Origin of the sequence: Eubacterium sp. AF34-35BH, from assembly GCF_003477765.1 — a bacterium.
In the GTDB taxonomy this organism is placed as follows: Bacteria; Bacillota; Clostridia; order Lachnospirales; family Lachnospiraceae; genus Eubacterium_G.
In genome coordinates this window covers 1,081-116,423 of record NZ_QUDZ01000004.1, presented here as the reverse complement: position 1 = coordinate 116,423, position 115,343 = coordinate 1,081, and the positions used below count along the sequence as shown (strand labels likewise).

The 115,343-nt window shown below is 33.8% G+C and carries 114 protein-coding genes, 1 tRNA gene, 1 other RNA gene, 1 pseudogene and 2 other annotated features (1 of these 119 running past the window's edge); of the genes and pseudogenes, 39 read left to right on the top strand and 78 right to left on the bottom strand.

The features are described from left to right. The 9 genes from dxs to DWZ69_RS05725 all read right to left on the bottom strand — a co-directional run. A protein-coding gene (gene dxs / locus DWZ69_RS05765; RefSeq protein WP_117999512.1) for a 1-deoxy-D-xylulose-5-phosphate synthase crosses the window boundary here: on the bottom strand, positions 1-1,116 show its 5' portion. Its footprint begins 753 nt before the window's first position; the window shows 1,116 of its 1,869 coding nt (coding positions 1-1,116); its start codon is at positions 1,114-1,116; its stop codon lies off the left edge, out of view. A gap of 18 nt (positions 1,117-1,134) precedes the next feature. Continuing rightward, positions 1,135-2,025, bottom strand: coding sequence for a polyprenyl synthetase family protein (locus DWZ69_RS05760; protein WP_117999511.1), 891 nt, complete (start codon positions 2,023-2,025; stop codon positions 1,135-1,137). A gap of 19 nt (positions 2,026-2,044) precedes the next feature. Further along, positions 2,045-2,248, bottom strand: a complete 204-nt coding sequence (gene xseB, locus DWZ69_RS05755) for an exodeoxyribonuclease VII small subunit (RefSeq protein ID WP_117999510.1) — start codon at positions 2,246-2,248, stop codon at positions 2,045-2,047. Beyond that, positions 2,238-3,452: an exodeoxyribonuclease VII large subunit gene (gene xseA / locus DWZ69_RS05750; protein WP_117999509.1), complete on the bottom strand. Its 1,215-nt coding sequence runs from the start codon at positions 3,450-3,452 to the stop codon at positions 2,238-2,240. The genes xseB and xseA overlap by 11 nt, the downstream gene beginning before the upstream one ends. A 10-nt stretch (positions 3,453-3,462) precedes the next feature. Next, positions 3,463-3,876, bottom strand: coding sequence for a transcription antitermination factor NusB (nusB, locus tag DWZ69_RS05745; RefSeq protein WP_117999508.1), 414 nt, complete (start codon positions 3,874-3,876; stop codon positions 3,463-3,465). 81 nt (positions 3,877-3,957) lie between these two features. Further along, a complete protein-coding gene (locus DWZ69_RS05740; RefSeq protein ID WP_022165603.1) occupies positions 3,958-4,329 on the bottom strand; it encodes an Asp23/Gls24 family envelope stress response protein in 372 nt (123 codons plus the stop codon). Between the two features lie 147 nt (positions 4,330-4,476). Then, positions 4,477-4,698 (bottom strand): phosphopantetheine-binding protein, encoded by a 222-nt coding sequence (locus tag DWZ69_RS05735; protein ID WP_022165604.1) that lies wholly within the window; start codon positions 4,696-4,698, stop codon positions 4,477-4,479. A gap of 173 nt (positions 4,699-4,871) precedes the next feature. After that, positions 4,872-7,139: an FtsX-like permease family protein gene (locus tag DWZ69_RS05730; RefSeq protein WP_117999507.1), complete on the bottom strand. Its 2,268-nt coding sequence runs from the start codon at positions 7,137-7,139 to the stop codon at positions 4,872-4,874. Between the two features lie 12 nt (positions 7,140-7,151). Further along, a complete protein-coding gene (locus tag DWZ69_RS05725; protein WP_117999506.1) occupies positions 7,152-7,850 on the bottom strand; it encodes an ABC transporter ATP-binding protein in 699 nt (232 codons plus the stop codon). A gap of 277 nt (positions 7,851-8,127) precedes the next feature. Here DWZ69_RS05725 and DWZ69_RS05720 point away from each other — a divergent pair, with 277 nt between their 5' ends. The 19 genes from DWZ69_RS05720 (at position 8,128) to DWZ69_RS05625 (ending at position 26,106) form a co-directional block, all read left to right on the top strand. After that, positions 8,128-11,172 (top strand): SrtB-anchored collagen-binding adhesin, encoded by a 3,045-nt coding sequence (locus DWZ69_RS05720; RefSeq protein ID WP_113655961.1) that lies wholly within the window; start codon positions 8,128-8,130, stop codon positions 11,170-11,172. 244 nt (positions 11,173-11,416) lie between these two features. Next, positions 11,417-11,743 (top strand): YdcP family protein, encoded by a 327-nt coding sequence (locus tag DWZ69_RS05710; RefSeq protein ID WP_008687121.1) that lies wholly within the window; start codon positions 11,417-11,419, stop codon positions 11,741-11,743. 15 nt (positions 11,744-11,758) lie between these two features. Then, on the top strand, positions 11,759-12,142 hold the full coding sequence (locus DWZ69_RS05705) for a YdcP family protein (RefSeq protein WP_008687119.1): 384 nt from the start codon (positions 11,759-11,761) through the stop codon (positions 12,140-12,142). Between the two features lie 101 nt (positions 12,143-12,243). Further along, on the top strand, positions 12,244-13,008 hold the full coding sequence (locus DWZ69_RS05700) for an MBL fold metallo-hydrolase (RefSeq protein WP_008687118.1): 765 nt from the start codon (positions 12,244-12,246) through the stop codon (positions 13,006-13,008). 98 nt (positions 13,009-13,106) lie between these two features. Further along, positions 13,107-14,501, top strand: coding sequence for an FtsK/SpoIIIE domain-containing protein (locus tag DWZ69_RS05695; protein ID WP_008687115.1), 1,395 nt, complete (start codon positions 13,107-13,109; stop codon positions 14,499-14,501). Positions 14,502-14,684: 183 nt separating this feature from the next. Then, complete coding sequence (mobT, locus tag DWZ69_RS05690) at positions 14,685-15,881, top strand: MobT family relaxase (RefSeq protein WP_008787615.1); 1,197 nt, start codon at positions 14,685-14,687, stop codon at positions 15,879-15,881. A 12-nt stretch (positions 15,882-15,893) separates the two neighbouring features. Further along, positions 15,894-16,028 (top strand): DUF3789 domain-containing protein, encoded by a 135-nt coding sequence (locus DWZ69_RS05685; protein WP_017143882.1) that lies wholly within the window; start codon positions 15,894-15,896, stop codon positions 16,026-16,028. Next, the gene (locus tag DWZ69_RS05680; protein ID WP_002323342.1) at positions 16,029-16,250 is read left to right on the top strand and encodes a hypothetical protein; all 222 of its coding nucleotides are present in this window, start codon (positions 16,029-16,031) and stop codon (positions 16,248-16,250) included. An 89-nt stretch (positions 16,251-16,339) separates the two neighbouring features. Continuing rightward, positions 16,340-16,960, top strand: coding sequence for a hypothetical protein (locus DWZ69_RS05675; RefSeq protein WP_008787617.1), 621 nt, complete (start codon positions 16,340-16,342; stop codon positions 16,958-16,960). 109 nt (positions 16,961-17,069) lie between these two features. Then, positions 17,070-17,366 (top strand): hypothetical protein, encoded by a 297-nt coding sequence (locus DWZ69_RS05670; protein WP_008787618.1) that lies wholly within the window; start codon positions 17,070-17,072, stop codon positions 17,364-17,366. After that, a complete protein-coding gene (locus DWZ69_RS05665; RefSeq protein WP_008787619.1) occupies positions 17,285-17,788 on the top strand; it encodes an antirestriction protein ArdA in 504 nt (167 codons plus the stop codon). Before DWZ69_RS05670 ends, DWZ69_RS05665 begins: the two co-directional genes overlap by 82 nt. Before the next feature lie 17 nt (positions 17,789-17,805). Continuing rightward, positions 17,806-18,309 carry an antirestriction protein ArdA gene (locus DWZ69_RS05660; RefSeq protein ID WP_002323345.1) on the top strand — a complete coding sequence of 168 codons (504 nt, stop codon included), beginning with the start codon at positions 17,806-17,808 and terminating at the stop codon, positions 18,307-18,309. Between the two features lie 116 nt (positions 18,310-18,425). Further along, on the top strand, positions 18,426-18,824 hold the full coding sequence (locus tag DWZ69_RS05655) for a conjugal transfer protein (RefSeq protein WP_009243016.1): 399 nt from the start codon (positions 18,426-18,428) through the stop codon (positions 18,822-18,824). Beyond that, entirely contained in the window at positions 18,802-21,252 is a 2,451-nt protein-coding gene (locus DWZ69_RS05650) for an ATP-binding protein (RefSeq protein WP_008787620.1), read from the top strand. Before DWZ69_RS05655 ends, DWZ69_RS05650 begins: the two co-directional genes overlap by 23 nt. Then, positions 21,252-23,456, top strand: a complete 2,205-nt coding sequence (locus tag DWZ69_RS05645) for an MFS transporter (RefSeq protein WP_008787621.1) — start codon at positions 21,252-21,254, stop codon at positions 23,454-23,456. The genes DWZ69_RS05650 and DWZ69_RS05645 overlap by 1 nt, the downstream gene beginning before the upstream one ends. After that, the gene (locus tag DWZ69_RS05640; RefSeq protein WP_008787622.1) at positions 23,453-24,460 is read left to right on the top strand and encodes a bifunctional lysozyme/C40 family peptidase; all 1,008 of its coding nucleotides are present in this window, start codon (positions 23,453-23,455) and stop codon (positions 24,458-24,460) included. Before DWZ69_RS05645 ends, DWZ69_RS05640 begins: the two co-directional genes overlap by 4 nt. Before the next feature lie 17 nt (positions 24,461-24,477). Then, a complete protein-coding gene (locus DWZ69_RS05635; RefSeq protein WP_008787623.1) occupies positions 24,478-25,389 on the top strand; it encodes a conjugal transfer protein in 912 nt (303 codons plus the stop codon). 100 nt (positions 25,390-25,489) lie between these two features. Next, the gene (locus DWZ69_RS05630) at positions 25,490-25,693 is read left to right on the top strand and encodes a helix-turn-helix transcriptional regulator (RefSeq protein WP_008787624.1); all 204 of its coding nucleotides are present in this window, start codon (positions 25,490-25,492) and stop codon (positions 25,691-25,693) included. After that, positions 25,690-26,106: a hypothetical protein gene (locus tag DWZ69_RS05625; protein ID WP_008787625.1), complete on the top strand. Its 417-nt coding sequence runs from the start codon at positions 25,690-25,692 to the stop codon at positions 26,104-26,106. The genes DWZ69_RS05630 and DWZ69_RS05625 overlap by 4 nt, the downstream gene beginning before the upstream one ends. Positions 26,107-26,283: 177 nt before the next feature. Here DWZ69_RS05625 and DWZ69_RS05620 read toward each other — a convergent pair. Further along, a pseudogene (locus tag DWZ69_RS05620) lies at positions 26,284-26,508 on the bottom strand (topoisomerase C-terminal repeat-containing protein); the annotation flags it as partial. A gap of 34 nt (positions 26,509-26,542) precedes the next feature. Between DWZ69_RS05620 and DWZ69_RS05615 the strand changes: the two are divergent. The 6 genes from DWZ69_RS05615 (at position 26,543) to DWZ69_RS05580 (ending at position 30,010) form a co-directional block, all read left to right on the top strand. Continuing rightward, positions 26,543-26,968, top strand: a complete 426-nt coding sequence (locus DWZ69_RS05615) for a hypothetical protein (protein ID WP_008787628.1) — start codon at positions 26,543-26,545, stop codon at positions 26,966-26,968. 31 nt (positions 26,969-26,999) lie between these two features. Then, complete coding sequence (locus DWZ69_RS05610; protein WP_008787629.1) at positions 27,000-27,224, top strand: hypothetical protein; 225 nt, start codon at positions 27,000-27,002, stop codon at positions 27,222-27,224. A 279-nt stretch (positions 27,225-27,503) separates the two neighbouring features. Next, entirely contained in the window at positions 27,504-27,932 is a 429-nt protein-coding gene (locus DWZ69_RS05605; RefSeq protein WP_008787630.1) for a sigma factor-like helix-turn-helix DNA-binding protein, read from the top strand. Further along, positions 27,925-28,164, top strand: a complete 240-nt coding sequence (locus tag DWZ69_RS05600) for a helix-turn-helix domain-containing protein (protein ID WP_025487352.1) — start codon at positions 27,925-27,927, stop codon at positions 28,162-28,164. Before DWZ69_RS05605 ends, DWZ69_RS05600 begins: the two co-directional genes overlap by 8 nt. Before the next feature lie 374 nt (positions 28,165-28,538). After that, positions 28,539-28,742 (top strand): excisionase, encoded by a 204-nt coding sequence (locus tag DWZ69_RS05585; RefSeq protein ID WP_004613735.1) that lies wholly within the window; start codon positions 28,539-28,541, stop codon positions 28,740-28,742. A 77-nt stretch (positions 28,743-28,819) separates the two neighbouring features. Then, the gene (locus DWZ69_RS05580) at positions 28,820-30,010 is read left to right on the top strand and encodes a site-specific integrase (protein WP_009271880.1); all 1,191 of its coding nucleotides are present in this window, start codon (positions 28,820-28,822) and stop codon (positions 30,008-30,010) included. A gap of 416 nt (positions 30,011-30,426) precedes the next feature. Here the strand turns inward: DWZ69_RS05580 and DWZ69_RS05575 are convergent, their stop codons facing one another. From DWZ69_RS05575 to DWZ69_RS05560, 4 genes are all read right to left on the bottom strand, one after another. After that, positions 30,427-30,573: a FeoB-associated Cys-rich membrane protein gene (locus DWZ69_RS05575; RefSeq protein ID WP_117999505.1), complete on the bottom strand. Its 147-nt coding sequence runs from the start codon at positions 30,571-30,573 to the stop codon at positions 30,427-30,429. A gap of 88 nt (positions 30,574-30,661) precedes the next feature. After that, entirely contained in the window at positions 30,662-32,794 is a 2,133-nt protein-coding gene (feoB, locus tag DWZ69_RS05570; protein WP_117999504.1) for a ferrous iron transport protein B, read from the bottom strand. 70 nt (positions 32,795-32,864) lie between these two features. Continuing rightward, on the bottom strand, positions 32,865-33,086 hold the full coding sequence (locus DWZ69_RS05565) for a ferrous iron transport protein A (protein WP_117999503.1): 222 nt from the start codon (positions 33,084-33,086) through the stop codon (positions 32,865-32,867). A 27-nt stretch (positions 33,087-33,113) separates the two neighbouring features. Further along, positions 33,114-33,326 carry a FeoA family protein gene (locus DWZ69_RS05560; RefSeq protein WP_022164732.1) on the bottom strand — a complete coding sequence of 71 codons (213 nt, stop codon included), beginning with the start codon at positions 33,324-33,326 and terminating at the stop codon, positions 33,114-33,116. Positions 33,327-33,540: 214 nt separating this feature from the next. On the opposite strand from DWZ69_RS05560, the gene DWZ69_RS05555 reads away from it, so the two are divergent. Then, complete coding sequence (locus DWZ69_RS05555) at positions 33,541-33,903, top strand: metal-dependent transcriptional regulator (protein WP_022164731.1); 363 nt, start codon at positions 33,541-33,543, stop codon at positions 33,901-33,903. A 59-nt stretch (positions 33,904-33,962) separates the two neighbouring features. Here the strand turns inward: DWZ69_RS05555 and DWZ69_RS05550 are convergent, their stop codons facing one another. From DWZ69_RS05550 to DWZ69_RS05515, 8 genes are read right to left on the bottom strand one after another with little or no spacing between them, the layout of a single operon-like run. Then, on the bottom strand, positions 33,963-34,565 hold the full coding sequence (locus tag DWZ69_RS05550) for a SpoIIIAH-like family protein (RefSeq protein WP_117999502.1): 603 nt from the start codon (positions 34,563-34,565) through the stop codon (positions 33,963-33,965). Between the two features lie 11 nt (positions 34,566-34,576). Continuing rightward, positions 34,577-35,116 carry a hypothetical protein gene (locus tag DWZ69_RS05545; RefSeq protein ID WP_147337639.1) on the bottom strand — a complete coding sequence of 180 codons (540 nt, stop codon included), beginning with the start codon at positions 35,114-35,116 and terminating at the stop codon, positions 34,577-34,579. Beyond that, positions 35,082-35,390 (bottom strand): stage III sporulation protein AF, encoded by a 309-nt coding sequence (gene spoIIIAF, locus DWZ69_RS05540; RefSeq protein ID WP_117999500.1) that lies wholly within the window; start codon positions 35,388-35,390, stop codon positions 35,082-35,084. Before spoIIIAF ends, DWZ69_RS05545 begins: the two co-directional genes overlap by 35 nt. A gap of 1 nt (position 35,391) precedes the next feature. Next, a complete protein-coding gene (locus DWZ69_RS05535; protein ID WP_117999499.1) occupies positions 35,392-36,543 on the bottom strand; it encodes a stage III sporulation protein AE in 1,152 nt (383 codons plus the stop codon). 13 nt (positions 36,544-36,556) lie between these two features. Next, positions 36,557-36,937, bottom strand: a complete 381-nt coding sequence (locus tag DWZ69_RS05530) for a SpoIIIAC/SpoIIIAD family protein (protein ID WP_022164788.1) — start codon at positions 36,935-36,937, stop codon at positions 36,557-36,559. Between the two features lie 13 nt (positions 36,938-36,950). Next, a complete protein-coding gene (gene spoIIIAC, locus DWZ69_RS05525) occupies positions 36,951-37,145 on the bottom strand; it encodes a stage III sporulation protein AC (RefSeq protein ID WP_022164787.1) in 195 nt (64 codons plus the stop codon). 16 nt (positions 37,146-37,161) lie between these two features. Continuing rightward, positions 37,162-37,680, bottom strand: coding sequence for a stage III sporulation protein AB (locus DWZ69_RS05520; RefSeq protein WP_117999498.1), 519 nt, complete (start codon positions 37,678-37,680; stop codon positions 37,162-37,164). Next, positions 37,671-38,510, bottom strand: a complete 840-nt coding sequence (locus DWZ69_RS05515) for a stage III sporulation protein AA (protein WP_117999497.1) — start codon at positions 38,508-38,510, stop codon at positions 37,671-37,673. Before DWZ69_RS05515 ends, DWZ69_RS05520 begins: the two co-directional genes overlap by 10 nt. A 119-nt stretch (positions 38,511-38,629) precedes the next feature. Between DWZ69_RS05515 and DWZ69_RS05510 the strand changes: the two genes are divergently transcribed. Further along, positions 38,630-39,919 (top strand): polysaccharide deacetylase family protein, encoded by a 1,290-nt coding sequence (locus tag DWZ69_RS05510; protein ID WP_158561081.1) that lies wholly within the window; start codon positions 38,630-38,632, stop codon positions 39,917-39,919. 196 nt (positions 39,920-40,115) lie between these two features. Here the strand turns inward: DWZ69_RS05510 and rlmH are convergent, their stop codons facing one another. Next, a complete protein-coding gene (gene rlmH / locus DWZ69_RS05505; protein WP_117999495.1) occupies positions 40,116-40,595 on the bottom strand; it encodes a 23S rRNA (pseudouridine(1915)-N(3))-methyltransferase RlmH in 480 nt (159 codons plus the stop codon). A 139-nt stretch (positions 40,596-40,734) separates the two neighbouring features. Here rlmH and DWZ69_RS05500 point away from each other — a divergent pair, with 139 nt between their 5' ends. Beyond that, positions 40,735-41,289 carry a hypothetical protein gene (locus DWZ69_RS05500; RefSeq protein ID WP_117999494.1) on the top strand — a complete coding sequence of 185 codons (555 nt, stop codon included), beginning with the start codon at positions 40,735-40,737 and terminating at the stop codon, positions 41,287-41,289. 156 nt (positions 41,290-41,445) lie between these two features. Here DWZ69_RS05500 and DWZ69_RS05495 read toward each other — a convergent pair whose 3' ends face one another. The 12 genes from DWZ69_RS05495 to DWZ69_RS05440 all read right to left on the bottom strand — a co-directional run bounded on the left by DWZ69_RS05495 (position 41,446) and on the right by DWZ69_RS05440 (position 52,473). Next, complete coding sequence (locus DWZ69_RS05495) at positions 41,446-42,150, bottom strand: ABC transporter ATP-binding protein (RefSeq protein WP_117999493.1); 705 nt, start codon at positions 42,148-42,150, stop codon at positions 41,446-41,448. A 108-nt stretch (positions 42,151-42,258) separates the two neighbouring features. Continuing rightward, the gene (cbiQ, locus tag DWZ69_RS05490) at positions 42,259-43,026 is read right to left on the bottom strand and encodes a cobalt ECF transporter T component CbiQ (RefSeq protein ID WP_117999492.1); all 768 of its coding nucleotides are present in this window, start codon (positions 43,024-43,026) and stop codon (positions 42,259-42,261) included. Positions 43,027-43,066: 40 nt separating this feature from the next. Further along, complete coding sequence (locus DWZ69_RS05485; RefSeq protein ID WP_117999491.1) at positions 43,067-44,065, bottom strand: energy-coupling factor ABC transporter permease; 999 nt, start codon at positions 44,063-44,065, stop codon at positions 43,067-43,069. Between the two features lie 3 nt (positions 44,066-44,068). Then, positions 44,069-45,340 (bottom strand): nickel pincer cofactor biosynthesis protein LarC, encoded by a 1,272-nt coding sequence (larC, locus tag DWZ69_RS05480; protein ID WP_117999490.1) that lies wholly within the window; start codon positions 45,338-45,340, stop codon positions 44,069-44,071. An 18-nt stretch (positions 45,341-45,358) separates the two neighbouring features. Next, positions 45,359-46,117 carry a nickel pincer cofactor biosynthesis protein LarB gene (gene larB, locus DWZ69_RS05475; RefSeq protein WP_117999664.1) on the bottom strand — a complete coding sequence of 253 codons (759 nt, stop codon included), beginning with the start codon at positions 46,115-46,117 and terminating at the stop codon, positions 45,359-45,361. Between the two features lie 13 nt (positions 46,118-46,130). After that, positions 46,131-46,946: an ATP-dependent sacrificial sulfur transferase LarE gene (larE, locus tag DWZ69_RS05470; RefSeq protein WP_117999489.1), complete on the bottom strand. Its 816-nt coding sequence runs from the start codon at positions 46,944-46,946 to the stop codon at positions 46,131-46,133. A 190-nt stretch (positions 46,947-47,136) separates the two neighbouring features. After that, the gene (locus DWZ69_RS05465; protein ID WP_117999488.1) at positions 47,137-47,874 is read right to left on the bottom strand and encodes an HAD-IA family hydrolase; all 738 of its coding nucleotides are present in this window, start codon (positions 47,872-47,874) and stop codon (positions 47,137-47,139) included. A 12-nt stretch (positions 47,875-47,886) separates the two neighbouring features. Then, positions 47,887-48,615 (bottom strand): YebC/PmpR family DNA-binding transcriptional regulator, encoded by a 729-nt coding sequence (locus DWZ69_RS05460; protein ID WP_022166010.1) that lies wholly within the window; start codon positions 48,613-48,615, stop codon positions 47,887-47,889. 81 nt (positions 48,616-48,696) lie between these two features. Beyond that, positions 48,697-49,044 carry a type II toxin-antitoxin system PemK/MazF family toxin gene (locus tag DWZ69_RS05455; protein WP_117999487.1) on the bottom strand — a complete coding sequence of 116 codons (348 nt, stop codon included), beginning with the start codon at positions 49,042-49,044 and terminating at the stop codon, positions 48,697-48,699. A 70-nt stretch (positions 49,045-49,114) separates the two neighbouring features. Beyond that, positions 49,115-50,311 (bottom strand): alanine racemase, encoded by a 1,197-nt coding sequence (gene alr, locus DWZ69_RS05450; protein ID WP_347475076.1) that lies wholly within the window; start codon positions 50,309-50,311, stop codon positions 49,115-49,117. 37 nt (positions 50,312-50,348) lie between these two features. Further along, positions 50,349-51,821, bottom strand: a complete 1,473-nt coding sequence (locus DWZ69_RS05445; RefSeq protein WP_117999486.1) for an NAD(P)H-hydrate dehydratase — start codon at positions 51,819-51,821, stop codon at positions 50,349-50,351. Between the two features lie 13 nt (positions 51,822-51,834). Further along, positions 51,835-52,473 carry a redox-sensing transcriptional repressor Rex gene (locus DWZ69_RS05440; protein ID WP_117999485.1) on the bottom strand — a complete coding sequence of 213 codons (639 nt, stop codon included), beginning with the start codon at positions 52,471-52,473 and terminating at the stop codon, positions 51,835-51,837. Between the two features lie 149 nt (positions 52,474-52,622). Here DWZ69_RS05440 and DWZ69_RS05435 point away from each other — a divergent pair, with 149 nt between their 5' ends. Next, positions 52,623-54,536, top strand: a complete 1,914-nt coding sequence (locus DWZ69_RS05435; protein ID WP_118436429.1) for an ABC-F family ATP-binding cassette domain-containing protein — start codon at positions 52,623-52,625, stop codon at positions 54,534-54,536. A gap of 99 nt (positions 54,537-54,635) precedes the next feature. Here the strand turns inward: DWZ69_RS05435 and DWZ69_RS05430 are convergent, their stop codons facing one another. After that, positions 54,636-56,960, bottom strand: a complete 2,325-nt coding sequence (locus DWZ69_RS05430) for a heavy metal translocating P-type ATPase (protein ID WP_347475075.1) — start codon at positions 56,958-56,960, stop codon at positions 54,636-54,638. 132 nt (positions 56,961-57,092) lie between these two features. Between DWZ69_RS05430 and DWZ69_RS05425 the strand changes: the two genes are divergently transcribed. Both DWZ69_RS05425 and arcC read left to right on the top strand, forming a co-directional pair. Beyond that, the gene (locus DWZ69_RS05425; protein WP_022166017.1) at positions 57,093-57,392 is read left to right on the top strand and encodes a metal-sensing transcriptional repressor; all 300 of its coding nucleotides are present in this window, start codon (positions 57,093-57,095) and stop codon (positions 57,390-57,392) included. 449 nt (positions 57,393-57,841) lie between these two features. Beyond that, positions 57,842-58,774, top strand: coding sequence for a carbamate kinase (gene arcC, locus DWZ69_RS05420; protein ID WP_117999483.1), 933 nt, complete (start codon positions 57,842-57,844; stop codon positions 58,772-58,774). A 251-nt stretch (positions 58,775-59,025) separates the two neighbouring features. Here the strand turns inward: arcC and DWZ69_RS05415 are convergent, their stop codons facing one another. The 3 genes from DWZ69_RS05415 to DWZ69_RS05405 all read right to left on the bottom strand — a co-directional run bounded on the left by DWZ69_RS05415 (position 59,026) and on the right by DWZ69_RS05405 (position 63,331). After that, positions 59,026-60,759 carry an ABC transporter ATP-binding protein gene (locus DWZ69_RS05415; RefSeq protein WP_117999482.1) on the bottom strand — a complete coding sequence of 578 codons (1,734 nt, stop codon included), beginning with the start codon at positions 60,757-60,759 and terminating at the stop codon, positions 59,026-59,028. A gap of 111 nt (positions 60,760-60,870) precedes the next feature. Next, positions 60,871-62,082: an NADP-dependent isocitrate dehydrogenase gene (locus DWZ69_RS05410; RefSeq protein WP_117999481.1), complete on the bottom strand. Its 1,212-nt coding sequence runs from the start codon at positions 62,080-62,082 to the stop codon at positions 60,871-60,873. Positions 62,083-62,407: 325 nt separating this feature from the next. Then, entirely contained in the window at positions 62,408-63,331 is a 924-nt protein-coding gene (locus tag DWZ69_RS05405; RefSeq protein WP_118436427.1) for a S8 family peptidase, read from the bottom strand. Between the two features lie 276 nt (positions 63,332-63,607). Here DWZ69_RS05405 and DWZ69_RS05400 point away from each other — a divergent pair, with 276 nt between their 5' ends. The 3 genes from DWZ69_RS05400 (at position 63,608) to DWZ69_RS05390 (ending at position 64,819) form a co-directional block, all read left to right on the top strand. Next, entirely contained in the window at positions 63,608-63,862 is a 255-nt protein-coding gene (locus DWZ69_RS05400) for a chorion class high-cysteine HCB protein 13 (protein ID WP_117999479.1), read from the top strand. A gap of 195 nt (positions 63,863-64,057) precedes the next feature. Next, positions 64,058-64,423, top strand: a complete 366-nt coding sequence (locus tag DWZ69_RS05395; protein WP_118436425.1) for a hypothetical protein — start codon at positions 64,058-64,060, stop codon at positions 64,421-64,423. 105 nt (positions 64,424-64,528) lie between these two features. Continuing rightward, the gene (locus tag DWZ69_RS05390) at positions 64,529-64,819 is read left to right on the top strand and encodes a hypothetical protein (protein ID WP_022165351.1); all 291 of its coding nucleotides are present in this window, start codon (positions 64,529-64,531) and stop codon (positions 64,817-64,819) included. A gap of 62 nt (positions 64,820-64,881) precedes the next feature. Here the strand turns inward: DWZ69_RS05390 and leuS are convergent, their stop codons facing one another. The 11 genes from leuS to DWZ69_RS05335 form a co-directional block, all read right to left on the bottom strand. Beyond that, positions 64,882-67,296, bottom strand: coding sequence for a leucine--tRNA ligase (gene leuS, locus DWZ69_RS05385; RefSeq protein WP_118436423.1), 2,415 nt, complete (start codon positions 67,294-67,296; stop codon positions 64,882-64,884). 115 nt (positions 67,297-67,411) lie between these two features. After that, positions 67,412-68,734 carry an immunoglobulin-like domain-containing protein gene (locus DWZ69_RS05380; RefSeq protein WP_118436421.1) on the bottom strand — a complete coding sequence of 441 codons (1,323 nt, stop codon included), beginning with the start codon at positions 68,732-68,734 and terminating at the stop codon, positions 67,412-67,414. Between the two features lie 126 nt (positions 68,735-68,860). Beyond that, a complete protein-coding gene (gene trpA / locus DWZ69_RS05375; protein WP_118436419.1) occupies positions 68,861-69,631 on the bottom strand; it encodes a tryptophan synthase subunit alpha in 771 nt (256 codons plus the stop codon). Further along, on the bottom strand, positions 69,624-70,808 hold the full coding sequence (trpB, locus tag DWZ69_RS05370) for a tryptophan synthase subunit beta (protein WP_118436417.1): 1,185 nt from the start codon (positions 70,806-70,808) through the stop codon (positions 69,624-69,626). The genes trpA and trpB overlap by 8 nt, the downstream gene beginning before the upstream one ends. Next, positions 70,801-71,586, bottom strand: coding sequence for an indole-3-glycerol phosphate synthase TrpC (trpC, locus tag DWZ69_RS05365; RefSeq protein ID WP_118436415.1), 786 nt, complete (start codon positions 71,584-71,586; stop codon positions 70,801-70,803). The genes trpB and trpC overlap by 8 nt, the downstream gene beginning before the upstream one ends. Positions 71,587-71,595: 9 nt before the next feature. Beyond that, the gene (trpD, locus tag DWZ69_RS05360) at positions 71,596-72,606 is read right to left on the bottom strand and encodes an anthranilate phosphoribosyltransferase (RefSeq protein ID WP_118436414.1); all 1,011 of its coding nucleotides are present in this window, start codon (positions 72,604-72,606) and stop codon (positions 71,596-71,598) included. 73 nt (positions 72,607-72,679) lie between these two features. Beyond that, positions 72,680-73,258: an aminodeoxychorismate/anthranilate synthase component II gene (locus tag DWZ69_RS05355; RefSeq protein ID WP_118436412.1), complete on the bottom strand. Its 579-nt coding sequence runs from the start codon at positions 73,256-73,258 to the stop codon at positions 72,680-72,682. Beyond that, complete coding sequence (gene trpE / locus DWZ69_RS05350; protein WP_118436410.1) at positions 73,258-74,715, bottom strand: anthranilate synthase component I; 1,458 nt, start codon at positions 74,713-74,715, stop codon at positions 73,258-73,260. Before trpE ends, DWZ69_RS05355 begins: the two co-directional genes overlap by 1 nt. Before the next feature lie 396 nt (positions 74,716-75,111). Next, positions 75,112-75,366 (bottom strand) — a binding site (T-box leader). Positions 75,367-75,431: 65 nt separating this feature from the next. Next, the gene (locus tag DWZ69_RS05345; RefSeq protein ID WP_347497479.1) at positions 75,432-76,529 is read right to left on the bottom strand and encodes a MalY/PatB family protein; all 1,098 of its coding nucleotides are present in this window, start codon (positions 76,527-76,529) and stop codon (positions 75,432-75,434) included. Between the two features lie 87 nt (positions 76,530-76,616). Further along, positions 76,617-77,054: an Rrf2 family transcriptional regulator gene (locus DWZ69_RS05340; protein WP_117999466.1), complete on the bottom strand. Its 438-nt coding sequence runs from the start codon at positions 77,052-77,054 to the stop codon at positions 76,617-76,619. Positions 77,055-77,337: 283 nt separating this feature from the next. Beyond that, positions 77,338-79,416, bottom strand: a complete 2,079-nt coding sequence (locus DWZ69_RS05335) for an elongation factor G (protein ID WP_118436408.1) — start codon at positions 79,414-79,416, stop codon at positions 77,338-77,340. Between the two features lie 287 nt (positions 79,417-79,703). Here DWZ69_RS05335 and DWZ69_RS05330 point away from each other — a divergent pair, with 287 nt between their 5' ends. Beyond that, complete coding sequence (locus tag DWZ69_RS05330) at positions 79,704-80,810, top strand: prephenate dehydrogenase (protein WP_117999464.1); 1,107 nt, start codon at positions 79,704-79,706, stop codon at positions 80,808-80,810. Positions 80,811-81,129: 319 nt separating this feature from the next. On the opposite strand, the gene DWZ69_RS05325 is transcribed toward DWZ69_RS05330, so the two are convergent. The 11 genes from DWZ69_RS05325 to pheS form a co-directional block, all read right to left on the bottom strand. Beyond that, a complete protein-coding gene (locus DWZ69_RS05325; RefSeq protein WP_118436406.1) occupies positions 81,130-81,420 on the bottom strand; it encodes a hypothetical protein in 291 nt (96 codons plus the stop codon). Positions 81,421-81,422: 2 nt separating this feature from the next. Continuing rightward, on the bottom strand, positions 81,423-83,432 hold the full coding sequence (locus DWZ69_RS05320) for a hypothetical protein (RefSeq protein WP_118436404.1): 2,010 nt from the start codon (positions 83,430-83,432) through the stop codon (positions 81,423-81,425). Positions 83,433-83,641: 209 nt separating this feature from the next. Next, complete coding sequence (locus DWZ69_RS05315; protein WP_118436402.1) at positions 83,642-84,601, bottom strand: 2-dehydropantoate 2-reductase; 960 nt, start codon at positions 84,599-84,601, stop codon at positions 83,642-83,644. Between the two features lie 265 nt (positions 84,602-84,866). Further along, entirely contained in the window at positions 84,867-86,144 is a 1,278-nt protein-coding gene (gene aroA / locus DWZ69_RS05310; protein ID WP_118436400.1) for a 3-phosphoshikimate 1-carboxyvinyltransferase, read from the bottom strand. Between the two features lie 273 nt (positions 86,145-86,417). Continuing rightward, on the bottom strand, positions 86,418-86,675 hold the full coding sequence (locus tag DWZ69_RS05305; RefSeq protein ID WP_118436398.1) for an NUDIX domain-containing protein: 258 nt from the start codon (positions 86,673-86,675) through the stop codon (positions 86,418-86,420). 27 nt (positions 86,676-86,702) lie between these two features. Beyond that, positions 86,703-87,746 carry a tRNA preQ1(34) S-adenosylmethionine ribosyltransferase-isomerase QueA gene (gene queA, locus DWZ69_RS05300; RefSeq protein ID WP_117999661.1) on the bottom strand — a complete coding sequence of 348 codons (1,044 nt, stop codon included), beginning with the start codon at positions 87,744-87,746 and terminating at the stop codon, positions 86,703-86,705. A gap of 124 nt (positions 87,747-87,870) precedes the next feature. After that, complete coding sequence (gene dtd / locus DWZ69_RS05295) at positions 87,871-88,317, bottom strand: D-aminoacyl-tRNA deacylase (protein WP_117999458.1); 447 nt, start codon at positions 88,315-88,317, stop codon at positions 87,871-87,873. Between the two features lie 91 nt (positions 88,318-88,408). Continuing rightward, the gene (locus tag DWZ69_RS12060; RefSeq protein ID WP_158573363.1) at positions 88,409-88,555 is read right to left on the bottom strand and encodes a hypothetical protein; all 147 of its coding nucleotides are present in this window, start codon (positions 88,553-88,555) and stop codon (positions 88,409-88,411) included. A gap of 95 nt (positions 88,556-88,650) precedes the next feature. Then, positions 88,651-89,232 carry a helix-turn-helix transcriptional regulator gene (locus DWZ69_RS05290; protein WP_118436396.1) on the bottom strand — a complete coding sequence of 194 codons (582 nt, stop codon included), beginning with the start codon at positions 89,230-89,232 and terminating at the stop codon, positions 88,651-88,653. A 201-nt stretch (positions 89,233-89,433) separates the two neighbouring features. Next, the gene (pheT, locus tag DWZ69_RS05285) at positions 89,434-91,851 is read right to left on the bottom strand and encodes a phenylalanine--tRNA ligase subunit beta (protein ID WP_118436394.1); all 2,418 of its coding nucleotides are present in this window, start codon (positions 91,849-91,851) and stop codon (positions 89,434-89,436) included. 18 nt (positions 91,852-91,869) lie between these two features. Then, positions 91,870-92,889 carry a phenylalanine--tRNA ligase subunit alpha gene (pheS, locus tag DWZ69_RS05280; RefSeq protein WP_022165271.1) on the bottom strand — a complete coding sequence of 340 codons (1,020 nt, stop codon included), beginning with the start codon at positions 92,887-92,889 and terminating at the stop codon, positions 91,870-91,872. Between the two features lie 260 nt (positions 92,890-93,149). Continuing rightward, positions 93,150-93,370, bottom strand: a binding site (T-box leader). A gap of 412 nt (positions 93,371-93,782) precedes the next feature. On the opposite strand from pheS, the gene DWZ69_RS05275 reads away from it, so the two are divergent. Continuing rightward, on the top strand, positions 93,783-94,637 hold the full coding sequence (locus tag DWZ69_RS05275) for a YihY/virulence factor BrkB family protein (protein WP_118436392.1): 855 nt from the start codon (positions 93,783-93,785) through the stop codon (positions 94,635-94,637). 106 nt (positions 94,638-94,743) lie between these two features. Here the strand turns inward: DWZ69_RS05275 and DWZ69_RS05270 are convergent, their stop codons facing one another. From DWZ69_RS05270 to leuC, 9 genes are all read right to left on the bottom strand, one after another. Beyond that, positions 94,744-96,105 (bottom strand): SpoIID/LytB domain-containing protein, encoded by a 1,362-nt coding sequence (locus tag DWZ69_RS05270; RefSeq protein WP_118436390.1) that lies wholly within the window; start codon positions 96,103-96,105, stop codon positions 94,744-94,746. Between the two features lie 237 nt (positions 96,106-96,342). Continuing rightward, positions 96,343-96,523: non-coding RNA, 6S RNA (ssrS, locus tag DWZ69_RS05265), on the bottom strand. A 62-nt stretch (positions 96,524-96,585) separates the two neighbouring features. After that, on the bottom strand, positions 96,586-97,245 hold the full coding sequence (locus DWZ69_RS05260; protein WP_022166322.1) for a transferase: 660 nt from the start codon (positions 97,243-97,245) through the stop codon (positions 96,586-96,588). Between the two features lie 304 nt (positions 97,246-97,549). After that, on the bottom strand, positions 97,550-99,370 hold the full coding sequence (glmS, locus tag DWZ69_RS05255) for a glutamine--fructose-6-phosphate transaminase (isomerizing) (RefSeq protein ID WP_117999453.1): 1,821 nt from the start codon (positions 99,368-99,370) through the stop codon (positions 97,550-97,552). Continuing rightward, the gene (locus tag DWZ69_RS05250; protein ID WP_118436388.1) at positions 99,370-101,505 is read right to left on the bottom strand and encodes a DNA topoisomerase; all 2,136 of its coding nucleotides are present in this window, start codon (positions 101,503-101,505) and stop codon (positions 99,370-99,372) included. Before DWZ69_RS05250 ends, glmS begins: the two co-directional genes overlap by 1 nt. Positions 101,506-101,525: 20 nt before the next feature. After that, positions 101,526-102,101, bottom strand: coding sequence for a 5'-deoxynucleotidase (gene yfbR, locus DWZ69_RS05245; RefSeq protein ID WP_117999451.1), 576 nt, complete (start codon positions 102,099-102,101; stop codon positions 101,526-101,528). A 184-nt stretch (positions 102,102-102,285) separates the two neighbouring features. Further along, the gene (gene thrC, locus DWZ69_RS05240; RefSeq protein WP_117999450.1) at positions 102,286-103,776 is read right to left on the bottom strand and encodes a threonine synthase; all 1,491 of its coding nucleotides are present in this window, start codon (positions 103,774-103,776) and stop codon (positions 102,286-102,288) included. Positions 103,777-103,792: 16 nt separating this feature from the next. After that, positions 103,793-104,278 (bottom strand): 3-isopropylmalate dehydratase small subunit, encoded by a 486-nt coding sequence (gene leuD / locus DWZ69_RS05235; RefSeq protein WP_117999449.1) that lies wholly within the window; start codon positions 104,276-104,278, stop codon positions 103,793-103,795. A gap of 10 nt (positions 104,279-104,288) precedes the next feature. Next, complete coding sequence (gene leuC / locus DWZ69_RS05230) at positions 104,289-105,554, bottom strand: 3-isopropylmalate dehydratase large subunit (RefSeq protein ID WP_118436386.1); 1,266 nt, start codon at positions 105,552-105,554, stop codon at positions 104,289-104,291. Positions 105,555-105,896: 342 nt separating this feature from the next. On the opposite strand from leuC, the gene DWZ69_RS05225 reads away from it, so the two are divergent. Together DWZ69_RS05225 and DWZ69_RS05220 are read left to right on the top strand one after the other, a co-directional pair. Continuing rightward, positions 105,897-105,985: transfer RNA gene (locus tag DWZ69_RS05225), tRNA-Ser, on the top strand. Between the two features lie 136 nt (positions 105,986-106,121). After that, a complete protein-coding gene (locus tag DWZ69_RS05220; protein ID WP_118436384.1) occupies positions 106,122-107,027 on the top strand; it encodes a TIGR01212 family radical SAM protein in 906 nt (301 codons plus the stop codon). A 10-nt stretch (positions 107,028-107,037) separates the two neighbouring features. Here the strand turns inward: DWZ69_RS05220 and DWZ69_RS05215 are convergent, their stop codons facing one another. Further along, positions 107,038-108,066 carry a hypothetical protein gene (locus tag DWZ69_RS05215; RefSeq protein ID WP_117999446.1) on the bottom strand — a complete coding sequence of 343 codons (1,029 nt, stop codon included), beginning with the start codon at positions 108,064-108,066 and terminating at the stop codon, positions 107,038-107,040. 13 nt (positions 108,067-108,079) lie between these two features. Further along, positions 108,080-108,649, bottom strand: coding sequence for an RNA polymerase sigma factor (locus tag DWZ69_RS05210; protein ID WP_118436383.1), 570 nt, complete (start codon positions 108,647-108,649; stop codon positions 108,080-108,082). A 268-nt stretch (positions 108,650-108,917) separates the two neighbouring features. On the opposite strand from DWZ69_RS05210, the gene DWZ69_RS05205 reads away from it, so the two are divergent. After that, a complete protein-coding gene (locus DWZ69_RS05205) occupies positions 108,918-110,246 on the top strand; it encodes an MATE family efflux transporter (protein ID WP_118436381.1) in 1,329 nt (442 codons plus the stop codon). A gap of 100 nt (positions 110,247-110,346) precedes the next feature. Here DWZ69_RS05205 and DWZ69_RS05200 read toward each other — a convergent pair whose 3' ends face one another. The 6 genes from DWZ69_RS05200 to DWZ69_RS05175 form a co-directional block, all read right to left on the bottom strand. Next, positions 110,347-110,571: a hypothetical protein gene (locus DWZ69_RS05200; RefSeq protein WP_118436379.1), complete on the bottom strand. Its 225-nt coding sequence runs from the start codon at positions 110,569-110,571 to the stop codon at positions 110,347-110,349. Positions 110,572-110,671: 100 nt separating this feature from the next. Then, positions 110,672-111,820, bottom strand: coding sequence for an ABC transporter permease (locus tag DWZ69_RS05195; RefSeq protein WP_118436377.1), 1,149 nt, complete (start codon positions 111,818-111,820; stop codon positions 110,672-110,674). Continuing rightward, entirely contained in the window at positions 111,807-112,988 is a 1,182-nt protein-coding gene (locus DWZ69_RS05190; protein WP_118436375.1) for an ABC transporter permease, read from the bottom strand. Before DWZ69_RS05190 ends, DWZ69_RS05195 begins: the two co-directional genes overlap by 14 nt. Then, positions 112,988-113,761: an ABC transporter ATP-binding protein gene (locus DWZ69_RS05185; protein WP_118436373.1), complete on the bottom strand. Its 774-nt coding sequence runs from the start codon at positions 113,759-113,761 to the stop codon at positions 112,988-112,990. The genes DWZ69_RS05190 and DWZ69_RS05185 overlap by 1 nt, the downstream gene beginning before the upstream one ends. A 9-nt stretch (positions 113,762-113,770) precedes the next feature. After that, a complete protein-coding gene (locus DWZ69_RS05180; protein WP_118436371.1) occupies positions 113,771-114,298 on the bottom strand; it encodes a nitroreductase in 528 nt (175 codons plus the stop codon). Between the two features lie 47 nt (positions 114,299-114,345). Next, a complete protein-coding gene (locus DWZ69_RS05175) occupies positions 114,346-114,708 on the bottom strand; it encodes a VOC family protein (RefSeq protein ID WP_118436369.1) in 363 nt (120 codons plus the stop codon). Between the last annotated feature and the right edge of the window lie 635 nt (positions 114,709-115,343).

Genomic DNA, 115,343 nt, shown 5'->3' with positions numbered 1-115,343 from the left:
TGCATGTTCCTCAGCTATACCTACATCAAAAAATCTGTCAGGATATTCTTTTTGAAATCTTGAAAGACCTGTGCCATCAGGCATTGCTGCTGTAATAGCTAATATTTTTTTATTTTTCTTAGCCAATTTAACTAATGTTCTTGAAAAAACTTCTGTGTAAGACATTGTTCCTGCAGATGAAGACTTTACTTCCTCTCCTGTTTCAACATCAAACTTTCCTATACCATGGAATTTTGATGGATTATTTTGCGCAGGTAAATATCCTTTTCCCTTTGTTGTTTTTACATGTATAACAATTGGATGGTCTATTTTTAAGGCATTTTTAAAAATACTAATCATTCCATTAATATCGTGTCCATTAACGGGTCCAATATATGTGATTCCTAAATCATCAAACAAACCACCTGGTATAATAAAGTTCTTAATATTATCTTTCGTTTTCTTTACTTTTTTAACTATTTTTTTACCGATTTTTGGAATTTTGCTTAAAGATGTTTCAACATCTTCCTTCAGGTAATTGTAGTGTTCTCCAACTCTTAACTTATTTAAATAGTTTGACATACTGCCAACATTTTGAGAAATAGACATATTGTTGTCATTTAAAATAATTACAAAATTCTTTCCTAAACTTGCAACATTATTAAGAGCTTCCAAAGCCATACCACCGGTAAGTGCTCCATCACCAATAACCGCCACAACCTTATTATTGTTATTATTAAGCTTATTTGCCATAGCCATACCAAGCGCCGCAGATATTGATGTTGAGCTGTGCCCTGTGTCAAAAGAATCAGTATCGCTTTCGTGTCGTTTTGGAAAACCACTTATACCATCAAGCTGTCTTAATGTATCAAACTGTTCCTTACGACCTGTTAAAATTTTATGTGTGTATGACTGATGACCTACATCCCATACAATTTTATCCTGTGGAAAATTTAAAACTGCATGCAAAGCTATAGTCATATCTACAGTACCTAAATTTGACGCAAGATGACCACCTGTTTTGCTGACTTTTTCTATTAAAAAACTTCTTATTTCTTCAGCCAAAATAGGATATAAATCCTTATCTATTTTTTTTATATCATTTTCTTTATTTATATTATCTAATATTTGTCCCATATTTCTTACGCTTTAGTTTTATTTTTTCCTATTAATTAATTTAATTATTAATTGTTTTAGGAAATCATTATTACCGTTAATATTATCTAAAATTTCAATTGCTTCTTTTGAATATTTTTCAACATCTTTTTTTGATTGTTCTATGCCACAAAGAGAAACGTATGTTGTTTTGTTGTTCTTTTCGTCACTGTGAACAGGTTTGCCTAAAACATCTGTTGTACTTGTTATATCCAAAATATCATCCTGTATCTGAAAGGCTATACCAACGTTTTTTGCTATTTTTTCTACATTTAGAATCTCAACTTCATTTGCCCCTGCAAGAATTGCACCTGCCATCATGGAAGCTTCTATTAAAGCTGCCGTTTTCAAATTGTGGATATACATAATTGTGTCCATATCCATCTTTTTATTTTCATTTATTACATCAACAGTCTGACCACCAACCATGCCGTAGACGCCTGCTTTCTTTGCAATTACACCCATTGCCTCTGCAGCTTTCATAGGCTCATCACTTTTTATTACAGCCTGAGACATAATCTCATAGGCCATATTAAGAAGACCATCTCCTGCTAATATACCCAAATCCTCGCCATACTGTGCATGTGTAGTTTTTTTGCCACGACGATATTCATCATTATCCATTGCAGGTAAATCATCATGTACCAAAGAATAAGTATGAATCATTTCTATCGCTGCCATAAAAGGATAAGCATTTGTAACATCGTCTTTAAACAATTTTGCCGTTTCCATTATAAGCATTGGACGAAGTCTTTTTCCACCTGCTTTAAGACTGTAATTCATTGCTTCAATAATTATTTTCTGTTTGCCTTCTTCTTTTGGAAAATAATTATATATAATATCTTCTACTTCTTTTGTTTTTAACTTTAAGTTTGTATTGAAATCGTTCATAATAACTCCTAAATGTCTGTTAAACGTTCTGCTGTGCTTCTTCATTTATTATTTTAATTTGTTTTTCAATAGTCTCTATCTGCTGATTGCAGTCTTTTATTATTTTCAAGCCCTGATTATATAATTTAAAAGACTCATCTAATGTAACATCTTCTTTTTGCATTGCTTCAATAATTTTTTCAACTTCATTAAAGTTCTGTTCTATATTTTTTTTATTTTCCATTATAAACTCCTTCAGTTATATCATAGGTTTTTGCTTTTATTTGTCCATCCTTAACAGTCAACATAACATCATCACCTACATTAACCTGTTTTACAGAATTAATTGCTTCGCCCTTATCATTAGTAAAATAAGCAAAGCCTTTTGAAATTTTATTTAAAGGTGATAAACCGTTAAGTTTCTCCGCATATATTGCAAGCATATGCTTTCTGTTAGTGAATAAACTATTAAAAGCATCATTAAGTCTTGTATATAATTCATCTGAATACTGTTTTTTGGTATTTAACTGATTAATTGGATTATATAGATTAAGTTTGGTCTGTATATATTTCAAATTGTTACGTGTGTTTGAAATTTTATTAACCATCTGAGATAGTAACAACTGTTTGTAACGTGTGATATTAAGTAAATATTCATTGTAATCAAATACAGCTATCTCAGCCGCAGCACTTGGAGTTGGTGCCCTTAAGTCTGCCACATAATCAGCAATTGTTGTATCAGTTTCGTGACCTACCGCCGAAATAATAGGTGTATTACAATCGAAAATAGCTTTTGCCACTATTTCCTCATTAAAAGCCCACAAATCTTCAATGGAGCCACCACCACGGCCCACAATAATTACATCTAGAGACAATGAATCTAAATATCTGATACCGTTTACGATATCTATTGCAGCCTCTGCCCCCTGTACAAGACTTGAATATAAATATAACTGCACATAAGGATTTCTTCGCTTTGTAATATTAATAATATCCTGTATTGCAGCACCTGTTTTTGCTGTGCAAATTCCAATTTTTAAAGAATACTTAGGAATAGGTTTCTTATACATTTTATCAAAAAGTCCCATTTCACTAAGTTCGTTTTTCAACTGTTCAAAACGCTGATATAGTAGGCCTGCACCTTCTAAGGTTATACTTTTTGCATATAACTGATATTTTCCATCTCTTTCAAAGACGTTAACGCTGCCTAAAACAATTACCTTCTGTCCTTCTTCTAATGTGAATTTCAAATTGTTTCTGTTACCCTTAAACATTATGGCTGAAATTACACCTGTCTTATCTTTCAATGTAAAATATATATGACCTGAAGAATGATAAGTTACATTGCTTATTTCTCCCTTAATGCAAATATTAGCCAGCATAAAATCCTGACTAAACATTTGCTTTATATATGTGTTTACCTGACCAACTGTGTATATAGACGGCATATATTATCTCCTAAAATAATTTTGCAAGAACACCATTAACAAATGATGGTGAATCATCTGTTCCGTACTTTTTGGCAAGTTCAACAGCCTGGTCTACGGCAACAGGCTTTGGTATATCATCATCAATATTCATTTCATAGTAAGCTAATCTAAGAATATTAAGGTCAGCTTTTGCCATTCTGTCTGTTTTCCATGATACAGCTACCTTGTCAATTTCTTTATCAATATCATCAGTTCTTGAAACTATATCTGTAACACGATTAATTATATATTCTTTATCTTTTTCCTTTATTTCTTTAATTTCGCCTAACTGTTCTAAATTCTCCATGTATAATCTGTATTGTTTTTGTAAATCTTCATCCTCATGGAACTCTGTACAATATAACAATTTAAAAACATATTCTCTGATTTCGGCTCTCTTCATATTTCCTCCACATATCTGATTATTAATTATGTTATTACGTTCAAAAAGGGTGTCCTAACAGACACCCTACGTTAATCTAAATTATTTTGATAAAACACTTGAAATGTTTACATTAACATTCTCAACCTTCAAGCCTGTCATATTTTCAACTGTAGTTTTAACTCTGTCCTGTACTTTCTTAGATACTTCAATAATCTTTTCGTTCATTCTGATAATAATTGAAACATCTACCATAACGCTACCTTCAGCTACATCAACTCTAACGCCCTTTGAAAGTTTCTTCATGCCAAGTTTTGCAACAATCTCTGATGTGATATTACCAGCCATACCAACAACACCATCAACTTCTAAAGCTGCCATTGCTGAAATAACTGCAAGTACATCATCACTAATATGAACATCTCCTAATTCTGATTTTTCGTTTATTCTATATGTGTTTCTTACATCTTCCATTTCAAACCTCCTACCTTAAGGATAACCTTATAAACTAACGATAGTATATCATTAATAATATAAATTTACAACCATTTAGGCAAAACAGAAACAGCCATCTGACAGGTACCACATTACCTTCAAATGGCTGTTTTTGTTTTTATAAATTTATTGAAGTTTCACTATCATTTCCATTATTGACTCAATATTTTCAAAATTTTCTTCAATCTTTTCTTCTGAAGGAATTTCGATGTCAAAATTGTTTTCCAGCTCCTCAATAAATTCAATCATTTCCATAGATTCTAAATATTCTACAAGGTTTAAATTATTGTTTTCCACACTAATTCCCGGACTAATCATCTCCAAAATTTCAATAATTTCATCTCTCATTATTCATGCCTCATTTTATAAAATATTTTTTGTTTTGAAAATATACTTTCACGTATATAATTACCATACTATGAAATATAATTCAATTCTTTTTTATGATATATGAAAATAAGAAAAAATTATGCAACTTTTTTGATTATTTTAAACATTTTCCATATTAACGTTTTAATTTCCTATTCAACGTTTTTAAGTGCGTTGTCCATTGGTATCTTCTTAATTTTTTTAAACTGGGAAAATGCAACTATACCATAGCAGACGATTCCTATGATAAACATTTCAACATAAGTTTTTTGTTCCAAATATAAAGTTAGCCAACCATTATAATCTTTCATCATTTCAAAATAAATCTGATCAATAATTTCTGTTGATAAAATAAGGCTTATAATTATTGACAAGCCAACCATCCAGGTTGTTGCTGTTATATAAAGTTTACCGACTTCCCTATTATTGTAGCCTAAAATTTTAACCATTGAGATTGAATTTTTATTCTTCTCAATTATTAATTTTGTTAAAAGATAAATAAGTAAAACAAACAGACAAATTGCAAAAACATTTATAAGATAAAACATATTCCCCATTGAAACGTTTAGCTGTCTGGAGGTTTTGGTCATATCTTTTTCCGTTATTACACTTGCAACATCTTTGTCGTCAATGGACAATTTTTCATTTGAAAAATAGCCTGAAAAATAATTCTTGTCCTTATCAATTAGTGAATTTAGTTTATCTCTTGTCATAAATACCGAAAGACTACCTGGATAATTAACTACTCCGGCTACCTTTATTTTGTATTTTTTACCACTGTATTTATCTTTTAATGTAAAAGTATCACCTTTATTTATTTTGTATTTTTCTGATAAGCCATCGGAAATATACATTCCATTTTCTACGTTCTTTTTAAAATATTTACTGTCTTCTTCAATACCATACAGGCTTATATCCTCACTAAGAGAACGTCTGTTAATCTGTAAAGATGTTAAACTGTATTTTTCAGCATCTTTATTTTTTACCTGGACAGAATTCTTTAACACATATTGATTTTTTGCAATCATATTATCTACAATTTCATTTTGATAATGTGTTAATAAAGGATGCATCATCATACCAAATAACAGCATAATATTGGCAAACAAAATACCAACAAATAAAGTTATGTAATTACCTTTGTTTTGTAAAATTATTCTCAAACGGAATCTTGTAATAAACTTGAAGTTGGGTAATTTTAAAGCCTTTTTATTTTTCTTTCTTGTTAAATCCTTTCTGATAAACTTAAGTGGACTTATGGAAAGTTTAGACATTAATGTAATAAAATTAATTACAAGCATAATTATCAAAGGAACAACCGTAGTTAAAATAAACGCTTCTGCATTCCAAATTGTCTTATATTTTGTAAGACTGTAACTTCCATAATACATTCCTGCCGCAACATTTTTAAATATTGTATAGCCCAAAACATTTCCAATAATTGCAGCTATAAGCGAAATTATAATTGGAAGTGCCATATAATGTACTACCAACTGTTTCTTTGAATAGCCCATGGCTCTAAGTGTACCTATGGAAGTTGCTTCATTTACAATTGTATGATTAATTGTAACAGCAAATACAAATGCTAAAATTACAATTAAAATATATAAAAGCACAATCATCATAGAATGATCACTACCTATATCATCGCCTGTAAAATTAATAGCCGAATTTGTATATCTTGGTACATATTCATTAATTTCATTTCCGTTAGCATAAACTACTTTTGATATTTCCTTAACTAACTTGTCCGATTTCTTCTTTTCGTTTTTTTCATTTGCAGGTTCATTATTGTATTTCCATGCATAATCATAAAATGTATTTTTGTCAATGGCATCAAACTGTTCATCTGTAACAATTGCCACGCCAAACAACACAGCATCAAACATAAGATCTGTATTATTTGAAAATAGTGCACTGTAATCTGACAACGCAACTAAACCTGTAACTTTGTATTTTTCTTTTGAAAAACCAACTGTATCGCCTATTTTGATTTTATTGTTATCCGCAAACATTCTATCAAGAGCTATTTCGTTATTTTTCTTAGGAAGTTCACCATCCATTATGCAGATTTTATTTATATCTTTTCTGTTTTTAAACAAACGTAAAGTTGCTTTTTCACTTCCTGATAGTTTTTTGTCACTTTGTAACTCTTTATAAAAATTTTTATATATTTTTATATTATTTTTTTCTATTTCTTTTTTATCACTATCTGACAAATCATTTTTTAAAACAAAATGACCATTTTCAATATTGTATTTTTCGAAACTGTCATCATAAGTTTTCTTCATGCTTGAACCGGCAACAAGGAAACCTGATATGAAACCGATTGTTAATGTCATAAAAAGAAATATTGCTATATATTTTCCAAGTTCACTTTTCAACTCTCTTGGTAATCTTTTCAGTAAAGGACTTCTCATACCAATCACCCCCTACCAGTCAAGATCTTTAGCAGATATTTTATTTTCATTTTCAACTATTTTTCTTATTTGTCCATCTTTTAATTTAATGATTTTATCTGCCATATTTTTTATTGCATCATTATGTGTAACCATGATAATTGTATTGCCATATTTTTTGTTTACATCTTCAATTAACTGCAAAATATCTTTTGAAGTATTGTAATCGAGAGCTCCCGTTGGCTCATCACATAATAAAATATCAGGATTTTTTACAATAGCTCTTCCAATGGCTGTTCTTTGTTGCTGACCACCGGATAACTGATTTGGTAACTTATTTCTGTGTTCATATAAGCCTAAAGTATTAAGAAGTTCATCAATATCTAAAGGATTGTCACTTAAATATGCACCTACTTCAATATTTTCTTTTACATTCAAATTAGGAATAAGATTATACATTTGAAAAATATAGCCAAGGTGTTTTCTTCTGTAATTCGTTAATTCACCTTCGCTCATATTTGAAGTTTTTTCTCCATTAATTGCTACATATCCTTCATCGCCGTTATCTATACCTCCTATTATGTTAAGAAGTGTAGATTTACCTGAACCTGAAGGTCCTAACATTACACAGATTTCACCTTTAGCTACATTAAAATCAATTTCTTTTAAAACTTCTACAGAGTTCTCTCCCTGTCCAAAACTTTTCTTTAATTTTTTTACCTCTAAAAACACAATAAAAATCTGATTATCCGCTAAAATACAGTATCTATCAGCATTTTCAAGGAAACAAACTCATCAATTTACTACTTATTTACTACCAACGAATGAGCCTTGATACGCAAGTTTTCCTAGATATGCAAAGATATGGTACAGCACATCAGTATTGAAACAAGAAAAAATTGAATATTTCATAGACTATGGAACGCCTAAAATGACGTTCCTTTTCTATTTTCAGCCGTTCTTATTGGACGGCTATTTTATTACCCAAAATGAAAGGAGCATTAGATTTATGAAAAAGATATTAAAACGATTGTGTACGGGCTTCTTAGCTCTTGCAACTGTCGTTACTGCTTTACCGACTACACCCGTTCATGCAGAAAGTAAGCAATACTGGACGGAAAGTGCAGAGCGTGTCGGTATCATTGAAAAAGTAATGAATGACGGTTCTATTGGTTCTACATTCAATGAGGGCATGATGAAAGTTGAGGGCGAAACTGCCTATTGTATCGACATCAATACAGATTTTAAGAATGGCTACAAGACCAGAGCTGACGCAAGCTCACGCATGAGTGCCGACCAGATTTCAGATGTGGCGTTATCCTTAGAATATGTCAAACAGTATGGCGAAGCCCACAAGGAACTGAACTACAAACAAGTTTATCTATTGGAACAATGTGTAGTCTGGCAGAGATTGAGCGTACATCTCGGCTGGCAATGTGATAACGTGCGAGCTTCTTATGATGAAATTCCAAAGGCAACGCAGGACGAAGTTTTCTCTGGTGCAAGAGCCTTTGTCAAAGAAAATAAAGGACGCTATGAATGTGGAGGTTATATCTACTCTGGCGAGGGACAGGAATTAGGGCAATTCTGGGCGAAGTTGAATGTCGGAAATGCTACACTTCAAAAGACTTCCAGTAATACCGGCATTACAGACGGTAACGAAAATTACTCTATTGCTGGTGCAACATACGGTGTCTTTGCTGATAAGGACTGCACAAAACAGCTTGCCACCCTTACGACTGATAAAAACGGAAATACAGATGTTGTAGAGGTAAAAGCAGGCACAATCTATATCAAGGAATTATCCGCACCAGCAGGATATAAGGTAGATAAAACTGTATATTCCTTAAAGGTTGAAGCTGGAAAGACAGCGACTTTGAAAGTATCTGATACGCCAAAAGTAACGGACACTTTGATTGAGCTTTTCAAGATTGACATGGAAACACAGAAAAACAATCCGCAAGGGAACGCTTCTCTAGCAGGCGCGGAATTTACATGGAAGTATTATGCTGGCTTCTATAATAAAGACAATCTCCCTGCCGAAGCTACTCGTACATGGGTTACAAAGACAATCGCTGAAACAGACAGCGACGGGACAGCCCACTACATTACAAAATTAGCGGACGCATACAAGGTATCTGGCGACAGCTTCTATATGCAGGACAGCAAAGCGGTTCTTCCACTTGGGACGCTAACCGTAGAAGAAACAAAAGCTCCAAACGGCTACTTGTTAGAGGGTGCATATATGCAGGCTGGCGATAAGTCCGAACAGATAAAAGGCTTATATGTAACACAGATTACCGAGGACGGCGACCTTGCCGTATTATCTGGAAGTAACCAGTTTTCCGTATCAGACAAGGTTATCCGTGGCGGTGTCAAAATTCAGAAACGAGATTTAGAAACGGGCGATACCAAACCACAAGGAAGTGCCACTTTGAAAGATACTGCCTTTGACATCATTTCCTTAAATGATAATGCGGTATTGGTTGAGGGCAAGCTCTACAAGAAAAATGAAGTCGTAAAGACTATTCATACAAACCTTGAGGGTGTCGCTTCCACTTCTGCTGACCTTTTACCTTATGGAAATTTCAGTATCGCTGAAAGTGAAGCTCCAAACGGATATTTGACAGACGGTGCAAAACCGATTGATTTTGCAATCACAGAAAACGGAAAAATCGTGGACTTAATCGACGAAGCCCATTCTATCTATAATCAGATTAAGCGTGGCGATATTGAGGGCGTAAAAATCGGTGCAGGCACACACAAGCGTCTTGCTGATGTTCCCTTTAGGATCACAAGCAAGACGACGGGCGAAAATCATGTGGTGGTAACTGATGATAACGGGCAATTCTCCACTTCTGCTGACTGGGCTTCTCACAAGCACAATACTAACGCAGGCAAGACCAGCGAGGACGGTGTGTGGTTTGGAACTTCTGAACCAGACGACAGCAAAGGTGCATTGCCTTATGATACCTACATCATTGAAGAAATGCGTTGCAACAGTAACAAAGGCTTTGAACTTATCCCACCTTTTGAAATCGTGGTATCAAGAAATAATCTTGTGATTGATTTAGGGACTTTGACTGATGAATACGAAAAAGAAATCTCTATCCATACCACAGCAACCAGCAAGGACGGCGAAAAGACTATCCTTGCAGGAAAAGAGGTTACGATTGTTGATACTGTCAAATTAGACGGACTTACAAAAGGCACAAAATACCAGCTCAAAGGTTGGCAGATGTTAAAGGAAGAAAACGCCGAGCTTATCATTGACGGGAAACGTGTAGAAAACGATTATACCTTTGTCGCTGATGATGAAGAAATGAAAGTGGAAATTTCCTATACATTCAACGCGTCTGCTTTAGGTGGCAAGAACCTTGTTACCTTTGAGGAATTGTATGATTTAAGCAATCCAGACGAACCCGTAAAAGTTGCGGAACACAAGGACATTGAGGACGACGGGCAGACGGTACTTATCACAGAGCGTATCATCAAAATTCATACGACTGCTACCGATAAGGACGGCAACAAAGAGATTGAAGCAGGAAAAGACGTTACAATCATTGATACCGTAACCTTAGAGGGCTTAGAAGTCGGTACACAGTACAAACTTGTGGGCTGGCAGATGTTGAAAGAAGAAAATGCAGAGTTTCTTATCAATGGAAAACGTGTGGAAAGTGATTACACCTTTACTGCTGACAGCGAAAACATGAAAGTGGAAGTTGTCTTTACCTTTGACGCTACTTCCCTTGACGGAAAACAGCTTGTAACTTTTGAGGAATTATACGATTTAAGCAATCCAGACGAGCCGAAGAAAGTTACCGAGCATAAGGATATTGAGGACGAGGGACAGACGATTACTTTTAAGGAAAAGCCAGAAGAACCAGAGAAACCCGAAACACCACCGACACCGGAAAAGCCTAACAGACCTAGCGACAGTCCAAAAACGGGCGACAGTACAAATGTAATGGCATTTATCGTGATGTTGCTTGCGTCTGCTGGTGGACTGGCTGGAACATATCTTTACAAACTCCGTAAAATGAAAAAATCATAAGGCGGTAACGGTATGATGAAAGAAAAATCACGTTCTCCGCCGAAGCGGTCAAACGGCAGATTTTTGCTTATTCTGGCTTGTCTGCCAACAACCTGCAAGAACACGGATAGTCAAGGGTGCGTAAGCATTGATTTTACCCTTTACTATCTGTGGGATTGCTGGTACTTCCCAAACCGCTAGAATAAGAAATCACAATCAATTAACTTATCAATTATCAAAATAGAAAGAAACGAGGTAAAACAATATGGAAATGAAATATGTCGTGCCAGATATGGCACAGTCTTTTGGAACTCTTGAATTTGCAGGGGAAAGCGAGCCTATCTTTGAAAGAGATAAAAACAATCGCAAGGTCATAGCCAGACGAAGCTATAACCTTTATTCTGACATACAGAAAGGCGAAAATGTTGTGGTGGAAATTCCTGTGCAGGCTGGCGAAAAGCATTTCAAGTATGAGCAGAAAGTAAAACTTGTCAATCCGAAGTTATACGGCAGAGGTTACGCAATCGGGGATATGGGACATACCGATTATGTATTAGTTGCTGATGATATTGTAGCAGTTGAAGAAAAGTAAAGGAGTGGAAAATTTATGAGATTATCAAACGGGTTTGTTATTGACAAAGAGAAAACATTTGGAGAATTAAAATTTACAGCGGTGCGTGATGTGTTCTTGCAGAACGAGGACGGGACACCGAGTACTCAACTGAAAAAGCGTATCTATGATTTGAAGTGCAGTCTGCATGGTGGAATTATCCCCGTATCTGTACCACCAGAAGTACCGTTAAGGGAATTTCCTTACAATGCAGTTGTGGAGCTTGTCAATCCAGTAGCCGATACGGTATCAAGAAAAACCTATACGGGTGCAGATGTGGACTGGTATGTAAAGGCAGAGGATATTGTATTGAAGAATAAAAGCAACCAGAACGCAGGCAATACACAGAACCATACACCGCAGGGACAACCGAAAAAATAGACTTGCTGAATAGATTTTCGTTGTAGAGGATATACGGAACTGTTATAATATGGGTATGAAGAAAGCGACAAATTAAAATTTTTAGGGAGTGAGAATAGTATATGGACAGTTGGTTTACCGTCGAACAAATAGACCAAGATACATTCGTCATCAGCGAATACAAACACTGGGAAGAAACACATTGTTATCTATTGTGTGGGACAAAAAGAGCCATTCTGATTGATACAGGTTTAGGTGTTTCCAACATCAGAGAGGTTATTGATGGATTGACGAAACTGCCCGTTACAGTAATCACTACTCATGTTCATTGGGATCATATCGGTGGACATAAATATTTTCGGTCTATTGCAGTTCATGAAGCAGAAAAAGAATGGCTATCGGTCAAATTCCCTATACCTTTGCAAGTGGTAAAAAACAATATTATGTGCAATCCATGTGATTTCCCCTCGGATTTTAAGGTAGAGAAATATCAGATTTTTCAAGGGGTTCCGCAAATGATTTTACATGATGAAGATTGTATTGACTTAGGGAACAGAAAGTTGGTAGTTATTCACACGCCCGGTCATTCTCCCGGACATTGTTGTTTCTATGAAGCGGATAGAAAATATCTGTATTCCGGCGATTTGATATATAGCGGTTGCCTTGATGCTTTTTATCCATCAACAAACCCACAAGAATTTTGGAAGTCTGTTAGAAAAATTCAATCTTTAAAGATAAGTCGAATTTTGCCAGGACATCATCATTTATCTATTCCAGTTACTATAATTGACAAGATAGAGACAGCTTTTCACAACTTGTCAAATGAAGGGAAATTAAAACAAGGGAATGGTATATTCAGCTATGAGGGGTTTCAAATCCATATCTGAAATGCAATCTTAGTTTTACAATTTTATATCCCTACACACAAAGCAGTTAGTCTTAGGATTGACTGCTTTTTTCATACCCAGAAAGGAGTGATTGATTTATGCGTATGATTTGGAACAAAGGACACCGTATCAGAGCCAGCGACAAGCACCTTGTTTATCATTTTTCCATAGAGACGCTTCTGTTTGTGTTCGTGGCAGTTCTCCTGCTACTGAATAGCAAACAGCTCATGCGTACCGACTGGGAGCATTTCAGCTTGTTAGAAAACGGCTTGACGCTTTCCCCTTACAACTTCATAACCATATTGATAGCGACTGGTGTTTGTGCATTGGTCGCTTTTGGGTATTACCGCTTCTGTTACGACAGTTTCAAGAAGCTACTGCACCGTCAAAAGCTGGCAAGAATGATACTGGAAAATAAGTGGTATGAAGCCGATACCGTACAAGACAGCGGTTTTTTTACTGACCTGCAAAGCAGATCAAGGGAAAAAATCGTCTGGTTTCCAAAGATTTATTATCAAATGGAAAAAGGACTTCTTCATATCCGCTGTGAAATTACGCTGGGAAAATATCAAGACCAGCTTTTACGGTTGGAGGATAAGTTGGAAAGTGGCTTGTATTGTGAGCTGACAGACAAGACCCTGCATGACGGTTATATCGAATATACCCTACTTTATGATATGATAGCGAACCGCATTACCATTGATGAAGTACGGGCAGAGAACGGCTGTCTTAGACTGATGAAAAATCTTGTCTGGGAATATGACGCACTTCCACACGCCCTTATCGCTGGTGGAACGGGTGGCGGTAAAACTTATTTTCTGCTGACGCTCATTGAAGCCCTACTGCATACCAACGCTGTCCTTTACATCTTAGACCCGAAAAATGCGGACTTAGCAGACTTAGGAACAGTCATGGGAAATGTGTATCATACCAAAGAAGAAATGATTGATTGTGTCAATGCCTTTTATGAGGGCATGGTACAACGAAGCGAGGAAATGAAGCGACACCCGAACTATAAGACGGGCGAAAACTACGCCTATCTGGGACTGCCACCCTGCTTTCTTATCTTTGATGAATATGTGGCGTTTTTTGAAATGCTGGGGACAAAAGAAAGCGTGAGCTTACTTAGCCAGCTAAAGAAAATCGTTATGTTAGGGCGACAAGCAGGTTATTTCCTTATTGTCGCCTGCCAGCGCCCAGACGCAAAGTATTTCTCGGACGGGATAAGGGATAACTTTAATTTCCGTGTGGGATTGGGGCGTATCAGCGAATTAGGCTACGGTATGCTGTTCGGTTCAGATGTGAAAAAGCAGTTTTTCCAGAAGCGTATCAAGGGGCGTGGCTATTGTGATGTGGGAACAAGTGTTATCAGCGAATTTTACACGCCTTTAGTCCCGAAAGGACATGATTTTTTGCAGACTATCGGCTCTCTTGCACAAGCAAGGCAGGACGGGACGGCGACGTGCGAAGCGAAAGGCGACGGCACGGACTAGCCGTTGCTGGTGTGGCGTAAGCCACGCCAGCAGGTAAAACCCCTCGGTATCTAACAGAGGGGTACGTTTGCAAATAGACAATAGACGAAAAACACAGGAAACATAAGGCTTATCGCATGGTTTCCTAGCAAAAATCGGCTGTGAAGTCGCCTTAAAAAACTTCACACTTGACAGATTGGGGGTATGGTTCTGAATGAAGAACAATGGATAAAAGAATTACGGGAAAAACGGATTGCTTACGGTATCTCACAAGGCAGGCTGGCGGTGGCGTCTGGTATCACAAGAGAATATCTCAACAAGATAGAAAGCGGAAAAATGAAGCCGTCAAAGGAACTTCTGAATACTCTGCATAAAGAACTGGCAAAGTTCAATCCAGAAGCACCGCTTACCATGCTGTTTGATTATGTGAAAATTCGTTTTCCCACGCTGGATATACAGCACATCATCAAAGATATATTAAAACTGAATATCAACTATATGCTCCATGAAAATTACGGGCGTTACAGTTATACGGAGCATTACTCTTTAGGGGACATCTTTATCTATACGTCGGCTGACGAAGAAAAAGGTGTCCTTTTAGAGTTAAAGGGGCGTGGTTGCAGGCAGTTTGAAAGTTACCTGCTGGCACAGCAAAGAAGCTGGTATGACTTTCTTATGGACGCACTTATAGACGGTGGCGTGATGAAGCGTATCGACCTTGCTATCAACGACCATACGGGTATTTTGGATATTCCAGAGCTTGCGGAAAAATGCAGGAAACGGGAATATATCGGAAAGTCCAGAAGCTATAAGTTTTACCAGTCGGGCGAGCTTATCAAGCACAGAGAGGACGACAGAGAATATATGGGGCGTACCCTTTATCTTGGGTCGCTGAAATCAGATGTGTATTTCTGTATCTATGAAAAGGACTATGAGCAGTACGTCAAGTTAGGGACACCTCTGGAAGAAGCCGACATTATCAACCGTTTTGAAATACGGCTTCGCAATGAACGAGCCTATTATGCGGTACGAGATTTACTGACCTATTATGACGCAGAACAGACCGCTTTTTCTATCATCAATCAGTATGTGCGGTTTGTTGATGAAGAACCCGACAAGCGAAAAAATGACTGGAAGCTCAATGACCGCTGGGCTTGGTTTATCGGCGATAACAGACAGAGCTTGAAGCTGACGACAAAACCAGAGCCTTACACCTTAGACCGCACATTGCGGTGGGTACAACGGCAGGTAGCACCGACCTTAAAAATGCTGAAAAAGATTGATAAGGGAAACGGTACAGACTACATGGAAACAATCGAACAGCAGGCAAAGCTCACAGAAAAGCATGAAATGATAATCAAACAGCAGACGACCCCTGCAAAAGATTTAGTAGAAAGTTAGGAGTGATAAAAAATGTGGGTATTATTAAAAGACTTCCTGCTGGTATCTATGGGAATGGGTATCGGCGTAGTCTTGATGTGTATTTTGAATGTCGGCAAAGAAGCTGACTATGAAATGGAACAATTAAAAGAAAGCGAGGACAATTAAATGAATTTCGGACAAAATTTATATCAATGGTTTTTATCAAACGCACAGAGCTTAGTGCTTATGGCGATTGTGGTTATCGGTATCTACTTAGGGTTCAAGCGTGAGTTTTCAAAGCTCATTGGCTTCTTGGTAGTTGCCTTGATTGCTGTCGGCTTGGTATTCAATGCCGGCGGTGTGAAAGATGTACTGTTAGAGCTGTTCAACAAGATTATCGGTGCATAAAATTTTATTGTAGTGCTAATATGTGAGTGATATAATATGGATATGAAGAAAACGACAAATATGAATTTGAACTTAGGAGGAAAACTATTGTGTCAAATATAAAACTAAGAAATACATATAAGTCTTATACAGCGATATTTGTAATTGGTATATTAGTAGGGTGTATATGTAGACTGTTAGATTATTTTCCCGCAGATACACTATGGAGTTTTTCATCACCTCAAACATTGTTTGGTTTTTGGATTATTACCAATACTATCATCGTTATGTTAAGCACCTCAAATATTTGTGCAGGAATTAGTTCGTTCTTGTATATGTTTGGAATGACATTAAGTTTTTATGCTTTACAAGCAATATTAGGAATGTTTATACCTATGTTTTCCGGCGGATTCCGCTTTGGGCTATTCATATTGTTTACTGTTTGGTCAATCGCTTGTGCAATAGCAGCATTTATTCTGTACTATTGGAATAGGGAACATATTTTTAGTTCAGTATTATATTCTTTACCAGTAGGAGCATTATTTGCTGAAACAATAGCAGTTTTTATTTATTTTTTGGAACATCAAACATTCCTATTTCAGTTGTTAATGGATATTATAGGAGCTGTTGTGTTTACCATAATATTTTTCAAAAAAGTAAACTATAGAAAAATGTATATTGTCGGAATTGTATTAAGTACTTTGGTATTTTATTATATTTTTCCATGGTAGTTTATATTGATAAATCCCAGTTTGACAATTTCATATCCATACACACAAAGCAGTTAGTCTTAGGATTGACTGCTTTTTTCTTACCTAAATTTTAGATTGGAGTGATGAAATGAGCGATATTTTTAAGGATATGCAGACGAAAGTCGGCTGTGATTATATTTCCGACCTGCCCTCTTACAAGCGTAAGGTGTGGCAGGAAATGAAACGACTGAACCCTGCCGATTATGAAGAAAGACAGTTAGAAGATTTTTCTAAATATGTGTTTGGTATGTCGTACCAGACCTTACAAGATGTGATGAAACAACAGAAAGGACGTGAGGAACAATGCAGGAAACAAGGGTGCTGGTGGAAACGAAAGGAACAACTGGCGAAGAAACAACATCATACTGGTTTGACCTGCCGATAGATGTTGCAGAGTTTGAAGAAAAGTTAGGTGTCGGTGCAGAAAGTGGGGATTACCGCATTATCGAAAAGGTACTGCCCTTTGCTGATGAAGTCCACGAACATACAAGCGTGTACCAGCTCAACGAATTAGATTTTATGTACCGCCAGCTTTCAAGCGATATGCAGGAAGAATATGTATCACTTCTTACCGTGTATGAAAATTTAGAAGCACTTTATATTTGCAGGAACGTGATTACGGTTTATCCCGACTGCAAAAGCATGATAGATGTTGCAAGGCAAAAGCTGATGAACGACCCGACATTTAAGCATTTATCCGAGGACTGTCAAGAATATTACTTTGACTTTGAAGCCTACGCTTCTCACTTGCAGGAACACGGGAAATTTTTAGTAACAGAACACGGTATCTTTGAACTGCCAGAGTAGGAAATGAGGTGGTGCTTATGATTGATGATATGGCGGTTTATATTGCTAATCTTGGCAAATACAATGAGGGCTATTTAGTCGGTGCTTGGTTCACGTTCCCCATTGACGAGGAAGATGTGAAAGAAAAAATCGGCTTGAATGAACAGTATGAGGAATACGCTATCCATGATACCGACAACTTTCCCATTGCGATTGGCGAGTATGTTTCCATTGAAGAACTCAATGAGATGTATGAAATGATAGAGGAACTTCCCGACTATATTGTAGAGTGTCTGGACGAATTTATCAGCCACTACGGGACGCTGGAAGAAGTCGTGGAACACAAGGACGATATTTATTATTATCCCGACTGTGAAACTATGACAGACGTTGCCTATTACTACATAGACGAATTGCAGGCACTTGGGGACATTCCACCCAGCTTACAGAATTACATTGACTATGAAGCCTACGGGCGAGATTTGGATATGGGCGGTTGCTTTATTGAAACAAGCCGAGGTATGTGCGAGATACCATATTAACGCTGGAAGATCAGCGACAAGCATTGTTGTTACTGACAGCGTATTTCTCTTTAAGGGACAGTCTGAAAATGGCTGTCCTTTTCTATTTAGAAACTTACGAAAGGAGCTGAAAGAACTTGAAAAAGATTAAATCTTATACGGGTATCTGGAACGTGGAAAAAGTCTTGTATGCAATCAATGACTTTAACTTACCCTTTCCCGTTACCTTTACACAGATTACATGGTTTGTGATTACGGAATTTCTCATTATTCTGTTTGGGGATATTCCCCCACTTTCCATGATTGAGGGAGCATTTCTCAAATACTTTGGTATTCCCGTTGCTCTCACATGGTTTATGTCGCAGAAAACCTTTGACGGAAAGAAGCCGTACAGCTTTTTGAAATCACAGATAACCTATGCCCTGCGACCGAAAATCACTTATGCAGGAAAAGCCGTAAAACTGCATAAGCAGATACTCAATGAAACAATCACGGCAGTAAGGAGTGTGAACTATGTTCCCGATAAAATATATTGACAATAACCTTGTCTGGAATAAGGACAATGAGGTGTTTGCTTATTATGAGCTGATACCATACAACTATTCTTTCCTATCCGCAGAGCAGAAATTTATCGTGCATGACAGTTTCCGACAGCTTATCGCACAGTCCCGTGAGGGAAAAATTCATGCGTTGCAGATTGCAACGGAAAGCTCAATACGAAGTATGCAGGAGCAGTCAAAGAAGCTGGTTACGGGGAAATTAAAGGAAGTTGCCTGCCAGAAGATAGACGAACAGACCGAAGCGTTAGTATCAATGATTGGGGACAATCAAGTGGACTACCGCTTTTTTCTTGGCTTTAAGCTCATGGTTACGGAAGAACAGCTCAATCTGAAGAACATCAAAAAATCGGCGTGGCTGACATTCAAGGAATTTCTCCATGAAGTGAACCACACGCTGATGAATGACTTTGTTTCCATGCCGAATGATGAAATCAACCGTTATATGAAAATGGAAAAGTTGCTGGAAAATAAAATCTCCCGTCGCTTTAAGGTGCGTCGCTTGGAAATCCATGATTTTGGGTATCTCATGGAACATCTTTACGGCAGGGACGGTATCGCCTATGAAGATTATGAGTACCAGCTACCAAAGAAGAAATTACAGAAAGAAACGCTGATAAAATACTACGACCTTATCCGTCCGACAAGGTGTGTGATTGAGGAAAGCCAGCGGTATTTGCGATTGGAACATGAGGACAGGGAAAGCTATGTGTCCTACTTTACCGTCAATGCGATTGTTGGCGAGCTTGATTTTCCGTCGTCTGAAATCTTCTATTTCCAGCAACAGCAATTCACATTCCCCGTTGATACTTCTATGAATGTAGAAATCGTGGAGAACCGTAAAGCATTAACAACCGTCCGCAACAAGAAAAAGGAATTGAAAGACCTTGACAATCACGCTTATCAAGCAGGAAGTGAAACAAGCTCAAATGTGGTGGACGCATTAGACAGCGTGGATGAGCTGGAAACGGACTTAGACCAGACAAAAGAAAGTATGTATAAGCTCTCTTATGTAGTGCGTGTATCGGCTGATGATTTGGACGAATTAAAACGCCGTTGTGATGAAGTCAAAGATTTTTACGACGACCTCAATGTAAAGCTGGTGCGTCCTGCTGGGGATATGCTGGGGCTTCATTCTGAATTTCTTCCTGCCAGCAAGCGATATATCAATGACTACGTGCAGTATGTAAAATCAGATTTCTTGGCAGGTCTTGGTTTTGGTGCGACCCAGCAGTTAGGGGAAACTACGGGTATCTATATGGGCTATTCCGTTGATACGGGAAGAAATGTGTACCTGCAACCGTCGTTAGCTTCGCAGGGTGTAAAAGGTACAGTAACAAACGCTCTTGCTTCTGCTTTTGTCGGTTCGCTTGGCGGTGGAAAGTCATTCTGCAACAATCTTCTGGTATATTATGCGGTGCTGTTTGGCGGTCAAGCAGTCATTTTAGACCCCAAAGCTGAGAGGGGCAACTGGAAAGAAACGCTCCCAGAAATCGCCCATGAAATCAATATCGTAAACCTTACCAGCGACAAGGACAATGCAGGACTTCTTGACCCGTTCGTGATTATGAAGAATGTAAAAGACGCTGAAAGTCTGGCAATCGACATCTTAACATTCCTTACGGGTATTTCCTCTAGGGACGGCGAAAAATTCCCTGTACTTCGTAAGGCGGTACGCTCCGTTACCCAGAGCGACAGTCGGGGCTTGCTCCATGTGATAGACGAGCTACGCCGTGAAGATACACCCATATCAAGAAATATCGCAGAACATATCGACAGCTTCACGGACTACGACTTTGCACACCTGCTGTTTTCAGACGGTACGGTGGAAAATGCAATCAGTCTGGATAACCAACTCAATATCATTCAAGTAGCGGACTTAGTATTACCAGATAAGGATACAACATTTGAGGAATACACGACCATTGAATTATTGTCGGTGTCTATGCTGATTGTGATTAGTACCTTTGCCCTTGATTTTATCCATTCAGACAGAAGCATTTTTAAGATTGTAGACCTTGACGAAGCGTGGGCGTTCTTAAATGTGGCACAAGGCGAAACTTTATCAAATAAGCTGGTGCGTGCTGGACGAGCTATGCAGGCAGGCGTCTATTTTGTTACACAATCTTCTGGCGACGTGTCAAAGGAAAGTCTGAAAAACAATATCGGCTTGAAGTTTGCCTTTCGTTCTACTGACATCAACGAGATAAAGCAGACCTTAGAATTTTTCGGTATCGACAAGGACGACGAGAACAACCAGAAACGCTTGCGTGATTTGGAGAACGGACAATGCTTATTGCAGGACTTATACGGGCGTGTCGGTGTGGTGCAGATACACCCAGTCTTTGAAGAACTGCTACACGCCTTTGATACCAGACCGCCCGTACAGAGAAATGAGGTGGAGTGATGAAAGAAAGGATAAAAGGTGCGTTCACAAAAAGGAAGATACTTCACTTTCTCAAAATGGCTCTGTTTGTCGTGGCACTCTCCCTTATCCTGCTCTCACTTCTGGGGACGGTGGCTCATGCGACGGGGCTTGTGGACGATACCATAAACGCAGAAAATCTTTACTCAAAATATCCGCTGTCGAATTACCAGCTTGATTTTTATGTGGATAATAGCTGGTCGTGGTTGCCATGGAACTGGCTGGACGGTATCGGAAAATCGGTGCAGTACGGACTTTACTGCATTACCAATTTTGTCTGGACGATAAGCCTTTATTTAAGCAATGCTACGGGCTATGTGGTGCAGGAAGCATACAAACTTGATTTTATTAACGATATGGCAGACAGTATCGGACAAAGCATACAGACCCTTGCAGGCGTTACCGAGAACGGCTTTTCTTCTACGGGCTTCTATGTCGGTTTCCTGCTTCTCATTATCTTAATAGTGGGACTTTATGTTGCCTATACGGGACTTATCAAACGCGAAACCAGCAAGGCACTTCACGCTGTTATTAACTTTGTGGTGGTGTTCGTGTTGTCCGCTTCCTTTATTGCCTACGCTCCCGATTACATCAAGAAGATAAATGAATTTTCATCAGACATCAGTACCGCTTCTTTGGACTTGGGAACAAAAATCATGCTCCCCAACTCTGACAGCGAGGGCAAGGACAGCGTGGACTTGATACGGGACAGCTTGTTTTCCATTCAAGTGGAACAGCCGTGGCTCTTGCTTCAATTTGGTAACAGCAACGCAGAGGAAATCGGGACAGACCGTGTAGAAGCTCTGGTATCAGTAAGTCCAGAGGACGAGGACGGCAAGACCAGAGAGGAAGTCGTGAAAACAGAAATCGAGGACAATGACAACAACAATCTGACGATACCGCAGGTCGTAAACCGTTTAGGTATGGTGTTCTTCCTGCTATTCTTTAACTTAGGTATCACGATATTTGTATTCTTGCTTACGGGTATGATGTTGTTCAGCCAGATACTCTTTATTATCTTTGCAATGTTTTTACCTATCAGCTTTCTACTTTCCATGATACCGAGCTATGAAAGCATGGCAAAGCAGGCAATCGTGAGGGTATTTAATACCATAATGACACGGGCAGGAATAACGCTCATTGTAACGGTGGCGTTCAGCATTTCCAGTATGTTTTATAACATCTCCACAGACTACCCGTTCTTTATGGTGGCGTTCTTGCAGATAGTGTGTTTTGCTGGTATCTATATGAAACTGGGCGACTTAATGAGTATGTTCTCACTTAATGCTGGCGACAGTCAAAACATGGGACGAAGAATTTTCCGCAGACCGTATCTGTTTATGCGACATAGGGCTAGGCGTATGGAACACCGTATTGCAAGGGCGGTAAGTGCTGGCGGTATTTCGGGCGGTGTAGCTGGTGCGGTGGCTGGAAGTGCCGTTGCTGGCAAGAGAGCCGAAAGAAAAAATACGGCTTCTAAAGAAAATCGGGGCAATACCACTTCCAGCATGGGACAGCGTGCAGGCTCAAAGGTGGGTGCTGTCTTAGATACGAAAAATAAAGTGAAAGACAAGGCTAACGCTGTCAAAGAGAATATCAAGGATATGCCGACACAGACCGCTTATGCGGTGTATTCCGCAAAGGAAAAGGCAAAGTCCAGCGTATCAGACTTCAAGCGTGGCATGGTGCAGGAACAGCAGTCCAGACAGACGGGACGCTTGGAAAAGCAGGAACAGCATAGACAGAATATCGCTGACAAACGTATGGAGCTTCAAAAGGCACAAGAAGCAAGACAAAGAAAGACGGACGGATCAGCGACAACGGGAGCTACCCGTCCCCATGAGCGACCAGCCACAGCTTCAACCATTCCAAAGCCGAGTGCGGAAAAAATGCAGGAAGTGAAACGTCCTGCCACAGCGACCACTTCAAAAGCAAGTGAACCAGTCAAGACAAATGTTGTGAAAGAGCGTCCGTTATCTTCTGGTGCTTCTGATAAGAAAGCGACCCAGCCTGCACAGCCAGTACATAGGCAGAATGTAGAAAAAGTAGTATCGCAGGAAACACGCCAGAATTACAAAGCAGAGCGTACTACAAAGAAACAGACCTTTGAACAATCAAAGCGTACAACGGAACATACCGAAAAGAACCGTAACCTTGTAACGAAGAAAGGACAGAAGAAAAAATGAAACTGAAACATATCGCTCTTATTGGCAGTCTGTTTCCTATCCTCTTTTCCATAGTCCTTTTCTTTGGTGTCCTCATTAGTGCGGACAGCGACGACGAGAACAGCAACTTTTCTTCTGGCATTACGGGTATGAATTTATCCGCAGAAGTCTTGAAACATCAGCCTATGGTGGAAAAATACGCCAGAGAAAACGGTATCTCCGAGTATGTCAACGTGCTACTGGCTATCATTCAAGTAGAAAGTGGCGGTACGGCAGAAGATGTTATGCAGAGTTCAGAAAGTCTTGGTTTACCGCCCAACTCTTTAGATACGGAAAGCTCAATCAAGCAGGGGTGTAAGTATTTTGCGTCCCTGCTTTCTTCCTGTAAAAATCAAGGTATCGACGATTTGAATGTAGCGATACAGTCCTATAACTATGGCGGTGGTTATGTGGGATATGTGGCAGGAAAAGGAAAGAAACACACCTTTAACCTTGCAGAGAGCTTCGCCCGTGAGAAATCGGGTGGAAAGAAAGTAACCTACACCAACCCGATAGCCGTTGCGAAGAACGGGGGTTGGCGGTATCAGTATGGCAATCAATTTTACGTCGAATTAGTCAATCAGTATTTAACTGTTCCGCAGGTATCGGGAGAGCTGGCACAAAAGGTCATGAATGAAGCGTTAAAATATCAAGGCTGGAAATATGTGTATGGCGGTAGCAATCCCAACACTTCTTTTGACTGTTCGGGACTGACGCAATGGTGCTATGGAAAAGCTGGTATCTCCTTACCGAGAACCGCACAAGCACAGTATGACGCAACCCAACATCTTCCACTTTCGCAGGCAAAGGCTGGGGACTTGGTATTTTTCCATTCTACCTATAACGCTGGAAGTTATGTAACACACGTCGGTATTCTTGTTTCGCCGACACAGATGTACCACGCAGGCGACCCGATAGGATATGCAGACCTAAGTAGTAGTTACTGGCAACAGCACTTAATCGGTGCAGGACGAGTAAAACAATAGAAAGTGAGGATTTCATCATGTTTAGAAAGAATAAGAAACAGACAGAAACTATCAAAGAACCCAAAGAAAAAAAGGTGCGTACTTTCAAGGTAGGCACACATAAAAAATCCGTGATTGCATTGTGGGTGGTGCTTATCGCAAGCGTGAGCTTTGGGGCGTATAAGAATTTTACGGCTATCGACCAGCACACGACCCATGAAAAAGAAATCATAGAGCTTCGCTTGCAGGACACCAACGGGATAGAAAATTTTGTGAAGAACTTTGCAAAGCCCTACTACACATGGAGTAACAGCAAAGAAGCGATTGAAGCAAGGACGCAGGCAATCAGCGGTTATCTGACAAAGGAATTGCAGGACTTGAATGTGGATACCATTAGAACCGATATACCGACCAGCTCCACAGTTACAGATGTGATTGTATGGAGTATTGAACAGTCGGGAACGGACACTTTTTCTGCTACCTACGAAGTGGATCAGCAGATAAAAGAGGGAGAACAGACAAGCAATGTGAAAGCAACCTATACCGTAAAAGTCCATGTAGACGCTGACGGGGATATGGTAATCGTTCAGAACCCTACCCTTGCACCAGCAATCGAGAAATCAGATTATGAGCCTAAGACACCAGAAGCAAATGCAAGTGTAGACGCTGATACCGTCAATGACGCTACTGCATTTCTTGAAACATTCTTTAAGCTGTACCCGACAGCCACAGAAAAAGAGCTTGCCTACTATGTATCGGGAAATGTGCTTGAGCCTATCGGCAGGGACTACATTTATGCTGAACTGGTAAACCCTATCTTTACAAAGGACGGGGACAATGTGAAAGTCAAAGTTGCTGTGAAATTCCTTGATAATCAGACAAAGGCTACACAAATATCGCAGTATGAACTTGTGCTACATAAGGATAGCAACTGGAAGATTGTAGGATAATAAAATATGGAAAGTTTGCTTGACATTCTTTACTTGCAGGAGTATCATAAGATTAGAAAAGGAAAGCAAACTTTCCATTTGTTCAAGAAAGGGGTATGTTGTGAAAAATCGTTTAGAAGAATTACGAAAACAAAGAGGTATTAAACAAGAAGATTTAGCGACTGCTCTTGAAGTATCTCGTCAAACAATAGGCTCTTTAGAAAATGGACGCTACAATCCCTCTATTATCTTAGCTTTTAAAATTGCAAGGTACTTTCAAATGAGTATTGAAGAAATATTTATTTATGAGGAGGAAAGCAAATGAAACATAAGATACAAAAAGTTGAATTATTTATCGGTGTAATAATCTTTTTAGGTGGTTTACTAACTTATGGTTTAGGCGTACACCAACTATTGCCCGTACCTCGTCCAGATTTGGTTGTCTATGGTACAACGCTTATTGGAATAATATTGATTTTTATGGGTTGTGATATATTCAGTAAGCCAACAAAAGAAATGCAAATATTAGAAAATGATGAAAGAAATATCGCAATTACTAATGCTTCTCTTGCGAATGCTTATAAAGTAACACTTACATTATTGGTTCTTGTATTATTTGCTCTTGTCTTTATGGGATATATGAGTAAAGTTGTGTTTTTTTCGATAGCAGGAGTTATTGCTATCGGACAAATTACATGGGTTATAACAGCTCGTTATTTAGATAAAAATACGTCTTAATTCTTCAAGTATTTTTAGTTTTTCCTTCTCCATAACTACGCCCCATTCTTTTTTTGTATAGTAATATTGTATCATTAAGAATCACAAATCACAAGTGATTTGTGATTAATCACTTGTGATTTGTGATAAGTGATTTGTGATTAATATATAAAAGCCCTCTTTAAAGGGCTTTTATGTTTATTTTGAAAAAGAGATAAAATCAATATATCCCTTTTCCCCAATTTTTACAACGGCATTGTAGGGCTTTTTCTCTTTGTTTTTGATTCCTTTTACCAGGGTTTCTTTTCCCTCCAGTAATTCTTTTACATTCGTTTTGGTTAGTTTTTTCTTTCTAAAATGTTCAGCTAAAGTAAACTTACATTCAGGATAATTTGAACAACCATAAAACGATTTTTTTAATACAGAAAATGTAGTCTTTTGAAAGGTGGAATTAACAATGAAGAAAAAATTATCATTTATCATTGAGATTATTATAGGTATAATCTTTATATGTTTTGGATATTTCGTTATTGATACTGATTATTACGCTACACTTTTTTACGCAATGGGGTTCGGTTTAGCTTTTGCTTCTGGTGTTCAATTATTGAAAATTTGTTATTATGAAATGCCAAAAAATAAAGAAAAATTACAAAATATAAATAGAGAAAATCACATCAATAATGTTGATGAAAGAAAAATATTTTTAAGAATGAAAGCTGGTTCTTTAGTATATCAGTTAATGACTTTCGTGTACTTGTTTGTTGCTTTTGTACTTGCGTTACTTCATATTGAAGCATGGATTATAGGCATTATATTTGGTTTATTCCTACTGCAAACATTTTTAGGGATTATTCTATATAAGCATTTTGAAAAACATTTCTAAAACATTCAGTAAATTGTGACGAGGTAATACTATGATAGGACTTAAAAAACGAGATATTAAAAAAGCATTGAAAGCTGGTGCAAAAGCTGGCGGTGTGTCATTAGCTGATGTTCGAGCTGATATTGAAGCGACGATTGATGAAGCTATGAACAGCACCGACCCAGAAGTGCAGGAGAATTTCAGAAAGTATTTTGGAAATAAACGCCCTACTCCAGAAGAATATATTTACAAGATTACAAAAAAGACAAAAGTTTAATAGAAATCAAGTGCTGTAAGGGGGCTTGTGTCATGGAAAGTTTTAAGCATAATCTTATACGGTCATACACTACCTAACAGCATTTTATTAACAACTGAATATCTCACAGCTTTAATAGCTCGTACAGACTATATGTTTTGTGCGGGCTTTTTTTGTACCCGAAAAAATTTTTTCATTTTTTTTCAAAATCATGCAACAAATCACACCTTGCTGTACAGATATGGTGCGGAAAGAGGGATAAACACTTTTCACGTCATAACGGAAAGGGGGTGTGATGATATGAAACCGTCGGACTTCCAAAAGACAATACAATGTCAATTTGACTGCAAGCTCAAACGTGTAGTGAAAGGCATTGTCCGTAATTATCGCAAAGAATTAAAGCGACGAAGAAATAAGGAAATTTCCTATTGTGAACTTCCAGAAATCGTCGTAGAAAAGCTGGCAGTCTGGGACGAATACGAAAGCGATTATACCGCCTTTGATGTATGTGGTATTGAGGTTCGTGTCCTTGATGATGATTTAGCAGAAGCGATTAAGTATCTGTCTGAAAAAGACAGAGAAATCTTGTTGATGTATTTCTTCTTAGGCATGAGCGATACAGAAATCGGCGACAGATTAAAGATTAACCGTTCAACGTCGTTCCGCAGTAGGAAGAACTCACTTGAAGAAATCAAGAAAAAATTAAAGGAGAACATGAATGATGAATAACACACGCCCGTCATTTTACCTTATTTCGTCGGCTGTGGACGGCAACGTAAATGCGATTGAAAAGATACTGGCGTTGTATGACCCGTACATATCAAAATGTTGTTTGCGTCCGTTCTACGACAAATATGGTAATGTCTGCATAGTCGTAGACATGGAATTAAAAGGACGTATCAGAGAAGCACTTATCAAAATGATTTTGGACTTTGATATTCCTTTAGAAACCGAAGAATAACAAGCAGTAACCGCAGAGCATGATTTGTTCAATCCCCTCTTTCCTGCTCTGCCCCTGCTTTTACATGAAAGCAACACGCTTTCGCCACAGCTCTTTGACAACTGAATAAAGCAGACAGATACGTTTGTGAGATAGCGAGCCACGGGGACTGTACGCCACGACCTTTTCAAAAGAAAGCGAGCGACCCACGCAGTGATCCGAGAGCGACTGTTGGAAAAGTCGTTTTGCCACGACCTATCCTCACAGAATAATGATACGTCCGCATGGTGCGGTTCTGCCCACAAGAATGGGAATAGTTGAGATACTAACGGAGCTTTCCAAAGCCGTCTGCCTGCTTGTAAAAAATGACACACAGTAAAGGGGGTGCATAGATTATGAACAATACTGATGTGCCTATCTGGGAAAAATATACGCTGACGATTGAAGAAGCGTCCAAATACTTCCGCATTGGCGAAAAGAAATTGCGTAAATTAGCCGAAGAAAATATTGACGCTGGCTGGGTTATCGTGAACGGTAACCGTATTCAGATTAAGCGAAAACAATTTGAAAAAATCATAGATACATTGGACGAAATCTAATGTCATTGAGCCGTAGATATGGTATAATAAATATAGCGTATCACGGCTCATTCCATGACGGAAAGGAGCTTTACACTATGTCTAATGTAAAACGAAAAGACGGTAAAAATCGCAATTTGCGTAATGGAGAGAGCCAGCGAAAAGACGGAAGATACGTTTATAAATATACCGATATATACGGAAAGCCACAATTTGTCTATTCTTGGAAACTTGTACCGACAGACAAGACACCTGCTGGAAAGCGTGATGATATATCGTTGAGGGAAAAAGAAGCACAGATAAAAAAAGACCTTAACGACGGTATCGACACAGTCGGCGGTAAAATGACAGTCTGCCAGCTCTACGACAAGAAGAACAGCCAAAGAAAGAACATCAAAAGGGCTACTGAAAAAGGACGACAGTATCTTATGAACGCTCTGAAAAACGACCCGTTGGGTATGAGGGCGATTGATACTGTGAAGCAATCGGACGCTAAAGAATGGGCTATCAGAATGAGTGAAAAAGGATATGCCTATAAAACGATTGATAACTATAAGCGTTCCTTGAAAGCGTCATTTTACATGGCGATACAAGACGACTGTATCAGAAAGAACCCGTTTGAATTTAAGCTAAGTGATGTTCTGGAAGATGATACGGAGCAGAAAGTTATCCTTACACCAGAGCAGGAAGAACGCCTGCTTGCCTTTATGGAAAAGGATAAGATTTACAGCAAGTATTATGATGAGGTTGTGCTTCTGCTGGAAACGGGACTTCGTATTTCTGAATTTTGCGGACTGACGACGCATATTGATATGCAGAACAGAATACTCAATATAGACCACCAGCTATTGAAAGATAGCGAAATAGGCTACTATATTGAAACACCAAAGACCAAAAACGGAAAACGGGAACTTCCATTGACAGAACGGGCTTATCAAGCAATCCAAAGAATACTAAAGAGCAGAGGAAAAGCACAACCGCTGATTGTAGGTGGTTACAGCAATTTCCTATTCTTAAACCGTGAGGGCTTGCCTAAAGTTGCAGGAAACTATGAGGGTATGGTGCGAGGATTGATTAAGAAATATAACAAGTATCACACGGATAAGTTACCGAACATCACACCACATTCATTCAGGCATACTTATTGTACGAATATGGCAAATAGAGGAATGAACCCAAACACCCTGCAATATCTCATGGGACACGCTAACATAACCATGACACTTGGCTATTACGCACACGGTACATTTCAATCTGCAAAAGCGGAACTGGAAAGACTGGCTTGTTAATATCGGAGCTTATATTTACTACTCATTTACTACTTTTGGTTGCATTTTCATGCTGGTAAATGCCAGCTTATGCAAGGTATCTTCCAAAAAGAAAATACCGATAAAGCCCTAAAATACGGGATATATCGGCATTTACCAACTTATGAAAAGATAATCAGAAATTTAGTAAGTTTTTAGTTTAAAAACATCTTTATTCCTTTCTTAAAACAATCTTCATTAATACTTACATTAAGTTTTCAATTTATTTCTAAAATCTACAACCTTTTATATTATTGGAGTTTATACTTTAAGTTGTATATTTATATAATGGCAATTTGAACCTTTCAATTTTAAATCTTAATCTTATTATCAAAGAAAAAAACTGAATAAGTAACGAACTTTAAATTTCAATTACCTATCCAGTCCTTTTCTAAGTCTTAGTGGCAGCCCCTACATTTACTGCAATCTCCACCACATTGGAGAGATTTTCCACTTTTTTTATCCTTTATCATGCTTCTAACTATTAAACACACAATAACTACTAAAACAGCTAAAACAATAAACGTTCCTACTATTCCATTCATAAAACCCTCTCCTTTCAAGTCGGAAACGAAATGCCCAGTTTCATTTCCATATTTCATAATGATTTACATGGCAAGTCTGCCATTTTTATTAGTATTTTAAAGTTTTACTTTGTTTATAAGGTCTAAATAATAAGTAAATAAATGCGATTATTATTGCAACGGCAACAATTGTACCAAATCCAAATGTTGCTCCTGTAAATAATGAACCGATTTGGAAAATACAAAGTGAAACTAAGTAAGCTAAACCACACTGGTATCCAATTGCAAAGAAGAACCATTTTGTATTGTTCATTTCTCTCTTAATAGCACCCATAGCTGCAAAACATGGAGCACATAATAAGTTGAATACTAAGAATGAGTAAGCTGCAATAGCACTCATGCTATGAGCAAGTGTTCCCCAAACTTCCTGACCGTCTTCTGCGATTTCAGAACCAAATCCGAATAACATACCAAATGTACTAACAACGTTTTCCTTAGCAATAAGACCAGTAACGGCAGCAACTGCCATTTTCCAGTTACCCCATCCAAGAGGTTTGAAGATTGGCGCGATAACACCACCAATTTTTGCTAAAATACTGTCATTTAACTGTGTTTCCATATCAAGCATGCCAAAGTGTCCGTCAAGCCAACCAAAGTTCATTAAGAACCAAAGTAAGATTGTTGAAAGTGTAATAATTGTTCCTGCTTTCTTGATGAATGACCATCCACGTTCCCACATACTTCTTAAAACATTACCTGCTGTTGGTAAATGGTATGCCGGAAGTTCCATTACGAATGGTGCAGGATCTCCTGCGAACATCTTAGTTTTCTTTAAAATAATACCTGATACGATAATTGCTGCAACACCTACAAAATATGAACTTGGAGCTACCCACCAGGCACCATCAAATAACGCACCTGCGATTAACGCAATGATTGGTAATTTAGCACCACATGGAATAAATGTAGTTGTCATAATTGTCATTTTTCTATCTCTGTCATTTTCAATTGTTCTTGAAGCCATTACACCAGGAACACCACAACCACTACCAATAAGCATAGGGATAAATGATTTACCTGATAAACCGAATTTTCTAAAAATTCTGTCCATGATGAACGCTACTCTTGCCATGTAACCACAAGATTCAAGTACAGCTAAGAAGAAGAATAATACTAACATCTGTGGAACAAAACCAAGTACAGCACCAACACCGGCTACAATACCATCAAGGATAAGTCCCTGTAACCAGTCAGCACAGTTAAGCGCTACTAATACTTTTTCAATGGCAGGTGGAATAATCTCACCAAACAATACATCATTTGTCCAGTCAGTTACGATTGTACCAATTGTTGTAACTGAAATATAATATACAACAAACATTACAATTGCAAAAATTGGAAGAGCTGCCCATCTGTTAGTAACAATTCTATCAATTTTGTCAGATGTTGTTAAGTTTTCTTTGCTTGACTTTGTATAGCATCCTTTAATTATTGAAGATATGTATTCATATCTTTCGTTTGTGATAATACTTTCTGTATCATCATCAAATTCTTTTTCTAATGCTTCAATCTGATTGTTTACATTTGGAACAACCTTTAAGTTTTCTGAAATCTTATCATCTTTTTCTAACAACTTAATTGCAAAGAATCTTTTCTGTGCATCAGGTACTTCTGATGATAAAAGAGCTTCAGTTTCATCAATGATTGTTTCAACCTTTTCATTAAATTTATGTGCGATTTTATTTCCCTTCTTGCTTTCAGCAAGTTTAACTGCTTTGTTTGCAAGTTCTTTAATTCCATTTCCTTTCAAAGCAGATATTTCAACAACTTCACAACCTAACTTTTCGCTAAGTTTGTCAATATGAATCTTATCACCTTTCTTTTCAACGATATCCATCATATTAACAGCCATGATTACAGGAATACCAAGTTCCATAATCTGTGTTGAAAGATATAAGTTTCTTTCTATATTTGTACCATCAACAATATTGATGATTGCATCAGGTACCTCGTTAATAAGATAATTTCTAGCCACAACTTCTTCCAAAGTATATGGTGATAAAGAATAAATACCAGGTAAATCCATAAGCTTAACATCTTTATGTCCCTTTAATTTACCTTCTTTTTTTTCTACTGTTACTCCAGGCCAGTTACCTACAAATTGGTTTGATCCTGTTAGGGCATTAAACAAAGTTGTTTTACCACTATTTGGATTACCAGCCAATGCAATTTTAATCGACATTACTATTTTCCTCCCATTGTTTGTCTTTGCTATCTTTCGTTAGTGTTTTCTAACTGTATAGTAAAAAAAATTATTCTACTTCAATCATTTCGGCATCTGCTTTTCTTAAAGATAATTCATAACCTCTAACAGTTACTTCTACAGGATCACCAAGTGGTGCAACTTTTCTAACGTATACTTCCACGCCTTTAGTTATTCCCATATCCATGATTCTTCTTTTTACAGGGCCATCGCCAGTAAGTTTTTTAACTTTAACAGTTTTACCTACTGCTACTTCTCTTAACGTTTTCATAAAAAGCTCCTCTCCTTTATGTATTAATTAAACCATTATCTTATTGGCCATATCTTTGCCAATTGCGACTCTGGATTCTTTTACATTAACAATAACGTTGCCTCCAATTTGAGACACAACAGTAACTTTTGCTCCTTGTACAAAACCTAAGTTTTCAAGGAAGCGTCTAGTTTCTTCTTTTCCACCAACTCTTTTTATTTCATTTTCTTCCCCTGAATTCACCATTGTTAAAGGCATCATAAGTTCCTCTTTTCTCTGTTGCTAATTTTTTACTTTAGTTAGTATAGCCTAACTTGCATTAGATGTCAATAATATTTTTTCGTCCTTACTAATTTTTGTTTGTTATGTATATTCCTTATTGTAAATATAGCAAAAAAACACAATAATACACAAATTGAATTTTGCCTTATTTTTTGATATAATCATTCTTATAAAAGTGAAAAGGAGCTTATTAATGAAAAGTAATGAATCTTCAGAGATGTATTTAGAAACAATTCTTGTTTTAAGTAAACGTCTTCCTGTTGTTCGTTCTGTTGATGTTGCTAATGAACTAGGATTTAAAAAATCAAGTGTCAGCATCGCCATGAAACATCTTCGGGAAAACAACTATATAACTGTAACAGATTCCGGTTTTATATATTTAACTGATGACGGAAAAAGTCTTGCGGAAATGATATATGAACGTCATCAGATTTTAACTGAATGTTTTATAAAACTTGGTGTATCTGAAGATGTTGCTACTGAAGATGCATGTAGAATTGAACATGTTATTAGTCAGGAAACAATTGATGCCATAAAAAAACATATGCATAAATAAAGAAAACGATATATGATTCTTCTATTGTAATAAAGACTTTCATATATCGTTTTTCTTTTTTATTTTGCCGGTGTAATAGTTATATTGTTAACAGATATATTTGTTTTTCTTTTTATAACATCTTCAATCTGTGCTCTTTTCTCATCACTTACTTCTGTGTCTGATAAAATAACATCTGCCTGATTATCATTTATGGTAACTATAATATCGTTAAATCCTTTTGCTTTAAGCAATGTTTCAATATTGTTTTCCATTTCACTGTTTTCAGTAATTTTAACCATTGATTTAACAGCTTTCTTTTTTTCCTTATCGCCTATATCGTTATTGTTAATTACTTCTAACAGTGTTTCTTTGTTTTTAGATCTTGTCTGCTCTCTGTTCAGTTTTGCCTGAACCATATAAGAACTTAATGTGCTTCCATTTGTAAGAACAGCAGCTCCCGGTTCCTCTGTAGTCTCTTCTTCTCTATCCATACTTTCTATGTCTTCATTATTTGTAAGTAAATTATCTTTAGAATAAATTGATTCGTATGTATCATTAGTCACCTTTTTTGATTCATTTTTCTTATCAAGGTTTGCAGAATAATTAAGATATCCTGCCACTGCAATTAACACAGCTAAGAACGTAACAATGAATTGATTTTTCTTTAAGATTTTTTTCATAACTCCTCCTTTTAATCATTACTAATTATAGATATTTTATGAACGGGTATATTAAATAATGCATTAATCATATTTGTTATTTCATTTACTTTTTCAGCATCCTTTAGTCCCTTTGCCGTAACTGCCACACCTTCAATTTGCGGATATATTTCTTTTATAATGTAAGGATATTCTTCCTGACTTCCATTAAAGATAACTGTTGAAACTTTATAAGATTTTTTCTCCCCGGATTCTTGACTTTCCTCTTTATCAACCTGTAAAATTTTTTCATTACCTGATTTGAAAGTAATCATTACATTTACATTTGTAACTCCATCTATACTCTCTATCATATTTATGATTTCTTTTTTAGTTTTGTTCTCATAGCTTTCCTTTGATATGCTTTTTTCTGTGTGTTTGACTGTTTTTTCTTTATTATCTACTTTTTCAAAATATGATGAACCAATTAATAATATGCCTGCAAGTGCCAATAAAATTATTTTTTCTTTTCCTATTTTTTTCAGGTTAGTAAGCTTGTCAATTATTTCCTGTTTCATTTCCATACTTTTCACTTAGCCTCTCTTCTATTTTCTTTTCAAAATCATTTAGCCGGGTGTCTAACTGATTTTTTGCATCTATATTAATATTTTCTGTAATTGTTCTATCCACATTAATATCTTTTTTGGTAATCTTAAAAACCGGAGACAAAACAATTAAAATCAAAAGGATGCCCGCAAAAAATTTAATGTACTTTATGTATCTTTTTTCTGGGAAAATATTCGTAATAATTGTAATTACCAACATAAATATACAAATATTTTTAATATAACTATATATAAATTCCATTTTACCCCTTTCCCGTACACATACATATGATAGCAATACTTATTATAAATAAGAGACTGCAACCGGTTATGACTTTTGCAAGCATTCGCATTCCTATGGACATGGAATTAAAACTGGCAACAATTCTACAATCTGCAATAGGCTGAACCAAAGCAGCCACTATTTGCATTAGAAACGAATATAACTGTATTTTAAGAAAGGGTACAGCGCACAAAACAACAATCACTATAATAGCCGTTGCTCCAATTGCATTTTTTATCAGATTGGCAGAGCCTAAAAATATGCCTGTTATTGCATCTGTACTATTTCCAACAACCGGCACACTTCCTATTACCTTTCTTATGGTTTGATTTTTTGTGCTATCAATTGACGGCAAAATAAGAGCCTGTATTATATTCAATCCTGTTACGATTCCCACAAAAGTTTTCATAAGAAAATTCACTATATTTCCAACCACCACTGCTGTTCTTGACAAAAAGTCTTCCTTTGATATGTTGTTCACTATGCTAACTGCAACATATATTTTAATTAGCGGAATTATTATATGTAGGAAAACAAATTGGGCTACTGATATAATTACCAAACAAAGCTGATAAAAACCTGAAGCAGAAACCTGTCCCATAATTGCCACTGACAAAAAATATGTAGGTACAATTCCATACATAAATTTAAGTAACAACTCAACAAAATCAACGGCTATATTACACAGTTCACTGAAAAGACCAAACATAAATGTAACCGAAACCATATAACATATAAAAAAGCCTGTTTCTGAAATATCATCTTTTGAAAAGACTTTTGCAAAGTTAGTAAAAAAACATGAAACAATTATTGTTAAGAACAATTGCCAAATATTATTAAGAAGATAACCATTATTACCCAGCGTTTTATAATACAGACTCTTAAATATTTCTCCAAAAACCGTAAGAAGCTTTCCTTTTATAATATTGTTTATAATTTCCTTAACACTTATATCTCTGTTGCCGGACTCTCTAAGAATTCTTTGTGGCTCATCAAATTGAAAATCATCCATACTGATAAACGTTTCTTCATTATATGATTTTTCTTTTATATTTTTATCACTACACTTTGCAACATTGCCAACTGACAAAGTAACAGTGATGCACATTATAATTAAAATAATCTTTTTCATAAATCAATTAACCCTAAGATAACATTTTTCCTATTTGTAATATTAACTCTGAAAAAATAGGTAAACTAATAACCAGAATTGATATTTTTCCAAATATCTGAACCTGATTGGATATGGCAACATATCCACAGTCCTTACATATATCTGAAGTAATTTCGCATATAAAGGTTATACCTGTTATTTTTAACAATATTTTAATGTATTCTTTGCTAACATTGGTCAATTCTGATATCTGGTTAAATATATTTATAATGTAAGTAAGTTTTGTAAGCATCATTATAAATATAATTAAACATCCTGTTATGGATAATAATATTCCATATTCGGGTTTAACATTTTTAAACTGAATTCCCAAAACCACCGTGGCAATACTAATAACTCCTACTGCAATCATCTTTTACCTGTCCTTACAACCTGAATAATTTCTTTATTGTTTCAAAAAGCTCATATATGTATGGGACAATCCACGTTAAGACTAATATAAGACCTGCCAGACTTGTCAAAAAAGCCTGTTCCTCTCTACCGCTGTGTTTTAAAATCTGACCTACAACCGACACAATTATACCAACTGCCGCTATTTTAAAAATCATATTTATTTCCATAATTGTTCCTTTCATCTCATATTAATAAAACAGCAATTAGGATTCCTGAAAAGGTTCCCAGGCATTTGTATAATTTACACTTATTATTCTTTTCTTCCTTTAATTTCAAAATCACTTCCTGTATATCATTAATACATTCATCAATGTTACTTAGTTGTGTTTCCCTATCTGTTATACCAAGATTAGTTCCAAAAGTAAGTATTACGTCCGTTTCCTGCTTATCAATTTTAATTTCTTTTTTCAAATATTTGTTAACTGCCATTTTCCAGCTTTCAAATAATGTTTTTTCTTCCATAAAATAAACTTCGCTTACTTTATGGTAAAAGTTTTCTATTACATTATTATTTATTTTTATAAGTTCCATTGCCTCAAAAACTGATAAATTATCATATTTAATTTTCCCTTTGAGAATTCTTAAACTTTTCTTAAATGCATCTAAGTTATTTATTTTTGCTATATACTCATTTGCCAGAGCAAACCCCATTAAGCTGCACGCTGTTATAACAATAAGCACTCCAATTACTTTTAAACACATAGGTACTCTCCAATATTTAATATACAAATCTTTTTTTCGAACAAATCTACAAAATCTTTTCCAAGCTTTTTTATTACAGCCGCCTGATTTTTTCCATGGACTGTGGCGATTATAAAAATTCCTGACAAATTAGCATATTCTAACGCCTCAATATCCTGTGCTGTTCCTATTTCATCTACTGCAATTAATGTTGGTGCCATTGACCTTATTGCCATAAGTATCCCCTTTGATTTTGAACAGTTGCTTATAACATCTGTTCTTTTTCCTAAATTCATTGTTGGCACGCCTTTATAACAACCACTGATTTCATTTCGCTCATCAATGACACATAAACTTGTACCAGCGAAATTTTCACTAATTTTATAAACTAAATCTCTAAGTAATGTTGTCTTGCCAAGTCCCGGTGGTGAAATTATTAATGTATTACACAAGTGATTATTTTTGTATAATTTAGGAAAAATCATTTCACTGCAATTTTTTATATGATGATTTATTCTAAAATTAATAAATCTAATATTTCTAACAATGGGCTTATCATAAATAGTTCCTGCCATATAACCACCAATGCCTACTCTATGACCGCCTGGAATTGTAATAAACCCTTCAGCCATACTCTGCTCGTATGCGTAGGCAGAATATTCTGTAATCAAATTAAAAGTATCGATAACATCTTTTTCATTACATATAACATCAAGTATAATTTCACCCGTACCTGTATTTAAAATCACATTTTTGTTTACTCTGATTCTAATTTCATATATGTTTTTTATTTCATATTTTTCTAAAACTTGTCTTATTTTACAATTAAAATATCTGTATATATTTTCCATTTTTATAATTCTCCTTAAAAAAATATATGAAAGATAAAAAAATATATTCTATTTATTTTTATATGTGTTACAATTAGTGAGATGAAAAAAATAATTAAACAAAAAGGATGGTAACTTATATGAAGAAACTAAAGAAAACATTAATTGTTTTTCTTGTGCTAGGTCTGTTTTGTAGTCTCGGATATACTTTTTTAGGGATGACAAATCACAAGATTAATACAGTTGCAAAAGGAAATGAAACAACAGCTAATCAAAAACCAAACATAGCTACAACTAATTACAAACTGTTGAAAAGCATAAAGTTAGACAAGTTATCTCTTTCCATAACTAAAGGAAAGAAAGCAATTATCAAAGCCAGCTTAAAATACCAACAGGATTCATCTTCACCAAAAGAACCTGTTGTCTGGGTTAGTAAAAACACTTCCATTGCAAGTGTTAATAGCAAAGGCAAGATTACAGCTTTAAAAGCAGGAACTACATATATTGTCTGCAAAGGTGAAACCGGCAAAATAAAAGCAAGATGCAAAATTGAAGTAAGAGATCCTTACAACAAGATTAAGACTTTAAAATTAACATCTACTTCTTTGCGTGTTGGTAAAAATCAAAAAAGATTTTTAGACTTAAAGACAACTTATGATAAAAATAAAAAATACAAAAATGAACCTGTTGTTTGGATAAGCACAAACAACAAAGTTGTAACAGTAAAAAACGGTGTTATTAAAGGTAAAAAAACAGGTACAGCTTATATTAAGGTTCGTTCTAAATACACAAATAAAACTGCAAAATGCAAAGTTACGGTTGTAAAGAAACTTAAATATGTAGCTTTTACTTTTGATGACGGCCCAGGTGAATACACAGACAAACTTTTATCAGCATTGAAAAAGCACGAAAGCAAAGCTACTTTCTTCGTATTAGGTAATCGTGCTAATTCATTTAAAAAGCAGTTACAAAGAGAATATAATCTTGGCATGGAGATTGGTTCACATACATGGTCACATAAGAACTTAAAGATTTTATCTAAGAAAAATGTTAAGAAAGAAATTTCTTATGCAAGAAATGCTATTAAAAATGTAACCGGAGAATATCCAACATTACTTAGACCACCTTATGGAAATTACAACTCCATAGTTAGCAAGAATGCAAAAGCACCTATGATTTATTGGTCTGTTGATACAGAAGATTGGAAATATCGTAATGTTAAATACATAAAAAATTATGTTATAAATCATGCAGGCGATGGCCAAATTATCTTGTTACATGACATTCATCCAACATCTGTTAACGGATTTATCAAAGCCCTACCGGAGCTTAGAAAAAAAGGTTATGAGCTTGTTACCGTTAGTGAACTTTACAAGATTAAAGGAAAGACCATGAAGAATGGTATTATGTATTTTGGACCAAATTATTAAAAGATATTATTTCGAATAAATATTAAAATTTACATTAAATAGAAAATAGAGGTATAAGTCAATTTGTGAACTTACACCTCTATTTTTTATGACTATTTTCATATAACTGTTTACGAATATCCATTCCAATATAAATCAATTATTATCTCTTGTTCTATGTAATCTGCTAAATCATTACAAATAATCAGCCACACCATCATTTATGATATGGCTGATTATTTATTATTCTGTAGCTTCTGTAAATCTGTTCTAAAAGAATAACTCTCATTAACTGATGTGGAAATGTCATTTTTGAAAAGCTTAATTTGAAGTCAGCCCGTTTTGATATTGATTCATGTAATCCAAGGGAACCGCCTATTATAAATATAATATGGCTTTTTCCTTCTATTCCTAACTGATTAATTTTCTTTGATAATTCCACTGAATCCAACTGTTTACCAAGGATTTCAAGAGTTATGACAAAAGCCCCTTCCGATATATGCTTGCTAAGTCTTGCTGCCTCTTTTTCTTTTACAATATTGATTTCTGCTTCCGTTGAATTTTCTGTTGTTTTCTCATCAGCAACTTCAATGATATTTAATTTACAATATCTTGATAATCTTTTGCTGTATTCTTTTATGGCATCCACGTAAAACTTTTCTTTAATTTTTCCTACTGTTAATAATGTAATTTTCATCTGTATCTCCTTATTTGCAATAGACTTATTGTACTCTATTTGAAAGCAAAAATAAATATCATTTACTTGTTTATAACCATTTAATAGTTTATAATAGTGTTAGTTTATGAATATCAGTTACTTTTTAAGGAGGCACAATATGGAAGATAGCAATTTCGAAAACAACAAAACTTCAGATGTGCAGGAAAACAAATTGCCTGAAAGCCTGTACGATTATACAGATAACAAAGTCCATTCCTTTGTACGACTATCAGATAAATATAAGGACATTACATCATCAGCCTTAACAATGCTTATTGTTGGTATCGCAGGAATTATTTTTATGATTTTAGTTTTTGCTGATATTATACCACTTCCAATCAACGCATCTACGGCATGGTTGTTTGATTCTGTAATGGGTGGAATTTTTATTATATTTATTATTGCAGGCATTGTTTCTTTTATGCATGCAAAGCAGGTAAAAATCGATGCTGAAGCCGAAGATAAGTTAATTGAAGAAATTTTAGCTTGGGCAAAAGACAATATTTCAAAAGAACTTTTAGACGAAGGTTTAGATTTAAGGGAACCTGAAGAAATATTATATTTTAGTCGTGCTGACAAAATTAAAGATTTATTAATGCATCAGTTTGAAAACGCTGACGAAGCTTTAATTTATGAATACACTGAACAAATTTATCAAAATATTTATGAATAGTGTTTTGAAATTTTTTAGTGGCTTTTCCAATAATTGGAGCAAATATGCATGTCCCTAGTGGAATGCTTTTAATGTAACAGAATTTTTTGATAAACATCATAAAAGAGATTGTCTATTTTTAGTAATAGGCAATCTCTTTTTCTTCTTTTCTTTTATTTACATAATTGCTTCTATGCCACCCTCATCCATTAATTCCTGATTATACAAAATCTCATCGCAGTTTCCTTTTGCAAAGAAATTACCATCTTTAATAACAACGGCTTCTCTGCAAACCTCTTTTGCAAAGGTTAAGTCATGAGTGGCTATAAGCATTGTATGTGGTAGGGAATTTAAGACATTAATGAGATTACGCCTTGCCTTAGGATCTAAAAAAGCTGTTGGCTCATCTAATAACATAACACTTGGTTTCATTGCCAAAACAGTAGCTAAGGCTGCCATTCTTTTCTCGCCACCTGATAATTTAAGGGCTGTTTTGTCCTTCAAGTGTTCAATATTCAATAATTTTAATCTGTCTTCCACTCTATATTTTACAGACTCTTCATCTAAACCTGCATTTCTAGGGCCAAAAGCAATATCATCATATATAGTAGCCATAAATAACTGATCATCAGGATTTTGAAAAAGCATCCCCACCTGCTGTCTTACTTTAACAATGTTTTTTGAGTCCACAACTAAATCATCTATTTTAATTTCTCCTGTACTATCTAATATTCCTTCAATGGCTAACATTAATGTAGACTTACCGGCACCGTTAGCTCCTATTAGTGCAAGTTTTTCCCCGGACTTAACATTCAGGGATAAATTATTTATTGCCTTTGTTCCGTCAGGATATTCAACTGTAACATTATTAATTGTAAGCATATTTCTTCCTCTTGTTTTCAAATATAATAGCAAACTCTTAAATACTTAAATTTAAATACTAAAAATTCAACACTCAAAATTCAATACTAAAATACAAAAGCATTTTCTCTATAATATAACAAAAATCACACTGGACACAGTACATACCAAAAAGAATACTATATCTTTCAATGCAATCTTTTCTTTCTGATATGCAACCTGTTTGCTTCCATAACCTCTGCATTTCATGGCGTTATATATTCTTTCTGCCTTGTTAATGCTTTTTAAAAACAGGTTTCCAACAAAGGGACCCATGTGCTTAATATGTGGCCACTTGTATGCCGGATTCTTTAATCTATAGGATACAAGCATTGTTGAAACTTCTTCAGCCAAAACCCCAATATATCTATATATCATTTCCATTAAATTAACGATTAATGGTGGTATATGTAATCTTATTAACTGCTTTGTCAAATCAGAAAACCGCGTTGTAGCAATTAGTATTAATAAAGCCCAAACCGAAAACATAGTTCTAATAATCAAAACAACAAAAGAAATCAAACCATAAGTAATAGCAATTCTTCCAATAAAAAATGCTGTTTCCCTGTTTATAATCAGATTACTTATACCTGCAAAAAGTACAAAAGGCAAAGCAATCATTGTTCTTTTTATAACAATTTTTAAAGGTAATTCTGCTAAGGCTGTAGTGATTATCAAATAAAACAAAAAATATGAAAATCTAAGTAAATCATAACGTCTGACACTAAGTATACAAACAATATAGACAACTGTAACTATCATCTTTATTAATGGATGTATATTATGTATTATAGTATTTTTTATACTTAACTGTTCTAACGAATAAATTTCATTTACTTTACTTCTTATACCACTCATTAAATTTATAGGTTACCCCTTCCGTAACAGCTATCTCCTATTACTTATTTTTCTTTTTCTTAACGTAAGTTATTATTCCACCTGCTCCTAGCGCAAGGCAAAAAGTTATACCCGCTCCTATAATACCTGAAGCCGACGTTCCATTTCCTTTTTTTTGCGACTTAAAATCATAATCAGGCAGTATTGATAATTTTTCCTGAATCTGACTCATTACACTATGAGTTTTATCACTATTTTTAAGTTCTGAAGTACCTGCTGTTTTTTCCATTGACCACTCCAATCCATCAGGATTAGAAGAAGCATAAAGAGATAAAACACCACCTGTTATAACAGCAACAATACCAATAATCACTGTAACTTTTTTTACAGATACTTTTTTGTCTATTTTTTGTTTAAATAAAGCCGAATTAATTATTTCAGGCCTCATTTTCCAAACAAATAAAACAACTGCAGCTGTTACAATTCCTTCACCTACTCCAATTGCCAGATGAATTGGTAACATTAACGCCACGAATGTTTTAAATGGAAACTCTGTTATCCCTGATAAAAGTGTTTCCATTACAACACCAAAAGCACCTATTTGAAGTGCAACCACAGGTCCTAAAAATGCCGATACTGAAAGTTTTGTTTTGGATATGTTATTTTTCAAAAACATTCTTATAATTGGAAATACTATTAAACATGGAATGACACCCATATTAAAAATATTAGCTCCTAGCGCAAGCAAACCTCCATCAGCAAAAATAAGGCATTGTATAACTAAAACTGATGCAATAGTTAATAAGGCAGGAAATTCTCCAAGTAACATTGCCAGTAAAATTCCACCGCCTATATGACCGCTTGAACCGGTCCCCGGTATGGTAAAATTAATCATCTGGGCTGCAAAAACAAACGCGCCTGACACAGCCATAACCGGTAGTTTTTTTTCAGACAAATCGCTGTCTGTTATTTTCTTTATACCATACGCTGTTGCCCCTGCTGTTACAGCCCACATTGCTACGCCAACTTCAGGTGACAACAAACCATCTGCCATATGCATCTATTAAATCTCCTTTAATATTTCTTTTTTTATTTCTTTTAATGAAAGATTTTTCTCTTTTGCAATTCTAGCCAAATCTTCATATTCTAATTTTTCTTTTGATATTCCATAGCCGTAAGATTCCTTTAATGAAATGTCACCTAATGAACTTTCAATTGTTTTAACATTTCTTGTAAGTCCGTAACGTTTACAAATATACTCTCTAACGCCTAATGTTGTTGTGTATTTAAAAATTAATTTAAGGAACTTTTCCTTGTCTATATTTTTACACATACATGTAATCATTGTTCCCGGGCGATTTTTTTTCATATTAATATTTGTAGTGTACACATCTAAGGCACCATTATTCATTAAAGTTTCTGTAGCAAAACCTATTTCTTCAGCAGTCATATCATCTATATTACATACCAACTCCAGAACATCATCCATTTTCTGCTCTTCTTCTCCTAAGAAAGCTCTAACGCAATTTGCCACTGTGAAATCTTTATTTCCCATACCGTAGCCTATTTTCTGAGTTTTCATTATAGGCATGGCATCAAAATCATCTGCAAAATATTTAAGTAAAGCTGCCCCTGTTGGTGTACACAACTCACCCTTAATGTTACCTGAATATGAAGGAACCTCTCTTAAAATATACGCTGTAGCAGGTGCCGGCACAGGTAAAATTCCATGAGCACATCTAACATTACCACTGCCTACATGAACAGGTGATGCCATTATTCTGTCAGGATTGATTTTGTCAATCAACATACACACACCAACTACATCGGCAATGGCATCCATTGTACCTACTTCATGGAAATGTATCTCTTTGATACTTTTATTATGAGCTTTAGCTTCTGCTTCGCCAATTAAACAATACACATTAACTGCATCTTTTTTCACTTTAGCAGGAATGTCTAACCCATTAATAATCTCTTCAATATGAGAAAGACTACTATGTGAGTGGTGTCCATGACTATGGTCGTGGCCATGTTCATTGTCATGCGTATGCTCGTGCTCGTGCTCGTGCTCATGTTCATGTTCATGTAAAACATTGTTTTCCTGTACGTTAACATCTTCACTTACTTCTTCTTCACCATTAACCATTACTCGCATGTGAGTACCAACAATTCCACATTTTGTGCTTTCTTCTTTTATTAATTTAATGTTAGGTATATTCAAATTATTAAATTCATTTACAAATTCATCTGGTTTGTCAAGTAACTCAACTAAAGTCGCCATAAGCATATCGCCGGCTGCTCCCATATTACATTCCAAATATAATGTTTTCATTTTCATCATCCTTATAAATTATTTTGTTATATGGTTAATCATACTTGCCATATAGCCTGCTCCAAAACCATTATCAATATTAACAACACTTACACCACTTGCGCATGAATTAAGCATTGAAAGAAGTGGGGTTATACCACCAAAGGCTGCCCCGTAACCTACACTTGTAGGTACGGCAATAACCGGACAATCTGCCAAACCACCTATAACACTGGCAAGTGCCCCTTCCATGCCTGCAATGGCAATTATGACCTTTGCTTCCATTATTTTATCCACATTTTCAAGCAAACGATGCAAACCTGCCACACCTACGTCATATAATCTTTCAACATGATTTCCTAAAAATTCTGCCGTGAGAGCCGCCTCTTCTGCCACAGGCATATCACTTGTGCCACCTGTTGCAACAACAATTTTGCCTAGGCCATCCTTTTCTACCAAATTTCCAACAATACCAACTTTTGATATTTCATCATAAAAATATGTAACTTCCAAAGCTTCTAAATACTTCTCTACATAATCTGACGCTTCCTTACTCATTCTAGTAATAAGAATATTGCTTTGATTATTTTTTATGAAGCTTTCTGAAATCTTTGCTATTTGGTCAGGTGTCTTACCGGCACCATAAATCACTTCCCCAACTCCCTGTCGAAGCTTTCTGTGAAAATCAGGCTTGGCAAAACCTAAGTCCTCAAAAGGCTCTTTCTTTAATTCTAATAATGCATCACCTACAGAAACCTTTTTTTCAGCAACTAACTGTAATAATTCCTTTGTATCCATACTAACTCTCTTTTTATTTTTCATTTAAAATTTCGTTCATGCTACCTGTTCTATAGCCCTGTAAATCAAGGGTTACATAGGAAAAGCCGATTTTTTTAAGCAATGTAGCTACTTGTTCCCTGTCATTTACAATAAAATCATTTATTTGTTCAGGAAGAATTTCAATACGGGCAATATTTCCATGGACTCTTACTCTTGATTGTACATAGCCTTTACTAATTATAACATCTTCAGCCTTATCAATCATCATAAGTTTTTCTTCTGTAATCTTTTCACCGTATGCAAATCTTGATGCTAAGCACGCCTTACTTGGCTTATCCCAAGTCTTTAAACCTAAAATTTTAGAGAATTCTCTAATTTCTGATTTATATAAATTTGCCTTTTGAAGTGGGCTTTCTACTTTAAGCTCCTCAATAGCTTTTAAGCCCGGTCGGTAATCGCCGTTATCACTCATATTTGAGCCTTCTGCCACATAGGCAATATTATTTTCTTTTGCAAGTTTCTTTATTTCAGAAAAAATTACTTTCTTACAAATATAACATCTGTCAGGTGGATTGTCGGCAAAGCCTTCAATATCCAAAGGATTATAACCGCATATTATGTGCTTAATGCCTTCACTCTTACAGAAATCTCTTGCGTCATTAGTTTCTTTTTCAGGAAAAGCCGCCGCATTTAATGTTATGGCTATTGCCTTATCTCCTAATACATCATGAGCAACTTTCAGAAGAAATGTAGAATCTACTCCACTTGAAAATGCTACTGCCACGCTTCCTAATGATTTTAAATATTCTTTTAAATTATTGTATTTAACCTCTAAATCCTTATCCATATTAATCAGTTCCTTCCAATAGACATACTTTTTATTAAACTATATTATATTTTAAAATATATATAAATCTGTTGCAAATGCCTATATTATATACAATTTTATGCCTAAAAAGCATGAATTAGCTGTAACATTTCCTATTACGTAAAAAGAAGAAAAGCCATTATTAACAACTTTTCTTCTTTTTATATTTTTATTTTAAAGTAGGAAGATTGGATATATACTGCTTAAATACATTCCAATTTCCTTTTTTTATTTCTGATACATTAATATTATTTTCATTTATAACATTACCTTCTAAAAGAAATACATCCATTCCTATTTGAGAAGCACACATGTCTTCTGTAACATCGTTTCCAACCATTAAACAATCTTCAGCATCCTTATCAAGAACCTTTAATATATGTTTATAATATTCAATGTTAGGTTTTGCAAAACATGAATTCTCATAAGTAGTTATTAATGAAAAATCATCCTGACATAATCCTGTCCATGACAAGCGTTCTAAAATTGCCACTTCTGGAAATATAGGGTTTGTTGCAACAACTAATGTATAACCTTTTTCTTTTAAAATTTCTATACATTCATTTACTGTTTCAAGAGGGCTTGTAACATATCTTGCTATGGAAAAATCTTCTTTATAAAACTTCGTAATTTCTTTTTGAATCTTACGTTTTTCTTTGGAATCCATTTTTCCACCGCCACCTGTCATGAAGTTAGCAAAAGCTTTCCAAAAGCACTCTTCATTTGTAATAATACCGTCGTTTGCAACCATTGCTTTCACGCCAACCCAAAGCCCGGCAACAATTTTCTTTGAATCAAAATTGGATGATTCCAGTCTACTACTTAAAAGTTTTATGTACATGTCGGTAAATTCTTTCATGTCCATTGGAAGTAATGTTCCATCTAAATCAAATAATACTGTATTCATTAATATCTAATCCTATTCGTCCCAGTTGTGGTAAACCTGCTGAACATCTTCATCTTCATCTAATCTGTCAATAATAATGTTCATTTTCTTAATAGCTTCTTCGTCTGTTAATGTAACATAATTCTGAGGAATCATTGTTACTTCAGCATTTGCCATCTTAATTCCTTCTTTTTCTAAAGCTTCGCGAACTTCACTGAAAGCATCAGGATTAGTTAAGATTTCATAACTATCTTCTTCATCTGAAAAATCTTCAGCTCCTACATCTAATGCCATCATCATAAGTTCATCAGGATCCATATCACATTCTTCCTTATCAATGATAATCTGTCCTTTCTCGTCAAACATATATGATACACAACCCTGTGTTCCTACATTACCGCCACCTTTTGTGAAACAGTTTCTAACATTTGCTGCTGTTCTGTTTTTATTATCTGTTAAGGCATCAACAATAATAGCTGTACCGTTTGGTCCATATCCTTCATATCTTGCTGTTTCATAATTAACAGCCGCTGCGTTACCTGCAGCTTTCTTAATACCTCTGTCAATTGTATCGTTTGGCATGTTGTTAGCTTTTGCCTTTGCAATAACATCACGTAACTTACTATTATTGTCCGGATCAGCTCCGCCTTCCTTAACTGCTACAGCAATTTCCTTACCGATAATTGTAAAAAGTTTTCCCTTTGCTGCATCATTTTTTTCTTTCTTATGTTTAATATTCGCAAATTTTGAATGTCCTGACATAAAATTTCACTCCTTTGTATTTCTTATTTTACACGCACTCTAAAGTGTAACATTTTATATTTTAATAGTCAACTTGCACATCTATGTATCTAATTCCAGACTAATGCACAATGCCTTATTAATCGTCCCCATCATTTCTTCATCCAAATGACAGACTTTATCTTTTAATCTTTGTTTATCTATAGTCCTTAACTGTTCAAGTAAAATAACCGAATCCTTAATTATATCGCATTTATTTTTGTCTATTCTAATATGAGTTGGCAGTTTTGCTTTTGACATTTTAGATGTAATTGCTGCGACAATAACTGTTGGACTATGTCTGTTTCCTGTATCATTCTGTATAATCAAAACCGGTCTTATACCACCTTGTTCAGAGCCAATAACCGGTCTTAAGTCAGCATAAAAAATATCGCCTCTTTTTATAATCATTTCCACACTCCAAATCTATTATAATAACTATAGTATTCCACTTTTTGGAATGTGTATTCAATTTTATAAATTAAAATTCAAGATTATAATCATCTTCAAAATAATCTTTTGTGCCAACTATTTTTCCACCTTTTAAATAAACTCTTGGAACCCTTTTTCCTAAATCACAAATAAATTCGTAATTAAAAGTACCTGCTTCTTCGGCTAATTTATCAATTAATATTGTTTCGTCCCCATCAGTACCTACTAATGTAACTTTATCGCCAACTTTTACATCCATACCTGTAACATCAACCATAAACTGATCCATGCATACCCTTCCAATGATGTTAGCTTTCTTACCATTAATTAAAACATAGCCTTTGTTGCTTAAGTTTCTTGGATAGCCGTCACCATAACCTACAGGAATTGTTGCAACAGTCATCGGCTTATCAGACACAAAAGTATGACCGTAACTTACGCCTCTGCCTGCTGGAATTTCTTTTACATATATTACATGTGAATATATACTCATTGCAGGTTCTAGTTTCATTGCCTCATGGTCCATTTCATCTGATGGATAAAGACCATACATTGAAATTCCTGCTCTTGAAAGGCTTAATGATGTTTCAGGCATTTCCATAATGGCTGCACTGTTAGCGCACTGATGAACCGGTATTTTTACACCATTTGACTCTACTTTTTCCACAAAATCATTAAATTCCTTAAACTGATTGTAAGCAACACTTTTGTCAACATAATCAGCCTTTGCAAAATGAGTAAAAATCGACTCGATTTTTACATTTGGCAGTGCGTCAATGGCTACAATTTCCTTTACAGCTTCATCACTTGGTATATAGCCGATTCTGCTCATACCTGTATCAACTGCTATATCAATATTTACATGTTTATCTAAGCTAATTGCTATATCAGACAATTTCTTAGCATCTTCTATTGAGAAAACTGCCGGTATCATACCTTCCTTAACAACAGTTTCATAAGTACATTCAGGTGTGTAACCAAGAATAAATATTGGTTTTGTTATTCCATGTCTTCGTAAATTATGTCCTTCGTAAGCTGTAGCAACTGCATAACCATAACAAATATCATCTAATGCTTTTGCAATTGGAACCGCTCCATGTCCATAACCGTCTGTTTTTATTACTGCAACAATTCCTGTTTCCTTTTTCATTTTGCATTTCATTAATTCAACATTTCTGTGAATTTTGTCTAAATCAACTGTTGCATAAACTCTAAAATATTTTTTATCCATATCTACTGTTTCCACTTTTTCCACAACCTTTCATTTTCTTCTAATCTTAATTCTAAAAATCGCCGTTGTAAGCTTTTGTAATATTATTACAAATATCTCCTGCCATCATGGATTCCTTACTTGATTCCATGGCTGCCAAATCACCTGCTATTCCATGCAAAAACGTAGCCAGTGCCGGAACTTTTTCAAAATCTGTTTTTGTACCAAGCAAAGCTACCATAATACCTGTTAGAACATCTCCACTTCCTGCTGTGGCCATACCACTATTGCCTGTTAAATTAATATAAGTCCCTTTCTTATTAGCCATAACAGTTCTTGCATCTTTTAAAACAACTGTGGCGCCATATTTATAATTGACTTTTCTTGTATATTTAATTAAATTCTGTGCAATTTCTTTAGCCGGTACTGCAAGGAATCTGCTCATTTCTCCAAGATGAGGTGTTAAAATAACTTTATCATGAAGTTTTTCTTTTATTTCGTTATGTCTTGATATTGTATTAATACCATCAGCATCAATAACTGTAGGTATTTTTGATTCTAACACTTCATTAACAATTTCTGTTTGAACTTCACCGGTTCCCATTCCGGGACCTACTGCTATTACATCGCACCACTTAATTGCTGCCTGTAATGACTTAATATCAAATTTATCAATTGTATAAGTATTAATCATTGCTTCCGGTAAAAGCTTCCCTAAAATATTTCTGTTATTTTCGTGTGTAAATATGCGAACCATACCTGCACCTGTTTTAAAAGCAGCCAAAGCGGACAGTGCCGCGGCACCTGAAATCTCTTTGCTGCCTGCAATAATTAAAACCTTACCGTAATTACCCTTATAAGAATAATTAATTCTTCTTGGCAGATATTTTAAATCTTCTCTTGTAGCATATTTTATAAAATCACTGTTTTCCCATGATTCATATCCAATATCACTTACAATGACTTTCCCACAATAATCTGCTCCCGGATACAATACTGTACCAACTTTATGAAAGCCGAAAGTCACGGTATAGTCCGCCTTAATCGCGACTCCAAGAACTTCTCCTGTACTTCCATCAATGCCTGATGGAATGTCGACTGCATAAACTTTTGCCCTTTGATTATTTATATATTCAACGGCATCCTTATACTTACCTTCTACTTCTCTGGATAAACCAACGCCAAAAATTGCATCAACAAAAATATCGCAATCAGCAAAATCTTCAACAATACTTATGCCAAGATTTTCATTTATTCTAAGCTGTGTTTTAAAATCCTCTGTTGCCTTATTAATGTCACCAATAACGCATGTACATGTATTGTAGCCTTTCAAATAAAGCATTCTACATATAGCAAGACCATCTGCCCCGTTATTTCCTACACCGGCTATAACCTGAACAGTTTTTGTTACCGGCTCATTTTCCATAATTAAAGAAGCAACACTTAAGGCCGCTCTTTCCATTAAAACAATTCCCGGAATCCCGATTCTTTCAATTGTTTCAGTATCAACTTTTTTCATTTCACTGCTTGTAAGAATATTTTTCATAGGCCACTCCTATCTATAAACTCTCCTGTTTATTCTTTTCTGATATTCTATATGTAAGCTTCATTAAACTTTCAGACAAATGAACATTTTCAACTAAAATGTCACCGCCAAAGCCTAAATCTGTATGAGCAAAGTTCCAAAAAGCCTTTACTCCACATTCTACTAATTTTTCAGCAACTTCCTTAGCCGGTCCTTTTGGTAATGTTAACGCAACAATTTCAACATTATTTTCCTTAACATAATCATAAAGTGTAGAAATATCTAAAATTTCCGCATTCTGTGTTTTCTTACCAATTAAATCAGGATTTTTGTCAAACAATGCTGTTATTTCAAAGCCTCTGTTTCTGAAGTTGCCATAATTAGCAATCGCCTGACCTAAATTTCCTGCTCCTACAATAACCATTTTGTGGGGTACATTAAGACCAAGTAACTTTCCTATTTCGTCATAAAGATATTGTACATTATACCCATATCCCTGCTGACCGAAACCACCAAAATTATTTAAGTCCTGTCTAATCTGGGATGCTGTAACATTCATCATCTGACTTAGCTCTTTTGACGAGATTCTTTCGATGTTTTGAGCTTTTAACTCATCTAAATATCTATAATAACGTGGTAGTCTTGAAACTACCGCTTTTGAGATTTTATTCATCACATTCTCCTACCTTATATATATATGGTTAATTATAAGGATATAGCAAAATATTGTCAAATATTTGTCATTCTATATTTTGTTTTAAATTTCAGCATTTTATGATAAACTAGTTAATTAGTGAAATTCAATTAAACAGGAGGATTCTCATGATATTATCATGTAATCATATAAGCAAATCATACGGTGTTGAAACAATTTTAAATGACTGCTCTTTTTTCATAAATGATAATGAAAAAGCAGCCATTGTTGGAAATAACGGTGCCGGAAAATCTACCATTATGAAGATTATAATGGGGGAACTTTCACCTGATGACGGAAACGTTATTATTGGCAAGGATAAAACTATCGGTTACCTTGCCCAGTATCAGGATTTAGGTTCAGACACTACTATTTACGAAGAAGTAAAATCTGTTAAACAGAACTTAATTGACATGGAACAAAAACTTTTGGAATACGAGAAAGAAATGGCAAAGGTTTCAGGTGATGAACTTTCTAAATTAATAGAAACTTACACTAACCTGGAACATCGTTTTCAATTATTAAATGGCTATTCATACAAAAGTGAAATTGAGGGTGTAATAAAAGGTCTTGGATTTACGGAAGATGATTTTAATAAGTCTGTTGGTAATCTTTCAGGTGGTCAGAAAACTCGTGTTGCCCTTTGCAAACTTTTGTTAGAAAAACCTGATATTATTATGTTGGACGAGCCTACTAACCACCTTGATTTAAATTCAATTAAATGGTTGGAAACATATTTGCTTAACTATAACGGGGCTGTTTTAATAATCGCCCATGACCGCTACTTTTTAGACAAGATAGTTTCTAAAGTTATAGAAATTGAAAACCATAAAGCACATGTATACAGTGGTAACTATTCTGACTTTGCTGTAAAAAAACAGGAATTAAGAGTTGCTACAATGAATGCCTATTTAAAACAGCAAAGTGAAATCAAACATCAGGAAGAAGTTATTGCCAAACTTCGCTCTTACAAACAGGAAAAATTTTATAAGCGTGCAGAAAGCCGTGAAAAGCAATTAGAAAAAATGGATCTAATTGAAAAGCCTGAAGAGTTAAAAAATAACATGACCATTAAATTGGAGCCTGACATTGTCAGTGGAAACGATGTTTTGTCTGTTGAGAACCTTGAAAAATCTTATAATACTCTTCTTTTTAAGAATATAAGTTTTGAAATAAAACGTGGTGAACATGTAGCAATTATTGGTGATAACGGCACAGGAAAAACCACTATATTAAAAATAATAAACGGCTTAGTTGATGCAGACTCAGGTATGATTAAGTTGGGCACAAATGTACATATTGGATATTATGACCAGGAACAACACAATCTTACAGATGAAAATACTTTATTTGAAGAAATAGCAAATTCATATCCAAATATGACTAATACAAAAATCCGAAACACTCTGGCTGCTTTTATGTTTACAGGCGAAGATGTTTTCAAGCGTGTATCAGATTTAAGTGGTGGTGAAAAAGGACGCCTTTCCCTTGCAAAATTAATGTTATCGGAAGCTAATCTTATTATTTTGGACGAACCCACAAACCATTTGGATATGGCTTCAAAAGAAATTTTGGAAAATGCAATAAATAATTATACAGGAACAGTTTTGTATGTATCACACGACAGATATTTTATAAACCAGACTGCCAATCGTATACTTGAATTAACAAACACAAAACTTATTAATTACCTTGGTAACTATGATTATTATGAGGAGAAAAAGGAAGAACTTACTGCAACTTTTGCCCCTAAGGAAGAAAAGACAAAAGCCGAGAAAACTACTTCCAGCAACAAACAGGATTATTTAGAAAGGAAGGCAGAAGCCGCAAGGATTAGAAAATTGAAAAATGATATCTCAAAAGTAGAAGAAAAAATCAAAAAATACGAAGACCGCTTAAATGAACTTGATGAAATGGTTGCATATCCGAGTGTTTCAACTAATTCAGCCAAGTTAAATGAAATCGGCAAAGAGCAAAATGAAATCAGTGATAAACTAGATAAACTTATGGAGGAATGGGAAATTCTTTCTGATCAGTTATAAGAATCACTAAAGATTTTTCTATTACAAAAAGGGGACAAGATTTTCTACTGTTAAGTAGTAATTTGTCCCCTTTCTGTTTTATGTTTGTTTTTTATTTTTTTACTTTTCTTTGCTATAAATCTTAGCGAAATTTAATCTTAATGCATTTGATACAACGCAGAAGCTACTTAAACTCATTGCCGCTGCCCCAAACATGGGATTTAATGTAATTCCAAATGGTATAAACAAACCTATTGCTAAAGGTATGCCTATAACATTGTATATAAATGCCCAGAATAAGTTTTCGTGAATGTTTCTAAGTGCTGCTTTACTTAGCTTTATAGCAGCCGGTACATCCATTAAACTGCTTTTCATTAATACAATATCAGCTGCATCTATTGCTACATCTGTTCCTGCTCCTATGGCAATTCCAATGTCAGCTCTGGTTAGTGCAGGTGCATCATTAATGCCATCACCTACCATAGCAACCTTTCCACCTGATTTAAGCTGTTTGATAACTTCTTCCTTACCATCTGGTAAAACGCCTGCAATTACATCATCAGTTCCAACCTGCTTACTAATTGCATTGGCTGTTCTTTCATTATCACCTGTTACCATTACAACTTTTATGTCCATGTTTTGTAATTCTTTAATTGCCTGAGCGCTATCTTCTTTTATAATATCAGCAACTGCAATAATACCCATTAATTTATTATTCTTTGCAAACAATAATGGTGTTTTACCCTGACTTGCATACTCTTGGGATATTTCTTTGGCTTTTTCATTTAAACCAATAGTTTCATCCATATATTTAATACTACCGCCTAATAACTTTTCACCATTTAATGTGCCTGTTAAGCCATTACCCGTTAAAGCCAGAAAATCAGTTATTTCTTCTGAAATTATACCGTCACCTTCTGCTCTTTCCACAACAGCTTTTGCCAAAGGATGCTCACTGTTTATTTCAAGACTGTATGCCATTTGAAGTAATTCATTATCAGTAATTCCTTCCATTGGATAAATGTCTGTAACCTTTGGAGTTCCTGCAGTAATTGTGCCGGTTTTATCTAATGCTATAATATTGATTTTTCCTGTTTCTTCTAATGCTACTGCGTTTTTAAATAAAATCCCGTTTTTTGCACCCTTACCGTTTCCAACCATAATGGCAACAGGTGTGGCAAGTCCTAATGCACATGGGCAGCTTATAACTAAAACTGAAATTCCTCTAGCCAGAGCGAAACCTATTTCTTTTCCAAGTATTAGCCAGCCAATCATTGTAACAATTGCAATTAAAATAACTGCTGGTACGAATATACCTGAAATTTTATCAGCAACTTTTGCAATTGGTGCCTTTGTTGCCGCAGCATCGCTTACCATTTGAATAATTTGAGATAAAGTTGTATCTTCACCAACCTTGGTTGCTTTGCATTTTAACAAACCTGACTGATTTATTGTTGCCCCATAAACCATACTGTTTTCTTCTTTGTCAACAGGAATACTTTCTCCTGTTAAGGCAGATTCATTTACTGCACTATGACCTTCTATTACAACTCCATCAACGGGTATGTTTTCTCCCGGCCTTACAACAAATACATCGTCCTTTAAAACTTCTGATGCATTAATATTTATTTCCTTACCGTCACGTATAACATTTGCTGTTTTTGGAACAAGTTTCATTAAGCTTTTTAATGCATCCGTAGTCTTACCTTTAGAGTGAGATTCAAGCATTTTTCCAACTGTAATTAATGTTAAAATCATTGCTGCCGATTCGAAATACAATTCCATCATATATTTCATAACCAACGCCTCATCGCCTTTAACCTGTGCAGATGTCATTAAAAATAATGATACTGTACTATAACCAAAAGCTGCCGATGAACCTAACGCCACAAGGGTGTCCATATTAGGTGCTAACTGAAACAGGCTTTTGTAACCTGAAATAAAAAACTGTTGATTAATAACCATAATAATTATTGTAAGTAACATCTGAGTTAAGCCCATTGCAACATGGTTGTTGTAATAGAACGAAGGCAGTGGCCAATTCCACATCATGTGACCCATTGAAAAATACATTAAAATAATTAAAAAGAATAAAGACCATATTAATCTTTTCTTTAAAACAGGTGTATCCTTGTCTTCAAGAGAATCATCGATTTCTTCTACAGTTTTTTCACTTTTGCCTTTCTTTTTAACTGATGCTCCATAGCCTGCCTTTTTTATAGCTTTAATTATTTCCTTGTCACTAACATCACCTTCAACCCCTAAGGAGTTTGTTAGCAGACTAACAGAACAGGACGTCACTCCTTCTACTTTTGATACAGCCTTTTCTACCCTGGCACTGCAGGCTGCGCAGTGCATTCCTGTAACATTATATTGTTTCATTATATTTACCTGATATGCCTGCCCTATTTTGACCACAACATACCTTTCCCTTTCATTTTTCACCTTTATATTATACCCCCTAGGGGTATTTGTCAAGTTTATATTTGACACTCTCATTTTCCTTTTATATACTATTTATAATTATGTAAAATTTTATACGTTTTTAGTATAACTTTCTAAAGGTAGGTATTGTATATGTCAGATAATTGTTGTAGCTGTCACACTAAACACAGAAGTGATGATGAAAGAAAAAAATTAATTAACAGATTAAGTCGTATTGAGGGACAAATCAGAGGCATAAAAGGTATGGTTGAAAATGACACTTATTGTGTTGACATTCTTGTACAGTCCTCTGCTGTATCTGCAGCTTTAACGGCTTTCAATAAAGAACTTTTAAACAATCATATTAGAACATGTATTGTTGACGACATTAGAAATGGTGAAGATGAAAAGGTTGAAGAGCTACTTGCCCTTCTCCAGAAAATCATTAAATAATTTAACTACATTTTATGTCACTTGGCATTCTAAAATTATTTTAAGTAATGGTGATTTAGTAAGAAATTCTAAAAAAGTTTCATTTAAAGTAAAAATAAGACAGTGAGCGTTGCTGTCTTATTTTTTGTGTAGTTTTTGTATGGAATTTTTTAAATTTTGCAAAATTCATTTCGTATTTTCCATTATATTTCAAAGGACTTTCTAGGGATTTCTTCTATTTACTACTTTATCAAAGGAATAATTCATAATGCCTCCAAATATTTTTTTACTTACATTACTCTAGTCTTTTTACCCATAAATAACAAATACTTTAATTCATAAGCTAAATATGCCTCTAAAACATGATAATTTTATCTTTTAATCCTGTTAAATTAATGTCTTTTATTGTATTTTAAGTGATTTTATCTTATACTATATATATTGATTTTAACGGATAAGGAGACAGTATTATGGATAACAAAAAAGTAGTTGTTGCCCTTGGAAGAAACGCATTTAGCGAGTCATTTCCAAAGCAGCAGGAAAGAGTTAAAGCCGCTGCAAAAGCTATTGCAGATTTAGTTGAAGAAAAATATGAAGTGATCATCACTCATAGTAACGGACCACAGGTAGGAATGATTCAGACAGCCATGACTGAATATTCAAGACTTGACGAAAACAGAACTGTTGCACCAATGTCAATTTGTGGTGCTATGAGTCAGGGATATATTGGTTTTGATTTACAGAATGCCATTCGTACAGAATTATTATCACGTGGCATTTACAAACCTGTAAGTACAATTATTACACAGGTTAGAGTTGATCCTTTTGACAAGGCATTTAATGCACCTTCAAAAGTTATTGGTCGTTTAATGACTAAGGAAGAAGCTGATAACGAAAAGAAAAAAGGAAACTACGTTGAATATGAAGAAGGCGAAGACGGCTACAGAAGAATTATTGCAAGTCCAAAGCCAATTGATATTTACGAAATTGATGCCATTAAGGCTTTAGTTGATGCTCACCAGTTAGTTATAGCAGCAGGTGGCGGCGGTATCCCTGTTTTACAGCAGCGTACAGGTTTAAAGGGCGCCAGCGGTATCATTGAAAAAGATTACACAGCAGCAAAACTTGCAGACATGTTAGACGCTTCTACTCTTATGATTCTTACATCAAGCGACTATCTTACAATTGAAAAAGACGGTCACACAGAAGAATTAAAAGAACTTACTGCTTCTGATGCAGAGAAATTAATTGAAGAAGGCTATTTTGATCCTGTAACTTCACTTCCTAAGATTGATGCGTCATTATCATTTGTTCAGGCCGGTAAAGGACGTGAAGCAATTATCACAAATCTTTCAAAAGCTAAAGAAGGTATTCGTGGAAAAATTGGTACAATAATCAAATAAATTCATAGAACAAAAAATACTCTCATTACTATTTTGTAACGAGAGTATTTTTTGTTCTATAGAAGCTTAAAAGTGGTCATTCACAAATTGAAAAGAAAGTGCTCTAACGCGGTTGGTTCATTAAGGCAGCGTAGCTGGCTTGATAGAACCACTACCAGCGTTTGGCAGCGGGAGCGTGCTTTCGTTAATTTGTGAATGACCACTTTTATTTACTAGAAGGCCCTAAAAAACACTTTATTATTTTATACTTCTTATACTTCTGTCATGTTGTACAAATCGTAATATATGCCTTTTTTATTTATTAGTTCATTATGAGTTCCCTGCTCTTCTATACCATTTTCGGTTAGAACAAGGATTTTTTCAGCATTTCTAATAGTTGATAGTCTATGGGCAATTACAAGAGTTGTTCTGTTCTTTGCAAGTTTCTCCATTGACTCCTGAACTACTTTTTCACTTTCGTTATCAAGGGCTGATGTTGCCTCATCAAAAATTAGAATTGGTGGATTTTTAAGAAATACTCTTGCTATTGATAATCTCTGTTTTTGACCACCTGAAAGTTTAATACCTCGTTGTCCAATGTCTGTGTCGAAACCATTTGGCAGTGACATTATAAAGTCGTATGCATTTGCCTCTTTTGCAGCAGCAATTACTTCTTCTTTTGTTGCCGTAGGCTTACCATATTTAATATTTTCATAAATTGTACCGGCAAAAAGGTAAACATCCTGTTGTACCATACCAATATTGTTTCTAAGAGATTTTAATTTCACATTTCTTATATCTTCATCATCAATAGATATACTTCCTTTTGTTACATCATAAAATCTCGGTATAAGATTACACAGTGTTGTTTTGCCTGCACCTGACGAACCTACTAAGGCAATATAGGAGCCTGCCGGAATTTCAAGATTAATGTGCTTTAAAACTCTATGATCATTATCATTATATCTAAAAGATACATCATCAAATTTAATATTCCCTACAACATTTGTCAGTTCCTTAGCCCCCTCTTTATCTTTAATTTCAGGTTCCATATCCAGAATCTGTCTGAATCTTTCATAGCCGGAATATCCATTTTGGAACTGCTCTGTAAAATCAATCAATGTTTTAACAGGATCAGTAAAAATATTTATATAAAGAAGGAAGGTTACAAAATCAGTTACATTAACCATATTTTTTGTAAACATAATGCCACCTGCAACTATAACCACCAAGTTAATCATGGTATTAAAACCAATTAGACCGGCATTATAACCACCCATGTATTTATAGTTGTTTTTCTTCGCCTCTAAGAAAGCCTTGTTACCAATTTCGAATTTTTCATTTTCAAGCTGTTCGTTGGCAAAAGATTTTACAACTCTGATACCTGACAAATTATCTTCTATCTGCTCGTTAATGGCTGCTATTTTCTTTCTGTTGATTCTAAATGTTTGCTTCATTTTCTTATTAAAGAAATATGCATAGACAATCATAAATGGAACTAAAGCAAATGCAGCTAATGCAAGTTTTTTATCGATACTTAATAAAATACATAAAGCACCAATAATTTTTATTACTGAAATAGTTACGTTTTCAGGTCCATGATGTAGTAATTCTGTTATGTCAAATAAGTCAGATGTGATTCTGGACATTAGCTGACCTACTTTTTGGTCATCAAAGAATGAAAAAGGCATTTTCTGAAAATGTGCAAAAATTTCTGCTCTCATGTCATATTCTATTTTTGCCCCCATTACATGCCCATAATTTGATATAAAATAATTACAGTAAATTTGAATTATTATTAATACAAAAACAGCTATTGCAATGTACAAAATTTGCTTAAATGCCTGTTGTGGGTTCATATGCACAACTGTTGAAGTAATATATCTAACTACCAAAGGTATTATCAGAGCTACTATAGATGCTATAATTGCAAAAAAAGTATCTGCAAAAAACACTCTTTTGTACGGTTTATAGTAGCTAATCATTTTCTTAAGATTTTCTTTCATAATATTTTCCTCTAAAATATTTTTATATTGCGAAACGCAATTAAACTCCTTTGTCATATAAAATTAATTTATACGGCAAAGGAGTTCTTTTACTTTATTTATTATGTATAATTAGTCCATTAATGATTCTAATGTTTTTCTAATTGCTAAAATAAATTCTTCTGTATTTAATTTCTTCTTGTTTTCTAATGTTGAAATTAAATATAAGTCACCTGTCATTTCACCATTTTCGATTGTGTCGATACAAGCTTTTTCAAGTTTGTCTGCAAATTCCATAAGTTCAGGAAGATTATCAATTTCGCCTCTCTTTCTAAGAGCACCTGACCATGCAAAAATTGTTGCAATAGGGTTTGTTGATGTTTCTTCTCCCTTTAAGTATTTGTAGTAATGTCTCTGAACTGTACCATGAGCAGCTTCATATTCGTAGTATCCCTTTGGTGAAGCAAGTACAGATGTCATCATTGAAAGTGAACCAAATGCTGTAGCAACCATGTCTGACATAACGTCACCATCATAGTTCTTACAAGCCCAAATATATCCACCTTCTGATCTCATAACACGTGCTACTGCATCATCGATAAGTGTATAGAAATATTCGATTCCTGCAGCATCAAATTTTTCTTTATATTCAGCTTCAAAAATATCATTAAATATATCCTTGAATGTATGGTCATACTTCTTTGAAATAGTATCTTTTGTAGCAAACCATAAATCCTGTTTTGTATCAAGGGCAAAATTAAAACAACTTCTTGCAAAGCTTTCAATTGATTCATTAATATTGTGCATACCCTGAATAATACCAGGTGTTTCAAAGTTATGAATTAATTCTCTTGTTTCTTCTCCTGCTTCATTTGTGTATACAAGTTCTGCTTTTCCGGCAGCTGGGATTTTCATTTCAACACCCTTATAAACATCACCGTATGCATGACGTGCAATAGTAATTGGCTTTGTCCAATTCTTTACATAAGGTTCAATACCTTTTACAATAATTGGTGCTCTGAAAACTGTACCATCTAAAATAGCTCTGATAGTTCCGTTAGGACTCTTCCACATTTCCTTTAAATTGTATTCAGGCATTCTTGCTGCATTTGGTGTAATAGTTGCACATTTAACAGCTACTCCGTATTTCTTTGTAGCTTCTGCTGAATCAAAAGTAACCTGATCATTAGTTTCATTTCTGTACTTTAAACCTAAATCATAATACTCTGTCTTTAAATCTACGAATGGTAACAATAACTCATCTTTAATCATTTTCCAAAGAATTCTTGTCATTTCGTCTCCATCCATTTCTACTAATGGAGTAGTCATTTTAATTTTTTCCATCATAAGTCCTCCTAAATCTACTGTAGTATCTTTGTAGATTATATCTAAATTCAACAAGAATGTAAAGTCAAAGAGACTTCACAGTAATCCTTTAAACAAAACATTATTTGTCGCAAAGAATCTTATTTTATTTTTACCCTCTTAACATTACTCCATTTTTTTGAAAGAACTTTTCTACTTCCATACTTTTTATAAGCTTTTACTCTGAAGTAATATTTCTTTTTAGACTTCAATTTTTTAATTGTTACACTTGTTTTAGTAACTAATAAAGAATCTCCATACATGCCCTTTACGCTATCGCATGATAAATTAGGCTTATTTTTCCCTATATTATTTTAAAAATTTCACATACATTAACAAGACCTGCCCCCTGTCTGTTTCTGTCCATAAACATATCCGTTGCACTGCTTTTTAGGATTTTTTTACATTCCGTATTTGTAAGATTATTATTGCAACTTAACATTAAAGCTATAATGCCCGTAATAATTGGTGTAGCCATTGATGTGCCACTTTTCTTCACATACAAATATTTTTTTCTCCACAAATTACAACAACTAATAATATTGTTTGCCGGTGCTACAATGTCAGGTTTTACTATACATTGTTTTGTAGGACCGCGCCCTGAATAGTTGTAAATAATTTTTCCATTAACTTTCATCTGTACATTATCATTTTCTGCACCTACAGTTATAATTTTGCCACAATCTCCAGGCGTGGAAATTGAACTTGGTCCCGGCCCGTTATTACCTGCAGCAGCCACTACTATATAACCTAAATCCCATAAAAGTTCCACTTCTTTTAGCAGTCTTTTGTTTTCATCCTTTTCATTACCCAAAGTACCAAAAGAAATGTTAACAATTTTTATGCCATAACTTTTTCCATTGTCAATAATCCAATGTATACCATCAATTACATTTTCTTCTATTCCTCTACCTGTTTTGTCTAATACTTTTAAAGATACTAAGTTTGATTTTGGAGCAATACCTTTGAACACACCTTTTGACAAATTGCCATTACCACCAATTATTCCTGCCACATGAGTTCCATGACCTTCATCATCATACACTTTGTTTTCTGCTATTTCATCAAAACTTCTTTCCTTTGTAAAATCTTTAAATAGAACAATTCTATTTTCAAAATCAGGATGACCAGCAATTCCACTATCCAAAATTGCTACAACAATATCTTCGCCCATAATTTTCTTTTCATGTATTATGTTTATTTTTAATTTATTCCTAACAATATTCATATTAAATCCTAGATTATTTTTTTCTAATTATTTCTAATTTAATATATGCGTACACATTTTAATTGTCTATGGAGATTGACTTTCCCAAAGTTCATCACGCCCATACTCTCACAATTATGAATAATCATTTTGTAACAATATCTGTAATAAATATTTAGGAGCTATAACATCACAATCATATTAAATAGAACATTAATACTTTTTTGATTTTTTTGTAAACATGACAGGCATTAGGTCATATTATTTAGTGTAAGTAAAAATTTTAGGAGATTTAACATGAGTGATTTAGCAGCAACAAACTGTGGATGCGGATGCGGTAATGATGGAGGAAACAACAACTGCCTTTTCCTTATTCTTATTCTCTTATTCTGCGGTGGATGCGGTAATGGTTGTGGAAACAATGGTTTCTTCGGCGGAAATGACTGCTGTTCAAGCATAATCTGGTTATTTATTTTATTTAGCTGTTGTGGTTGTGGAAACGGAAATTTCTTTGGTGGAAACGGCGGTAATGGTTGCGGTTGTGGCTGTTAGTTAATAATAATGATTATTACGAATATGATTTATTTTGCCTGTTAAACAAATCATTAAACAGTCTAAATTTATATAACGGCAATTTTTTTACTTTGCTTATAATAATTGTTGCCATTGATTAATCTTTGTTAATTATATGGCATAAAATTTACCAATATAATTATGTTTCAATAAACCAAAAGGAGTTACAGTCTTATGTGCAAAAACAGGTATAAACAAACAAAATTTGATTGTATGGTCACTAACGAAACCATGCAGCTTATGAAGGCTGTAATTCCTTACATTGACGGTCCTATAAGTAATCTTCTTGGAATAATGATAAAATTTAAAGAATTGGAAAATGCCTCCTTTATTAATTCCAATATAGCAATAACCACAATGAATGAAAATCATAGTAAATCTACCGAAAACATGCTAAGTGATATTATGGAGTTTATGGATGAGGATACAAAAGAATCTATGGAAAATATTAAATCCATGATGGAAATGATGGATATGTTTAAAGATATGGATACGGCAGATATTTTCCAAACTATGGATGACTTTTCAAGTTCAATTTAATTAAATTAGTAATTTTACGATTAATAATATTATAATGGTATTTTTCAATATAAAACTGAATACTATTTAAAGAATAAAAATAAATAATAAATTTAAGGAGTTTTTATGAGCAACAACAAATGGATGGATGATCCTGTGTTAGATGGCATATCAAAAGAACGTCTGGAAGTTCTTACTAATATTATCGAAGGTGCAAAAGGTATGGAGCCTAAGGATATGTTTACATATTTTATCAGACAATCTAACATGGCTGGAAAACAAGGCATTAATTTCACAAATGCCGAAACCGAATTGATTCTTAATGTATTAAAAGAAGATATGTCTCCTGAAGAAATCAAACGTGTTGATATGGTAAAACAAATTGTAAATTCTTTAAGCAAAAAGAGAAAGCACTAAAGGCTTTCTCTCTTTTATATATAGCTTTCAAAATAACAACCGGCTTATTTACCACTGTCATTTTATTTTACTACTAAGTTAATGATTCTTCCCGGAACATAGATTTCTTTTACAATATTTCCGTTAATCTTGTCTGCAATAGCTTCCTTTCCGGCAGCAATTGCATCTTCTTTTGAAATATCAGCAGGCACTTCAATAACTTCTTTTGTCTTTCCGTTAATCTGAACAGGAATCTTGATTTCATCATCTTTCATTAATTCCTCATCAGCTTCAGGCCATGAATTATTTTCAAATACACTACCTGTATTTCCAAGTTTCTCCCAAAGTTCTTCAGCTATATGAGGTGCAAATGGAGCAATAAGAGTTGTAAATGTCTGAATAGTTTCTTTATCAACTCCACCTTCTCTCTTTGCAATTTCATTTAACTTATTGTTGTATTCCATAAATCCTGAAACAACAGTATTTAAACTAAAGTCTTCAAGACGTTTGGTAATAGTGTGAACCATCTGGTGACGAATCTTTATCATTTCCTTTGTAGCCTTAACATCTTTTTCAATGCTGTCAGTTGCTAATTTCCAGAATTTTGTGATAAATCTATAAACACCATCAATACCTCTTTCATCCCATTCAGAATCAAGTTCAGGTGGTCCTACGAACATTTCATAAAGTCTTAATGAGTCACAACCGTAATCTCTTACTAAATCATCAGGTGAAACAACGTTACCTTTTGACTTACTCATCTTGATACCATTTTTACCGGTAATCATACCCTGGTTAAATAATTTCTTAAATGGCTCTTCAAAATCAACTACACCTATATCATATAAGAATTTTGTATAGAATCTTGAATATAATAAATGAAGAACTGCATGCTCAACACCACCGATGTACATATCTACAGGTAAATTATCATGAGCCTTCTGCTTTGAAACAAGTTCTTTATCATTTTTGTTATCTACATATCTTAAGAAATACCATGATGAACCTGCCCACTGAGGCATTGTGTTTGTTTCACGTTTTGCAGGCTTACCACAACATGGACATGTTGTATTTACCCATTCATCAATTGCTGCAAGTGGTGATTCACCTGTACCTGTTGGCTCATAAGATTCAACATCAGGTAATAATAATGGTAACTGATCTTCAGGTACCGGTACAGGACCACAGTCAGGACAATGAATAATTGGAATTGGTTCCCCCCAATATCTCTGTCTTGAGAATACCCAGTCACGTAATTTGTAATTAACAGTTGCTTTACCAAAGCCCTTTTCTTCAATAATGTGAGGAGCTTCCTTCTTAAGAACTGATGATTCCATGCCATTCCATTCGCCTGAATTAATCATAGTACCAACAGCCTCTGTGTAAGCTTCTGTCATGTTTTCAATTTCTTTTCCATCTTTCGCAATAACCTGAATAATTGGTATATCAAATTTCTTTGCGAATTCAAAGTCTCTGTCATCATGTGCAGGTACACACATAATGGCACCTGTTCCATAATCAGCTAATACATAATCTGAAAGCCAGATTGGAACCTTTGCTCCATTAAGTGGGTTAATTGCATAACTACCTGTAAATACACCTGTTTTTTCTTTTCCCTGAAGTCTGTCTACTGATGACTTGTTTGCTGCCATCTGAATGTATTCTTCCACAGCAGCCTTCTGTTCAGGTGTAGCAAGTCCTAATGCTTTTTCATGTTCAGGTGCTAAAACCATAAATGTTGCCCCATGAAGAGTATCTGGTCTTGTTGTATAAACTGTAATAACATCTTCTGTATTTTCAACCTTAAAGTCAACCTCTGCACCATATGACTTACCAATCCAGTCACTCTGCATTTTTTTAACTTTTTCAGGCCAGTCAAGCTTATCTAAATCTGCTAATAATCTGTCAGCATATGCTGTAATCTTTAACATCCACTGATTTAAATTCTTCTTTGTAACTTCTGCTCCACATCTTTCACAGCAGCCGTTTACAACTTCTTCGTTTGCAAGACCTGTTTTACATGAAGGACACCAGTTAATTGGCATCTGCTTCTGATAAGCAAGTCCTTTTTTGAACATCTGAACGAAAATCCACTGTGTCCACTTGTAGAAGTTAGGATCAGTTGTGTTTACTTCCATGTCCCAATCATAAAGTGCAGCGATTTCATTAATCTGTCTTTTGATATTCTTAATATTTGCTGCTGTTGAAATTGATGGGTGTGTTTTCATTTTGATAGCATAGTTTTCAGCTGGTAAACCGAATGCATCCCAGCCCATTGGATGAATAATATGATATCCATGAAGCATCTTATATCTACTCCAAACATCACTAATAACATATCCTCTCCAGTGTCCTACATGAAGTCCTGATCCTGATGGATATGGGAACATGTCAAGACAATAATACTTTGGTTTTGTTTTGTCAGCGTTAATAGGATTTACATCCCAATTATGACGCCATTTTTTCTCAATTTCCTTATGATTATAAGGTGTTGCCATAACTTATTTTCCTCCTAGATTTATATGTAAATTAAACTTAATTGCGCTTATAAGCACTTTAAATAATTACCTTTTATAATTTCAATAAACAGTCCCTAAAAATCATAAATATTAATTATTTCTTCTTAGATGACTTCTTTTTATTTTTGGTTGTTTCAGGCTCAATACCTGCTTTCTTTTTCCTCTGTTGTTCTAATTTCTTATTGACTTTGAAATTCTTCTTTACTGTATCTTCTTTTACTTTTATTTCACAAAGCACCTGACATGAGCCAACATTTCCTGCAAGATCTTTTGCCTTAACAACAACAGGTGTTTTTTCGCTTTCTCGAAGCTGTTCCTTTTCAAGTGTATATACTTTTATTTCACTTGTAGGTTCATTACAGGTTACTGTAGCCTTAACCATGTCTATGATTTTTTGAACATTCTTCTTTGTATTAATATCATTTGGACTTTTACTTTTTACTTCTAATGTAAATACCTGTTTACTACAACTTACTACCGGTGGTGTAGTATCTACCACCTGTACTTTCTGTGAAATGCTGTACTTCTTACCGTCTTTTGACTTGTATTTATATTTCACAGTATAATTTCCAACTGCTGAAGTATCTACTGTATTATGTTTCAATCTTCCAGTAATATCTTTACCCTTTGTTCCAAAGGCTATTAAATTACAGTAATAATTAAACTGATGTCCTTTTTCAACAGTAACTGTCTGAGAACCTTTAACAACAGTACCGTTTTTTATCTTCTTGTAAGGATTGTTCTCACTTAGATCTGTAGGATCCCAGCCACATTTTCTGGATACTTTTACAACCGGTGAAAAATCTATAGGCAATGTATCTTTTTTCTTGCCTTTTTTTACTGATACCAATGTGTTTTTCTTACAATTTTCAAATATCCAATTAGCGGCATTTGCTGTTAAAACAATATTCTTTCCTGAAGCTTTCTTTTTTCCAATGCTCCTATAAGATGATTTGACCAGTTTGTAATCTTCCTTACCTGAGTATGATGGTGACTGAATCCATACATTCTTATCTAAATATGAATTATATTTGTGCCAACCACTGTATTTATTAAGCCATGTATATTTGGTCTTAATTCTAAAATTTCCATTAGGAAGACTCTTTCCAACTGAGCATCTAAAAGACTTAACAGCCACTTTTGTTTTCTTGTCCTTTGAATACTGATAAACAATTACTGCCTTAAGTTTCTTATTTACTTCTATATAATACCTATCTGAAAAAGCTGTCTTTTTATTTTCTGTTTCTTCTTCTACACCTTTTCCTGAAAGTTTACTTGCTTTGTCAGCCTCTGACGTAACCTTATTTTGAATAAACATAAGAGCACCAAAAATAATACCTGCAACAATTAAAATTTCAAGAAGAGTAATAACTGTATTCTTAAATCTTTTTTCTTTGACAATCTTTTTAATATCCAATTTCGTACTCCATTTTATTTTTATACGCAAAAAGCCACCTTAAGCCTATGCATACTAATTTATTATACAACATTGTAAGCATTTTTCAAGGTGACTTTCGTTATATTACTTTATTACTTTTTATTTCTATCTTATTGCATCCTTCATGCTCTTAACATATTCTCCAACATAAGGAACACTTTCTTTTCCATATTCTGCAACAATTTTTACAATGGCACTTCCGACAATTGCTCCATCAGCATACTGGCAAACATTTTTTGCCTGCTCAGGCTTGGCAATACCAAATCCAATTGCGCAAGGTACATCTGTTGCTTCTTTTACAAGTTTAGTCATTGCTCCTAAATCTGTTGCTATGTTTTGCCTGATACCTGTAACTCCAAGAGATGATACAACATATACAAAACCTTCTGCTGATTTGGCAATTTTTGTAATTCTCTCTTCCGATGTTGGAGCAATAAGTGGTATTAAATCAATGCCTGCTTTATTGCAGAAAGGTACTAGTTCATCGCGTTCTTCGTATGGACAATCAGGTACAATAACACCTGAAATTCCACATTCAACACATCTTGCCATAAACTTTTCTGTTCCATAACGATAAATTACGTTTACATATGTCATAAATACTAAAGGTATATTTACCTGCTCTTTTATTTCCTTTATGACATCAAACAATTTATCTGTTGTACATCCACCCTGTAATGCCCTTAAATCTGCTTCCTGAATTACAGGTCCTTCTGCTATTGGATCAGAAAATGGAATTCCAACTTCGATGATATCTGCTCCATTCTTTTCCATTTCTATAATTAATTTTTGTGTTGTTTCTAAATCAGGATCTCCTCCTGTTACAAAAGCTATGAAAGCTTTTCCATTCTTAAATGCATCGCTTACTTTACTCATAAATCTGTACTCCTCTATATCTTGCTATTGCTGCTACGTCCTTGTCACCACGTCCTGAAACATTTACTACAATAATTTTATTCTTATCAAGAGTCTTTGCATACTTCATTGCATAAGCAATGGCATGTGAACTTTCAATTGCTGGAATTATACCTTCAGTTTTTGATAAATATTCAAAAGCCTCAACTGCTTCCACATCAGTAATTGGAACATATTTTGCTCTTCCTGTATCATGTAAATTTGCATGTTCTGGTCCAATTCCCGGATAATCAAGTCCTGCTGAAATTGAATAAACAGGTGCAATCTGTCCATCATCATTTTGACAGAATAAAGATTTCATTCCATGGAAAATTCCTTCTGTACCATTTGCTATAGTTGCGGCATTTTTAGGATTATCTACACCAAGTCCGGCTGCTTCACATCCAATTAATGCAACATCTTTATCTTCAATAAAATTATAAAATGCACCCATGGCATTTGAGCCACCACCTACACAGGCAATAACTGCATCAGGAAGTCTACCTTCTACTTCCATAATCTGTTCTTTAATCTCCTTACTAATAACGCTCTGGAAATCTCTAACAATTGTTGGGAAAGGATGCGGCCCCATAACTGAACCTAATACATATAATGTATCGTCCATTCTATTTGTCCATTCCCTCATAGCCTCATTTACTGCATCTTTTAATGTCATTGTTCCACTTGTAACAGGATGAACTTTAGCACCTAAAAGTTCCATTCTAAACACATTTAAAGCCTGACGTTCACAGTCTTCTTTTCCCATATAGATTTCACATTCCATATCCATAAGTGCTGCGGCTGTTGCTGTTGCCACACCATGCTGACCTGCTCCTGTTTCTGCAATAACTCTTGTTTTACCCATTTTCTTTGCAAGTAAAACCTGACCTAAAACATTATTAATTTTATGAGAACCTGTATGGTTTAAATCTTCTCTCTTTAAATAGATTTTTGCACCACCTAAATCCTTTGTCATTTTTTCTGCATAATATAATAATGAAGGTCTGCCTGCATAATTATTTAAAAGGTCTGTTAATTCCTTATTAAACTCCGAATCATTTTTGTAATGATTGTAAGCTTCTTCAACTTCATTTACCGCTGTCATTAATGTTTCCGGAACATACTGTCCACCATGTATACCAAATCTTCCTTTACTCATTGTCTTCTCCTTTTAATTGTTGTAACATTTGTTTTTTATTTTCAGCTTTCATAAATGTTTCTCCAATAAGCACACCATTTACGTTAGCTTTTTTTAATCTTTCAATTTCTATATTGCTTTTAATACCACTTTCAGCAACAAATAAAATATTATCCGGCACAAGCTTTCTTAATCTTTCGCTATTTCCAATATCCACTGTAAAAGTTTTTAAATCTCTGTTATTTACACCGATTATTCTTGCACCGCTTTTTATTGCTTTTTCAATTTCTTCTTCATCATGGGCTTCAACTAATGCTGACATACCAAGACTGTCGCAGATTTCTATGTACTTTCTTATTGTGTCTTCATCAAGCAATGAACAAATCAAGAGTACAGCAGATGCACCATGAATTTTTCCGTCATATATCATATACTCATCAACAACAAAATCTTTTCTAATTAATGGTATTGATACATTTTCGCTTATTTCTTTTAAGTACTTTTTATCACCTTTAAAATACTCAGGCTCTGTTAAAACTGAAATACAGCTTGCTCCTGCCTTCTCATATTCCTTTGCTATTTCTATATAAGGAAAATCTTCGGCAATAATTCCTTTTGATGGTGAGGCTTTTTTTACTTCGCATATGAAATTAATGCCTTTTTGGGCTAAAGTTTTTTCAAATTCTAAATTTCCTTTTGGCATATTTAAAGCCTTCTCTTTTACTAATTTTAAAGGAATGTTTGCTTTTTCCAATTCAACTCTTTTTCTTGTTGATTGTGCTAGTTTATCTAAAATCATATAACTCCTTTACTTATTGCTTTCTTCTATGTAAGCCTGTAATTTTTCGTATGCTTTTCCGCTGTCAATTGTTTCTCTTGCAATATTAATTGCTTCTTCGTATGTTAAATGGTCATTTTGAACATAAATACAAGCACCTGCATTTAATAAAACTGCGTCTCTCTTTGCTCCCTGAAGTTTTCCACTTAAAATGTCTTTTGTAATCTGAGCATTTTCTGTTCCGTCTCCACCTTCCAAATCAGACTTCTTACAAATTGAGATTCCATAATCTTCAGGATTCATTTCGTAAGATTTTGTTTCACCATTTCTAATTTCACAAACTGTTGTTTTTGTACTAGGTGTAATCTCGTCCATTGTGTCCTGACCAAAAACAACCATACCTTTCTTAACTCCAAGATTTAAAAGTACCTTTGCAATTGGTTCTACTAATTCTTCTTCATAAACACCAATAATTTCCATTGATGCTCCTGCCGGATTAGTTAAAGGTCCTAAAACGTTGAAAATTGTTCTAAGTCCTAAAGCACCTCTAACAGGTCCTACAAACCTCATTGCCGGATGATATTTCTGTGCAAATAAGAAACAAAAACCAACTTTATCTAATAATTCTTTGCTTTGCTCAGGTTCCAATGTTATGTTTGCTCCTAATGCTTCTAAAACATCGGCAGCTCCTGACTTACTTGAAACTCCTCTGTTTCCATGTTTTGCCACTTTACAACCTGCCGCTGCCGCTACAAATGCTGATGTTGTGGAAATATTAAATGTATTTGCCTTATCTCCACCTGTTCCTACAATTTCAAGGACCTCCATGTCATGTAATAATTTTGTTCCATTATCACGCATACCTCTGGCTGAACCTGATACTTCTTCAATAGTTTCACCTTTCATTCTAAGTGCTACAAGATACGCACTAATTAATGTATCAGGTGTTTCACCGCTCATAATTTCATTCATAACTTCTTTTGTTTCATCAAAAGTTAAGTCCTGTTTATTCACTAATTTCTCTATGGCTTCTTTAATCATACTTAAACCTCCAATTTTTTTGTTTATTGAATTTAATTTCGCATACTTATCTGTAAATAATAATCTTTTTAATTTATTTTTTAATCTTTAAAAAGTTATCTACGATTTTTTCTCCTTCAGGTGTCATAACTGATTCCGGATGAAACTGTAAACCATAAATTTTATATTTTTTGTGTTGGACAGCCATTATTTCATTGTCACATTCATCAATAGCTATAACTTCCAATTCCTCGGGTATTGTATCAGGATTAGCCGACAACGAATGGTATCTTGCACCTTTAAATGGTGAATCCATCCCCTTAAAAATCGGACTGTCATTTGTAATTGTCATGTTACTTTGTTTCCCATGCATCAATTGTTTTGCGTAAGTAACCTTTGCACCAAATACCTCACAAATACTCTGATGTCCCAAGCAAACTCCTAAAATTGGATATTCTCCCTTTAGCTTTTCTACCACCTCTTCGCATATACCTGCATTTTCCGGCTTCCCAGGCCCTGGTGATAATATAATATGTGAAGGATTTAATTTTCTAATATCCGCAATTGTGTATTCATCGTTTCTTACCACCTTAATTTTTCCATCAGTTAATTTTCCAACTAATTGAACAAGGTTATAAGAAAAACTATCATAATTATCTATTAATAAAACCATTACTTGTTTACCTCACTTCCTCGTTTAATTGCGTCTATTACTGCCCCTGCTTTATGAGCACATTCCATATATTCGCTTTCAGGTACGCTGTCTGCAACAATTCCTGCACCTGCCTGAACATATACTTTATTTCCTTTTTTTATTGCCGTTCTAATTGCAATACATACATCTAGATTTCCTGATAAATCAATATAACCAATGGCACCACCGTATACACCTCTTGGTTCTTTTTCTAATTCATCAATAATTTCACAAGCTCTAAATTTTGGTGCACCTGATAATGTGCCTGCCGGTAAAAGTGCTGAAACTGTATCACAACTGTCTTTATCCTCTCTTAACTCTCCACATACAGTTGAAGCAATATGCATTACTTTTGAAAATCTATGAATCTTCATATATTCTTCTAAATAAACACTTCCATATTTTGCAATTCTTCCAATGTCGTTACGTGCCAAATCAACTAACATATTATGTTCTGCTAATTCTTTTTCATCTTTTAAAAGTCCTTCTTCTAATGCTTTATCTTCTTCCTGATTTTTTCCTCTTGGCCTTGTCCCTGCAACAGGAAATGTTGTTAATTTGCCATCTACTAATTTAACCATTGTTTCAGGAGAGGCACCTGCTATCTGCATATCTTCTGACTGGATAAAATACATATAAGGCGAAGGATTAGTAGTTCTTAAAACTCTATAGGCGTTCATTAAACTGCTGTTATATTCAGCTTCAAATCTTCTTGAAATAACGCCCTGAAAAATATCTCCCTCTCTGATATATGCCTTTGTTTTTTCAATCATATTGCAATATTCTTCTTTAGAAACATTACATTTAAAATCTACATTTTCCTGTGCATGATACTCAGGTAATGGACTTTGTTCATTTATAAGTGAAATCATTTTTTCAATTTCAAGTAAAGCTCCGTTATATCCCTGATGACCATCTTTTGACTTCATGTTTGCAATTACTAATATTTTTTGTCTTAAATGATCAAAAGCAATTACCTTGTCAAAAAGCATTAAATGATAATCATCAACATTGCTTTCTTTTAAATTTAATTTAGGTTCAGCATAGCCAATCATTTCGTATCCAAAATATCCAACAAAACCACCGGTAAAAGTTGGCATTCCTTCAATTTTAGGTGACTTATATTTTTCTAACTGTTTTCTTAGTGCATCCATTGGATCCATTGTTACAGTAGTTTCAATCTCGCCACTTTTCTGGGTTACCTTTCCGTTCTTGCATGTTATGTGCAAAACAGGTTCATAACCTAAAAAAGAATATCTTGCCCATTTTTCTCCACCTTCTACACTTTCAAGCAAGAAAAAGTTTTTACCAAATTCTTCCATTTTTCTTAAAAGTGAAATTGGAGTAATAACATCAGCATATATTTCCTTGCAAATAGGAATCATGCTATAGTCCTTTGTTAATTCTTCGATTTCTTCAAAACTTTGTGTTTTCATATGTTCTCCTCTCGCATATCTGACTGTTTAATTATTTCAGTTAAATAGCGCCTATGATTTCCGGCTGTTAAAGTTGGTCTTCGCTTGTTAGAACAGTTCGATTCCGTACACTTTGTGTACTTCATCTCACTTGAGCTGACCGCTCAATGTTTTCGTATAAGTGAATATTTTTTTATAAGCAAGCTTCAAAAATATTTCTTTTAGAAATTCATCTATGTTTAGAACAGTTCGATTTCGTACACTTTGTGTACTTCATCTCACTTGAGCTGACCGCTCAATGTTTTCGTATAAGTGAATATTTTTTTATAAGCAAGCTTCAAAAAAATATTCACTTATACGAAAACGCTGTTCTAAACAGTAACAAAAAAAAGGCCCTGTCTCTTCACGTATATAACGTAAAGGGACAAAAGCCTTATAAATTCAACTTCTGCGGTGCCACCCAAATTAATGTATAACACATTCTCTCAACAGCATACCATCATATGCTTACTCTTTTAACGGTGAGTCTCCGTCAGCGTCTACTACCTAATAATGTGGTTTCAAGCTGCCCTCTTAAGTCCATTCATCGCTGTTAGTTTGTTGTCTCACACCAACCGACAACTCTCTGAAAAACGTCCCATACGACTACTTACTCTTAATCAACGGTTTCACAATACTTTTAAAGTTTAGTCTACTAAAGCGTTAATGTCAACCTACATATTTAATGTATTCTTGATTTATTTTATGCTTTTTATTTCATCAACTGCCTCTTTTAGCTGTTCTAATGCTTTTTTCAATGTTTCTCTTGGACATGCAATATTGATTCTCTGGAAGCCTTCTCCTTCTTTTCCAAAGATATATCCTGAGTCAAGCCACAGTTTGGCTTTTTCAACGATAAACTTTTCAAGTTCTTTGTCCTCTAAACCTAACGCACTACAATCAAGCCAAATCAGATATGTTCCTTCAGGTTCAATTAATTTTATCTGTGGTATATTTGTTTCTAGATAATCTCTTAAGAAATTAAGGTTATCTAATAAATATTCTTTCAATTCATTCAGCCATTGTCTACCATATTTATATGCTACCTCGCATGCTACAAGTCCCATTAAATTAACCTGACTGTAACCAACCCTATCCAATTGCTTTAATACTTTTTTTCTAATTTCAAGATTAGGAATAAAAATATTTGAAATTTGAAGTCCTGCAAGATTAAATGTTTTGGTTGATGCTGTACATGTAATTGTTATATTCTGATATTTTTCATCTAATGATGAAAATACAATATGCTTATTTTCAGGATAAACAAAGTCACTGTGAATTTCATCACTTACAATTTTTACATTGTGTTTTAGACAAATATCTCCTATCTTTTCTAGCTCCCATTTTTTCCAAACTCTACCAACCGGATTATGTGGACTACATAAAATAAATAACTTAACATTATTTTCTATTATTTTCTTTTCAAAATCTTCAAAATCAATTTCATATTTTTTGCCATTTCTAACTAAAGAATTGTTCACTAATTTTCTATTACTATCAATAATTACTTCAGTAAATGGGTAATATACAGGATTTTGAATTAATACACTATCACCTTCATTAGTAAGTGCATTAATTGCCAATACTATGGCAAATACTACACCCGGTGTTTTTATTAGCCATTCTTTTTTTACATGCCAATTAAAATTATCATTATACCAATTGTATACTGCATCAAAATATTCTTCTTTACTTTCACTGTAGCCATATATACCGTGACTTACTGCTTTATTTAATGCCACAATAATTTCAGGTGAAGTTTGAAAATCCATGTCTGCAACCCATAAAGGTAACAAATTAAATATACTAGGGGGTGGAACCTTCCAACTTAATCACATTGGTGTTATGTGTTCATTTTTAACAACTGTGATTTTTAAATAAGCTTAAATGTAATACATGTACTGACTAAAATCGTTACTTTGTAAATAATCTTTTTCTAAGTCTTCTAATGAAATATTAAGTAATACTTCATCAAGTTTTTCATTTACTTTATCAATTACTGATTCTTCAATAACCTGTTCTGCTATATTGCCCTGGCCTTCATACTCTTTTTCAATCTTATAAGTTCCATCAAGTGCTTCAATAATTGATGCCACAGTAATGTCCTTAGCACTCTGATTTAATAAATATCCACCCTGGGCACCTTTAATACTTTTAATAATTCCATGCCTTCTTAGTCCTGCAAAAACCTGTTCAAGATACTGTAAAGATATATCATTTCTTTCTGCAATACTGCTAAGTTTCACATGACCGTTTTTTGAATTAATAGATAAGTCTATTAATGATATTATTCCATATCTGCTTTTCTTTGATAACTTCATATTACATCTCTTTTCCTTTTTTTAATTAATCCTATATGTTTAGTAGGATATAAAGTATATTACCTTTATTTTATATAAATGTCAACTAAAACATACTATTTTTATATGAATTAAATATTTTAATTATAAAATACTGCTTGCAACACTCCAGATACCAAGTATATACTTTATTGCAAAAAAAAACAGGAGATTAATTGCACTAATCATTGATGCCTTGCAACTATAATCAATACAACTAATCCCCTGCCCTTAAGGAGTGATTATATAATTTCTATTTAAAATCTTAACCCTGTTTGGATTTTGCTATTTCTTTTTCCTGTACATCAGGTGGTGCCTGTTCGTATCTGGATACAACATATTCAAATTCACCACTTCCACCTGTCATTGAACGAAGTGAAGTTGAATATTCATACATTTCAAGTAATGGTATTTCAGCTTCTATAATCTGTTTTCCATTATCAGAATTCATATTGTATACACGACCACGTCTTTTATTCAAATCTCCAAGAATATCACCTGAATATTTTTCCGGTGCTGTAATTGTAACCATAGCAATTGGTTCCAACAGTACAGGATTAGCTTCCATAAAGCCTTTCTTAAAAGCTATTATTGTTGCCATCTTAAATGCCATTTCAGAAGAATCAACAGGATGGTATGAACCATCTGTTAATGTAGCCTTAATGCCGACAACCGGATAACCTGCCAATGGACCCTCTTTTACACATTCCTGAATTCCTTTTTCAACTGCCGGGAAATAATTTTTTGGCACAGCTCCACCAAATATTTTTTCATCAAAAATATAAGGTTTTGATAAGTCACCTGATGGTTCAAACTCAATTACAACATCACCATATTGTCCATGACCACCTGACTGTTTTTTGTGTTTACCCTGAACCTGTGCCTTACTCCTTATTGTTTCTTTAAATGGAACTTTTGGTCGTTCTAAAATAACATCTACTTTGTATCTGTCTTTCAGTTTAGATGCAACAACTTCCAATTGCTGATGACCGATTCCGTAAAGAAGAGATTGTTTATTTTCCGCATCAATAACTGACTTCAAAGTCAAGTCTTCAATACATAATTTAGTAAGTGCCTGAGCTAATTTGTCCTCATCCCCCTTTTTCTCAGCTCTATATGCCATATACGCATAAGGCTTTGACATTGTTGTTGGATGATATACAATTGGCCACTGTTTCGTTGATAAAGTATCTCCTGTTCTTGTGCTTGTAAGCTTACCTATTGCCCCAATATCTCCTGAGTGCAATTCACTTACTTCAGTAACATTCTTTCCGCAAATAACATACAGTTTGTTTAATTTTTCTTCTATATTTTTTGTTGGATTGTAAACAACATCACCTGTTTTTAATATGCCTGTTCTTACTTTTACTAAAGAATATTTTCCAACAAATGGATCCATTATTGTTTTAAATACATAAGCAGAAACAGGTTTTGAGTTGTCAAAATCTGCAACCACTTCTTCATCGTTTTCTATGTTAGTTGCTTTTTTCAAAACTTCTGCCTTATCTGCTGATGGAAAATATTTTTCACAGGTCTGTAAGAAACTATTTACACCCTGGCAGGTTACTCCTGATGCAATTTGTACGGGAACGATATCACAATTAATTACACTCTTTCTTAATGCTTTTGATATTTCCTCGTATGTAAAATCTACGCCTGAAAAATACTTATCCATTAATTCTTCATCAGATTCTGCAACAGCCTCCATTAACTGCTCTCTAACCGGAACTAATTTACTTGTAACTGATTCAGGAATTTCCATTTCATCATAATTACCCAAATTATCAATGAACTTTCTACCACCCATTTTCACTACGTTTACATAACCAATTAATTTGTCATTCTCCATAATTGGCAAATGAAATGGTGCTATCTTCTTGCCGAATCTTGACTTTAACTGTTCTACAATTTCCATGTATTTTGCATTGGAATCATCTATATTGGTAACTAAAAATATACATGGGATTTTTCTACGCTCACATGTTTCCCAGGCTTTAACCGTTCCTACTTCTACTCCTGTCTTTCCATTAACCACAATTACAGCAGCGTCCGCAACACTCATGGCATCTTCCATCTGACCGACAAAATCAAAATATCCCGGTGCATCTAATATATTAATTTTCAATCCGTTCCACTCTATTGGTATAACAGATGCACTTATGGAAAACTTACGCTTGATTTCCTCCTTGTCATAATCTGAAATTGTATTTCCATCATCTATGCGTCCCATTCTGGAAATAGTCTTTGTAGCAAAAGCTACTGCCTCAGCAAATGTTGTTTTTCCGGCTCCGCCATGTCCTAAAAAAACAACATTTCTAATATTCTGTGTTTCATAAATCTTCATAACAAGCCTCCTTATTCAATTGTCTTTTCACCGAACTAAAACCTCTTAACTTTCCTCCTTATTTAATATTTTATTAAGGTTTTATTACTTAAATACTATTTTACTTTACTTATAAACTTAATACAAGAAAGGTTATATTTTTAACAAAGTGTTGCTATATTTACTTTAAAGTGTTAAACTTTAAAGCGTTGAAGTTTAACACTTTAAAGTTTTTAAGTTTAAGCTTGCTTAACATAATTATCTATATTAGACTTAACTAAGCAATTTATACATGACAGGAGAACATAATGAGAATAAAAGATGATTTAACATTTGGTTTTGTAGGTATTGGACTAATTGGTGGCTCGGTTGCAAAGGCTTTAAGACGTGTCTATCCAAGTTGCAAAATCATAGTTTATAATAGAGGGGCGAAACCTCGTGTTTTAGCAATAAATGACGGCACAGCAAACATTGCATTAGATACTGTTGATGAAAGATTTTCTGAATGCGATTATATTTTTCTGTGTACCCCCGTTGAACGTAATGTAGAATACTTAACTATTTTAAAAGATATAATTAAACCAACATGCATTATTACAGATGTTGGCAGTGTAAAAACAAATATACACGAAGCAGTTAAGGCTCTTTCTTTAGAAGATAATTTCATAGGTGGCCATCCAATGGCAGGTTCAGAAAAAACAAGTTACGAACATGCAAGTGACCGTTTGCTTGAAAACGCCTACTATGCCATTACTCCTACCGAAAAAGTTAAACAGGAATATGTTAAAGAATACACTGAAATTGTTTCTGACATTGGTGCAATTCCTATAGAAATTTCATACAAGGAACATGACAGAGTTGTTGCAGCCATTAGTCATTTGCCACATTTAATTGCTTCAAGCCTTGTTAATTTGGTAAAACATAATGACAGTAACAAAGAATACATGAAAACATTAGCAGCCGGCGGTTTTAAGGATATTACAAGAATTGCTTCTTCTTCTCCTGAAATGTGGGAGCAGATATGCATGACAAACAATAATAACATAAGTGAAATCCTTGATTTATACATAAAAGATTTGGAAAAAGTTAAGAATGAGTTAGACACAAAGAACGGACAAGCCATTAATCACATGATTGCAGAAAGTAGAGATTATCGAGATAATATTGACGAGCATAACAACAGTATAATTCAAAGAAGTTACAACATATTCTGCGATATTATTGATGAATCAGGTGCCATTGCCACTATTGCTACAATTCTTGCTACAAATGGTGTTAGTATTAAGAACATCGGTATTATTCATAACCGTGAATATGAAGAAGGCGTTTTAAAGATTTCATTTTATGACCAGGCTTCATCAGAGAAAGCTATGGAACAGTTAGAAAGACACAGATACAAAGTTTTTAAACACTAATGTTTTCCAGTAATCTCCTATTGTCTAAATGTTACAAAATTGTTACACTGTTTTTTGTAATTGGCCAAGACAAATTTGAAATAAGGAGGACATAACTATGTGTTTTAAATTTAGTAACTGTACTCAATTATTTAACGCTATTTGTAATTTCTTTAACATTGGTTGTTAATTAATTATGTAAATTAAAACCATCAATACAAAATAATTGTTTAAACTATTTTTGTATTGATGGTTTTTTAATTATTTATTATATTTATTTTTATTATTTCTATTCATGTTCTTTTGTATTGCTCCACAAATTTTATTTAAAATTAAAGAATTATATTAACTTAAATTGAGTCCACTTCTTTGATTTATATCTTCCAATAAAAATTATTCCTCTAAATACTAAATCCATGCTCATGCCAATAGCTGTGCCAATTACCCCCATATCAAGTACTAAACCAAACAATGCAGAAAAGAACAATCTTGCCGCAATTGTAAGAGTTACTGATGTTATCATTGTAAATTTAATATCACCTGTGGCACGAAGTCCGTTTCCTAATGGGCCTGCAAATGGATATGCCACTCCGTTAAATATATTGTTAATAAGAACAAGCCAAATTTTCAAGATTACTTTATTGAATTTTGTTCTATTCCTACTTTAGTATAATCTAAGACATCTTCTCTCTGGATTCTAAGATAATATTCACCCTTATCTATTGTAATACTTTTATAAATTGATTTATCAGGCTGATTTGTACAATCAAGAGTAACTGTCTTTTCTGCAACATTATTACCTTTCTTAAACACTTCAGCTTTAACTTTTCCATCCCATATAGAATTAATACTAATAATTATTTTCTTCTTTTTGTTATTTTTTAATTTAAACCATGCATCTTTTCCGTCATTATATGAGAAACGAAATTCGTTATAATCATTACCGCTTATATCAGCAGCCTTTCCCCTGTCTTTGCATATTGGTGTTCTATTAATACCATACAGATGAGTATTTATTTCGTATTGAGAATCAAGAGGACTTTCTAAATAAACTCTATATTCACCTTTTGGTAATTCACATTCTATTAATTTTTTATTTTCTTCCCAATTACCTATATTATGTGTAACATCGCTCCACTTGTTATTCTCCTTTTTTTGTAATTTAACATTAACATTTATTTTTTTACCGGTTATGTTTTCTCCAAAAACTAGAGATACATATGCTCTTTGTTTTTTTACAGAAAAATTCCAATATTGTGGTTCTCCTGTACCAATAATTAATTCGTCATACGTATCAGTAAACTCAAATATATTTTTTTGATTATATAATTTCATTTCAACTTCGCCAATTTCAAAAAAATCATATTTTTTAAAGAATTTATCCCCTGGTACCTGTACTGTAAAACTTTCACCTTCTTTGAGTTTTATACTATAATAAGATGCATCAGGTAAAAGATTACCATTTATGTCATAAACTTTTATACCTCCACCTGTGTCAAACGACATTATACAATCATTCGTTGCTACAAATTTTACCTTTTTTGATTTGTAATGTTTGCAATAATATAATTCTCTTTCTATTTTAAATAGCTTAGGATCACATTTTACAATTTCATTATTAAAATCATAACAATCCTTATTTTTTTTCCAAATATCAGATTTTTTTCCTTTATACGATGATGGGAAATTTACTTTCTTTATCATAGCATACGTTGGGTCATAAACTACATATGTCGCATATGGTTTTCCTAGTGCCTGACAGATTCCATACTTAACTCCTTCTGGAATATTAACCACTGACATACAACCGGTATATCCCACCAATATACTTTTGTTGTAAATATAAAAGTCTCCTTTTCTAATTATGTACTTTTTTAATATTGAAAAGAATTTATCCTTACCTAAGAAATTAAATAATACCTGTATGCTATCATGCTTTAATTTTTTATTTTTCATTACTACCTTTGCATCTTGTATAATGTGATTAAATTCAACATTTCCAACATACTTACTTACAGAAGAAGGTAATACAATCTTCTTTAACTTTTTACACGAAGTATCTTCTCCCTCATCATCACAATCATTATACTTAGCATAATTATTACACTCATATGTCATTCCGCTCACATCTATTATTTTACACCCTTTTCGTATTGTTAATTTTTTCATTTCAGTTGGCATTGCTACGAATTTTTTGCCATTTTTTGTGTATATTATCCCTTTAAAACTTTTGTATTTTTTGTCTTTACTACTAACCTTGTATGTCTTTGTTTTGTAATAACATACCATTTTTTCAGACTTTAATGGTGAATTAAACTTTACCATATTCACTGTTATCGGATAATAATGAGTATAATATGATTCATAAAATTTCAAATCACCCGGAACTTCTAACACTTTTACTTTTTTACAACTCTTAAAAGGTTCTATTAAAAGTTTTTTCACCCCTTTTTTCACAACAACCTTTTTAATTTTCCCTGCATTTTTAAATTTTGCATTTTTAGGAATTTTTCCTGTCACTGTTAACGTACTCCCGTTCACATAATAATTTTGATTTTTTGCCTGTACATTACCACTTGATATAAATATAATCCCACAAAGTACCCCTATTGAAATGCATAACTTTAATAATTTTTTGTTCAATTTAAACTCCTCCCTTTTCTCCTAATACTTTTGAAAGTTTTTCTTATTCAATTGTTATACTCACAAAAAATAATTTTTATTGCATAAAATTAAAAAAGAGCTAAAATTAAAAAAGTCAGAAATATTTTATACGCTTGATAAGTAAATTTTTTACCGGACAAACCGGTAAGAACAATAATATCAAACTCAAAATATTTCTGACTTATTCTTTATTTTGACCATGCAATTTTGTCATTGTCACCCTCATAATTAAAGATACCGTCATTTTTTTCTTCTAATGCTTTAATCATGTGGTAAGTATATTCATTATATGGTGTAGGGATTCCAAGTTCCTTTCCCATACGTACCAACGCCCCTGAAAACATATCTATTTCTGTGTGTCTGCCTGCATCTATATCTTGCAATGTTGAATAACGTGCTGATGCTTTCACAGCACTTCCACGACCTGATGAATCGTCTATTTTACTTAAATCTATTCCTTTAGCCTCTGCAATACTTTCAACTTCTCCCCTTAATGCTTTTCTAATAAAACTCATATGCTCACTGTCGTGATAACATCCCACACCTGCACCTAGAATTGCCTGTGGTAAGTTGTTACAAACATTAAGTCTGAATTTGCCCCATATTTCTTCCTGTATAAATTCTGTCACTCTCCAATGAATTCCTGTATTAGCAAAAAGATGATTTATAGCCTTTATTCTCTCACTTTCAAAAGGTGGCTGTAATTCTCCAAGAATTATGCCAATTGTTGTTTCAGGATCAAAATGATAGCCATCCTCCTTCTTTTGAGAAGCAACCTTTATGAAAGAATGTAAAATATTGTTAGGGTTAATTCTTTTTCCTATAATCTCCTCACTGTCTACACCATTCATAAGACTCATTACAATTGTGTTTTCACCTACAATCTTCTCTATGTCATCTAATGTATCGAGCAGGTTGCCATATTTTAAACATACTATTAAAAGGTCAGCATCCTTTGCCTCCTTTGGTGTCCAAACATTTGGAGTATATTTAACACCGTTTATTGTAATTCCTTCATTCTTTAATCTTTTATTTCGTTCGTCTTTTGCAACAACACCTAATTCAATGCCGTCCTTATTTGACAGCCCCCATATAACATAAGAACCCACAGCTCCAGCTCCTAATATTGCTGCTTTTTTAATGTTCATCTCTAGTTTTCTCCTAATGTTTCTGTATCGTAATTCCGTAATATAAATGCTAAGTTAAATTATTAAATATATTATCTCATATTTCTAATTTGTGGAAATTATTTTTAATTTACTTAATCTCATGACTTTTTGTAAAGTATGTAAAATGTTTCAGTGACATTCCTTATAATTTAAATTTATTTATACTTTTGTACGTTTTAATTTTAATATTAAGATTTAATTTGATTTTAATTCATAGCACTACTATTATATTAAATCTTACATTTTAATAAATACTCTCCAATACGTCAAAATAATTCTCAAATGTTTTCCTACAACACATTGGATTGTCTATAATAACACCATCAATTATAAGCCCTACCATTGCAAAACTCATTGCCACACGGTGATCCTCATAAGTGTCAATTTCACATCCATGAAGAACGCCCGGCTCAATAACTACGTTCGTTTCTGGCTCTTCAATAGTTTCTGTCTTACAACCAAGTTTCTTCAGCTCTGTTGCAATTACTGCCACTCTATCTGACTCCTGTCCTCTAATGTGTCCTATATTTTTAATAATAGTTTTTGAATTTGCAAATGCAGCTACAACAGCCATTGTCAGTGCCTGATCTGAAAAGTCAGACATATCAATTTCGATTCCCGGATAGCTGTCAATACTTGATCCATCAACTTCAACACCAGCAGATGTATCTGTTAATTTACAGCCTAACTTTTCCAAAACCGTTAAAAACTTAATATCACCCTGCATGGAGTTTAAATGAATACCTTTTACAATACTTTTCACTTTAAGTAAAATTGCCATGGCATAAAAATAGCATGCTGCCGACATATCAGGCTCAACCTCATAAGCATCCAATTTTACTTCCTGTTTTTTTATGTTATATGTATTATTATTTTTTTCAAATTTAATGCCAAACTGTTCTAACATTCTAAGGGTAATCTTTATGTAAGCACCATTTGGTCTCGAACCTGTCAGATTAACTTCCATTCCGTTAACTGCAGCTGCCATAAGCAATGCACTTGCATACTGACTACTTTTAGAGGTATCGATTGATATTTTTGTTTCACCTATCCCCTTTGAATTTAATTTAAAAGGAAAATGTCCTTCTTTTTCTAAATATTCTATTTCTACACCATTTTCCATAAGCTTGTTAAGTAATTCACTCATTGGTCTTTTTTTCATTTGCTCAGAAGATTCTAATGTATATTTTCCACCACATACGGCAAGTAACACTGTCATAAATCTTGCTGCAGTTCCTGCACTTCTAACATTTATTGTAGCTTCATTATTTGGAATTCTTCCGTTCTCGCCTTGAATCACAACTGTTTTTGCATTTTCATCAATTTCCAGTTTAAAGCCAAGTTTATCCAGACAGTCCAAAAAAGCTCTTGAATCATCACTAAATAAAACGCCACTAAGCTTACATTTTCCATTTGAAATTGCAGCTAACATTAATGCTCTGTTTGTAATACTTTTTGACCCCGGTACCTCAACGTTTATATCTTTTTTATTTATAACTTTTTTTACTGTATATTTTTCCATAATTTCTTATTCTTTCTTTTGATAAATTATTCGTATTCTAATAACCAATTTGCAATGTCATATATTTTCTATAATCCGTTTAACCTGCAAACTGCTACCATCATATCATTTAATACACTTCTTATTCAAGGTATCACTTTCGAAACTTTAAATTTTTTCATTTTCAAAAGTGGTGTTTCAATATATTATGAAAAAAATAAGCGAAAACATCATAGTTTTTTAAATTTAAGAAGATACTATAATATTTTCGCCTAATTAATAGATTATTTAATTTTAAAATTGTAATAGCTCGCCTTTAAGTGTTTCAATATGATATGTAAAATCCATTATATGTAAAAGCATAATATCATCTTTTGTTATGGTTGTTTCTTCTTCAAGTTCTCTATATGCAGCATCAAGTCCATTTTCGTTTTTTTCTATTTTTCCACCCACAAAATTTGCTAATCCCTTATACGGATCTTTTTTTCTTTTACACATCAATATTTTATCTGCATTTTCATTATATACTACTATTACATTGTATCCTCTCATATTTTCACCCTTATAAAGTTTATTCTATTACTTTACATCACTTTCATTAGTAATAAACATTGCATCACCAAAACTAAAGAATCTATACTTTTCTTCTACAGCAGTTTTGTAAGCATTAAGGATATTGTCTCTTCCAGCCAACGCTGATACAAGCATTAATAATGTTGATTCTGGCAAATGAAAGTTAGTAATAAGGCAGTCAATTGCCTTAAATTTGTAACCCGGATAAATAAAAATCTGTGTCCAACCACTGCCAGCATGAATCACACCATTTTCGTCTGCCACAGTTTCAAGAGTTCTTGTGCTGGTTGTTCCAACAGAAATAACTCGTCCACCATTTGCCTTTGTATCATTTATCATTTTGGCATCTTCTTCGTCCACCATATAAAATTCAGAATGCATATGATGTTCCAGAATATTTTCTACCTTTACAGGTCTAAAAGTTCCAAGTCCAACATGAAGTGTAACGTGTGCAATCTTTACACCTTTTTCCTTAATCTGCTCCAGTAACTCCTTTGTAAAATGAAGACCTGCTGTTGGTGCAGCTGCAGAACCTTCATACTTTGCATAAACTGTCTGATATCTGTTTTTGTCTTCAAGCTTATGTGTAATATAAGGTGGAAGTGGCATTTCTCCAAGCTGGTCCAGCACCTCTTCAAATATTCCCTCATACTTAAACTGAATAAGACGATTGCCCTCTTCAACCACGTCAATTACTTCACCCATTAAAAGACCGTCTCCAAAACTGATAATTGTTCCCGGCTTACACTTCTTTCCAGGCTTTACTAAAGTTTCCCAAACGTCATTTTCACGTCTCTTTAATAATAAAACTTCAATCTTTGCATTAGTACCTACTTTGCTACCATAAAGTCTTGCCGGCAACACCTTTGTGTCATTTATAACAAGGCAGTCACCTTCATGTAAATAGTCTATTATTTCCTTAAAAATATGATGTTGCACTTCACCTGTATTCTTGTTAAGAACCATTAATCTTGAACTACTTCTGTCTTCTAATGGATCCTGTGCAATTAATTCTTCCGGTAAATCATAATAATAATCATGTAAACTCATTTTATCTGCGTCACTCATAACTGTTCCTCTTTTCATCTATACTTAAAACTATCAAATCTAATTTTTGTTTTTAACTAACTTTAAATTTTTTAAATAATATATTCCAACATTAAAGGGACTATTTTTATAGCTGTTCACTATCTAATACTATTGTAAATGGACCGTCATTTTCAAGTTTAACTTTCATATCAGCGCCAAACTCGCCTGTTTCAACAACCTTAACCATTTCCCTGCATTTTTCAATTATGTACTCATACATTTCATTTGCCATGTCAGGTGCACCTGCATTAATAAAAGATGGTCTGTTGCCTTTTTTACAATTTGCATACAATGTAAACTGAGACACTAATAAAAGTTCTCCATCAACATCTGCTAAAGCCAAATTGGTCTTTCCGTTTTCATCTTCAAATATACGCATACCAATTAATTTTTTAATCATCTTATCAGCGATTTCTTTTGTATCATCATTTGACACCCCAATAAGAACTAAAAAACCTTTATTGATTTTTCCAACAATTTTTTCATCAATTGTTACACTTGCATTATTTACTCTTTGAATTACAAATTTCATATTAAACCATTCCTTGCATATTATTTTCAACTAATCTATTTTACACTATTCTTATATTTTTGTCATTAGTTGGTGGAATAAACTATTCCTCTTATTTTTTCTTTTTTGCTCTTGCAGCTTTTAATATATACTCAAGATTATCTACATTAAGCACTCCTGGATAATCTTCTTGAAAATCTACCAAATTGTCTTTATTTTCTTCTTCAATATTTTTACATTTATTATAAAATTCATGCAAATCATCTTTCTGATAAATAGCTTCAATAAATGTTCTTGAATCTTCTGGAAAATTCTTTCAAATAAATATCTAAATTTTCCTTTGTGAAAGGCTTATTAACAAACATCTCGCACCTCGCTTTCCACTATGTTGAATCGCATAAATTCAGGAATCGCATTTGCAAGAGCTTTTTCTTTTATACTTTCATCTCCAGTTGCTGCATAGGCAACTGTAACACCTGCTGAGAAACATGTATTATCAAGTTTTTTTGAACGGATTTCATTATAATTTGTACAAAGTGGTAGATTATTCATTCTTGATAAGTAATCAATCATCGCCAACAGATACATCGATTCTCTATACCATCTACGTTTGTAAAGCTTTCCTATTTCATCAGACTCAAGTGTTTCAATAATAAAATCTATATCTCCCATATCCTTTACATGATGACATGTATTGCTCTTGAAAGTTTCAAATGAACATCTATAATCAACCCTATCCTGATTATTATTTTCCAGTATTGAATCTACTGTCACTCCTAATACTTTGGCAATCTTATGCAAAGTTCCTGCAGCGCACTTATTAATATCTGCTTTACCACTACAAATATCCGTAATTGTTGTCATTGCCACTCCACTCTCTTTGCTTAAACGATATCTGGACATTTTTTCTTTTTCAAGCAACTCATTAATAATCATTGAATCTACCTCCTTTTCTATAATATATCGGTTAACCGAATTAGTGTCAACATTATATTAAGATATATAATATTAATTCTCCCCAAAAACAAAAAAGATGAATATTTCTCTCCCAACTTCATTTGGGAAAGATAATACTCATCTTTCTTAATTTTTTTATAACTATTCAGATAAAAATATTTATCAAATAATCGTCACATTCTAGCCTCTCAACTGGATTCCTAAACGCTCTAATCCGTTAAGAATCTTCTTCATTGCTCCTGCAATATCGTTTTCTTCAAGAGTTCTGTCTTTTGCTCTAAATACAATATTGTAAGCAACTGACTTAAATCCTTTTTCAATCTGATCACCTTCGTAAATGTCAAATAAGCTATAGCTTTCAAGGATTTTTCCACCACGCTGCTTAATAACTGCTTCAATGTCACCAACTAAAATTTCTTTTGGTACAACCATTGAAATATCACGTGAAACAGCAGGGAATTTTGCAATTCCTTCATACTTCTTATCAAAGTTAGCCATTTCGTAAATGTATGGCATATCAATAACAGCAACGTAAGCTCTTGTTTTCATATTATAATTTTCGCAAACTGTTGGATGAACTTCTCCTAAGTACCCAATAACTGTGTCATTGTATACAACATTTGCCTGTCTTCCCGGATGAAGGAATGTCTTACCAGCCTTTGCATCGTAAGAAATGTCTTTGTCAATTCCAACCTGTCCTAAAAATTCTTCTACAACACCTTTCATTGTGAAGAAATCTCCATCTCCGTAGAATCCTAATGTAAACTGCATTCTTTCATCTGGAAGGTCAGTTACAGGTAATGCCTTTGGAATATAAATATTACCCATTTCAAATAGTCTTACATCTTTGTTACGTCTGTTGTAGTTTGTTGCAAGTGATGTAAGCATACCGTTAAGAGATGTTGTTCTCATAACACTGAAGTCTTCTCCTAAAGGATTTGAAATTGTAACTGTTTTTCTTAATTCACTGTCTTCAGGTAAAAGTAATTTATCAAATACCTTTGGACTTTCAAATGAATATGTCATTCCCTGTGAGAAACCACAGTATAAAGCAACACTTCTTGCAAGTTCATCAATTCTTAATTTTTCTGATAATTTTCCTGAAGTTGCCTCTCCTGAAGGTAATGTTGTAGGAATCTTATCATATCCGTAAAATCTTGTAATTTCTTCTGCAATATCACACATACCGATTAAGTCCTGTCTAAATGTAGGAACTGTAATCATCTTTGTTTCTTTATCATATTCTAATTCTAAAGCTGGGAAGTAGCTAATCATTTCCTCTTCTGTTAAATCAAATCCAATAAGATTATTTACATAATCAGGATCAAATTTAATCTGATGTTCTTCCTTCTTTTCAGGATAGAAATCAACCATTCCTTCAACTACTTCACCTGCGCCTAATTCTTCGATTAACTGGCATGCTCTGTTAATAGCTGCTTCTGCATTGTTAGGATCAAGTCCTTTTTCAAACTTTCCTGATGCGTCAGTTCTAAGACCAACTCTCTTAGATGAAAGACGGATATTTGTACCATCAAAGCATGCAGCTTCAAATAACATATCCTGAACATCATCTGTAATCATTGAGTTTTCTCCACCCATGATTCCAGCTAAACCAATTGCTTTTTCTTCATCACAAATCATAAGCATATCTCTGTCTAATGTTCTTTCCTGTCCATCTAATGTTGTGAATTTTTCACCGTCTTCTGCACGACGTACCACAATCTTGTTTCCTTTGATTGTTGAAAGATCATACGCATGCATTGGCTGACCAAATTCTTCCATAACATAGTTTGTAATATCAACTAAGTTATTAATTGGTCTGATACCACAGGCACTAAGTCTTCTCTGCATCCATTCAGGTGATGGAGCAATCTTTACATTTTTAACAACCTTAGCACAGTATCTTGGGCAAAGCTCTGCATCCTTTACTTCTACTTTGATGTAATCATTTACATCACCTGTTGTTCCAACAGCCTTAACTTCAGGAGCAACAAATGGCTTTCTAAATGTTGCTGCAGCTTCTCTAGCAATTCCTAATACGCTATAGCAATCTACTCTGTTAGATGTAATTTCATATTCAAAAACTGTATCATGTAAACCTAATACTTCTACAGCATCAGCGCCTACTTCTACACTGTCATCAAAAATATAAATACCATTTTCAGGTGCTTCAGGATAAAATTCTGTAGTTGAACCTAATTCTTCAATAGAACACATCATTCCGTTTGATTCAACACCACGAAGTTTTCCTTTTTTGATTTTAATTCCACCAGGAGTCTTCTTTCCGTCATGTCCTCCTGCAACTCTACCACCGTCTAATACAACAGGTACTTTTAATCCTTCTTTTACATTTGTTGCACCTGTAACGATCTGAGTTGTTTCTGTTCCAATATTAACCTGGCAAATAACTAATTTATCTGCATCAGGGTGCTTTTCAATTTTTTCAATTTGTCCAACAACAATTTTATCAAGGTCAGCGTCAAGTCTTTCAAAACCTTCGCACTTTGTTCCTGATAAAGTCATTGCATCCATGTATTCCTGATCAGTACATTCAAGGTCAGGAACGTATGCCTTAATCCATGATAGTGGTGTATTCATTATAATTCCCTCCTTTAATTAAAACTGATTTAAGAAACGGTCATCGTTCTCATATAATAATCTCATGTCGTCGATTTCGTATTTAAGTAATGCGATTCTTTCAAGACCTACACCAAATGCAAATCCCTGATATTCATTAGGGTCAATTCCACCCATTTCAAGTACATGTGGATGAACCATACCACAACCAAGAATTTCAATCCAGCCTTCACCCTTACAGAATCTACATCCTTTACCGCCACACTTAAAGCATGTAACGTCAACTTCTGCACTTGGTTCTGTAAATGGGAAGTGATGTGGTCTAAACTTAATCTTTGTATTTTCACCAAAAAGTTCTTTTGCAAACTGCTCTAAAGTACCCTTTAAATCAGCCATAGTTACATTCTTATCAATTACCAAACCTTCAATCTGGTGGAATGATGGTGAATGAGTTGCATCTACCTGGTCTGATCTAAACACTCTACCCGGACTAACAATTCTAATAGGTGGCTGAGTATTTTCCATTACTCTTGCCTGAACTGATGAAGTCTGAGTTCTAAGTACGATATTTTTATTTATATAGAATGTATCCTGTTCATCTTTTGCAGGATGATTTTCAGGTATATTTAAAGCTTCAAAATTGTAATGGTCAAATTCAACTTCAGGCCCTTCAACAACTTCGTAACCCATTCCTACGAAAATTCTTTCAAGTTCTTCTAAAGCTAAAGTATTTGGATGCTTATGACCCACTTTATTTTTCTTTGCAGGTAAAGTAACATCAATAACTTCTGCTTTAAGCTTAGCCTCTCTTGCTTTTGCTTCAAGGTCTTTCTTTACATTTTCTAATTCTTCTTCAATACGCTTTCTTGTATCATTTACAAGCTGACCAACTTTTGGTCTGTCTTCAGGGGCAACATCCTTCATACCTTTTAATACTTCAGTAAGCTGTCCTTTTTTACCAAGAATCTCTACTCTTACATCATTAAGTACACTAATGTCCTTGGCATCTTTGATTTTTGCAATTGCCTGTTCTCTAATTGCTTCTAATCTTTCCTTCATTGTACAGTATCCTTTCTATAAGATATAGTATATTTTTTACACTTTGTTTTCCATTTAATATTTACGGTAAACAAACATTGAGAAACCTTTTGTAGCCCGTCGGTTCATTAAAGCAGCGTAGCTGGTTTGATAGAACCGCTACGAAGTGAAAGAAGCGGGAGCGTGTTTTCGAAATGTTGAGTTTTTCGTAAATATGAATATTCAGTAACAAATGTAAAATTAAAATATTTTTATGCAAAAGAAAAGTCCCTGCATAAAAATGCAGGGACGAAATATCTATCCGCGGTACCACCCTTATTTTCACAAACGTGAACTCTCAAAATACTTAACGCGTATTAAACGTCACATGCTACTTTGATTTCACAAGTGAGGCTCCTGTGGGAAATTCAAATATTTTTGTTACTTAAAAGACCTTCCAGCCGATGAGTCTTTCTCTCTTAAAGAATAAAAATATCCTACTTTGCACATTCAATGCCTTTGTCAACGAAAAATATTTTAACATAGATATTTTTTAGTGTCAACCAAACTAATAAAACATATTTTACTATATATTAGGTCTGTATATAAGACACTTTTTCTTTCTATGTTAAACACATTTTATGGTTCTCTCGCATATGTATCCATACAAATTATTGCAAGTCATTTTGATTAATTGTATGCTTTGCCTTAAATTTAACTGCGTGTTTTCTCTTAAATTTATTTGATTGTTACTTTAAGAAATTAATGCTATAATTTCACATATATTGTTTGAAAAAAAACATAATATATACAAGATTGCAGTGTTGAAATGATTAGCACACCTGTGCACTCACTATATTAGTTGAAAAAGTTAAGCTACCATAGGTATTTCAACATGTACATCAAGAACAAATTTTTTACGATTGGAGATTCACATGAAAAAAGTTAGCAGGCTTTTTTTTAGAATATATGACTTTTGTTTCAGAATGGCAAAAGACAAAGTTGGCATTTATACAGCTCAGGCTTCTTTCTTTATTATTTTGTCAATTTTTCCTTTTTTGCTTCTGTTCCTTAATGTTTTAGGTATGACAAGTTTGAATTCTAACTACATAATTAGACTATTAAACTATTATGCGCCTGAAACCATTAAACCATTACTGGTACAAATTGTTGAAGAACTTTATACCCACGTTTCAGGAACTGCCATCTCAATTACAGCTATCATTGCTATTTGGTCAGCTTCTAAAGGGGTATTATCAGTAATGTTCGGCTTATATGAAATCAGCAAAATACATCAAAACCGAAACTATTTCCTTTCAAGATTTATTTCTATGATTTATACAGTTTTCTTTGTAGTTGCAATTATTCTTACAATGGTTTTACTTGTATTTGGAAATAAAATTTTCACATTGCTTATTTCACTGTTTCCGGTTTTAAAGAACATTACACTTCTAACATTAATGTTAAGATATTCTCTGTCTTTCATTATTTTAACAATATTTTTTATGACTATTTATAAATTTGCAAATATACGTCTTACAACATTTGCAAAATCAATACCGGGGGCAATGTTTAGCGCTCTTGGCTGGTTGGTTTTCTCTTATGTTTTTTCTTTGTATATTGATAATTTTGCAAACATGACTTATATGTATGGCAGTTTAACAGCCTTCATTATTCTTATGTTATGGGTTTATTTTTGTATTTATATTTTCTTTATCGGTGCAGAAATTAATAAAAAAATATACCCTGAAACTGAAGCAAAATATTTAGATACGAGTAATATTTTATAAATTTTATTAGATTGCATTTAAATATTATTAATTTTCATTTTGGAAATTATATATCTTTATTAAAAAAATTCTATATACTTTTATATCGAAAACCAAATATGGCAGATTATTTAGAAAGTTCTATCTTATGATAGAACTTTTTTAAAATGTAATCGTATGTACGTCCTTCCTTAGCCATTTCAATGGCAGCATTTTGACTCATGCCACTACCATGACCAAATCCACCACCCCAAATTATGTAATTATTTCCGGCTTTTTCTATATAAATAAACGCACTTGGTAGCATTGATATATCATTAACTTCACTTCCACCATTTAATTTTATTTTCATACCATAATGATATATATTCTTTCTAATATCACTTTGTCCTTTTATAATTATTTTTCCTTTGTTTCCATTAACTAAAATTTGTGATGCTATACCTCCAGTTCCTCTTTCTAAAATTTCAATCTTTTCTATTTTTCCCAGATTCTTTCTATATGAGCTACTAATAGTCTGACTAATTTCATTTGAAGTCAAAATAGTTTTCCACCTGTAAAATGGATATTTGTCTTCATACGATTTTATATTTTTTGTTATTATTTTTTTGAAGTTTTTTTCTTCAATAATATCTGTTTTATTTTTTGTAAGATTCGTTCCTTGAAGGTATAGCTTTTTTTCTTTGCCCCAAATCCTATAATCTGTAGTATAGCCACATGAAGTTGAAAAATAATATGCGTTAATCAGTTCATTTTCATAAGTCATAACAATACCATTGGTTGCCTTAGCTGCTTTTTTTGTTTTATTATTTTCGCCAATTCGGTTATATACCTGATAAGATGTACTGTCATCTGCTATCGCATTATATTTTTTGTATTTTGACTTTGAGCATTTAAGTATATAGGTTCTGGCACAAACAGCCTGCGCTTTTAAAGCCTCCATAGGAGCTTCTCCACCTATTTCACTTGATACAACTTTTGAAATATAATCATCTACTGCTACCCGATTAACTATTACCATCCCTTTAGAAGTCTTATATATGTAAAAAGTTCCTGAATACACTGGGGAATTATGCTCAACATTATGGTTAGCCCACTCAATGTTATTAGAATAAATTTTTAGTACATTGTTCTTTTTGAACATGTAACTTTCTGTTGTAATTTCTATCTTTCTTTTATTTGTTTTGTTACTGTATTTTTTCCCATAGTAAACATTTAATGATTTTCCTTTTAATATAATTTTTTTCTGATAAATATTAGTATCAAAATTATTTGTAAGTAATATGTTTACGTACTTTCTTTTATATGTATTTAGATTAACTTTTCCTTTTGTTTCCTGTATTTTGGTAGTTTTTTCCAAGTTTTGATTTTTAGGAGTATCACTGTTAAATTCAGCATTAATTTTCATTACAGTTTCCTGACATTCATAGTTTAGAAAACATAAACTTACTACTAAAAATATAAGTATTGGTATTATAATTTTTTTCATTCTATACTCCCTTATATAATAAAATTAGTTACTATCCTAAAAGAATTTGTATTACAAAATAAGAATATCGCTGGCCACATTATACGCACCAAGTGCCTGTTGCCACGCAACTATTTTCTTTTCGCACCAGTGTGCATCCATAGTGGAACGTTTTATATAATAGAAATTTCCAAAGAATTTCTATTATATAAAAAATTAAGCGTAGCATACATGGTATACTACGCTTTCTATTCTTTAGTAATACCCGAAATGCCGTCCTGTGTTTTGAGTCCTAGCAAACGCCAGGTGGGCAACCGCATCTAAAGTTACTGCCTTCCACTCACAAGGAGGCTTGACATCCCTTTAGAGATATAGGAATCCCTTTAATCAAACTGTAGGTTCAAAATTAACAGGTTTCAAACCAACATCTCAGGTAAGATTATTATAGTCTACTGAAAACAATTTTGCAATAATTTTTATTTTACAAAATATAGTTTTTTTCTAATTTTTTTCAACTATTTCATCTTTATTTTTAAATATATGATTTTCAGGAATTACACCTCTTACACTTGACAATGGATAAATATTACAATGTCTGCCAATTACAGTTCCCGGATTTAAAACAGAGTTACAACCTACTTCAACGTAATCGCCAAGCATTGCCCCAAACTTCTTTAAACCAGTTTCAATTTGTTCGTCTTTTCCTTTGACAACAACTAATGTTTTATCAGATTTTACATTTGATGTAATTGAACCTGCTCCCATATGTGAATGTGTTCCTAAAATACTGTCTCCAACATAGTTATAATGCGGAACCTGTACTGTATTAAATAAAACAACATTCTTTAATTCTGTTGAGTTACCTACAACGCAGTTTTTTCCAACAATTGCTTTTCCTCTAATAAAAGCTCCCGGTCTTACCTCTGTATCTGCATCAATAATTAATGGACCGTTTAATGTAGCAGTTTTTGCTACTGTTACTGATTTGTGAATCCAAATATTTTCTTCAGGATGGTCGAATTCATCCTGTGGAAGTGTTGGGCCTAATTTTAAAATAAACTGCTCGATGTCACCAAGAACCTCCCATGGATATGTTTTGTTTATAAATAAATCTGATGCGATTGTTTCGTTTAAATCGTACATGTCTTTTATTGTGTACATATTGTCTCCTTTCTTTCCATTAATATTAAGCGATTGTTATCGCTTAATATTTTGCAAATCTGTTTGCATTAAGCGATTATTATGTCTATGAATCTACTTACATTAAGCGATTAATGTTAATCGCTTAATAGATGTTTAAATCTACTTACATTAAGCGATTGTTATTGAAAAGAATTGTATTCACAATTCTTTTTCAATAACCACGCGCGCATGCGCGCTGTAAAAACAAAAATGAAATAGCATTTGCAAGTAAACTTGCAAATGCTCTTCCATTTTGTTTTTGTATCGCTTAATGTGTTCGCGATTATTCTACAGTTACTGATTTTGCAAGGTTTCTTGGTTTATCTACATTTAAGCCTTTTAATACTGTTGTATAGTATGCAATTAACTGAAGTGGTATTACAGTTACTAATGGCATTAGAATATCTTCTAAAGCAGGTATTTCTATAACCTCATCCATAACACCTTCACTAAATTCTGTTCCTTCTTTTGTTACTGTAATAGTGAAAGCATCTCTTGATTTTACTTCTACAATATTACTTACCATTTTTTCAAGTAATTCACTCTGTGTTGCAACACTAATTACAGGCATCTGATCAGTTACTAATGAGATAGTACCATGTTTTAATTCTCCTGCAGCATAACTTTCTGAATGAATATATGAAATTTCTTTTAATTTAAGTGAACCCTCCATACTTAATGTATAATCAAGTCCACGACCGATATATAATAAGCTTGTTGCTGTTACTAACTTACTTGCAACATACTGACATCTGTCAGCACACTTCATTGTTTCTTCAATTACATCAGGTATATCTGATAATTCCTTTGTAAGTCTCATACATTCTTCCTTGTCAATGCATCCCTTTGCATAAGCCATTTCAAATGCTAACAAATACATTACTGCCATCTGCACTGAAAATGCCTTTGTTGATGCAACTGAAATTTCAGGACCTGCATGTGTGTAAAGAACCATGTCTGCTTCTCTTGCAATTGAAGAGCCTTTTACATTAACAATAGCTAATACTTTTGCACCTCTTTCTTTTGCTAATTTTAAGGCTGCCTTTGTATCTGCTGTTTCACCTGACTGTGAAATTACAATTACTAAATCTTCAGGTGTTACGATTGGATCTCTATATCTGAATTCTGATGCAATATCAACAGTTACTTCTGTTCTTGCTAATTTCTCAATAACATATTTTCCAACCATACCTGCATGGCATGCTGTACCACATGCAACTACAAATATTTTTCTGTAATTCTTTAACATTTCATCTGTTAAACCACATTCTGACAAATCAGGCATTCCATTAACAATTCTTGGTGCAATTGTAGTCTTAACTGCAGTTGGCTGTTCGTGGATTTCTTTTAACATAAAATGTTCATATCCACCTTTTTCAGCAGCATCCATATCTAAATCTGAAACTTTTACTTCTTTTACAATTTCCTGTTTGTGTATATCACAGAATTCAACTCTGTCTGCCTTAATTGTTGCAATTTCATTCTCTTCAAGAAGATAATACTTTCTTGTGTACTGTAAAATTGCAGGCACATCAGATGCTATAAAGTTTTCTTCATCACCAACACCAATAATTAATGGGCTGTCTTTTCTAACTGCAAATATTTTATCAGGAAAATCCTTAAATAAAATTCCTAAAGCATAAGCTCCTCTTATGTCATTTAAAGTCTTAATAATTGCATCTATAGGATCACCTTCATAGTAGTAATCTAATAATTTTGCAACTGTTTCTGTGTCTGTTTCACTAATAAATGAATATCCCTTTCCAATAAGGAATTTCTTAATATCCTTGTAGTTTTCAATAATACCATTGTGTACAATAGATACTCTCTTACTTCCATGTGGATGTGAATTAATATCTGATGGTTCACCATGTGTAGCCCATCTTGTATGACCAATTCCACAATGTCCATCAGGCTTATGGTCTTCTTCTATTTTTTTTCTAAGATTAGCTAACTCACCTTTTGATTTTTCTACTGTTATATTTCCATTTTCAAATACAGCAATTCCTGCTGAATCATATCCTCTATATTCTAATTTTGATAATGAATTCAAAAGTACCTCTGTACAATCTCTTTCACCAATATATCCAACTATTCCGCACATTATTTTTTCCTCCTATAAAATTGCGCCACATAGTTATAATAACTAACCATTTGACCTGCGTTATTAAGGTTAATTACATTCTTGAATCTTCCCTTAATAAAGCTGTCTAATTTATCCATATACTCATCTGCCGTTATCTTTCCTTCTGCAACCTGAGTTAAACCTAATTCCCAACTTGCTGTCAGTTCCGGATTAAGTAATGACTTAATTGAGCCATGAACAACGCCAAATATCATTTCACCTAATTGAGTAGGTGTTATAACCTGTGTCTTTTTGTTTAATGCAATATATTTAATATTCGTCAGTTTCTTAATAATTTCAGCTCTTGTTGCACTTGTGCCAATTCCTGAACCTTTTATCTGTGCTCTTAAATCTTCATCTTCAATTAACTGGCCTGCATTTTCCATAGCCAAAATTAAAGAACCTGATGTATATCGCTTAGGTGGTGTTGTTTCACCTTCCTTAATATTACATTGTGTAATTGATATTTTGTCACCTTTTTTCATATTATACAACAAATTAAAGAATTCTTCATCAAGATTTTTTCCTTGATTTTCACTAGCTTCATTTTCATTGTTTTCACTATCTTTTTCTTTATTATCTTTTGATTTTGCTTCGGCTTTCTTTTTTTCTTTTGGAACACCTACAATTTCAAAGTATCCTTTTTGTACAAGTATCTTGAAATTAGACGAAAACTGCTCTGTTGTAGTAGTTTCATCTGTATATGTTCCAGGCATTATGCCTATTAATGTAGCCTTCTTGTAAATTGCCGGTGGATAAAAAATACTTAAAAATCTTCTTACAATAACCATATAAACTTTTTGATTTATGCCTTTTTGTTTAGCTAAACCGTTCAATCCCTGACCTGTAGGAATTATGGCATAATGGTCTGTAATCTTTTTATCATCAACATATTTTGTTTTCTCCAAACCTTTGTAAGAGCCTGCCTGCAATATTTTTTTTGCAAAACCACTACAAGGACCATAATTTTGTAAACCACTTATGTTTTTTGAAATTTCCTTACTAACAGCCGTTGATAAAACTCTTGCATCTGTTCTTGGATATGTAACAAGTTTAGCCTCATATAGCTGCTGAACAACATTTAAAGTTTCATCAGGGCTAATCTTAAACATTTTTGAACAATCGTTTTGTAATTCAGCAAGATTATATAATAACGGAGCTTGCTTTTTTTCATCCTTCATTGTAATTGACTTGATTGTCATTTCAAGAGGATATGGTGGCTTTACATTAAGTTCATTAGCCAAATCACTGTTTTCAAGCTCCATTGGGCCATGTTTTTCTAAAGCCTCAATTAACGCCACTGCCGTAGTTTTTTCTTTAAATCCATTTTCTTTGTAAAGTAATGGCGATTCGAAAAACTTTGAACCTTTAACAGCTTTCCATTCTGTATCTATTATTCTGCCTGCAATGTCAGTTTGTGCCATAACTCTGTAAAAAGGAGTTTTCTCAAACCCTCTTATTTCACGTTCCCTGTTACAGATCATCCCTAACACACAAGTCATTACTCTACCAACATTTATGGATTTCCAACCGTCTTTTAAATAATTTTGAATTGAATTTCCATATTTTAATGTAAGTAATCTGGAAAAATTAATTCCCATTAAATAATCTTCTTTTGCTCTTAAATATGCTGCATCTGAGAGATTGTCGTATTCCTTTAAGTCTTTTGCCTCTTTTATACCACGTAGAATTTCTTCCTCAGTCTGGGAATCAATCCAAACTCTCTTCTCTGACTTATCTTTTACCCCTGCTTCCTGTGCAACTAATCTGTAAATATATTCTCCCTCTCGTCCCGAGTCGGTACAAACATAAATCGTCTCAACATCATCACGATTAAGAATTGTTTTGACTATTTCAAACTGTTTCTTTACAGATGGGATAACTTCATATTTCCACTCTGTTGGAATAAAAGGCAAATCTCTTAAATTCCATTTTTTATATTTTTCATCATAGACTTCCGGATAGCTCATTGTCACCAAATGACCTACGCACCAGGTGACTATTGCATTATTGCTTTCCATATAGCCATCTTTTCTTGTTGTATTTAATTTTAATGCTTTTGCAAATTCGGCGGCAACACTTGGTTTTTCCGCAATGAATACTGCTTTTTTCATTATTTCTCCTATTTCATTAACTACTTATTAATCTCATCTAAAGTCATTACATACGCCGGAAGAAATTCTTCAATAAAAACATCTATCTCTTCCATTTGCATATCTTCTAAGGCTTTTCTTATTGTATCTTCTGCCTTAGCAAAATCTGTATTGCCGGTATTTTTTTCTTCTATACATTTAATATATGCTGATAGCTTGTCAGCCGCCTTAACATATTTCCACTCGATAGAATCATCTTCGATTAATATATCCTCATATGCTTCCTGCATATCTTCCGGTAATTCCTTTAGAAGTTGATTTGCTGCTATGTTTTCTACTTTCTTGTATGCATCCCTAATTTCAGGTGCATAATATTTTATTGGTGTAGGTAAATCACCTGTTATAATTTCTGTGGTATCATGCATTATTCCCATCAAGGCTATATGTTCAGCATTTAAATTTCTGCCAAAGCGCTTATTTCCAATAACTGCAAGCCCATGAGCAATGATAGCAACCTGTAAACTGTGCTCTGCAATATTTTCATTTATATTATTGCGCATTAATCCCCAACGGTTAATGTATTTCATTCTTGATAACATACCAAAAAAATTATTCATTTTAATCTCCTCTATACACGAAATAACAGTCTTATAATTATAGCAAATTTACCTTGTTTTTACTACCCCAATTAAAATTTACCCATTCTCTTTGTTACGAAAAAATAAGAACATATTAAAGCAAATACAACATTCACCTTAACATGCTCTTATTTCTATTAGCATATCCGAGTATACTATAAAATTAAATATTTAAAAATTTCTTAACTATAGCTTCCATTCCATCAACCTCAACTAAGTTGTTGTGACGAACTTCTGCGTTTCTGATTTCTTCAATTGCATTTGGAATCTTAACATTTGCAATCTTGCTTAATTCATCGATTAATTTAAAATCATCAAGCTTATCGTATTCAGGATTAATAGCATCCATAACGCTTCTTGCGAACTTAAATGGACTTGCTGTTGAAGCAATAACAGTTACCGCATCATCATTTGTTTCTGCAACATATTTCTTATATGTACTTGCAGCTACAGCTGTATGTGTATCCATTACATAACCTGTTTTTTCGTACGTGTCCTTAATTACCTTTGCAGTTTCTTCTTCTGTAGCGTAATTGCCGTAGAAGTCATCAAGTTCTGCTTTCATTTCATCAGTGATTGTATATTTACCTTTTGTAGCAAGATCATTCATTAATTCACTGTTCTTTTCTGAACTGTTTCCTGCAATTTTGTAAATTAATCTTTCAAGGTTACTTGAAATTAAAATATCCATTGAAGGTGATGATGTAAGAATGAAATCTCTGTTCTTGTCATATTCACCTGTCTTAAAGAAATCAAATAATACTTTATTTTCATTTGAAGCACAAATTAATTTAGCAATTGGAAGTCCCATGTTCTTTGCATAGTATGCTGCTAAAATATTACCAAAGTTTCCTGTAGGGACAACTACATTCATCTTCTGATCTTTTGCAAGCTTACCTTCTGCATATAATTTTGCATAAGCGTATACATAGTAAGCAACCTGTGGTACAAGACGACCAATGTTAATTGAGTTAGCTGATGAGAACTGGAAGCCTTTTTCATCCATTTCCTTAGCTAATTCTTTATTTCCGAAAATTGCCTTTACACCACTTTGAGCCTGGTCAAAGTTTCCTTCAATTGCAACAACGTATGTGTTATTACCTTTCTGTGTAACCATCTGCTTTTCCTGTACCTTACTTACACCACCATGAGGATAGAAAACAATAATTCTTGTTCCTTCTACATCAGCAAAACCTGCCATGGCAGCCTTTCCTGTATCACCTGATGTTGCTGTTAAGATAACAATTTCATTTTTTACATTGTTCTTCTTAGCTGAAGTTGTAAGTAAATGTGGCAAAATTGATAATGCCATATCCTTAAAAGCAATTGTCTTTCCATGGAATAACTCAAGATAATATGCTCCGTCTACTTCTGCTAAAGGTGCAATTTCTTCTGTGTCAAACTTTGAATCATAGGCTTTTGTAATACAATTCTTTAATTCTTCTTCTGTAAAATCAGTAAAGAATAACTTCATTACTTCATAAGCAACCTGCTGATATGTCATCTTTGATAACTCATCAATTGTTGCTTCAAGTTTTGGGATTTCTGTTGGTACAAATAATCCTCCATCATCAGCTAATCCCTTTAAAATTGCTTCAGATGCCTTTAATGTTTCTCCTGTACCTCTTGTGCTCTTATAAAGTATCTCTTTCATAGTCTCTCCTCGTTTTCTATTTATTATTAATATAGTTAATTAGTCCGCCATTTGAAATAATTTTCTGCATAAATTCAGGGAAAGCCTGACCTTGATATTCTTCATTCTTTGTTTTGTTATAAATCTTACCACTATCAAAGTCTACTTCAATTTCATTTCCTTCTTCTATGTTCTTTGCTGCCTCAGGGCATTCAATAATAGGTAAACCAATATTAATTGCGTTACGATAAAAAATTCTTGCAAATGTTTCTGCAATTACACAACTAACACCTGCCGCCTTAATAGCTATTGGTGCATGTTCTCTTGATGAACCACAACCAAAGTTCTTATCAGCAACAATAATGTCACCTTCACTTACTTTATTTACAAATTCCTTGTCAATATCTTCCATGCAATGTTTTGCTAATTCTGCCGGATCAGGTACATTTAGGTATCTAGCCGGTATAATAACGTCTGTATCTACATTGCTTCCAAATTTGAATACTCTTCCTTCTGCCTTCATATTATACCTCCTATAATCCTAATTCTTCAGGGCCTGAAATCTTACCTGTAACAGCACTTGCTGCAGCAACAGCAGGGCTTGCAAGATAAACTTCTGATTCAGGATCACCCATACGACCTACGAAGTTTCTGTTTGTAGTTGCTATTGCTCTTTCGCCTTTTGCAAGTATACCCATGTGTCCTCCTAAACATGGACCACATGTTGGTGTACTTACTGCACAACCTGCTTTAATGAATATTGAAGCAAGACCTTCTTCTATACACTGTAAATAAACAGCCTGTGTAGCAGGGAATATAATACATCTTACGCCCTTCTTAACTTCTCTTCCTTCAAGAATTTTAGCAGCAATTCTCATATCTTCAATTCTACCGTTTGTACATGAACCAATAACAACCTGATCAATTTTTACGTCACCAACATTGTCAATTGTCTTTGTATTCTCTGGTAAATGTGGAAATGCCACTGTTGGTTTTAATTCACTTAAATCAATTGTATATTCTTCATCATATACTGCATCTTCATCAGGTGAATATTCTGTGAATTCTTTTGTTGAATGTTCTTCCATGTATTCTCTTGTTAAATCATCAACTATGAAAATACCATTCTTACCGCCTGCTTCAATTGCCATATTTGTCATGGCAAATCTATCATCCATTGAAAGATACTGAACACCGTCACCCATAAATTCCATTGAACGGTATAAAGCACCATCAACACCAATCATACCGATAATATGTAAAATAATATCTTTTCCACTAACCCACTTAGCAGGTTTTCCTGTTAAATTAAATTTAATAGCTGAAGGAACTTTGAACCAAGCCTGACCTGTAGCCATTCCTGCTGCCATGTCTGTACTACCAACACCTGTTGAAAATGCTCCAAGTGCTCCGTATGTACATGTATGTGAATCAGCTCCAATTACAACATCACCTGCAACTACTAATCCTTTTTCCGGAAGTAGGGCATGTTCAATACCAACTCTACCTGTTTCAAAATAATTTGTAATTTCGTTTTCTTCAGCGAAATCTTTTACGCATTTGTAAAGTTCTGCTGACTTAATATCTTTGTTTGGTGTAAAGTGATCTGGTACTAAAGCGATCTTGTCTTTGCAAAATACACAATCCACATCCATCTTTTCCATTTCCTTAATAGCAACCGGTGCAGTTACATCGTTACCTAAAACTAAATCAAGATTAGCTTCAATTAACTGTCCTGCCACAACACTATCAAGTCCTGCATGTTTAGCAAGAATTTTTTGAGTCATAGTCATTCCCATAACTTGTTCCTCCTTAAAATGTATTTATCATTTATCTTAGATAATTGTTTAACAAATTACAATCCATATTATTTTAGTCGAAAAAAGCCCTATAGTCAATGTCTTAAGGCTTTTTAGTATTAAAAAAGAATATCCCGTACAACTATTTTCTTCTCGCACTAGTGTGTATCCCTAGTGGAATGTTTTTTATTAAATATTATATTTTTTCAATTTTTCAAAAAACGTTAAAAATATTTTTTATAAACTTGTAAAAAATTGTTATATAACTTTATTATGTTTCTTTATATTGTTGAAACCAAATACAAAATATGGTATAAAACTTATTGTGTTTTTACACATATTGGAGAAGTACCCAAGTGGCTGAAGGGTCTGGCTTCGAACACCAGTAGGTCGATAGCATCGGCGCGAGGGTTCAAATCCCTCCTTCTCCGTTACTTATGTCATATGCATTCGTGCATATGACTTTTTTATTTCTTCAATCTTTATTTCTTCAATCTTTATTTCTTCAATCTTGTTTTTTAAAATCTCTATTTCTTTTTTGTTTTTATTTATGCTATACTTACTCCCATGAACAGATATAATTCACTAAACAGTTATTTAAAAAATCAATATGGTTGCAAAGTATACAAATTAAGTCTTTCTTCAGGTTTGTCCTGCCCCAACAGGGATGGCTCATTAAGTGATATGGGATGTATTTTTTGCAGTAATGGTGGTTCCGGAGAGTTTGCCACATCATGCAATTACTCTATTACTGAGCAGATTGAAATGGCAAAAGAAAGAGTTTCTACAAAAATAAAAAATGGAAAGTATATTGCATATTTTCAGTCTTTTACCAACACTTACGGCAACGTAGACTATCTTGAAAAGATTTTTACCGAAGCCATCAATTACCCAGATATTGTGTGTTTATCCATTGGTACAAGACCTGATTGTCTTCCTGATGATGTTATAGATTTATTGAACAGATTAAATAAAATAAAGCCTGTATGGATTGAGCTTGGTCTTCAGACAATTCATGAAGATACAGCAACATATATAAATCGTGGATATACATTGAATATATTTGATGATGCAGTATCTAAATTAAATGCCATTGGAGTGGAGGTAATTGTACATTTAATTTTAGGACTTCCTTATGAAACTGAGTCAGATATTTTGGAAAGTGTTTCGTATGTTTGTAACAAGTCTATATCAGGCATCAAGCTACAACTTCTTCACATATTAAAAAATACTCCTTTAGAAAAGGAGTATTTTTTAAATAAATTTCATGTATTTTCTCTTGAAGAGTATACCACTCTTCTTGGTAAATGCATATGTACAATTCCTAAAAATATTGTAATTCACAGAATAACCGGTGACGGTCCAAAATCTCTTCTTATTGCTCCACAGTGGAGTGCTGATAAAAAGAGAGTTCTAAACTATATAAACAAATATTTTAATGATATGGATATTATCCAAGGTAAATACCTTTAACAGAAAGCACTTAGTTTGTTTCTTCAGTAGCAACCTGAGTGCTTTCTATTTGTATTTGAGTTTCTGTAGGAGTGGAATCTGTTGTCTCCTCTACTAATGTTTCCTGTGTTTCCATTTCTGTTGTTTCTTCTGTCATTGAAACACTTTCCTGAACATCTGAAACAGATTCAGTTTCACCGCCATTAGTTACCGGTTCTGTATTAAAATCTTCATCCGAAATTTCAACTGTATCAATTACAATATTTTTGTTGTGTTCAGCCTTATCAACTAAAGTGCTGATTTTACTTTGACATAATGTACTGATTTTTTCATTATCTTCTTTTGAAATTTCAATACAAAGGTTAGCTTTTCCAAGAGAAACATCATTCTTTCTTGCAACCTTTTTTATTTTTTTAGTAACTTTAACGTTTTGGTATACTGCCTTACACTTTAACTTACGAATTTTAATTGCTTCGTTTGTTTCTGTTTTAATTTGTGCAAGTTTTTCACTATCAAGTTTCTTTGCTTCCTCTTTGTTGTCTGATGACTTATTTATTGCTGAAACAAGCATTACATTCTTCTTATTTTTCTTTAAATAACCTTCTTTTCGAAGATTCTTTACAACAAGATTAATTGCTTTTTCATATCCGTCATTATCCTGCATTTCACTTAGCGTGTAGTTGGCAATCGCTTTTCCTTCTTTGTTGCCACCTTTAATCTTCTTAACACTTCCATCGTCATTTACATCAATTGTGATGCTTGGATTTACATCAATTACAATTGAAAATGCCAACTGTTTTTGATTTCCACCAAAATTAAATAATGGTTGCATAATCATAATTAATGCCACGAAACATGCTGCTACTAATGTTGCTATAGCAGGTACTTTAAAATAATGAATAACATTACTTTTCTCTTTAAATAAAGGTCTGTCTTTTCCAAATAATTCCTTTTCACTCTTTATAGGTTCAATTGGAGTATCTAATATCTTTTGTAACATATCAGGAGCCATTTCTTCCAGTTCCTTATTAAGTTTTTCTCTAATATCTTTTTCCTGCATAATGACCTCCTTTCTAATAATCCACAAGACAATTCTTCAATTTCTTAAGCGACCGGTTATATTTCGATAACACCGTCGATAAAGATAAACCTACGAGTTCTGCAATCTCTCTATGCTTCAAGCCATCAATCATATGTAAGGTAACAATGGTTCGCTCCTCTTCTCCCAAAATGTTAAATATATGTTCTATTAACATTTTGTCTTCTACATTTTTCATTTGCGGGCTTTGTTTTTCCATGCCCTCTGAAACGTAGTTTTCAACTTCGTCGTAATCTACACTGTTATTCTTTTTATTTTTTCTAACAAAATCTAAATATTGATTTTTTGCTATGGCACACATCCAAGTCATTGGTGTACCCTGTTTTTTATATAAGTGACTACCATTTCTAATTCTTATATATGTATTTTGAAGCAAATCCTCCGCGTCCTCTTTATTCCTTGTTAGTGATAAGAGAAAACCAAACAATTCCTTGTAACTGGCATAATACAATTCTGTGAATGCCTGGTCATCGCCTTTTGAAATAGCTTCAAACCAATCTTCGTTTATGGCATCATTACCATACTGTTTTTTATTTTCATCCATACTTCCATTCCTACTTTTTTTGTTTTCCTATACAATAGTACAATTTAAAGTTTATTAAGTCAAACATATATTAAACGTAGAAATTTGCTGTAATCTTTTGATTTACCTGTAATTTCATTGTTTTCGAAAACAAACTGAGTTTTTTTCATACCCTTTTCTTTTTTGTTGTTCAATTGTTATACGAAGGCTATTTCTTTTTTATTGCATTAAATTTAATTTTTTATTATAATTTTTTGGAACTTGATTTTTTATGTGTTGGAGAAAAGAAATGGAACAGACTTTTATGAAAACAAAACCAATTTTTCCGTTGGTTTTATCCATGGCATTACCAATGACAATCTCAATGCTGGTAAATGCCTTATATAATATTGTAGACAGTTATTTTGTTGCGCAAATAAGTGAAGATGCAATGACTGCCCTGTCATTAGTTTACCCAATCCAAAACATTGTAACATCTGTTACTGTAGGATTTGGAATAGGTATTAACGTCCTTGTTGCTTTTTACTTAGGGGCAAAAAATCAAAAAGCAGCAAACAACGTAACTACTTTAGGATTATTATGCAATATTTTTCATGGAATACTATTAACAATTATTTGTATTTCCACAATTAAATTGTATCTTGGACTATTTACAGACAATGCAAATGTAATTTCCAATGGCTTAACATATTCTTATATTGTTTTTGCTTTTTCAATTCCAATAGCAATTTCCATTAGTTTTGAAAAAATATTTCAGGCTGTTGGTCAAATGAAAGTTTCCATGATATGCATGATTTTAGGCTGTGTTACCAATATAATCCTTGACCCTATATTAATTTTCGGCTTAGGTATTTTTCCAAAACTTGGTATTAAAGGTGCGGCAATTGCCACTGTAATCGGACAGGTAGCAACTTTACTTGGGTATATTCTTTTTTATATATTTAGACCAATTCCTGTTAAAGTTTCGGTGAAAGATTTAAAATTTAATAAGAATTTAGTTAAGAAGCTATACTCAATAGGTTTTCCTGCTACTTTAAACATGGCTTTACCTTCATTACAGGTATCAGTTTTAAACAGTATTCTCTCTGTTTATTCAGAAGGCTATGTGCTAGTGCTTGGTGCCTACTATAAATTACAGACGTTTTTGTATTTAACTGCAAATGGAGTTGTGCAGGGCATGAGACCGTTAATTTCATATAATTACGGTGCCGAAGAATATACAAGAGTTAAGAAAATATTCAAAACTGCTCTTTCAATTATATTGACAGTAATGGCACTTGGAACAGTTCTTTGTTTATTAATTCCAGGAAAATTAATTGGTTTGTTTACTGCTAATCCCGATACAATTTCAATTGGACTTACTGCCTTAAGAATAATTAGTATTGGCTTTATTATTTCCTCTGTATCAATTACTGTATCAGGAAGTCTTGAAGCTTTAGGTAAGGGATTTTCTTCTTTGATAATCTCAATGTTACGATATATTTTCGTAATGCTTGGCTTTGCTTTTATTTTGAATCTGTTGATAGGTTCAACCGGTGTATGGCACAGTTTTTGGATTACTGAGTTTATAACTGCATTTGTAACATTTATTTTATACAAGAAACAAATAAACTGCTAAAAAGATTATGAAAAATAAACCAGCCTTCATTTTGCCAAATTATGTTATGACTATTGAAGGCTGGTTTATTTTGTTTTAGTCATTTTTTGTTCTAATTAATCTAGTCCTCTGGTTTGATTTCCGTAGGTATATCAATACATTCAGGATTCTTCACTGTTCCCTTTGCCCATGCACTACCCACATCACATCTTCCATGATGATGAACTTCCTTTATCTCACCATCAGCAAAAGCATCTGTAGCTGTTACGTTAATTCGGCTTGTTCCTGCTTCCACCTTACCATCTAACATTTTCATAAGGTTTTCTATATCTTTTTCACTTGCCATAATCATTTCTCCTTTCAGTCGGCGGCATTTCGTCGAAAAAATTCCTAGAAAATGAACTTCGTTCATTTTGTTTTCTCCTATTATAACTTTTTTAGTTTTTTTAAGCAATTGTTTGTTTCTTACGGCTTACAATATTTGTGGCGACAGTAAACAAGATACTAAAGCCAAAAACTACTGCTCCATTAATTAGTAATGGTTTAATAGCAGTGAAATTAAATCTTTCCATACCTTTTATTAATTCATTATTTGCAACGAAATAATACGTTGGTAAAACGTGTGCTATTTTTATAACATAATCAGGCATATACTCTACCGGCACAAAACATCCACATAAGAACGATGAACCTAGCGCCACCACATTTACAATTCCGCCTATGGCATTTTTATTTTGAGTAATATTTCCAATAAAAAATCCTATGGTTAAACTGCAAATTGAAAACATAAGGGCATTTAAAATGTAAGCTAAGCCATTGGTACTTATAAGCAAATCTTTAAATAAAATTCCACTAAGTACCATGTAGAAAATCCACATTACCAGAATCAGAATACCATTAGTAAGTAAAACAATTCTGTTAAACTTTTTGTAATTGTAGCTACTGATTATTGTTCTTTTTCTTACATTATTTTCTTTTACACTTGCTAAAATCATACTTATGCAGTATACGCAACCTGCCAAAAGAGCATAATTTAAGAAATTGAAATATCTTGTCATACTGCTTAACTTTGATGTATCCAGAGAAGTCTTTAATTCTACTTTTACCTCATCATTTACCACTTTGTTTACTTTACTTATAAGTTCTTCTCCCGTGTAATAATCTTTATATACGTTTATCATTTTTATGTATTTTTCTACCAGCATTTTGGTATATGAGGAATATTGGTCTTTTGTAGACTTATATTCTAATGTGGGCATCTTACCCTCCATTAAATCCTTTCCAAAATTCTTCGGTATGTAAATAATAAAATTAACATCTCGATAAAAAAGTGCATCATCCACCTTTTCTTCATTGTTAATATCAATGTCTTTTATTTCTGAATGTTTGCTTATATAATCTGTAAATCCTTTTGTTATCGCATTATCTCCATCTTTATTTACAATTAACACGTCCGGTTTTGAGTCCTCAAAATCAACTGCATTACTGCCTGATGTTTGGTTTAAAACCGTAATTGAAATAAGTATTGCTGTATAAAGAATCAACATTCCTTTTTTCTTGTTTAATATTTTTAATATTGTTTTAAAGACTGTCATACTTTTCCCTCCTTAAACTTACGAAAGAAATTATCAAACAGACTGCAATAAATATTAATAAATAGAAAACATCCCTAAAATATCTGTTTAATGTATCGTAATAATACAATGAGTAAAAACCATCTGTTATTAAATTGTTAGGATTAACAAGATTAACTATTGGGGCGTTTTTATCGATTTCATATTTAAGAGCTACACCCATCATGTCCGACAAAACAGAGAAAAACATTGTTACAGCTATTGTTATACCTACTTTGGCGTTTTCAGACACCTTTAACACAGATGCAATAAGCACACCTAATGATATACCTGCCAAATCACCAATTAATGTAAGTAAAAGAACCAATGGCAGATTACCGCCGAAATCAACTTTAATAACAAATTTCAAAAATGTCATCAAAATTGCTATTCCAACAAGGCTTACTATATATGAGCCAACTGCCGAACTTAGCACGATTATACTTTTTCTGTTAGGCGATACTGAAATTCTTTTTCCTTTGCTACTCATATTTGCTAAACAAGTGTTAATTGCGGTAAGTCCAAGAGTCCCACCATACAAACATGCCATAGCTATTAAAGTATAAAATTCAATTTGCATATAACCTAAATTTGCACTTGATTTGTCCATTAATTTAACATGTGTGTCATTAATTTTTAGCAAATTTTCTTTGGCAATTTTTTCTCCATCAAAAGATGTATTTCCTTTTGCAATTTGTGTTTCTATATTTTTCTTGCACAATTCTTCAATAACACTTTTGTTTTGTTTAACTTCTGTTACAACAAATTTAAGCAAAGTTTCGTATGTACCATTTTCTTTTACCACAACATTAGGTTCATTATTTTTAAATTGAATATAACCTTCAATTTCTGAGTCATCTAAAAGAGAATCCGCTTTTTTCTTTGTAACATATTTAATATTAAACAATTGATTCTTACTGTCTTTATCAGATAACTCTTTCAAGGTTTCCTTATAAATTATCTGTTTTTCAAAATGACTGTCATTAACAACAGCAATGTCAAATACCTTTAACTGCTCATCCTTTTCAATATTTGAAAACGCCATATTAAAGAAGATTCCTAAAATAATAGGAAAAGCAAAGGTCCAAAATATTAATATTTTATTTTTGAACAATGTTTGTATTGTATACTTCAAATTATGAATAAACATTAGTCCCTTAATTCCTTTCCTGTTAATTTCAAAAATACATCATTTAATGTAGGGCCTACACGCTCTATTTTTTCTTCAATGTTAGCCTGCTGTTTTAGCTCTTCGCTTGTTCCCTGAGCTATTATTTTTCCTTTATCTAAAATAATAATTCTGTCACAAAGAATTTCTACTTCTTCCATGTAATGAGTTGTGTAAACAATTGTTGCCCCATTGTCCCTTAACTTTTTTATGCCATCTAAAATGTTGTTTCTACTTTGAGGATCAACTGCAACTGTTGGCTCATCTAAAAAAATTAATTTTGGCTTATGAGCTATTCCACAAGCAATATTTAATCTCCTTAAAAGACCACCTGACAATTGTTTAGGTAAAAACTTTTTAAATTCACCAAGACCTACTAACTCAATGGCTTCTTCTACATACTGCTTTCTGATTTTCTTATCCTGAATATATAAGCCACAGAAATAGTTTATGTTGTCATATACATTTAATTCATCAAAAACAGCAACATCCTGGAATATGACCCCTATTTTTTCCTTTATATCATAGGAATCAGGTTTCATTTCCTCTCCGAAAATTTTAATTGTGCCTTTTTGATATTTAAGCAATGACAAAATTGAGTTAATGCAGGTACTTTTACCACTTCCATTAGGACCAAGTAAACCTAAAATTTCTCCTTTATACACATCCAAAGACAAGTCATCAATTGCCAACTTATTCTTGTATTCTTTTGTTAAATTACACACTTCAATTATTTTTTTCTTATTTTTATCCATATTTTCCCTCTATCTTATATAATAAACTCTATTTTCTTTTCTCTCCGGTGTATTAGGATATTCTCCATCAACATAACCTAAAGCACAATGACCTATGCCTTCGTATTCATCTTCAATTCCAAGTGATTTAAGCAATTCCATTCCCCACTGTGTTTCAAATTCTTCTTTTGCACGATGTATCCAGCAACTTCCGATACCTAAATCATGTGCTGCAAGCATTAGATTACCCATAACCAAACTTCCATCATAAATTCCTGTAGGCCAGTCTTTCTTTGCCAAAACAATTAACATTGCAGGTGCACCATAAAAAGGATCAAAACCTTCTTCCCAACCGCCAATTTTTCTATTCATTTCAGCAATTTCATCTCTAAGTTCTTTTTTAGTTACCTGAATAATTATTGTATTTTGTGTGCCTTTTCCACTAGCTGCATATAAACCGGCTTCTATAATCTTATCAAGTACATCCTGTGGAACCATTTCACTTTTGTACTTACGAATACTTCTTCTTTCCTTCATTTCTTTTAATACTTCACTCATATTGCTACTCCTTTCAATCTTCTTAATTTCAAATTATTAAAACCTGCCTACATTGGTGTTCTCACTTCAATTAAATTTCCGTCTAAATCATAAAACCTTACCATCTTTTGTCCCCAGTTAAAAGTTGTAAGTTCATTTACAAACTTAATGTTAGGATATTTTTGTTTTAAATTATCCACAAAATTTTCTATATTAGTTTCTTCAAAATATAGTTCACTTGCATTATTTTGCAAAATCACATCACCATTCAAAGCTTCTTTCCAAATATTTATATCCTGAAGAACAAGACCTTCGGTTAAAATTATATTTCCGTCTGTGTCTAAAATAACATCTAAACCAAATAAGTCATGATAAAACTTTTTAGATTCTTCTATATCGCTTACTGTGATTAATACGTTTTTTAATTTCATAGGTATTCTCCTTTTCGTATAAATAATATTATACGTTATTTAGAGGATATATGGAATGGAAAAAGAGAGTTTTCTTTCAACGCGAACTCCTTTCTTATAGAAAATATATTTTTCTGTGAAAAATTATATTTTCTATAAGCGACGTTGCATTAGCTCAAATGCCCGCCTACAAAACAAGAACCACACGCATCTCTTTGTGCTAGCACAAGCGATGTCACGCGAACGCTTTCTTATAGAAAATATATTTTTCTGTGAAAAATTATATTTTCTATAAGCGGCGTGCATTCCTTAAATGCACGCCTATAAATCAAAAACAACACACAGTCTCTTGTGCTAGCACAAGCCTGTGTGTTGTTTTTGATTTATAATCGTTCGCTTAAAAATTGCTAACGGATTAGTTGTTGATTAATTTGCCGCTTTCGTCATTCCAACTGTAAAGTTTTCTGATTAAATGCACGCCTATAAATCAAAAACAACACACAGTCTCTTGTGCTAGCACAATTGATGTCACGCGAACGCTTTCTTATAGAAAATATATTTTTCTATGAAAAATTATATTTTCTATAAGCGGCGTGCATTCCTTAAATGCACGCCTATAAATCAAAAACAACACACAGTCTCTTGTGCTAGCACAA

Coding starts and splice junctions, on each gene's coding strand:
- DWZ69_RS05340 (WP_117999466.1), bottom strand. CDS start 77,054: ATGAAGTTATCAAAGAAAAGCAGATATGGAATAATATCATTAATAGAC.
- nusB (WP_117999508.1), bottom strand. CDS start 3,876: ATGAAGAGAGCCGAAATCAGAGAATATGTTTTTAAATTGTTATATTGT.
- arcC (WP_117999483.1), top strand. CDS start 57,842: ATGGATAACAAAAAAGTAGTTGTTGCCCTTGGAAGAAACGCATTTAGC.
- DWZ69_RS05580 (WP_009271880.1), top strand. CDS start 28,820: ATGTCTAATGTAAAACGAAAAGACGGTAAAAATCGCAATTTGCGTAAT.
- DWZ69_RS05315 (WP_118436402.1), bottom strand. CDS start 84,601: ATGAACATTAAAAAAGCAGCAATATTAGGAGCTGGAGCTGTGGGTTCT.
- DWZ69_RS05515 (WP_117999497.1), bottom strand. CDS start 38,510: ATGGAAAATATATACAGATATTTTAATTGTAAAATAAGACAAGTTTTA.
- DWZ69_RS05645 (WP_008787621.1), top strand. CDS start 21,252: ATGAAAGAAAGGATAAAAGGTGCGTTCACAAAAAGGAAGATACTTCAC.
- DWZ69_RS05625 (WP_008787625.1), top strand. CDS start 25,690: ATGAAACATAAGATACAAAAAGTTGAATTATTTATCGGTGTAATAATC.
- DWZ69_RS05335 (WP_118436408.1), bottom strand. CDS start 79,416: ATGAAGATTTATGAAACACAGAATATTAGAAATGTTGTTTTTTTAGGA.
- DWZ69_RS05440 (WP_117999485.1), bottom strand. CDS start 52,473: ATGAATAAAATCTCAAAAGCGGTAGTTTCAAGACTACCACGTTATTAT.
- DWZ69_RS05670 (WP_008787618.1), top strand. CDS start 17,070: ATGAGCGATATTTTTAAGGATATGCAGACGAAAGTCGGCTGTGATTAT.
- trpB (WP_118436417.1), bottom strand. CDS start 70,808: ATGAGTAAAGGAAGATTTGGTATACATGGTGGACAGTATGTTCCGGAA.
- DWZ69_RS05635 (WP_008787623.1), top strand. CDS start 24,478: ATGTTTAGAAAGAATAAGAAACAGACAGAAACTATCAAAGAACCCAAA.
- DWZ69_RS05600 (WP_025487352.1), top strand. CDS start 27,925: ATGAATAACACACGCCCGTCATTTTACCTTATTTCGTCGGCTGTGGAC.
- DWZ69_RS05260 (WP_022166322.1), bottom strand. CDS start 97,245: ATGTACACAATAAAAGACATGTACGATTTAAACGAAACAATCGCATCA.
- DWZ69_RS05305 (WP_118436398.1), bottom strand. CDS start 86,675: ATGAGAGGATACAATGTAATAGTAGTATATAATGAAAATGCAGATAAA.
- DWZ69_RS05400 (WP_117999479.1), top strand. CDS start 63,608: ATGAGTGATTTAGCAGCAACAAACTGTGGATGCGGATGCGGTAATGAT.
- dtd (WP_117999458.1), bottom strand. CDS start 88,317: ATGAAATTTGTAATTCAAAGAGTAAATAATGCAAGTGTAACAATTGAT.
- spoIIIAC (WP_022164787.1), bottom strand. CDS start 37,145: ATGGAAATAAATATGATTTTTAAAATAGCGGCAGTTGGTATAATTGTG.
- DWZ69_RS05220 (WP_118436384.1), top strand. CDS start 106,122: ATGAACAGATATAATTCACTAAACAGTTATTTAAAAAATCAATATGGT.
- DWZ69_RS05205 (WP_118436381.1), top strand. CDS start 108,918: ATGGAACAGACTTTTATGAAAACAAAACCAATTTTTCCGTTGGTTTTA.
- DWZ69_RS05510 (WP_158561081.1), top strand. CDS start 38,630: ATGAAGAAACTAAAGAAAACATTAATTGTTTTTCTTGTGCTAGGTCTG.
- DWZ69_RS05685 (WP_017143882.1), top strand. CDS start 15,894: ATGTGGGTATTATTAAAAGACTTCCTGCTGGTATCTATGGGAATGGGT.
- DWZ69_RS05530 (WP_022164788.1), bottom strand. CDS start 36,937: ATGATTGCAGTAGGAGTTATTAGTATTGCCACGGTGGTTTTGGGAATT.
- DWZ69_RS05495 (WP_117999493.1), bottom strand. CDS start 42,150: ATGCTTACAATTAATAATGTTACAGTTGAATATCCTGACGGAACAAAG.
- DWZ69_RS05535 (WP_117999499.1), bottom strand. CDS start 36,543: ATGAAAAAGATTATTTTAATTATAATGTGCATCACTGTTACTTTGTCA.
- trpE (WP_118436410.1), bottom strand. CDS start 74,715: ATGAAAACACAAAGTTTTGAAGAAATCGAAGAATTAACAAAGGACTAT.
- DWZ69_RS05485 (WP_117999491.1), bottom strand. CDS start 44,065: ATGCATATGGCAGATGGTTTGTTGTCACCTGAAGTTGGCGTAGCAATG.
- yfbR (WP_117999451.1), bottom strand. CDS start 102,101: ATGAATAATTTTTTTGGTATGTTATCAAGAATGAAATACATTAACCGT.
- DWZ69_RS05585 (WP_004613735.1), top strand. CDS start 28,539: ATGAACAATACTGATGTGCCTATCTGGGAAAAATATACGCTGACGATT.
- xseB (WP_117999510.1), bottom strand. CDS start 2,248: ATGGAAAATAAAAAAAATATAGAACAGAACTTTAATGAAGTTGAAAAA.
- DWZ69_RS05275 (WP_118436392.1), top strand. CDS start 93,783: ATGAAAAAAGTTAGCAGGCTTTTTTTTAGAATATATGACTTTTGTTTC.
- DWZ69_RS05610 (WP_008787629.1), top strand. CDS start 27,000: ATGATAGGACTTAAAAAACGAGATATTAAAAAAGCATTGAAAGCTGGT.
- DWZ69_RS05270 (WP_118436390.1), bottom strand. CDS start 96,105: ATGAAAAAAATTATAATACCAATACTTATATTTTTAGTAGTAAGTTTA.
- DWZ69_RS05520 (WP_117999498.1), bottom strand. CDS start 37,680: ATGTGTTTAAAAGTAATTGGAGTGCTTATTGTTATAACAGCGTGCAGC.
- DWZ69_RS05740 (WP_022165603.1), bottom strand. CDS start 4,329: ATGGAAGATGTAAGAAACACATATAGAATAAACGAAAAATCAGAATTA.
- DWZ69_RS05460 (WP_022166010.1), bottom strand. CDS start 48,615: ATGTCAGGACATTCAAAATTTGCGAATATTAAACATAAGAAAGAAAAA.
- DWZ69_RS05180 (WP_118436371.1), bottom strand. CDS start 114,298: ATGAGTGAAGTATTAAAAGAAATGAAGGAAAGAAGAAGTATTCGTAAG.
- leuS (WP_118436423.1), bottom strand. CDS start 67,296: ATGGCAACACCTTATAATCATAAGGAAATTGAGAAAAAATGGCGTCAT.
- DWZ69_RS05215 (WP_117999446.1), bottom strand. CDS start 108,066: ATGCAGGAAAAAGATATTAGAGAAAAACTTAATAAGGAACTGGAAGAA.
- DWZ69_RS05405 (WP_118436427.1), bottom strand. CDS start 63,331: ATGAATATTGTTAGGAATAAATTAAAAATAAACATAATACATGAAAAG.
- pheS (WP_022165271.1), bottom strand. CDS start 92,889: ATGAAGGAAAGATTAGAAGCAATTAGAGAACAGGCAATTGCAAAAATC.
- DWZ69_RS05575 (WP_117999505.1), bottom strand. CDS start 30,573: ATGAATGGAATAGTAGGAACGTTTATTGTTTTAGCTGTTTTAGTAGTT.
- DWZ69_RS05410 (WP_117999481.1), bottom strand. CDS start 62,082: ATGGAAAAAATTAAAATGACTACTCCATTAGTAGAAATGGATGGAGAC.
- feoB (WP_117999504.1), bottom strand. CDS start 32,794: ATGTCGATTAAAATTGCATTGGCTGGTAATCCAAATAGTGGTAAAACA.
- DWZ69_RS05695 (WP_008687115.1), top strand. CDS start 13,107: ATGCGTATGATTTGGAACAAAGGACACCGTATCAGAGCCAGCGACAAG.
- DWZ69_RS05415 (WP_117999482.1), bottom strand. CDS start 60,759: ATGAAAGAAAATCTTAAGAAAATGATTAGCTACTATAAACCGTACAAA.
- DWZ69_RS05640 (WP_008787622.1), top strand. CDS start 23,453: ATGAAACTGAAACATATCGCTCTTATTGGCAGTCTGTTTCCTATCCTC.
- xseA (WP_117999509.1), bottom strand. CDS start 3,452: ATGCCGTCTATATACACAGTTGGTCAGGTAAACACATATATAAAGCAA.
- DWZ69_RS05395 (WP_118436425.1), top strand. CDS start 64,058: ATGTGCAAAAACAGGTATAAACAAACAAAATTTGATTGTATGGTCACT.
- larE (WP_117999489.1), bottom strand. CDS start 46,946: ATGGATAAGGATTTAGAGGTTAAATACAATAATTTAAAAGAATATTTA.
- spoIIIAF (WP_117999500.1), bottom strand. CDS start 35,390: ATGGAATTTATATATAGTTATATTAAAAATATTTGTATATTTATGTTG.
- glmS (WP_117999453.1), bottom strand. CDS start 99,370: ATGTGCGGAATAGTTGGATATATTGGTGAAAGAGATTGTACAGAGGTA.
- DWZ69_RS05565 (WP_117999503.1), bottom strand. CDS start 33,086: ATGAAAACGTTAAGAGAAGTAGCAGTAGGTAAAACTGTTAAAGTTAAA.
- rlmH (WP_117999495.1), bottom strand. CDS start 40,595: ATGAAAATTACATTATTAACAGTAGGAAAAATTAAAGAAAAGTTTTAC.
- mobT (WP_008787615.1), top strand. CDS start 14,685: ATGGTTCTGAATGAAGAACAATGGATAAAAGAATTACGGGAAAAACGG.
- DWZ69_RS05665 (WP_008787619.1), top strand. CDS start 17,285: ATGCAGGAAACAAGGGTGCTGGTGGAAACGAAAGGAACAACTGGCGAA.
- DWZ69_RS05390 (WP_022165351.1), top strand. CDS start 64,529: ATGAGCAACAACAAATGGATGGATGATCCTGTGTTAGATGGCATATCA.
- leuC (WP_118436386.1), bottom strand. CDS start 105,554: ATGGGAATGACTATGACTCAAAAAATTCTTGCTAAACATGCAGGACTT.
- DWZ69_RS05560 (WP_022164732.1), bottom strand. CDS start 33,326: ATGATGCCTTTAACAATGGTGAATTCAGGGGAAGAAAATGAAATAAAA.
- trpC (WP_118436415.1), bottom strand. CDS start 71,586: ATGATTTTAGATAAACTAGCACAATCAACAAGAAAAAGAGTTGAATTG.
- DWZ69_RS05705 (WP_008687119.1), top strand. CDS start 11,759: ATGAGATTATCAAACGGGTTTGTTATTGACAAAGAGAAAACATTTGGA.
- DWZ69_RS05195 (WP_118436377.1), bottom strand. CDS start 111,820: ATGACAGTCTTTAAAACAATATTAAAAATATTAAACAAGAAAAAAGGA.
- DWZ69_RS05290 (WP_118436396.1), bottom strand. CDS start 89,232: ATGATTATTAATGAGTTGCTTGAAAAAGAAAAAATGTCCAGATATCGT.
- DWZ69_RS05680 (WP_002323342.1), top strand. CDS start 16,029: ATGAATTTCGGACAAAATTTATATCAATGGTTTTTATCAAACGCACAG.
- DWZ69_RS05425 (WP_022166017.1), top strand. CDS start 57,093: ATGTCAGATAATTGTTGTAGCTGTCACACTAAACACAGAAGTGATGAT.
- DWZ69_RS05660 (WP_002323345.1), top strand. CDS start 17,806: ATGATTGATGATATGGCGGTTTATATTGCTAATCTTGGCAAATACAAT.
- DWZ69_RS05175 (WP_118436369.1), bottom strand. CDS start 114,708: ATGAAATTAAAAAACGTATTAATCACAGTAAGCGATATAGAAGAATCT.
- DWZ69_RS05455 (WP_117999487.1), bottom strand. CDS start 49,044: ATGATTATAAAAAGAGGCGATATTTTTTATGCTGACTTAAGACCGGTT.
- DWZ69_RS05355 (WP_118436412.1), bottom strand. CDS start 73,258: ATGGTTTTATTAATAGATAATTATGATAGTTTTTCTTATAACCTTGTT.
- pheT (WP_118436394.1), bottom strand. CDS start 91,851: ATGAATACACCACTATCATGGATTAAGGCATACGTTCCTGACCTTGAA.
- DWZ69_RS05605 (WP_008787630.1), top strand. CDS start 27,504: ATGAAACCGTCGGACTTCCAAAAGACAATACAATGTCAATTTGACTGC.
- DWZ69_RS05200 (WP_118436379.1), bottom strand. CDS start 110,571: ATGGCAAGTGAAAAAGATATAGAAAACCTTATGAAAATGTTAGATGGT.
- larC (WP_117999490.1), bottom strand. CDS start 45,340: ATGAAAACATTATATTTGGAATGTAATATGGGAGCAGCCGGCGATATG.
- DWZ69_RS05760 (WP_117999511.1), bottom strand. CDS start 2,025: ATGAACGATTTCAATACAAACTTAAAGTTAAAAACAAAAGAAGTAGAA.
- larB (WP_117999664.1), bottom strand. CDS start 46,117: ATGGATACAAAGGAATTATTACAGTTAGTTGCTGAAAAAAAGGTTTCT.
- DWZ69_RS05185 (WP_118436373.1), bottom strand. CDS start 113,761: ATGGATAAAAATAAGAAAAAAATAATTGAAGTGTGTAATTTAACAAAA.
- DWZ69_RS05700 (WP_008687118.1), top strand. CDS start 12,244: ATGGACAGTTGGTTTACCGTCGAACAAATAGACCAAGATACATTCGTC.
- DWZ69_RS05465 (WP_117999488.1), bottom strand. CDS start 47,874: ATGAATACAGTATTATTTGATTTAGATGGAACATTACTTCCAATGGAC.
- cbiQ (WP_117999492.1), bottom strand. CDS start 43,026: ATGAGTGGTATAAGAAGTAAAGTAAATGAAATTTATTCGTTAGAACAG.
- DWZ69_RS05710 (WP_008687121.1), top strand. CDS start 11,417: ATGGAAATGAAATATGTCGTGCCAGATATGGCACAGTCTTTTGGAACT.
- DWZ69_RS05735 (WP_022165604.1), bottom strand. CDS start 4,698: ATGAGAGATGAAATTATTGAAATTTTGGAGATGATTAGTCCGGGAATT.
- DWZ69_RS05445 (WP_117999486.1), bottom strand. CDS start 51,821: ATGAAAAATATTCTTACAAGCAGTGAAATGAAAAAAGTTGATACTGAA.
- DWZ69_RS05720 (WP_113655961.1), top strand. CDS start 8,128: ATGAAAAAGATATTAAAACGATTGTGTACGGGCTTCTTAGCTCTTGCA.
- DWZ69_RS05190 (WP_118436375.1), bottom strand. CDS start 112,988: ATGTTTATTCATAATTTGAAGTATACAATACAAACATTGTTCAAAAAT.
- DWZ69_RS05650 (WP_008787620.1), top strand. CDS start 18,802: ATGTTCCCGATAAAATATATTGACAATAACCTTGTCTGGAATAAGGAC.
- thrC (WP_117999450.1), bottom strand. CDS start 103,776: ATGAAAGAGATACTTTATAAGAGCACAAGAGGTACAGGAGAAACATTA.
- DWZ69_RS05210 (WP_118436383.1), bottom strand. CDS start 108,649: ATGGATGAAAATAAAAAACAGTATGGTAATGATGCCATAAACGAAGAT.
- queA (WP_117999661.1), bottom strand. CDS start 87,746: ATGAGTTTACATGATTATTATTATGATTTACCGGAAGAATTAATTGCA.
- DWZ69_RS05730 (WP_117999507.1), bottom strand. CDS start 7,139: ATGAGAAGTCCTTTACTGAAAAGATTACCAAGAGAGTTGAAAAGTGAA.
- trpD (WP_118436414.1), bottom strand. CDS start 72,606: ATGATTAAAGAAGCCATAGAGAAATTAGTGAATAAACAGGACTTAACT.
- trpA (WP_118436419.1), bottom strand. CDS start 69,631: ATGAGTAAAGTAAGCGATGCATTTAAGAATGGAAAAGCTTTCATAGCT.
- aroA (WP_118436400.1), bottom strand. CDS start 86,144: ATGGAAAAATATACAGTAAAAAAAGTTATAAATAAAAAAGATATAAAC.
- DWZ69_RS05435 (WP_118436429.1), top strand. CDS start 52,623: ATGATATTATCATGTAATCATATAAGCAAATCATACGGTGTTGAAACA.
- DWZ69_RS05550 (WP_117999502.1), bottom strand. CDS start 34,565: ATGAAAAAAATCTTAAAGAAAAATCAATTCATTGTTACGTTCTTAGCT.
- leuD (WP_117999449.1), bottom strand. CDS start 104,278: ATGAAGGCAGAAGGAAGAGTATTCAAATTTGGAAGCAATGTAGATACA.
- DWZ69_RS05250 (WP_118436388.1), bottom strand. CDS start 101,505: ATGAAAAAAGCAGTATTCATTGCGGAAAAACCAAGTGTTGCCGCCGAA.
- DWZ69_RS05500 (WP_117999494.1), top strand. CDS start 40,735: ATGGAAGATAGCAATTTCGAAAACAACAAAACTTCAGATGTGCAGGAA.
- DWZ69_RS05330 (WP_117999464.1), top strand. CDS start 79,704: ATGAGAATAAAAGATGATTTAACATTTGGTTTTGTAGGTATTGGACTA.
- DWZ69_RS05615 (WP_008787628.1), top strand. CDS start 26,543: ATGAAGAAAAAATTATCATTTATCATTGAGATTATTATAGGTATAATC.
- DWZ69_RS05555 (WP_022164731.1), top strand. CDS start 33,541: ATGAAAAGTAATGAATCTTCAGAGATGTATTTAGAAACAATTCTTGTT.